115 protein-coding genes, 1 tRNA gene and 1 riboswitch (2 of these 117 running past the window's edge) are annotated in these 115,343 nt (G+C 31.1%); of the genes, 85 read left to right on the top strand and 31 right to left on the bottom strand.

The genetic code is table 11. From position 1 onward, the window contains the following. From ACI48Q_RS11775 to ACI48Q_RS11760, 4 genes are all read left to right on the top strand, one after another. Positions 1–534 carry the 3' portion of an SPL family radical SAM protein gene (locus tag ACI48Q_RS11775; RefSeq protein WP_474919271.1) on the top strand. Its footprint begins 360 nt before the window's first position, so the window shows 534 of its 894 coding nt (coding positions 361–894); its start codon lies beyond the left edge, outside the window; the stop codon is at positions 532–534. Positions 535–910: 376 nt separating this feature from the next. Beyond that, positions 911–1,354, top strand: coding sequence for an MBL fold metallo-hydrolase (locus tag ACI48Q_RS11770; RefSeq protein WP_474919270.1), 444 nt, complete (start codon positions 911–913; stop codon positions 1,352–1,354). Further along, positions 1,314–1,628 carry a hypothetical protein gene (locus ACI48Q_RS11765; RefSeq protein ID WP_474919269.1) on the top strand — a complete coding sequence of 105 codons (315 nt, stop codon included), beginning with the start codon at positions 1,314–1,316 and terminating at the stop codon, positions 1,626–1,628. The genes ACI48Q_RS11770 and ACI48Q_RS11765 overlap by 41 nt, the downstream gene beginning before the upstream one ends. A gap of 86 nt (positions 1,629–1,714) precedes the next feature. Further along, entirely contained in the window at positions 1,715–1,924 is a 210-nt protein-coding gene (locus tag ACI48Q_RS11760) for a hypothetical protein (RefSeq protein ID WP_474919268.1), read from the top strand. A gap of 78 nt (positions 1,925–2,002) precedes the next feature. Here the strand turns inward: ACI48Q_RS11760 and ACI48Q_RS11755 are convergent, their stop codons facing one another. Further along, on the bottom strand, positions 2,003–2,155 hold the full coding sequence (locus tag ACI48Q_RS11755; RefSeq protein WP_474919530.1) for a DUF4368 domain-containing protein: 153 nt from the start codon (positions 2,153–2,155) through the stop codon (positions 2,003–2,005). 135 nt (positions 2,156–2,290) lie between these two features. On the opposite strand from ACI48Q_RS11755, the gene ACI48Q_RS11750 reads away from it, so the two are divergent. The 5 genes from ACI48Q_RS11750 (at position 2,291) to ACI48Q_RS11730 (ending at position 7,435) form a co-directional block, all read left to right on the top strand. Then, the gene (locus tag ACI48Q_RS11750; protein ID WP_474919267.1) at positions 2,291–2,431 is read left to right on the top strand and encodes a DNA-binding protein; all 141 of its coding nucleotides are present in this window, start codon (positions 2,291–2,293) and stop codon (positions 2,429–2,431) included. Next, a complete protein-coding gene (locus ACI48Q_RS11745; protein WP_474919266.1) occupies positions 2,428–3,114 on the top strand; it encodes a response regulator transcription factor in 687 nt (228 codons plus the stop codon). Before ACI48Q_RS11750 ends, ACI48Q_RS11745 begins: the two co-directional genes overlap by 4 nt. Then, positions 3,101–4,090 carry a sensor histidine kinase gene (locus ACI48Q_RS11740; protein ID WP_474919265.1) on the top strand — a complete coding sequence of 330 codons (990 nt, stop codon included), beginning with the start codon at positions 3,101–3,103 and terminating at the stop codon, positions 4,088–4,090. Before ACI48Q_RS11745 ends, ACI48Q_RS11740 begins: the two co-directional genes overlap by 14 nt. An 82-nt stretch (positions 4,091–4,172) precedes the next feature. Next, positions 4,173–4,856, top strand: coding sequence for an ABC transporter ATP-binding protein (locus ACI48Q_RS11735; RefSeq protein ID WP_474919264.1), 684 nt, complete (start codon positions 4,173–4,175; stop codon positions 4,854–4,856). Next, a complete protein-coding gene (locus ACI48Q_RS11730) occupies positions 4,853–7,435 on the top strand; it encodes an ABC transporter permease (RefSeq protein ID WP_474919263.1) in 2,583 nt (860 codons plus the stop codon). The genes ACI48Q_RS11735 and ACI48Q_RS11730 overlap by 4 nt, the downstream gene beginning before the upstream one ends. 1,018 nt (positions 7,436–8,453) lie before the next feature. On the opposite strand, the gene ACI48Q_RS11725 is transcribed toward ACI48Q_RS11730, so the two are convergent. Next, positions 8,454–8,663 carry a TnpV protein gene (locus ACI48Q_RS11725; RefSeq protein WP_474919262.1) on the bottom strand — a complete coding sequence of 70 codons (210 nt, stop codon included), beginning with the start codon at positions 8,661–8,663 and terminating at the stop codon, positions 8,454–8,456. Between the two features lie 548 nt (positions 8,664–9,211). On the opposite strand from ACI48Q_RS11725, the gene ACI48Q_RS11720 reads away from it, so the two are divergent. From ACI48Q_RS11720 to ACI48Q_RS11705, 4 genes are all read left to right on the top strand, one after another. Then, entirely contained in the window at positions 9,212–9,997 is a 786-nt protein-coding gene (locus ACI48Q_RS11720; RefSeq protein ID WP_474919261.1) for a pseudouridine synthase, read from the top strand. A 422-nt stretch (positions 9,998–10,419) separates the two neighbouring features. After that, on the top strand, positions 10,420–10,674 hold the full coding sequence (locus tag ACI48Q_RS11715; protein ID WP_474919260.1) for a hypothetical protein: 255 nt from the start codon (positions 10,420–10,422) through the stop codon (positions 10,672–10,674). A 24-nt stretch (positions 10,675–10,698) separates the two neighbouring features. Next, positions 10,699–10,908: a hypothetical protein gene (locus ACI48Q_RS11710; RefSeq protein ID WP_474919259.1), complete on the top strand. Its 210-nt coding sequence runs from the start codon at positions 10,699–10,701 to the stop codon at positions 10,906–10,908. Beyond that, a complete protein-coding gene (locus ACI48Q_RS11705; RefSeq protein ID WP_474919258.1) occupies positions 10,898–12,103 on the top strand; it encodes a GNAT family N-acetyltransferase in 1,206 nt (401 codons plus the stop codon). Before ACI48Q_RS11710 ends, ACI48Q_RS11705 begins: the two co-directional genes overlap by 11 nt. Positions 12,104–12,213: 110 nt before the next feature. Here the strand turns inward: ACI48Q_RS11705 and ACI48Q_RS11700 are convergent, their stop codons facing one another. Together ACI48Q_RS11700 and ACI48Q_RS11695 are read right to left on the bottom strand one after the other, a co-directional pair. Beyond that, positions 12,214–12,948 carry a class I SAM-dependent methyltransferase gene (locus tag ACI48Q_RS11700; RefSeq protein ID WP_474919257.1) on the bottom strand — a complete coding sequence of 245 codons (735 nt, stop codon included), beginning with the start codon at positions 12,946–12,948 and terminating at the stop codon, positions 12,214–12,216. A gap of 105 nt (positions 12,949–13,053) precedes the next feature. Then, positions 13,054–14,034, bottom strand: coding sequence for an aminoglycoside phosphotransferase family protein (locus tag ACI48Q_RS11695; RefSeq protein ID WP_474919256.1), 981 nt, complete (start codon positions 14,032–14,034; stop codon positions 13,054–13,056). 278 nt (positions 14,035–14,312) lie between these two features. Next, a riboswitch (cobalamin riboswitch) is annotated at positions 14,313–14,495 on the top strand. Between the two features lie 186 nt (positions 14,496–14,681). On the opposite strand from ACI48Q_RS11695, the gene ACI48Q_RS11690 reads away from it, so the two are divergent. The 10 genes from ACI48Q_RS11690 to ACI48Q_RS11645 all read left to right on the top strand — a co-directional run bounded on the left by ACI48Q_RS11690 (position 14,682) and on the right by ACI48Q_RS11645 (position 24,590). Beyond that, positions 14,682–16,175 carry a cobyric acid synthase gene (locus ACI48Q_RS11690; protein ID WP_474919255.1) on the top strand — a complete coding sequence of 498 codons (1,494 nt, stop codon included), beginning with the start codon at positions 14,682–14,684 and terminating at the stop codon, positions 16,173–16,175. A gap of 19 nt (positions 16,176–16,194) precedes the next feature. After that, entirely contained in the window at positions 16,195–17,157 is a 963-nt protein-coding gene (gene cbiB / locus ACI48Q_RS11685) for an adenosylcobinamide-phosphate synthase CbiB (protein WP_474919254.1), read from the top strand. A 31-nt stretch (positions 17,158–17,188) separates the two neighbouring features. Further along, on the top strand, positions 17,189–18,307 hold the full coding sequence (locus ACI48Q_RS11680; protein WP_474919253.1) for a pyridoxal phosphate-dependent aminotransferase: 1,119 nt from the start codon (positions 17,189–17,191) through the stop codon (positions 18,305–18,307). Positions 18,308–18,333: 26 nt separating this feature from the next. Beyond that, entirely contained in the window at positions 18,334–18,984 is a 651-nt protein-coding gene (locus ACI48Q_RS11675; RefSeq protein WP_474919252.1) for an NAD(P)-dependent oxidoreductase, read from the top strand. Continuing rightward, the gene (gene hemC, locus ACI48Q_RS11670) at positions 18,962–19,843 is read left to right on the top strand and encodes a hydroxymethylbilane synthase (protein WP_474919251.1); all 882 of its coding nucleotides are present in this window, start codon (positions 18,962–18,964) and stop codon (positions 19,841–19,843) included. The genes ACI48Q_RS11675 and hemC overlap by 23 nt, the downstream gene beginning before the upstream one ends. An 8-nt stretch (positions 19,844–19,851) precedes the next feature. Next, complete coding sequence (gene cobA / locus ACI48Q_RS11665; protein ID WP_474919250.1) at positions 19,852–21,306, top strand: uroporphyrinogen-III C-methyltransferase; 1,455 nt, start codon at positions 19,852–19,854, stop codon at positions 21,304–21,306. A gap of 167 nt (positions 21,307–21,473) precedes the next feature. Further along, positions 21,474–22,439 carry a porphobilinogen synthase gene (gene hemB / locus ACI48Q_RS11660; RefSeq protein WP_474919249.1) on the top strand — a complete coding sequence of 322 codons (966 nt, stop codon included), beginning with the start codon at positions 21,474–21,476 and terminating at the stop codon, positions 22,437–22,439. 47 nt (positions 22,440–22,486) lie between these two features. Next, the gene (locus ACI48Q_RS11655) at positions 22,487–22,975 is read left to right on the top strand and encodes an ECF transporter S component (RefSeq protein ID WP_474919529.1); all 489 of its coding nucleotides are present in this window, start codon (positions 22,487–22,489) and stop codon (positions 22,973–22,975) included. Positions 22,976–23,209: 234 nt separating this feature from the next. Further along, on the top strand, positions 23,210–23,641 hold the full coding sequence (locus ACI48Q_RS11650) for an NfeD family protein (protein ID WP_474919248.1): 432 nt from the start codon (positions 23,210–23,212) through the stop codon (positions 23,639–23,641). Between the two features lie 4 nt (positions 23,642–23,645). Next, on the top strand, positions 23,646–24,590 hold the full coding sequence (locus tag ACI48Q_RS11645) for an SPFH domain-containing protein (RefSeq protein ID WP_474919247.1): 945 nt from the start codon (positions 23,646–23,648) through the stop codon (positions 24,588–24,590). 89 nt (positions 24,591–24,679) lie between these two features. On the opposite strand, the gene ACI48Q_RS11640 is transcribed toward ACI48Q_RS11645, so the two are convergent. Next, positions 24,680–25,642, bottom strand: a complete 963-nt coding sequence (locus ACI48Q_RS11640) for a P1 family peptidase (protein WP_474919246.1) — start codon at positions 25,640–25,642, stop codon at positions 24,680–24,682. A 53-nt stretch (positions 25,643–25,695) separates the two neighbouring features. Further along, a complete protein-coding gene (locus ACI48Q_RS11635; protein WP_474919245.1) occupies positions 25,696–26,292 on the bottom strand; it encodes an ECF transporter S component in 597 nt (198 codons plus the stop codon). A 270-nt stretch (positions 26,293–26,562) separates the two neighbouring features. Between ACI48Q_RS11635 and ACI48Q_RS11630 the strand changes: the two genes are divergently transcribed. After that, positions 26,563–27,045, top strand: coding sequence for a UPF0158 family protein (locus ACI48Q_RS11630; RefSeq protein ID WP_474919244.1), 483 nt, complete (start codon positions 26,563–26,565; stop codon positions 27,043–27,045). A 98-nt stretch (positions 27,046–27,143) separates the two neighbouring features. Here ACI48Q_RS11630 and asnB read toward each other — a convergent pair whose 3' ends face one another. Further along, positions 27,144–29,009, bottom strand: coding sequence for an asparagine synthase (glutamine-hydrolyzing) (asnB, locus tag ACI48Q_RS11625; protein WP_474919243.1), 1,866 nt, complete (start codon positions 29,007–29,009; stop codon positions 27,144–27,146). 310 nt (positions 29,010–29,319) lie between these two features. On the opposite strand from asnB, the gene ACI48Q_RS11620 reads away from it, so the two are divergent. The 13 genes from ACI48Q_RS11620 (at position 29,320) to ACI48Q_RS11560 (ending at position 45,274) form a co-directional block, all read left to right on the top strand. Further along, positions 29,320–29,880 (top strand): hypothetical protein, encoded by a 561-nt coding sequence (locus ACI48Q_RS11620; RefSeq protein ID WP_474919242.1) that lies wholly within the window; start codon positions 29,320–29,322, stop codon positions 29,878–29,880. Positions 29,881–29,988: 108 nt separating this feature from the next. Beyond that, positions 29,989–31,842, top strand: a complete 1,854-nt coding sequence (locus tag ACI48Q_RS11615; RefSeq protein WP_474919241.1) for a collagen-like domain-containing protein — start codon at positions 29,989–29,991, stop codon at positions 31,840–31,842. Between the two features lie 388 nt (positions 31,843–32,230). After that, positions 32,231–32,560 (top strand): HesB-like protein, encoded by a 330-nt coding sequence (locus ACI48Q_RS11610; RefSeq protein WP_474919240.1) that lies wholly within the window; start codon positions 32,231–32,233, stop codon positions 32,558–32,560. Between the two features lie 139 nt (positions 32,561–32,699). Continuing rightward, entirely contained in the window at positions 32,700–33,860 is a 1,161-nt protein-coding gene (gene rpsA / locus ACI48Q_RS11605) for a 30S ribosomal protein S1 (RefSeq protein ID WP_474919239.1), read from the top strand. Between the two features lie 13 nt (positions 33,861–33,873). Further along, a complete protein-coding gene (locus ACI48Q_RS11600) occupies positions 33,874–34,902 on the top strand; it encodes a pyruvate kinase (protein WP_474919238.1) in 1,029 nt (342 codons plus the stop codon). A 299-nt stretch (positions 34,903–35,201) separates the two neighbouring features. Next, positions 35,202–35,372 (top strand): hypothetical protein, encoded by a 171-nt coding sequence (locus tag ACI48Q_RS11595; RefSeq protein WP_474919237.1) that lies wholly within the window; start codon positions 35,202–35,204, stop codon positions 35,370–35,372. A gap of 213 nt (positions 35,373–35,585) precedes the next feature. Beyond that, the gene (locus ACI48Q_RS11590; protein WP_474919236.1) at positions 35,586–36,008 is read left to right on the top strand and encodes a hemerythrin domain-containing protein; all 423 of its coding nucleotides are present in this window, start codon (positions 35,586–35,588) and stop codon (positions 36,006–36,008) included. Positions 36,009–36,518: 510 nt separating this feature from the next. After that, positions 36,519–37,844, top strand: coding sequence for a tRNA (N6-isopentenyl adenosine(37)-C2)-methylthiotransferase MiaB (miaB, locus tag ACI48Q_RS11585; RefSeq protein WP_474919235.1), 1,326 nt, complete (start codon positions 36,519–36,521; stop codon positions 37,842–37,844). A 111-nt stretch (positions 37,845–37,955) separates the two neighbouring features. Then, complete coding sequence (gene mutS, locus ACI48Q_RS11580) at positions 37,956–40,598, top strand: DNA mismatch repair protein MutS (RefSeq protein WP_474919234.1); 2,643 nt, start codon at positions 37,956–37,958, stop codon at positions 40,596–40,598. A 97-nt stretch (positions 40,599–40,695) separates the two neighbouring features. Next, positions 40,696–42,543, top strand: a complete 1,848-nt coding sequence (gene mutL / locus ACI48Q_RS11575) for a DNA mismatch repair endonuclease MutL (protein WP_474919233.1) — start codon at positions 40,696–40,698, stop codon at positions 42,541–42,543. A gap of 75 nt (positions 42,544–42,618) precedes the next feature. Then, entirely contained in the window at positions 42,619–43,560 is a 942-nt protein-coding gene (miaA, locus tag ACI48Q_RS11570) for a tRNA (adenosine(37)-N6)-dimethylallyltransferase MiaA (RefSeq protein ID WP_474919232.1), read from the top strand. 56 nt (positions 43,561–43,616) lie between these two features. Beyond that, on the top strand, positions 43,617–43,865 hold the full coding sequence (gene hfq / locus ACI48Q_RS11565; protein WP_474919231.1) for an RNA chaperone Hfq: 249 nt from the start codon (positions 43,617–43,619) through the stop codon (positions 43,863–43,865). A gap of 125 nt (positions 43,866–43,990) precedes the next feature. Beyond that, a complete protein-coding gene (locus tag ACI48Q_RS11560) occupies positions 43,991–45,274 on the top strand; it encodes a methionine gamma-lyase family protein (protein ID WP_474919230.1) in 1,284 nt (427 codons plus the stop codon). Between the two features lie 62 nt (positions 45,275–45,336). Here ACI48Q_RS11560 and lexA read toward each other — a convergent pair whose 3' ends face one another. Next, the gene (gene lexA / locus ACI48Q_RS11555) at positions 45,337–45,942 is read right to left on the bottom strand and encodes a transcriptional repressor LexA (RefSeq protein ID WP_474919229.1); all 606 of its coding nucleotides are present in this window, start codon (positions 45,940–45,942) and stop codon (positions 45,337–45,339) included. A 114-nt stretch (positions 45,943–46,056) separates the two neighbouring features. Here lexA and ACI48Q_RS11550 point away from each other — a divergent pair, with 114 nt between their 5' ends. After that, positions 46,057–47,343: a DEAD/DEAH box helicase gene (locus ACI48Q_RS11550; RefSeq protein WP_474919228.1), complete on the top strand. Its 1,287-nt coding sequence runs from the start codon at positions 46,057–46,059 to the stop codon at positions 47,341–47,343. A gap of 55 nt (positions 47,344–47,398) precedes the next feature. Further along, on the top strand, positions 47,399–47,989 hold the full coding sequence (locus ACI48Q_RS11545) for a protein kinase (protein WP_474919227.1): 591 nt from the start codon (positions 47,399–47,401) through the stop codon (positions 47,987–47,989). A 35-nt stretch (positions 47,990–48,024) separates the two neighbouring features. On the opposite strand, the gene ACI48Q_RS11540 is transcribed toward ACI48Q_RS11545, so the two are convergent. Then, positions 48,025–49,278: a D-alanyl-D-alanine carboxypeptidase family protein gene (locus ACI48Q_RS11540; protein ID WP_474919528.1), complete on the bottom strand. Its 1,254-nt coding sequence runs from the start codon at positions 49,276–49,278 to the stop codon at positions 48,025–48,027. Between the two features lie 143 nt (positions 49,279–49,421). Here ACI48Q_RS11540 and ACI48Q_RS11535 point away from each other — a divergent pair, with 143 nt between their 5' ends. The 3 genes from ACI48Q_RS11535 to ACI48Q_RS11525 all read left to right on the top strand — a co-directional run bounded on the left by ACI48Q_RS11535 (position 49,422) and on the right by ACI48Q_RS11525 (position 51,103). Then, the gene (locus tag ACI48Q_RS11535) at positions 49,422–50,051 is read left to right on the top strand and encodes an NUDIX hydrolase (protein WP_474919226.1); all 630 of its coding nucleotides are present in this window, start codon (positions 49,422–49,424) and stop codon (positions 50,049–50,051) included. Positions 50,052–50,089: 38 nt separating this feature from the next. Next, a complete protein-coding gene (locus tag ACI48Q_RS11530; RefSeq protein WP_474919225.1) occupies positions 50,090–50,728 on the top strand; it encodes a lactate utilization protein in 639 nt (212 codons plus the stop codon). Positions 50,729–50,890: 162 nt separating this feature from the next. Then, positions 50,891–51,103 (top strand): hypothetical protein, encoded by a 213-nt coding sequence (locus tag ACI48Q_RS11525; RefSeq protein ID WP_474919224.1) that lies wholly within the window; start codon positions 50,891–50,893, stop codon positions 51,101–51,103. A gap of 83 nt (positions 51,104–51,186) precedes the next feature. Here the strand turns inward: ACI48Q_RS11525 and ACI48Q_RS11520 are convergent, their stop codons facing one another. Together ACI48Q_RS11520 and ACI48Q_RS11515 are read right to left on the bottom strand one after the other, a co-directional pair. Then, the gene (locus tag ACI48Q_RS11520) at positions 51,187–51,519 is read right to left on the bottom strand and encodes a hypothetical protein (protein ID WP_474919223.1); all 333 of its coding nucleotides are present in this window, start codon (positions 51,517–51,519) and stop codon (positions 51,187–51,189) included. A 33-nt stretch (positions 51,520–51,552) separates the two neighbouring features. Further along, complete coding sequence (locus tag ACI48Q_RS11515) at positions 51,553–53,031, bottom strand: nicotinate phosphoribosyltransferase (RefSeq protein WP_474919222.1); 1,479 nt, start codon at positions 53,029–53,031, stop codon at positions 51,553–51,555. A gap of 163 nt (positions 53,032–53,194) precedes the next feature. On the opposite strand from ACI48Q_RS11515, the gene ACI48Q_RS11510 reads away from it, so the two are divergent. From ACI48Q_RS11510 to ACI48Q_RS11455, 12 genes are all read left to right on the top strand, one after another. Continuing rightward, the gene (locus ACI48Q_RS11510) at positions 53,195–55,219 is read left to right on the top strand and encodes an ATP-dependent helicase (protein ID WP_474919527.1); all 2,025 of its coding nucleotides are present in this window, start codon (positions 53,195–53,197) and stop codon (positions 55,217–55,219) included. A 258-nt stretch (positions 55,220–55,477) separates the two neighbouring features. Then, complete coding sequence (locus tag ACI48Q_RS11505; protein ID WP_474919221.1) at positions 55,478–55,714, top strand: hypothetical protein; 237 nt, start codon at positions 55,478–55,480, stop codon at positions 55,712–55,714. A gap of 81 nt (positions 55,715–55,795) precedes the next feature. Further along, positions 55,796–56,020: a hypothetical protein gene (locus tag ACI48Q_RS11500; protein WP_474919220.1), complete on the top strand. Its 225-nt coding sequence runs from the start codon at positions 55,796–55,798 to the stop codon at positions 56,018–56,020. Between the two features lie 244 nt (positions 56,021–56,264). After that, positions 56,265–56,468 (top strand): hypothetical protein, encoded by a 204-nt coding sequence (locus ACI48Q_RS11495; protein ID WP_474919219.1) that lies wholly within the window; start codon positions 56,265–56,267, stop codon positions 56,466–56,468. 402 nt (positions 56,469–56,870) lie between these two features. Continuing rightward, positions 56,871–57,746, top strand: coding sequence for an alpha/beta hydrolase (locus tag ACI48Q_RS11490; RefSeq protein ID WP_474919218.1), 876 nt, complete (start codon positions 56,871–56,873; stop codon positions 57,744–57,746). Positions 57,747–57,752: 6 nt separating this feature from the next. Continuing rightward, positions 57,753–57,944 (top strand): hypothetical protein, encoded by a 192-nt coding sequence (locus ACI48Q_RS11485; protein ID WP_474919217.1) that lies wholly within the window; start codon positions 57,753–57,755, stop codon positions 57,942–57,944. Between the two features lie 519 nt (positions 57,945–58,463). Further along, on the top strand, positions 58,464–58,661 hold the full coding sequence (locus ACI48Q_RS11480; protein ID WP_474919216.1) for a hypothetical protein: 198 nt from the start codon (positions 58,464–58,466) through the stop codon (positions 58,659–58,661). A gap of 973 nt (positions 58,662–59,634) precedes the next feature. After that, on the top strand, positions 59,635–60,402 hold the full coding sequence (locus ACI48Q_RS11475) for a hypothetical protein (protein WP_474919215.1): 768 nt from the start codon (positions 59,635–59,637) through the stop codon (positions 60,400–60,402). Between the two features lie 486 nt (positions 60,403–60,888). Beyond that, positions 60,889–61,026 (top strand): hypothetical protein, encoded by a 138-nt coding sequence (locus tag ACI48Q_RS11470; protein WP_474919214.1) that lies wholly within the window; start codon positions 60,889–60,891, stop codon positions 61,024–61,026. A gap of 657 nt (positions 61,027–61,683) precedes the next feature. Continuing rightward, positions 61,684–62,865: a M20 metallopeptidase family protein gene (locus ACI48Q_RS11465; protein WP_474919213.1), complete on the top strand. Its 1,182-nt coding sequence runs from the start codon at positions 61,684–61,686 to the stop codon at positions 62,863–62,865. A gap of 27 nt (positions 62,866–62,892) precedes the next feature. Then, complete coding sequence (locus tag ACI48Q_RS11460) at positions 62,893–63,846, top strand: RluA family pseudouridine synthase (RefSeq protein ID WP_474919212.1); 954 nt, start codon at positions 62,893–62,895, stop codon at positions 63,844–63,846. A gap of 12 nt (positions 63,847–63,858) precedes the next feature. Then, positions 63,859–65,481 (top strand): putative polysaccharide biosynthesis protein, encoded by a 1,623-nt coding sequence (locus ACI48Q_RS11455; protein ID WP_474919211.1) that lies wholly within the window; start codon positions 63,859–63,861, stop codon positions 65,479–65,481. Positions 65,482–65,549: 68 nt separating this feature from the next. Here ACI48Q_RS11455 and spoVB read toward each other — a convergent pair whose 3' ends face one another. Continuing rightward, positions 65,550–67,055, bottom strand: coding sequence for a stage V sporulation protein B (spoVB, locus tag ACI48Q_RS11450; RefSeq protein ID WP_474919210.1), 1,506 nt, complete (start codon positions 67,053–67,055; stop codon positions 65,550–65,552). 124 nt (positions 67,056–67,179) lie between these two features. Here spoVB and ACI48Q_RS11445 point away from each other — a divergent pair, with 124 nt between their 5' ends. The 15 genes from ACI48Q_RS11445 (at position 67,180) to def (ending at position 81,238) form a co-directional block, all read left to right on the top strand. Further along, complete coding sequence (locus ACI48Q_RS11445) at positions 67,180–68,487, top strand: hypothetical protein (RefSeq protein WP_474919209.1); 1,308 nt, start codon at positions 67,180–67,182, stop codon at positions 68,485–68,487. Between the two features lie 27 nt (positions 68,488–68,514). Continuing rightward, positions 68,515–69,219 (top strand): zinc dependent phospholipase C family protein, encoded by a 705-nt coding sequence (locus tag ACI48Q_RS11440; protein ID WP_474919208.1) that lies wholly within the window; start codon positions 68,515–68,517, stop codon positions 69,217–69,219. A 128-nt stretch (positions 69,220–69,347) separates the two neighbouring features. Continuing rightward, complete coding sequence (locus tag ACI48Q_RS11435) at positions 69,348–69,857, top strand: hypothetical protein (RefSeq protein ID WP_474919207.1); 510 nt, start codon at positions 69,348–69,350, stop codon at positions 69,855–69,857. Continuing rightward, complete coding sequence (locus ACI48Q_RS11430) at positions 69,854–71,560, top strand: B12-binding domain-containing radical SAM protein (protein WP_474919206.1); 1,707 nt, start codon at positions 69,854–69,856, stop codon at positions 71,558–71,560. The genes ACI48Q_RS11435 and ACI48Q_RS11430 overlap by 4 nt, the downstream gene beginning before the upstream one ends. Before the next feature lie 305 nt (positions 71,561–71,865). Continuing rightward, positions 71,866–72,192 carry an ATPase gene (locus tag ACI48Q_RS11425; protein WP_474919205.1) on the top strand — a complete coding sequence of 109 codons (327 nt, stop codon included), beginning with the start codon at positions 71,866–71,868 and terminating at the stop codon, positions 72,190–72,192. Continuing rightward, positions 72,179–74,143, top strand: coding sequence for a V-type ATP synthase subunit I (locus tag ACI48Q_RS11420; RefSeq protein WP_474919204.1), 1,965 nt, complete (start codon positions 72,179–72,181; stop codon positions 74,141–74,143). The genes ACI48Q_RS11425 and ACI48Q_RS11420 overlap by 14 nt, the downstream gene beginning before the upstream one ends. A 3-nt stretch (positions 74,144–74,146) precedes the next feature. After that, on the top strand, positions 74,147–74,620 hold the full coding sequence (locus tag ACI48Q_RS11415) for a V-type ATP synthase subunit K (RefSeq protein ID WP_474919203.1): 474 nt from the start codon (positions 74,147–74,149) through the stop codon (positions 74,618–74,620). A gap of 17 nt (positions 74,621–74,637) precedes the next feature. Continuing rightward, positions 74,638–75,243 (top strand): V-type ATP synthase subunit E, encoded by a 606-nt coding sequence (locus tag ACI48Q_RS11410; RefSeq protein ID WP_474919202.1) that lies wholly within the window; start codon positions 74,638–74,640, stop codon positions 75,241–75,243. A gap of 12 nt (positions 75,244–75,255) precedes the next feature. After that, the gene (locus tag ACI48Q_RS11405) at positions 75,256–76,257 is read left to right on the top strand and encodes a V-type ATP synthase subunit C (protein WP_474919201.1); all 1,002 of its coding nucleotides are present in this window, start codon (positions 75,256–75,258) and stop codon (positions 76,255–76,257) included. Further along, positions 76,250–76,558, top strand: a complete 309-nt coding sequence (locus tag ACI48Q_RS11400; RefSeq protein WP_474919526.1) for a V-type ATP synthase subunit F — start codon at positions 76,250–76,252, stop codon at positions 76,556–76,558. Before ACI48Q_RS11405 ends, ACI48Q_RS11400 begins: the two co-directional genes overlap by 8 nt. 17 nt (positions 76,559–76,575) lie before the next feature. Then, a complete protein-coding gene (locus ACI48Q_RS11395) occupies positions 76,576–78,345 on the top strand; it encodes a V-type ATP synthase subunit A (RefSeq protein WP_474919200.1) in 1,770 nt (589 codons plus the stop codon). Continuing rightward, positions 78,346–79,728 (top strand): V-type ATP synthase subunit B, encoded by a 1,383-nt coding sequence (locus tag ACI48Q_RS11390; RefSeq protein WP_474919199.1) that lies wholly within the window; start codon positions 78,346–78,348, stop codon positions 79,726–79,728. Between the two features lie 3 nt (positions 79,729–79,731). After that, a complete protein-coding gene (locus ACI48Q_RS11385; protein ID WP_474919198.1) occupies positions 79,732–80,373 on the top strand; it encodes a V-type ATP synthase subunit D in 642 nt (213 codons plus the stop codon). A gap of 117 nt (positions 80,374–80,490) precedes the next feature. Next, positions 80,491–80,652, top strand: a complete 162-nt coding sequence (locus ACI48Q_RS11380) for a hypothetical protein (RefSeq protein ID WP_474919197.1) — start codon at positions 80,491–80,493, stop codon at positions 80,650–80,652. Positions 80,653–80,767: 115 nt separating this feature from the next. Next, a complete protein-coding gene (gene def, locus ACI48Q_RS11375; RefSeq protein WP_474919196.1) occupies positions 80,768–81,238 on the top strand; it encodes a peptide deformylase in 471 nt (156 codons plus the stop codon). 46 nt (positions 81,239–81,284) lie between these two features. Here def and ACI48Q_RS11370 read toward each other — a convergent pair whose 3' ends face one another. Beyond that, positions 81,285–81,848 (bottom strand): CD3073 family putative ECF transporter S component, encoded by a 564-nt coding sequence (locus ACI48Q_RS11370; RefSeq protein WP_474919195.1) that lies wholly within the window; start codon positions 81,846–81,848, stop codon positions 81,285–81,287. A gap of 312 nt (positions 81,849–82,160) precedes the next feature. Between ACI48Q_RS11370 and ACI48Q_RS11365 the strand changes: the two genes are divergently transcribed. Further along, the gene (locus tag ACI48Q_RS11365; protein ID WP_474919194.1) at positions 82,161–83,336 is read left to right on the top strand and encodes an FprA family A-type flavoprotein; all 1,176 of its coding nucleotides are present in this window, start codon (positions 82,161–82,163) and stop codon (positions 83,334–83,336) included. A gap of 44 nt (positions 83,337–83,380) precedes the next feature. Here ACI48Q_RS11365 and rocF read toward each other — a convergent pair whose 3' ends face one another. After that, entirely contained in the window at positions 83,381–84,277 is an 897-nt protein-coding gene (gene rocF / locus ACI48Q_RS11360) for an arginase (RefSeq protein ID WP_474919193.1), read from the bottom strand. 195 nt (positions 84,278–84,472) lie between these two features. Here rocF and ACI48Q_RS11355 point away from each other — a divergent pair, with 195 nt between their 5' ends. Next, positions 84,473–84,862: a hypothetical protein gene (locus ACI48Q_RS11355; RefSeq protein ID WP_474919192.1), complete on the top strand. Its 390-nt coding sequence runs from the start codon at positions 84,473–84,475 to the stop codon at positions 84,860–84,862. A 182-nt stretch (positions 84,863–85,044) separates the two neighbouring features. Here the strand turns inward: ACI48Q_RS11355 and ACI48Q_RS11350 are convergent, their stop codons facing one another. Then, on the bottom strand, positions 85,045–85,221 hold the full coding sequence (locus ACI48Q_RS11350; protein WP_474919191.1) for an aspartyl-phosphate phosphatase Spo0E family protein: 177 nt from the start codon (positions 85,219–85,221) through the stop codon (positions 85,045–85,047). Between the two features lie 306 nt (positions 85,222–85,527). Here ACI48Q_RS11350 and ACI48Q_RS11345 point away from each other — a divergent pair, with 306 nt between their 5' ends. The 3 genes from ACI48Q_RS11345 (at position 85,528) to ACI48Q_RS11335 (ending at position 88,198) form a co-directional block, all read left to right on the top strand. Then, entirely contained in the window at positions 85,528–85,728 is a 201-nt protein-coding gene (locus ACI48Q_RS11345; RefSeq protein ID WP_474919190.1) for a DUF896 domain-containing protein, read from the top strand. Between the two features lie 51 nt (positions 85,729–85,779). Further along, positions 85,780–86,691, top strand: a complete 912-nt coding sequence (gene hprK, locus ACI48Q_RS11340; RefSeq protein ID WP_474919189.1) for an HPr(Ser) kinase/phosphatase — start codon at positions 85,780–85,782, stop codon at positions 86,689–86,691. 100 nt (positions 86,692–86,791) lie between these two features. Continuing rightward, positions 86,792–88,198: an aminopeptidase gene (locus ACI48Q_RS11335; RefSeq protein WP_474919188.1), complete on the top strand. Its 1,407-nt coding sequence runs from the start codon at positions 86,792–86,794 to the stop codon at positions 88,196–88,198. A 25-nt stretch (positions 88,199–88,223) separates the two neighbouring features. On the opposite strand, the gene ACI48Q_RS11330 is transcribed toward ACI48Q_RS11335, so the two are convergent. Next, positions 88,224–89,042, bottom strand: a complete 819-nt coding sequence (locus tag ACI48Q_RS11330) for a PHP domain-containing protein (RefSeq protein ID WP_474919187.1) — start codon at positions 89,040–89,042, stop codon at positions 88,224–88,226. A 153-nt stretch (positions 89,043–89,195) separates the two neighbouring features. Further along, a complete protein-coding gene (locus ACI48Q_RS11325; protein ID WP_474919185.1) occupies positions 89,196–89,666 on the bottom strand; it encodes a DUF4883 family protein in 471 nt (156 codons plus the stop codon). A 322-nt stretch (positions 89,667–89,988) separates the two neighbouring features. Between ACI48Q_RS11325 and ACI48Q_RS11320 the strand changes: the two genes are divergently transcribed. Further along, positions 89,989–90,198: a DUF3006 domain-containing protein gene (locus ACI48Q_RS11320; RefSeq protein WP_474919184.1), complete on the top strand. Its 210-nt coding sequence runs from the start codon at positions 89,989–89,991 to the stop codon at positions 90,196–90,198. Positions 90,199–90,351: 153 nt separating this feature from the next. On the opposite strand, the gene ACI48Q_RS11315 is transcribed toward ACI48Q_RS11320, so the two are convergent. After that, entirely contained in the window at positions 90,352–90,681 is a 330-nt protein-coding gene (locus ACI48Q_RS11315) for a YmaF family protein (protein ID WP_474919183.1), read from the bottom strand. Positions 90,682–90,861: 180 nt separating this feature from the next. Here ACI48Q_RS11315 and ACI48Q_RS11310 point away from each other — a divergent pair, with 180 nt between their 5' ends. Next, positions 90,862–91,002 (top strand): hypothetical protein, encoded by a 141-nt coding sequence (locus tag ACI48Q_RS11310; protein ID WP_474919182.1) that lies wholly within the window; start codon positions 90,862–90,864, stop codon positions 91,000–91,002. Positions 91,003–91,158: 156 nt separating this feature from the next. On the opposite strand, the gene ACI48Q_RS11305 is transcribed toward ACI48Q_RS11310, so the two are convergent. Both ACI48Q_RS11305 and ACI48Q_RS11300 read right to left on the bottom strand, forming a co-directional pair. Further along, complete coding sequence (locus ACI48Q_RS11305) at positions 91,159–92,622, bottom strand: serine hydrolase domain-containing protein (protein WP_474919181.1); 1,464 nt, start codon at positions 92,620–92,622, stop codon at positions 91,159–91,161. Positions 92,623–92,740: 118 nt separating this feature from the next. Next, positions 92,741–92,822: transfer RNA gene (locus ACI48Q_RS11300), tRNA-Leu, on the bottom strand. A 301-nt stretch (positions 92,823–93,123) separates the two neighbouring features. Between ACI48Q_RS11300 and glsA the strand changes: the two genes are divergently transcribed. The 6 genes from glsA to ACI48Q_RS11270 all read left to right on the top strand — a co-directional run bounded on the left by glsA (position 93,124) and on the right by ACI48Q_RS11270 (position 101,163). After that, complete coding sequence (glsA, locus tag ACI48Q_RS11295) at positions 93,124–94,038, top strand: glutaminase A (RefSeq protein WP_474919180.1); 915 nt, start codon at positions 93,124–93,126, stop codon at positions 94,036–94,038. A 209-nt stretch (positions 94,039–94,247) separates the two neighbouring features. After that, positions 94,248–96,878 (top strand): DNA polymerase I, encoded by a 2,631-nt coding sequence (gene polA, locus ACI48Q_RS11290; RefSeq protein ID WP_474919179.1) that lies wholly within the window; start codon positions 94,248–94,250, stop codon positions 96,876–96,878. Position 96,879: 1 nt separating this feature from the next. Next, positions 96,880–97,494, top strand: a complete 615-nt coding sequence (gene coaE, locus ACI48Q_RS11285) for a dephospho-CoA kinase (protein ID WP_474919525.1) — start codon at positions 96,880–96,882, stop codon at positions 97,492–97,494. After that, complete coding sequence (locus ACI48Q_RS11280) at positions 97,484–98,038, top strand: lytic transglycosylase domain-containing protein (protein WP_474919178.1); 555 nt, start codon at positions 97,484–97,486, stop codon at positions 98,036–98,038. Before coaE ends, ACI48Q_RS11280 begins: the two co-directional genes overlap by 11 nt. Before the next feature lie 190 nt (positions 98,039–98,228). Further along, complete coding sequence (locus ACI48Q_RS11275; protein WP_474919177.1) at positions 98,229–99,845, top strand: ABC-F family ATP-binding cassette domain-containing protein; 1,617 nt, start codon at positions 98,229–98,231, stop codon at positions 99,843–99,845. A 121-nt stretch (positions 99,846–99,966) separates the two neighbouring features. Then, positions 99,967–101,163 carry a DALR anticodon-binding domain-containing protein gene (locus tag ACI48Q_RS11270; RefSeq protein ID WP_474919176.1) on the top strand — a complete coding sequence of 399 codons (1,197 nt, stop codon included), beginning with the start codon at positions 99,967–99,969 and terminating at the stop codon, positions 101,161–101,163. Between the two features lie 32 nt (positions 101,164–101,195). Here the strand turns inward: ACI48Q_RS11270 and ACI48Q_RS11265 are convergent, their stop codons facing one another. The 10 genes from ACI48Q_RS11265 to rsxC all read right to left on the bottom strand — a co-directional run bounded on the left by ACI48Q_RS11265 (position 101,196) and on the right by rsxC (position 111,562). After that, entirely contained in the window at positions 101,196–102,704 is a 1,509-nt protein-coding gene (locus ACI48Q_RS11265) for a Na+/H+ antiporter NhaC family protein (protein ID WP_474919524.1), read from the bottom strand. A 707-nt stretch (positions 102,705–103,411) separates the two neighbouring features. After that, positions 103,412–104,899: a Na+/H+ antiporter NhaC family protein gene (locus tag ACI48Q_RS11260; protein ID WP_474919175.1), complete on the bottom strand. Its 1,488-nt coding sequence runs from the start codon at positions 104,897–104,899 to the stop codon at positions 103,412–103,414. 492 nt (positions 104,900–105,391) lie between these two features. Further along, positions 105,392–106,060 carry a deoxyribose-phosphate aldolase gene (gene deoC / locus ACI48Q_RS11255; RefSeq protein WP_474919174.1) on the bottom strand — a complete coding sequence of 223 codons (669 nt, stop codon included), beginning with the start codon at positions 106,058–106,060 and terminating at the stop codon, positions 105,392–105,394. 111 nt (positions 106,061–106,171) lie between these two features. Then, positions 106,172–106,594 carry a SoxR reducing system RseC family protein gene (locus ACI48Q_RS11250; RefSeq protein ID WP_474919173.1) on the bottom strand — a complete coding sequence of 141 codons (423 nt, stop codon included), beginning with the start codon at positions 106,592–106,594 and terminating at the stop codon, positions 106,172–106,174. Positions 106,595–106,675: 81 nt separating this feature from the next. Beyond that, positions 106,676–107,518 carry an RnfABCDGE type electron transport complex subunit B gene (locus ACI48Q_RS11245; protein ID WP_474919523.1) on the bottom strand — a complete coding sequence of 281 codons (843 nt, stop codon included), beginning with the start codon at positions 107,516–107,518 and terminating at the stop codon, positions 106,676–106,678. Between the two features lie 18 nt (positions 107,519–107,536). Beyond that, positions 107,537–108,115 carry an electron transport complex subunit RsxA gene (gene rsxA / locus ACI48Q_RS11240; protein WP_474919172.1) on the bottom strand — a complete coding sequence of 193 codons (579 nt, stop codon included), beginning with the start codon at positions 108,113–108,115 and terminating at the stop codon, positions 107,537–107,539. Positions 108,116–108,130: 15 nt separating this feature from the next. Beyond that, positions 108,131–108,748: an electron transport complex subunit RsxE gene (gene rsxE, locus ACI48Q_RS11235; protein WP_474919171.1), complete on the bottom strand. Its 618-nt coding sequence runs from the start codon at positions 108,746–108,748 to the stop codon at positions 108,131–108,133. 2 nt (positions 108,749–108,750) lie between these two features. Continuing rightward, on the bottom strand, positions 108,751–109,296 hold the full coding sequence (locus ACI48Q_RS11230; RefSeq protein WP_474919170.1) for an RnfABCDGE type electron transport complex subunit G: 546 nt from the start codon (positions 109,294–109,296) through the stop codon (positions 108,751–108,753). Beyond that, positions 109,296–110,231 carry an RnfABCDGE type electron transport complex subunit D gene (locus tag ACI48Q_RS11225; RefSeq protein WP_474919169.1) on the bottom strand — a complete coding sequence of 312 codons (936 nt, stop codon included), beginning with the start codon at positions 110,229–110,231 and terminating at the stop codon, positions 109,296–109,298. Before ACI48Q_RS11225 ends, ACI48Q_RS11230 begins: the two co-directional genes overlap by 1 nt. 11 nt (positions 110,232–110,242) lie before the next feature. Beyond that, positions 110,243–111,562, bottom strand: a complete 1,320-nt coding sequence (gene rsxC, locus ACI48Q_RS11220) for an electron transport complex subunit RsxC (RefSeq protein WP_474919168.1) — start codon at positions 111,560–111,562, stop codon at positions 110,243–110,245. Positions 111,563–111,848: 286 nt separating this feature from the next. Here rsxC and ACI48Q_RS11215 point away from each other — a divergent pair, with 286 nt between their 5' ends. The 3 genes from ACI48Q_RS11215 to ACI48Q_RS11205 all read left to right on the top strand — a co-directional run bounded on the left by ACI48Q_RS11215 (position 111,849) and on the right by ACI48Q_RS11205 (position 115,027). After that, entirely contained in the window at positions 111,849–112,943 is a 1,095-nt protein-coding gene (locus tag ACI48Q_RS11215; protein ID WP_474919167.1) for a PfkB family carbohydrate kinase, read from the top strand. Beyond that, positions 112,937–113,854 carry a pseudouridine-5'-phosphate glycosidase gene (locus tag ACI48Q_RS11210; protein WP_474919166.1) on the top strand — a complete coding sequence of 306 codons (918 nt, stop codon included), beginning with the start codon at positions 112,937–112,939 and terminating at the stop codon, positions 113,852–113,854. Before ACI48Q_RS11215 ends, ACI48Q_RS11210 begins: the two co-directional genes overlap by 7 nt. Positions 113,855–114,058: 204 nt before the next feature. Further along, entirely contained in the window at positions 114,059–115,027 is a 969-nt protein-coding gene (locus ACI48Q_RS11205) for a serine hydrolase (RefSeq protein WP_474919165.1), read from the top strand. An 83-nt stretch (positions 115,028–115,110) separates the two neighbouring features. On the opposite strand, the gene ACI48Q_RS11200 is transcribed toward ACI48Q_RS11205, so the two are convergent. Further along, positions 115,111–115,343: the end of an ATP-dependent metallopeptidase FtsH/Yme1/Tma family protein gene (locus tag ACI48Q_RS11200; protein ID WP_474919522.1), read on the bottom strand. Its footprint extends 1,516 nt past the window's final position; the window shows 233 of its 1,749 coding nt (coding positions 1,517–1,749); its start codon lies off the right edge, out of view; it ends in the stop codon at positions 115,111–115,113.

Genomic DNA, 115,343 nt, shown 5'->3' with positions numbered 1-115,343 from the left:
CGAGATATAGATATATTAGAAAAGATTAAAGAACATTCACCAGTTCTTATAAAAATTACTATTACCACTATGGATGATGAGCTTTGTAAAAAGATAGAACCTAATGTTGCCACCACATCTGAAAGATTTGAAGCTATAAAGGAACTTTCTAAAAGAGGTATTTTTACTGGAATATTACTTATGCCCATACTGCCTTTTATCAATGACAATGAAGAGAATATTAGTAGCATAGTTAGAAAGGCATCAGAATGTGGAGCTAAATTCATTTATGCTTATGGAATGGGAGTAACTTTAAGACAAAATCAAAGAATGTACTTTTATCAGCAGCTAATGAATAAATTTCCAACAGAAAACTTATTAGAAAAATATAATAAAACCTACGGAAATAACTATGAATGTTCTTCTAAAGAGCATAGAAGACTTTGGCGTATTTTTAAAGCAGAATGTGAAAGCTTGGGGTTATTATACAAAATGGCAGATATAATAGAAAGCTATAAAGGAAATTATAAGCAGGAGCAAATAAGTTTATTTTAGAAGGAAAACTTACATTGTCTTGAATTCTGACTTCTTTAAAATTAATTTTAAAGAAGTTTTTTTGTAGTACTATTCTTTATGGATTTTAATAATTGGCTTTTTAAAAAATGGTTTGTGAGTAATAATATGTAGTTCATTATCAACACTATATTAAAACAAAGCATAATAATTTAGGGAAAAGAAAATATGTATTTTAGTTAAATGGCATAATATTACATGTTATAATAGATTATATTTGCTTGCAAAAGAAATATGTTTAGACTTTAAGAAAAATTGAAGAGCATCAAGTTGGACAGATGAAGGTATCTCAGGGGAATTTACTATATTGGCAATAAAGAATTGATAATTAAACTTTAACTTGATTGGAGGAAGTAAGATGAAGATTACGTATATTCATCACAGTAGCTTTAGTGTGGAGTTTGAAGAAGCTATATTTTTATTTGATTATCATAAGGGGAAACTGCCAGATTTTGATTTAGATAAGAAGCTTTATGTTTTTGTTAGTCATAAGCATGGAGATCACTTTAATTTAGAAATGTTTAAGGTGTTAGAGAAATATCCTAATATTACTTATATTTTATCAAATGATATTAAGTTTAATGAGAAATATTTAATAAGAAAAGGTATACCTGTTGAAGTTAAGGAAAAGAGTATATCCATTGGAAAAAATAAAACAATAGAAGTAGAGGAGTTAACTATAGAAACACTTAAATCTACAGATGAAGGAGTGGCTTTTATAGTTTCTTACAGAGGAAAAACCCATTTATCATGGTGGAGATTTGAATTGGTGGCATTGGGCAGGCGAAGAAGAGCAATATAATTTAGAGATGGAAAAAAGCTTTAAAGGTGAGATAGATAAGATTCAAGGAAGAACTATTGATGTAGGATTTATTCCCCTTGATCCAAGACAAGAAGAGGATTTTTATTTAGGCTTTAACTATTTTATGGAGCAAACTAAGACTAAGATAGCATTTCCTATGCATTTTTGGGAGAATTATAGTGTTTGTAGCAAGATTAAAAATTTAGATATATCAAAAGGGTATAGAGATAGCATTATGGATATATCTGAAGAGAATCAAGAGTTTAGTATATAATCTTACTATAAAATCATAAAATTTTAAAACCATAAAACCGGAAAGAGGGAGGCTTTAGTAAGAATAGAACTTACTAGAAATAAATTATGAAATTAATAAAAGAATTATATACTAAGGATATAGGCGTGGATACAATAGAAAGAAATCCTTTATATAAAATAAGAAAAGCCGCAAGAGCTATAGTAGTTAATGAAGAAAATAACATTGCTATTTTAAGTGTTACAAAGGATAGTTATCATAAGCTTCCAGGTGGAGGAATTGAAGGAAATGAGGATATAGAAGAAGCTTTAGAGTAATGCCCCGGTTCAATAAGGATGTTTTAAGTTTTTGAGATTTGCCGTAGGATTTTTAAGTCCTACGGCTTTTCTCTTGTCTTAAACGCTGCCCACAAAATTGAAATATACATCAACCTGCTGGGTATAATTTTTCTTCTTGTGTGGCTCAGAACGCTCATGCACCACAATCTTTTCAACGAACTTCCTCACGATTTCAGGAGTTAACTCCTGAATATGGGTGTACCTTTCCACGCTCCCGTATTTTTTTGTTTTATACCTCAGCTTGTATGTTTCCGTCAAAAGAAATACAATAGAGCTATGGAGGTGTTATGCGTGGATTATATAACGACAAAAGAAGTAGCGAAAAATTGGGGAATCACAGACAGAATGGTAGTGTACCATTGCTCTGCCGGGCGGATTAAGGGAGCTAAAAAAATGGGAAATACATGGCTTGTTCCGGTTGATGCTGAAAAACCGGCTGACGGACGATACAGGAGCAGTAAAGTAAAGGATGGTGAAAATAAATGAAACGGATATTTTTGGTTGAGGACGATAAGGCAATCGCCAGAAATCTTGTGCTTCTGCTCCGCTCGGAGGGATTTACAGTCACTCACGCCCCTACACGGAGTGAAGCCCTTGCCGCGCTTGCCGGGAATAAATTTGACTTGGCGTTGATTGATATTTCTTTGCCTGACGGAAATGGCTTTACGGTTTGCACGGAAATCAAAGAAACGCAAGATGTTCCCGTTATCTTTCTGACGGCTTCCGGCGATGAGGCGAGTGTTGTTACCGGGCTGAACATGGGCGCGGACGACTATATCACCAAGCCTTTTCGTACGCGTGAATTGATTGCGCGAATTGGAACCGCCTTGCGAAAAAGCGGGCGTTCCGGGTCGGATTTTGAAATTCGCGGGCTTCATGTCGATACGGCAAGCGGCATTGTGAAAAAAAACGGCAACGAGGTTTTTCTTTCAGCATTAGAATACCGCTTGTTGCTGGTGTTTATTAGCAACCCAAAAAGTATTATCACGAGGGGCAGGCTACTTGACGAATTGTGGGACGCGGCGGGCGAGTTTGTCAATGACAATACACTGACCGTGTACATCAAACGCTTGCGGGAGAAGATAGAGAGCGACCAAGCAAGCCCGCAAATAATTCTGACCGTTCGCGGGATGGGGTATAGATTGGGGGGCGAGTATGCTTCGGAATAGAGAGTTTCGACAGTTTGTCATTTTGTTCTCTTTAATAGCTGCCGCCGCTGTGACGTTGGGATTTGCAATCAATAGGTTGGCTGGAATCCTTGCCATTGTTTCTGCAGCCGCCTTTGGAACAGCGTTTTTTGCGTTTACCAAAGCCCGATATAAAAGCATTGCGCAGATTTCAGATCAAATCGATCTTGTGCTTCATAACGCTGATCATCTGTATATTGGTGAATCGGACGAGGGCGAACTTTCCATTCTGCAAAGCGAGATAACAAAAATGACGCTGCGTATTCGGGAGCAAAACGACGCACTGAAAAAAGAAAAAGAACATCTTGCCGATTCGCTGGCTGACATAGCCCACCAACTCCGCACCCCTCTCACATCCGCGAACCTCATTCTGTCATTGTTAGAGAATAACCCTGACGAAAACGAGCGGAAAGCATTGATGCGGGAAACAGAGGAATTGTTTGTACAGATGGATTGGCTGCTTACTTCCCTGTTGAAATTATCCCGCCTGGACGCGGGCATTGTGGTTTTCCAAGGCGAGCAGATAGATGTGAATACTTTGATAAGCGCTGCGCTTCACCCGTTTTTGATTCCAATGGAGCTGCACGATATTGCTTTGCAAATAGATGTGCCGAAAGGGATAATCATTCAGGGCGATTCTGGTTGGCTTTCGGAAGCAATTCAGAACATCCTCAAAAATTGCATGGAAAGCGTAGGCGAGAACGGGAAGATTGAGATTGTCTGCACGGACAACCCACTGTTTACCGAGATTGCCATCCACGACAGCGGCGCGGGCTTTGAAAAAGAAGATTTACCCTGCCTGTTTGACAGGTTTTATCGTGGGAAAAACGAAGGCGCGACAGGATACGGGATCGGATTGGCTCTCTGCAAGATGATTATAACACGGCAGGACGGGACGATTACCGCCAAAAATCACCCGCAGGGTGGCGCGATATTTGCCATTCGTTTCCCAAAGTGACGAATCTCTCACCTGAAAGTCACAGAGATGTAAGTTAAAGGTTCTATTATATAGGTAAACCATGAGAAAGGAGACTCACATAATGGAATTTTTAAAAATTGAAAATTTATGCAAGGTCTACGGCAAGGGCGAAAACCAAGTTACCGCGCTTGACCATGTTTCGCTTACAATCGAAAAGGGGGAGTTTACCGCAATCATCGGCTCCTCCGGCTCCGGCAAATCCACATTGCTTCACATCATCGGCGGCGTGGACGTACCGACAAGCGGAAAAGTGTATTTGGAGGGGCAGGATGTATATGCCCAAAGCAATGAAAAACTCGCCATTTTCCGCAGACGGCAGGTTGGACTGATTTACCAGTTTCACAACCTCATTCCCACTCTGAATGTGGTGGAAAACATCACCTTGCCTATACTGATGGACAAGCGGAAGGTCAACGAGGAACGGCTGAATGACTTGTTGGATCTGCTTGGGTTAAAAGAGCGAAAAACGCATTTACCCAATCAGCTTTCGGGCGGTCAGCAACAGCGCGTTTCCATAGGACGCGCTTTGATGAATGCCCCGGCGGTCATGCTTGCTGACGAACCCACAGGCAGTTTGGACAGCCGAAATGGACATGAAATTATCAAGCTGCTGAAAGCAAGCAATAAAAAATACAGTCAGACCCTTATCATCGTCACCCATGACGAAAATATCGCCCTGCAAGCAGACCGCATTATCGGCATATCAGACGGCAAAGTAGTACGAGACGAGAGGGTGAGACCATGAACATTTTCAACAAAGTTACTTTACAAGGCATGAAAAAAAGCCGTACACGAACAATTGTAACGGTTATCGGAGTTATCCTGTCCGCCGCCATGATTACGGCAGTCGCTACCTTTGGCACTTCCCTGTTAAATTTTCTGGTAAACGGTTCTATTGTGAAATACGGCGGTTGGCACGTTGAGTTTTTGGATGTTGATTCCTCTTTCGTGCAGCAGCGAACCCACGACAATGGAGTTTCAAACACCGCAGCGTTTGAAAATATCGGCTATGCAACGCTTGATGGCGGGAAAAGCCCCGAAAAGCCCTATCTTTTTATCGCCGGATTCAGCGATGAAGCCTTTGATACCTTGCCCATAACTCTGATTTCAGGGAGACTGCCGGAAAACAGCGGGGAGATTCTTGTCCCGGCCCACGTCGCGGCAAAAGGTGGCGTGAAATTCTCGGTGGGCGACACACTTACCCTTGCGGTCGGAAGCCGCATGGAGGTCAACAAAAATCTCGGTCAACACGACCCTTACATTTCCGGGAAAGAAACTCTTATGCCAAAAGCCGAGAGAACTTACACGGTTGTGGGTATCTGTGAAAGACCCGGTTTTGAGGAACATTCCGCACCGGGATACACCTTGATAACGAAAGCAGATACTCAAGACAAAGCGGACAGCTTCAGCATATTTGTCACGCTTAAAAACCCGCGTGGAGTCCATGGTTACGCAAGCAACACAGCCGGAACACATAGCTATGTCTTTAATGATTATGTGCTGCGCTTCATGGGTCTTTCGGACAATAAACTGTTCAACACGCTTCTGTACACGGTTGGCGGCATTTTGGTTGCCATAATAATGGTAGGCTCGATTTTTCTGATTTATAACTCGTTCAACATCTCGCTGAACGAACGCACACGCCAGTTCGGGATTCTCTCGTCGGTGGGCGCCACGGCAAGGCAACTGCGAAATTCGGTGCTGTTTGAGGGACTTTGCATTGGCGCAATCGGCATATCCATTGGCGTTATGGTCGGCATAGGCAGTATCGGGCTTGTAATTCCTATTGTTGCCGGGAATTTCGGGAACATTATCCCAAGCACCGTGCCTTTAACCTTGTCGGTGTCTGTCCCCGCGATTGTCGCGGCGGCGGCGGTCAGTTTGGTTACCATTTTGATTTCAGCCTATATCCCGGCCAGGAAAGCCGCAAACACTCCCGTGATGGAGAATATTCGCCAGACCAACGAGGTCAAAATCGAGTCGAAAGCCGTGAAAACGTCAAAACTCGCGCAGCGTATTTACGGTTTGGAGGGAACTCTTGCGCTAAAGAATTTTAAGAGAAACAAAAAACGCTATCGCAGCATTGTGCTATCCCTTGTTTTAAGCGTCGTGCTGTTTGTATCGGGAAGTGCTTTTGGAACAACTCTGAAACGGCTTGCAGAACGGAATGTAATGGACTTTGACTATGACATCTTTTTTACCACTCAAGACATGGACGACAGCGAAATGTTCCCGTTTTACGACAAACTAAAAACCACAGACGGGGTTTACAAAAGCTCGTACCAAGCGATTTTCGCGTATTCATGCGCGGTTAAGGCAAGCGATTTTTCAGACGACTACCGGGAATCTGCAGGTTATGATCTGACGAACGAAACAATTGATCTGCCAATGGACATCCAGTTTATTGAGGACAGCGAATATCTGCGTTTTATCGAAGGCTTGGGCTTGCCCGCAGAGGAATATACTGGGCAAAATGCGAAAATGATCGCCGTTGCCAAAGCCAAAAAGGTGGATGACACGAAAGACGGGAAGAGCGAGCTGATTAATATGTTCGCAAGTCGTTCCATGAACTTTACAATTGCTCCCGAAATAAATGACAAGCCGAAGATGGAACAGGGGCAAAGCATAAACATTACGTTTGTCGATACGTACCCGGTGGATCCTCTTAAGCCCCTAAAGCAATCTTCCGAGAAGAATCCATGCGTTTTTATGGTGGTGGCCCCCTATTCGCTCAAAGAGAAGTTTGAAACCCCGGATACCCATGCGGGTATAGGCCTGAGCTTTCTGTCAAAGAATCCTTCGCAATCGGTGGCTAAAATGGAAGCGATGATTCAGGACGCAGGAATTACGTCTGCGTATACCCTGCACAATGTGCACACGATGGTTGAACAATACCGCAGTATGACATTTGTTATTGATGTGTTCACCTATGTTTTTGTCATCATGATTTCGCTGATTGCGGTTGCCAATGTGTTCAACACGATTTCCACGAATATCAGGCTGCGCAGGCGGGAGCTTGCCATGCTCCGCTCGGTGGGGATGTCGGACCGCGATTTCAATAAGATGATGAATTTCGAGTGTGTCTTTTATGGCATGAGGACGTTGCTATTCGGGCTTCCAATAGCGGGAATCATCTCGTGGCTGATTTACGAAGGGTTTGTGGCCGTAGAAAGGATGGACAACTTCGATTTTGTATTCCCGTGGGGAAGTATGGCAATCAGCGTGTTCAGCGTGCTCTTTATCGTGTTCATTACAATGCTGTATGCCATTAGCAAGATAAAAAGAGAAAATATTATTGACGCGCTTCGGGATGATATGACTTAATTTAAAACCGATATTAACTTGATAGAGAATCAAAAAACATCTAGTCAAATGATTCGCAATCGTCCCGAAAGGCGCTTTGGACCTTGAAAATACAGAATCCATCCTACACAAGTAATGTAAATTACAAAGGAGTGCTACCCTGCGGTAATAAAAAAAACGCCGTTGTGGCAGATGATGTTTTGCGGCCAAAATGTGGCCATGCGGCGGTTTTGAAATAACAATCAAAACTGCCGTTTTCCTTTTTCAAAATTGGAAATTTGGAGGGTATATTAAAGTCGCCCTTTTTTATGGATACGGCGGTATCAGGGGAGATATCGCCGTGTTTATTTTGTATCGACAATATTCGACAATTAGTATCTTACTTAAAAAAGCCTGTACCCGCCTACGGGATATTTTGGCTATCAAGATGAACACATACATCATCATATAATTGCTAATAATTCCCTTTTTCTCGGTTGCTCTATGCAGCCGGGCTTTTTTGCATTTTTCTCAAAACTTTTTTAGAAAATCCGCTGCTATCTTTGGTAGTTTTCAATTTCTGTTTGTTAAGGGTTTACGAAAGGGAAGATCATCATCCGCCTTTCGTGGCTGTGAAAGGCGGTGAATTCTATCATCAGCAAGTTATAGATGAAAATCGGACAAGCCGTTTAGATGTCAGCATTAACGGATTAGCTGAAATCGAACTACTTTCTACAGGCCCCTCTTGATGCGGAACTGATACATGAAAGTGTCATGAAAAAAGTCATAGAAACGACCAAACGGCTTCTCAAAAGCGAAGATTTAACACAAGTGCAGCGGCAACGATTTATTCTACATTTTTGAAAGGTATATCTATGCGCCAGATTGCCAAACAGGAGGGCGTGATACTGAGTGCAGTGTGGGAGAGTTTGCACTTTGCCTCAAAGAAGCTGAAAAAATTATTTGATAAATGTTAAGATCTATTTTAAGGTTGTCTCTCATAGCAAATAACAAATGCGGGAAGCCAGACACTATTTAGGTGTTTGGCTTCCCATTTCGCTTAAATACAAATTAGTTGAGCTGTGACACATTCGTCCGCAATCATCTGTGCTTGTGTAAAAATGCGGATACGCTCTATTGTATCTTCCTTTGGCATAGGGTGCGTTTTCAGGTAATCTGCACGAATTCGTTCCGCCATCTCGAAAGCAATCTTATCAACAGAAGCACAATGCTCTGCCAGTTTGATTGTGAGAAGCAGTTCCTTGTACATTTCCGGCTTTTGTTCGTGCAGATAATTCAGACGGAGCCGTCCATAGTTGCCAAGTTATAAAACTCGGCTTTTCCGTCAATTTCAATGTTGGGGTATCGTAATCCATTGATTTCTGTGTATTCAAATTCAAAGTTTGCCATAAAGCAAATCCTCCAATAAAGATTATTTACAATTTATCGGTAATCGTTTGGCTATGTGCTAAACAACTATGATTTTCGTGAACATCCTTATTGGAGGATTGCTAATATCTAGGGCTTTTTTTATTAAGTCATGATTTTAAGTACATGATTTGGCAGTTTTAGAAGTCGAGTGAGAAGAAGACTTTGCATCAATTAAAAGTAGAGAAGGTGTAGATAGCTCTAAAAGTGAAAAGGAGCTAATTTTAAATTTATACAAAAACTGGCTTATCAATAAAATTATATTTTAATATTTATGCCAAGATTTATAATCTTTACGTAAAAGCAAAAGTATTGTATATTATTATAGTTGAATTTTACTTAGTAGAAGTGGCCTGAAATTATTTTACAAATGATTAGAAAAGAGGAAACATGAGATTAGATAAATTTTTAGCAGAGTCATCAGTTGGAACACGGAAAAATGTTCGAACTTATATTAAAGAAGGGGCCGTTAAAGTTAATGGGCAAGTTATAACAGAACCTGCAACTGAAATTAAGGAAAGTGATGATGTTATTGAGTATCTTGATAAAGTAGTTGCTTATACAGGAAAAGTGTATTATATGTTTCATAAACCTAGAGGATGCATCACTGCAAAAAAAGACGCAGATAATAAAACAGTATTTGATTTTTTTCATGAGGCTAGCATGAATGGAGTATTTCATGTTGGAAGATTAGACAAGGATACAGAAGGTTTGTTGTTATTTACCAACGATGGTGAGTTTAATCATCATTTAATGTGCCCACAAAAACATGTTGAAAAGAAATATTTTTTTATTGCATTAGGTTCATTAGATGAGCAAAATAGGAAGCAACTAGAGATGGGAATTTTCATCGGAGAAGGTGAGGCACTAACGAAGCCAGCAAAAATAGAGGTAGTAAAATCTGGAATATATAGAGAGTTTGAACAGGAAACAGATATTAGAAAGTTCTATGACATACAGTCAGATAGATACAAGCAGCCTGTTGTATCTGGATATCTTACAATTTCAGAGGGCCGTAAGCACCAAGTAAAGCGTATGTTAAAGGCAGTAGGATGTTATGTTGTATATTTAAAGAGAGTTTCCATTGGAGAGTTAAGGTTAGATGAATCCTTGGGAAAAGGGCAGTATCGAAGGCTTAAAGAAGAGGAAATCCAAAAGTTATTGCTGAAATCATAATTTTTAGACAAATATGGTAAACATCTATAGATTTGTATAAATCAGATCCATAGATGTTCTTTTTTTATGGCTTAACAGAATTATCTGAATTGACATAATTTTCTTACAATGATATAATAAAAATGTTTTTCATGAAAGGAGATGTTATTTAATGAGCATGAATTTAAAGGTGGTTTCGATATAAAATTAAATATGGACAAAAATGTGACTTGGGGTAAAGTGTAACCTCTGTTTGTGTTATGTTTTTGTAGTACTAAATAACCTTTCATAATATACTGCCAATTGAGGGTAAGTAACGCGACAGGAAGGTCGTGTTTTTTTATGCCGTGGATAGTATCCAGTCTTAGAGGGTTGCTTATCTACGGTATTTTTATGCCCATTTTTAATGAGTTAAAAAATAATTTTTATTGGAGGATAGGAAATTGAATGAAGTAGATAAACGGAATAGACTTGAGGAAGAACCCTTTTCATATAAGGTTTTTAAGGATAAGAAGATTTTTATATATTGGAATGGTAAGCAAGTAGCTATTTTAAAAGGAATAGCAAGTGAAAGGTTTTTAGATAGTATACAGGATGTGGATTCAAAGGAAGAGCAATTAATTATGGCAAAAATAACAGGAAATTTTAAACATGGAAATGAAAAGAATAATAAAGTAAATAGGAAATTTATTATATAAAATTATTAATATAGGAGGAATTACATGGAGAAATATACGCAAAAGGAACTGAAAAGATCATTAGACTTAATAGAAGAAGGATATTCTTATTCAGAGGCTTCAAAGAAAACTCAGATTAATAAAAGTATATTGGCAAGAGAGATGAGAAAAAGAAAAAATGAAAAAGCTAGGCATAATATAGAGGAATATAGAAGGAGAGATTTGTTATATAGGAGTGTGCAAAGTGGAAATTAGAAATATAGATACTAGTACCCTTGATCAAGTAAGAAATTTACATGTTTATTGTACTGGCCGTCAATGGACTGATAATAAACCATCAGAAAAAGAGCTATCCTTTTATACACCTAATGAAATATTAGGGATGTTCGATAAGGAGAAGTTAGTGTCTATGATAAGGAACTATACCTTCAAACAATCGGTAAGGGGTACAATTAAGAATATGGGAGGAGTTTCCCATGTAGCTACTTTTCCTGAATACCGATTACGTGGCTATGCAAAAGAGCTAATTAAAGCATCAATTTTAGACATGAAAAAGAAAAATCAATCGGTTAGTTTACTGCATCCTTTCAAAGAGAGTTTTTATAGTTCCTTTGGATATGTGTCTACAAATGATAATTTGTTAGTCAAAATTCCACTAGAGGGCTTTTCTCATTATTTAAAAGATATGTGTAAAGCAGATGATGAATGGAGAGAGAACATGGTAAGAGCAATTGATGTGCATGATGAGTTTGAGGAATTTAAACTTGAACTTGATTTAGGTGAGCATCATGGATTAATTTTTCTAAATGATATGTCTAAAGAATATTGGATAGAGGACCATAAAGGAGTAATCGTTGTATTTATAAAGAAAAACAATAAAATTATGGCTGCAGCAAAATATATTAAAATGGGTTATGGAGAAGATGGGAAATTGTTCGTAGCAGAAATGTATTGGAAAAGTATAGAAAGCAGAGTAAAATTATTTAGGTATTTCGCAAAGCATAATGATCAATTTTCGCATATAGAATTAAGAATTCCCTATGGTGTTAATTTCTTTCAGTGGTTAAGTGATACAACAAGACCCTTTGAAGTAAAAATTAATAATAATCCTTGGATGGTGAGAATTATTAATGCAGGAGAAGCTATGAGTGATATCCAGGTAAATTTAAAAGGCAAAATTATTTTAGATTTACATGATGAGCATTGCAAATGGAATAGTGGTATTTATAGATTGGAATCTATTAACAATAGACTAAAAATGAGTCAATGCGAAAGTTCAAACCTACAAGTTAAAATGGATATAAGAGGGCTTACTGCACTTCTATATGGTGCAGCTTCTGTAGAAGAGCTTGAATTTAAGAAATGGGTTAAATTATTAGATTTAGATGCTCAAAAGATTCTTGATGAATGGTTTCCTAAAAAAATACTATATAATCCATACTATTTCTAATGAATAGGTAGTCCAATATTGGGCTACCCATTGTTAATCTAATTTATGATTTAACACATAAATCCACTAATGTTAAACCAATTTTTATGTCCTATTTGTTACGGAGTTATTTAAATTTTTCTACATATAATCATAAGTTCTGTCGCTGTGAAAAATCCTATATCATATAAAGAAGTTTTTAATTTTTCAAAAGTATTTAAATATGAATTATATTCTTCAAAATCTTTTATATTCTTGAGTTTTTCATCTATTGCATTAAAGTACTCATCCAATATTTTCTCTTCTTTTTCTAGATTTTCAATTTTCAATTGCTCTTCATGAGTATTAAATTCAAACATATCAACCATTTTAAGATTTAAATCTTTAACTGTACATATTAATTCTTCCTTAGAGAAAGTTTTATTATGACATTTACCAAGTAAAGAATCTATTTCTCCTTGTAAATGATGAAGCTTAACATGTGAAAGTTGCTTTTCTGATTGGTTATCAAAGAACATTTCATTAACAATAAACAATCCATTTACCTTTAAAACTCTTTTCATTTCTTTTAATACATTTTCTTTATTAGGTAAATGATGGAGAGTATTTGAAATACAAACCACATCAAAACTGTTATCTTCAAAGGTCATATTTTCTCCATCCATACAAATAAATTGAATTCTATCATCCTTAGATAGTTCTTTAGCTTTATCTATAGCTGTTTTATTAGGATCTATTCCGATGATACCTTTGTACTCAGTAAGGCTTTCTTGAAGTATTTCAATAAAAGAACCAATTCCAGTTCCTACATCTAAAACTTTTAAGTCCTTGGGTTCGTTATGTAAGATTCCTTTTAAAATTTCCATTTCTCATCCTCCATTTAGTTTAATAACACAGATAATGATATTTATATATTAGTTGCAATAATAAAAATACATTCTTTATTTATTATTACATAAGTATATATTAAATTAAAATTCAATCCCATTTTTTAATATTTTAATGGACCGTTCAATTGCTTCTTCAATTTCTTTTATCCAATCACTTGGAGGATTTGGATTATTTATTAAAGATAGCATTCCTGGTATGTCTATGAGTTTAGCAAGTTTTAGCCATTCTTTAGATACCTTATTTTTTGCAAAGGCGTTATAGCCATTAATAAAACTGTCATAGGTGCTTTTTTCTAAATATTTATCTAAACTAGCTCTATTTCTAAAGAATTTTCCAATATCATAATACATTGAAGCAGATAAACTATATTCGAAATCTATAAACCAAACATGTTCATTAGAATCTATTAAGATATTAGAAGGATAAAAATCTCCATGAGAATAAAGAAATACTGTATCTAATTCTTTTAATAAAGCATTATTTTCCGATATAAATTCAAGAAGCCTTTGCTTTATTTTATTACTAATATGGATTCCAGGAAATCCATTGAGAAGATTCTGATATAGCTCAGAGGTAGGCGGTAATGTACTTTTAAGATCTAAGTCTTTAGTTAATTTACCCTTACTTTTATACTGGTGGCTATGAAGAAGAGCTAATTTACTACCTATATAATAGGCTATTCCTTCTGGGAATTCTCCCTTATTTATAATATATTGTTTTAGAGTTATACCATCGATGTATTCCATTATTACGTATGGATTATTATAAATATTTTTACTATTATCGTATAAATATATTTCTGGCACATTTACATATTGTCTTGCATAAGAGTAAGAGGATATTTCTATTTCACTATTGCCCCCATTTTCGGGATAAATCTTTAATAGATATTTTTTAGAAGTATTTTTTATGTAAACTATATAATTGCTAGTACTTAAACCTTCTGGTATTAATTTTAAATTTGTCACTTGGATTCTATTGTCATATTGTGAAAATAATTTTTGTGATGTTTCCTTGTCTATGAGGATATAATCATATAACCTATTATCCTTATTACTCATTTATACCTCCAGAATTGTTATATTTACAAATTAAAATTCTTATAAGAGTTAGAAGTATTCTAACTAATTATAACATAATATTGGATTTTAATACATATTTTACAATACACTATTTCAAATATAGTCTATATTTAGAATAATATGATACAATATACTTTTAATAAAGGAGTGTATATAGATAAGAAGATTAGATATAAAGCTGTAGAGGATAGCTGATTATATTTTAGTGTAATAAATAGCCATTGACTTATAATTCTATAAAAAGTATAATGTAAACGGAATTTAAATATAGTTTAGGTGCTTTAAGTATAAAGTGAAAAGGGAATATGGTTTAAATCCATAGCAGCCCCCGCTACTGTAAATGATGACGAACCTCATATGTGTAACCACTCTTGTTTAGGGGAAGGTGAGGTGTAGGATGAATCATGAGCCAGGAGACCTGCCTGAATAATTTAAGCTTTCGGAGGGAAAGAACTATTTTAAGATTTTAAAAATTATTAATTATTATGAAAAGCTTTTTATTTATAATAATATTAGCTTTTATATAATTCTAGTAATCTGCTTAAATAGTAATATTTTCTATACAAAGACAAGGAAGCTTAGGGTCCTTGTCTTTTTTTTAATATAAATAAAGGGATGGTGTAGATATGGCAAAAATTATGGTTCAAGGTACTGCTTCTTCAGTTGGAAAAAGTATTCTAGTAACAGCACTTTGTAGAATTTTTAAACAGGATGGGTATTCAGTTTGCCCTTACAAATCTCAAAATATGTCTTTGAATTCATATATAACATTAGATGGAAAAGAGATGGGAAGGGCTCAAGTACTTCAAGCCTATGCAGCTGGGCTAGAGCCACAGGCTTTTATGAATCCAATATTATTAAAACCTACCACAGATAAGAATTGTCAGATAATATTTAAGGGAGAGGTTTATGGATATTCTGACGCTAAGAGATATCATAATTTAAAGGTGCAATTTAAGGAACAGTTAAAAGAGGATTTTCAGAAGTTAGAAAGTGAATTTGATATCATTGTAATGGAGGGTGCAGGAAGCCCAGCAGAGATAAACTTAAGAGAGAATGATATTGTAAATATGGGCATGGCAGAGCTTATAGATGCACCTGTAGTATTAGTGGGTGATATTGATAAAGGAGGAGTTTTTGCTTCTCTATTAGGCACTCTAATGCTTTTAAGTGATAGTGAAAGGGAAAGAGTTAAAGGAACTATAATAAATAAATTTAGGGGAGATATTTCACTGCTTAAGCCTGGTATAGATCAAATAGAAGAGATAACAAAGAAACAATGTTTAGGAGTAGTTCCTTATGTAAGATTAGATTTAGAAGATGAGGATGGAGCTGTAGAACTTAACAAAGCTGTTAAGGGAGAAATAGATGTAGCGGTTATAAAACTTCCTCATATATCAAACTTTACAGATTTTGATGCACTAGAAATAGAGGAAGATGTATCAGTAAGATATATTACTTCAGTTAAAGAGTTTGGTAATCCGGATTTATTAATAATACCAGGTACTAAAAACACCTTAGGAGATTTAGAGATATTAAAGGAATGCGATCTTTTCAATGAGATTGTAAAATATTCAACAAGAGGAAAAATTGTAGGTATTTGTGGAGGATATCAGATGTTAGGAGCTCTGTTAGAAGACCCATATGGTGTTGAAACAGATATAAAAAGTACTGAGGGGTTAAATTTATTGCCTATTAGAACCATATTTGAAGAGAAAAAGGTTACCACAAGAGTAGAAGGAAGAATAAATAAAGAACTATTAAATGTGGAAAAAGATATTTCAGTCTATGGATATGAGATACATATGGGAAAATCCTATATGTTAGAAGGTAGTAAGGAGTTAGTTCATATATCAAGTAGCAATGGAAATAAGTCTAACCATATGGATGGAGCTATAAATCAAAGTGGAAGTATAATGGGAACTTATATTCATGGAATTTTTGATGGAGTTGAATTTAGAGAGTATATTTTAAATCAGATAAGAGATAAAAAAGGTATAGAGAAGAAAAATTCAAAGGTTTATGAAAGCATCAGAGAAAAGGAATTAGATAAATTAGCTGATCTAGTTAGGGAATCCCTTAATATGAAAGAGATATATAGTGCAATGGGATTAAAATAACTAACTAGGAGAGAGTAGAATGTTTGTTTTTGATATAAAGATAAATTTAATATGTGTAGTTTTTGCAATGATAATTGATTTCATATTAGGGGATCCTCAATGGCTCCCTCATCCAATAATATATATTGGGAAATTAATAAAGAAAATAGAGGTTTGCTTAAGAAAAAGATTTGAAAATGATTATAGATTAAAAAGAGCTTCTAGCATAATGGTGATTATAGTATGTGTGGTTACATTCATAATTCCCTATTGCTTATTAGCTTTAACTATTAAAAATCAGGTATGGTACATTATTCTAAATACATTAATTATTTGGACTACCTTAGCAGCTAAAAGTCTTCATGCAGCAGGAATAGAAGTGTATGATTCCTTAGAGAAGGATGACTTAATAGATGCAAGGAAAAAGCTTTCATATATAGTTGGAAGAGATACTGAAAATCTTACAAAAGATGAAGTTATAAGAGCTGATATTGAGACTATTGCTGAAAATGCATCAGATGGTATAATTGCGCCAATGTTTTATGCGTTATTAGGTGGTGCACCCTTAGCCATGATGTATAAGGGCATTAACACAATGGATTCAATGGTTGGATATTTGAATGAGAAGTATAAGAATATAGGATATTTTCCTGCAAATGTGGATGATGTATTTAATTTTATACCAGCTAGAATTACAGGGATACTTATGTGCATTGGAGCACCATTGGTGGGAGGAAATATATTTAAGAGTTTTAAAATAATGATTAGAGATAGAAAAAACCATAAAAGTCCTAATTGTGCTTATCCAGAGGGAGCAACAGCTGGAGCTTTAAAAATACAGTTAGGGGGAAGTAATTTTTATTTTGGCGAAGAGATATATAAGCCTACCATTGGAGATAAGATAGATGAGTTAAATTATAAACATATAAAAGAATCCATAAAACTTATGTATATAAGTGAAATTTTAATGGTTATTATGGGTGTAATTATATGGAGTATATAAAAATTAATAGAGAAAGGTGGTGTTCTTTAAATTGAAGCATGGAGGAGATATCTATACTCATGGTTTATTAGAGGGAAAAACGTTGATAGACTTTAGTTCAAATATCAATCCTACTCCAGTATCAAGAGATTTTATAAATAATGTAGACGAAGCATTAAATAATATAAGATTTTATCCAGATATTCAATATAGAAGCTTAAGAGCACATATATGTAAATATTTAAGTATGTGCGAACAATACTTTTCTTCTAGTAAAGATAATAACAAAAAGAATTATATAGAGCATATAGATGAAGAATGTATAATAGTAGGAAACGGGGCTGCTGAGATACTTGACCTAGCAATAAGCTCAATGGATTCTATAACTGTAGTAGTACCTTCTTTTGTAGAATATGAGGATTTTGGAAAGAAACATAATTTAAATATTAATTATTGTGATTTAAACGAACATATGGAATATGATTATGAGGATATGTTAAAAAAAATACAAGCTACAGATGGAATAATAATTGGAAATCCTAATAATCCTAATGGGTGTATAATTCATAGTGAGAAATTTATAGAAATTCTTATGTATTGTGAGAATAATGATAAATTAGTAATTATAGATGAAGCATTTATTGAATTTATATGGGATTATAATAACAGTATGATAAAGTATATTGAAAGTTTTAGCTGTATTTTAATTGTAAGAGCAATTACAAAATTCTATTCCATGCCAGGTATTAGATTTGGATATGGAATTACTAAAAATAAGAAATTTTTAGAGTTTGTAAAGAAAAATCAAAATCCATGGAGTGTAAACTGTTTTGCAGAAGTGGCTGTAAAATATGCTCTCTTTGATGAGGATTTTATTAAAAGGTCTTTAGAATGGATACATGAAGAAAGAAAATATTTATATAATAAGGTTAAGAGAATTAGTTTTATTGAAAAGATTTATGAAAGTCAAGGAAATTATTTCCTTTGTAAGTTGAAAAATATAGATAGTCATAACTTATGTAATAAAATGTTAACAGAAGGAATACTTATAAGAAATTGTGCTAACTATAGAGGACTAGACAATAAATATATTAGAATAGCCATTAAAGACAGGAAAAGCAACGAAGAGCTTTTAAGAGGTCTTAAAGAAATAGAAAATAAGCTTATTTGATTTTGAATAAAGTAAAGGTGATGTTAGTGAATAATGAAGAAGGCTTAGATAAATATGCCTTTATATCTATTAAAGGTGAAAACACTAAGGCTCTAGTCCTTGGAGGAGGAAAAGCCGCTGTTATAAAAATTAATACCCTTTTAAAAAGAGGATTTACGGTAGATTGCATTACTCGGGAAATCACAGAAAATTTAATGAAAATAAGAGATTATAAATTCTCACTTCTAGATTACGAATTTAAAGAAGAGTTAGTTGACAAATATCATTTAATAGTAATTTGCACTAATGATGAGGAATTTAATAAAGAAATAAGAAATATATGTAATAATAAAAATAGAATTTATATCGATAGTACGAAACCAGAGGAATCACAGGGAACCATCTGTGCCTCAGGAGAAACAAAGAGTACATCCTTTGGTATAAGAGTTAAACATAAAAATCCTAAAGCAGCTGTATTTCTATGTGAAAAGACTGAAAAATATTTAGAATCCTTTGATGGCTTTGTAAATTTTATTACTAGAATTAGAAATAGTATTAAGCCACTAAAGGAAAAGGGAGAGATTCTCCAATTTTTGTGTTCGGAGGATTTTATGTTTTTTTATGAAAAAGGTTATGGTGAGGAAATTTTAGATTTATTTTATGGAGGTTTTGGATTTGAAATTAAAGATAGCAACTAGAAAAAGTAAACTTGCACAAGTACAAACAGAATTTGTAATGGAAATACTAAATAAAATCCATGGAATAGAGTGTGAAAAAGTTCTAACAGATACAATTGGCGATCAGAGATTAGATGTAACCTTGGATAAAATCGGAGGTAAAGGATTATTCATTAAAGAGCTAGAAAAATTAATGTATGATGGAACTGCAGAGGCTGGAGTTCACAGTATGAAAGATGTGCCTTATGAGTTACCAGAAGGTTTTTCCATTGCGGCTATGCCGATAAGAGAAGATGTAAGAGATGCCTTTGTATCACTTAATGGACTAAAATTTAAAGAATTACCTGTGGGAGCTAGGATAGGAACAAGCAGTAAGAGAAGAAGTGAACAACTGAAAATTCTTAGACCTGATGTTGAAATTGTACCAGTTAGAGGCAATGTGCAAACTAGAATAAAGAAGATTGAAAGTGAAAATTTAGATGGTATTATTCTAGCAGCAGCAGGACTTAAAAGGTTAGGAATGGAACATATAATTACAGATTATTTTGAACCAGATGAGATGGTACCAGCCATAGGGCAAGGTGCTTTAGGCATAGAAATATATAAAGATTGTAGATATAAAAAGCAGCTTGAGGCATTAGATAATAACCTTGTAAGAATTTGTGTAGAAGCTGAGAGAAGTTTTATGACTGACTTAGAAGGAGATTGTCATTCCACTATAGGAGCTTATGCATATATTGTGGAAGATCAATTAACTATTACAGGAATATATGAAGTTGAAGGAAAATTAGTAAAGAAGACTTTGACAGGACCTGTAGAAAAAAGTCGTGAGTTAGGAAGTCAATTGGCAGAGGAAATATTAAAGAGTAAGAGCAATTAGGAGGACTTATGGGTAAAGTTTATTTAATAGGCGGAGGACCGGGAAGAGAAGATCTTATAACAGTTAGAGCAGTAAAGGCATTAGAAAAGTGTACAGCTATTTTATATGACAGATTATCTGGTGAAGGGGTTCTTAAATATGTAAATAAGGATGCAAAGCTTTTTTATTGCGGAAAAGAGCCAGGATGTCATTATAAAACACAAGAAGAAATTAATGAGATAATGATAAAATTGGCAAAGGAAGGCCATATAGTAGGAAGAATAAAAGGCGGAGATCCATATATTTTTGGTCGTGGAGGAGAAGAGGCCTTAGATTTAATAAAAGAAAATATTTCTTTTGAAGTAATACCTGGAATTACATCTCCTATAGCCGCACTGAATTATGGGGGAATACCTGTTACACATAGAAAAATAGCCCAAAGCTTTCATGTTTTCACGGGTAAGAGTGCCCAAGGTGTAAATTTAGATTTTGAGGTAATATCAAAACTAAAGGGTACTTTAATATTTATGATGAGCTACGAAAACCTTTCACTTATTGCTAGTGGCTTAATTAATGCTGGAAAGAATGAAAATACACCAGTAGCTGTGGTTATGAGAGGCACAACATATGCACAAAAAAAGGCTGTGGGGACCTTAGCTAATATAACTGAAGAGGCTAAAAAAAATAATTTAAGTAATCCGGCTATAATCGTAGTGGGAGATGTAGTGAATTTCCATGATAAGTTAAATTGGTTTGAGCAAAAACCTTTATTTGGAAGAAATATATGTATCACAAGGACAATAGAGCAAAGTGTGGAAATAAGCGAGGAATTAAGAGAGTTAGGGGCAGAGGTTACGGAAATTAACTCCATAGCAATTAAAGCTAACCTAGATGAATTAAAGCCGTTACTACCTAAATTATCTCAATATGACTATGTGGTTTTCACCAGTGTTAATGGAGTGAAAAATTTCTTCAATGCTCTTATTAGATATAAGATTGATGTGAGAAAAATAAAAGGTGAATTTATATCTATAGGTAATGCAACAACTGAAGAATTAGAATTAAAAGGAATAATGCCATTGATAACTGCAGAGGAATTTACTGCAGAGGGACTTTTTGAAGCTATGAAAGACAAGGTGAAATCTGGAGATAAGATATTAATTCCTCGATCTAAACAAGGAAGAACATACTTAGTAGAAGAATTAAATAAATTAGGAGTAAATGTGGATGATCTACATATTTATGATACCGTACTAGGGGAAAATCATAATTTAGGATCCTTTAAAAACTGTGATACTGTGTTGTTCACAAGCCCTTCTACAGTGAGAAATATGATTTCCCTGGTAGGAATAGAAGAGATAATGAAGAAAATAGTAATTTCAATAGGACCTATAACTGCTAAAGAGTTGGATAAAAATGAAATTAAATATATTATGTGTGATGAGCCTAATAATAATGGAATTATAAAAAAAATTATTAAGTAATAAAAATTAAGAAAATAAGAAAGAAGGTGAATGGAAGTTGTTTTAAGAGGTATTAAATGGAATAATTTTGTTATATGAGTGCCTAGAAATATTGCTAAGTTATTTAAAGTACAAATATTTTCTAAAACTTCCATTTCTAAAATACTCTTGAGATAATTCCAATAGCTATGTATAAAAGATTTAGAAGACTAAGAGAAAACGATGCTATTAGATCTATGGTTAGAGAAACTGTGTTGAGTAGTGATGATTTTATCTTTCCTATATTTGTAGTAGAAGGTGAAAATATAAAAGAAGAAATACCTTCATTAAAAGGAAATTACCATTGGTCTATAGATAGATTAGAAGAAGTAATCAGAGATGTTGAACAAGCTGGAATTAGAGGAATTATTTTATTTGGACTTCCTAATGAAAAAGATGAGATTGCAACTTCAGCTTTTATAAGTGAAGGAATTGTACAAAAAGCAATAAGAAAAGTTAGAGAATTATCTGTGGATCTATTTATAGTTACTGATGTATGTATGTGTCAATATACTTCTCATGGACATTGTGGAATTATAAAAGGAGATAAAATTCACAATGACTCAACGTTAAATTATTTAGCTAAAATTGCAGTGTCTCATGCAGAAGCAGGAGCAGATATGATAGCTCCTTCTGATATGATGGATGGAAGAGTTAAAGCTATAAGAGATGCATTAGATGAAAATGGATATGACCATGTATCAATTATGAGTTATAGTGCTAAATATAGTTCTGCTATGTATGGTCCATTTAGAGATGCTGCTAACTCAACTCCACAGTTTGGAGATAGAAAGACCTATCAAATGGATCCATCAAATGGAAAAGAGGCAATGAGAGAAATAGAAGCGGATATAGAAGAAGGAGCAGACATCATAATGGTTAAACCAGCTGTTTTCTATTTAGATATAATAAAAGAAGCTGCTCTAACTTATAATATGCCAATGGCTGCTTATAACGTAAGTGGTGAGTATGCAATGATAAAAATAGCATCTGAAAATGGACTTTTAGATGAGAAAAACGCTGCACTAGAAATGTTAACCTCAATTAAGAGAGCAGGTGCAAAGATTATAATAACTTATTATGCGCTACAAGCATCAAAATGGATTAAAGAATAATAATTAAATAAAGGAGTATAGTTTTGAAGAATATATTCAAATTTGAGATTACTACAAAGAAACTTGTACTAATAGGTTTATTTATAGCCTTATGTTTTGTTGGTGGCAACATAAAGGTCTTTGGGTCTGTAGCTTTTGATTCTATGCCTGCATATTTAGGAACATTACTCTTAGGGCCTATATATGGAGCGATAATCGGAATGTTAGGTCATCTATTTACAGCTCTTACTAGTGGATTTCCAATGACTTTGCCAGTACACATAATTATATCCTTAGATATGGCACTTACCATGTTAATGGCATATTCAGCCTTTCAATTAGGAAATAAGTATAACAAAAATATGGCATATCTATTGTTTATAATAGTGGGAGTGCTATTTAATGGACCTATAGGAGTATTTATGCTTATACCAATATTAGGCAAAGGAGTCATCGGGATGCTTCCTATATTATCAGTAGTAGCATTAATTAATATAGTAATAGCTATAGGAGTTTTTATACTTGTTCCAATAACAGAAAGAAGGAATTTATTGTAAAAAATGGAACAAGCAAAGGAATGAATTCAACTAATGAACTAGAGGTATATAAATTATTACCACCATTTTTAAAGCAAGAGGAACAAGAATTCTTGAAAAATGAAATTAGAGAAATATAGGGAAGTAGGTGTTGAAGGTAAATTTCTTCAGCACCTTTATTTGAAGTAAATTAGTAATTAATAGTATTTGTAAAGATTTCCACAGTGTGTTAAGATTGTACTAGAGGTGATAATTATGGATTTAAATTGGATTTGGTTTGGTCTATTAATATTTGTAATTTTAATAGATATATTTACTAGTAACTTTACATTTTCATGGTTAGGAATTGGGTTCATACCTGCATTTATAGCCGGATTTTTCGTGGACTTCACCACCCAAATATGGATAGCACTAGTAATAGGAATAATATCTATAATTTTTGGTCTTAAGATATCCAAAAAATATATTAATGTTAAGTTACCAGAAGAAAAACTTCTCGTTGGAAAATATGAAGGTGTAGAATTTACCTCTGATACTTCAATTGGAACAAATAAGGAAAGTAGAATTAAGGTTAATGAAGTATATTGGACAGCTAGAAATATTGGAGAGGCAATAGAGGAAGGCGATAGATTTAAAGTTATTAAAATTGATAGCAATAAATTAATTATTAAAAAAGGAGAGGAGTAATATTATGGGACCTATTATAGGAATTTTAGTTATTTTATTAGTAATACTCATACTAATAATTAGTTCAGTAAAAGTAGTTAATACAGGAGCAAATTATGTATTGGAAAGATTCGGGCAATTTTATAAAACCCTTCAGCCGGGGTGGCATTTTACAATTCCTTTTGTGGACTTTGTAAGAAAAAGAGTATCTATGAAGCAACAGATATTAGATATACCACCACAAAATGTTATAACAAAAGATAATGTTAAAATATCTATAGATAATGTTATATTTTATCAAGTTTTAAGTGCTAAAGATGCAGTATATAATATAGAGAATTATGTTCAAGGTATTATGTATTCAACAGTTACTAATATGAGGAATATTGTAGGAGATATGTCATTAGATGAAGTGTTAGCGGGAAGAGATGCTATTAACTTTAAACTATTAGAAATAATAGATAAGGTTACAGATGCCTATGGAATTAAAATACTTTCTGTAGAAATTAAGAATATAATTCCACCAGCAGAAATTCAAGAAGCTATGGAAAAACAAATGAAGGCAGAAAGAAATAAGAGAGCAGCTATACTTACAGCAGAGGGTGACAGAGAAAGTTCTATTGCTAGAGCAGAAGGAGAGAAACAATCTAAGATTCTTCAAGCGGAGGCAGAGAAAGAGGCAAATATAAGAAGAGCTGAGGGGTTAAAAGAATCTCAGTTACTTGAAGCAGAGGGAAAAGCTAAAGCAATTAATATAATAGCTTTAGCTGATGCAGAAGCGATAACAAAAGTAAACAAAGCAATCTTAGAATCAGGCACTAATTCAACTGTAGTAGCTTTAAAACAAGTTGAAGCTCTGAAAGAATTATCTAAGAATCCAGCAAATAAATTAATACTGCCTGTAGACGCATTGTCTTCACTAGGAAGTATTTCAGCCATTGCTGAAACTCTAAAGATGAATAAAGAATAATTATTATGATATAGAATTTAGAACAAAGGTGAAATCTATAGATGAGTTTCACCTTTATTTTATGTTATAAACTAAAAATATGACAAAAATTATTTTAAGTCATTATAAGATTTTATATCATAAAGAGATTTTGCATTAGTTATTGCATTTATAACTGCTTGCTCCATAGCATTTGTTGCAAGAACTCCAACAATATTAACATCACACTGTACTTTATTTGTAGCCATTGTGAAAATAGTATCCCCATCAAACATGGTATGTGCAGGTCTTATAGTTCTAGCAAAGCCGTTATGGGCCATAGAACTTATTTTATTAGCTTCAGCTTTAGTTAAGATTCCGTTAGTTACAATGCATCCAATGGTAGTATTTCCTTTAAAGCCATGAACCTTTTGATCATGCATATTTATTAGAGTAATTTCTGAATTTAAGAAATTATTATTATTATCAATAGCACCAGCAAGTATTTCTCCAGTTTTAGGATTTATCACATCACCAAAAGCATTAACGGCAACTATTGCACCCACTTGTAAACCTCCTATTTCATAGGCACAGCATCCAATACCACCTTTCATAGAATAGGTAGGACCTAGAACTTTACCAATGGTTGCACCCATACCAGCCCCTACATTTCCTTGCAAATCTATACAGGTATTTTCTGAATTGATACAGGCATTAAAACCCATTTCACTATCAGGTCTTATGGAGCTATTACCAATTATTAAATCAAATAGTACTGCACTACACACAATAGGCACTTTAGTAACTCCAACATCAAAGCCTATGCCTTTATTTTCTAGATATTTCATGACCCCAGAAGAAGAATCAAGTCCAAAGGCACTTCCGCCAGAGAGAACTACTGCATGAATTTTCTGTATCATCTCCATAGGATTTAATAAATCAGTCTCTCTAGTTCCAGGTGAACCACCACGTACAGCTACACCACCAGAAGCACCTTCTTCACATAATATAACTGTACAACCAGTAGCTGCATCTTCATTATGACAATGACCAACTTTTATGCCTTGAATATGAATAAAATTTATATTCTTCATAATTTCACCTCTTATCATAAATAAAGCTCCTAGAGTAGCTAGGAGCAACGAATCTATTTTAATATTTTTTTCAAACTTAAAACCACTGCAGAAGTTATTACAGCAGCAAGTATAGCTTCTGCTAAACCATTGGTTCCTGCAACAGTTAAGTAGGATATTCTAACAGCTTCTTTAGAAATTCCAAGTACTTGAGAAAGTTTATCTGCATATAATAAATAAGCAAGACCAAGAACTCCTAGAGTGTTTACAAAAGAACCAACAAGAGATGCAATAGATATTCTTAAAACTTGTTTTTTTGTTTTAATCATCTTATATACATAGTAGCTTAAAATTCCAATTAAAACCCGTGGAACTATAGATATAATAGGGTTCATGAATAAGAAAGCAGTTACAGTTCCAGAGGAAAAAGAACGTATAAAACTAAATATACCAAAGACTAGTCCAACAAAACCTCCAACAACAGGGCCTTCTAAAAGAGCACCGATGATAACTGGAACATGCAGAATTGTGGCACTAATAAATGGCAGAGGCACCATACCTAGTGGTGTCATACCTAGTATAATACAAATAGAGGATAACATACCTACAAGGACAATCTGCCTAGTTGTAAGTTTAGATGATTTTGATGTGGATGTTAATTTGTTTTCCATAAATATTCCTCCCATTATTATTCTCCATAGAGATATAATTCGGGTCTAATTATAAAATATTAGACACGTTCGGTTCTATAAGGATACCGACAAGTTTATTTTACCACGATAAATGAAAAAATCAATATTTATACATTAAAAATTTAGTGTAAACACAGAATTTATCATTATTTATATATTTTATGGAGCATTATGTATAATAATAAGATTATGTTATAATAGTAGTTAAATAATATTATAATATAATCTATAAGAGAGAAGAGGTGTAGTATGAAGATATTAAATGTTGATATGGAATTATTATTGGAGCTGAGTGTACAAGAAACTAGGGGAGATGGGGAGTCCTATTTAAATTTAACCAATGGAGAATTTGCATATATACCTAGAAATGTGATAAAGGCTATGGAAAATGAAGAAAATTTTGAAGAGTTAGAGTCTTGGGAAAGAAAATTGGCAGATGAGGCAGAAGATATAATTATGAATTATGATAGTAATTATCTATATGTGCCACTAGTGAGTGAAAATATAATCATAGATATTATGAAAAAATTTATAAATACAATTAAAGATAGTGAATTAGCTACAAAGTTATATAAGGCCATAGATTGGAATAGTGTTTATACCTCTTTTAATAAAGAAATGATAAAGAATGATAAAATAGATGAATTTTATGATTTTCAAGATAAAGAGCTAAAAAAATATCTAATACAATGGTTAGAATCTCATGAGATTAAAGTTTTAGATAATATGTAGTTCATTATCAACACTACATTAAAACAAAGTCTAAAATAGACGAGTTGTAGAATATTATAAGTATGAGATATTCTACAACTCGTTTTATTTAATATGAATTAAATATCTAAAAATGGAGTATGTTTTTCAATGAAAACCTTATGCCAAATTAAGAATATAAGTATAGTCCAAATTTTTCTACTTAAATCAAAAGGACCTGCTTTATGATCTTCTACTAACTTGATTGCAGCAGATTTATTTATAAATTCATCAGCATTGCTATCTTTTATTATGTTTATAGCCCACTCATAAAGTTCATCTTTAAGCCAAAGACGAATAGGAACAGGGTATCCTAATTTTTTTCTGTCTAAAGCTGAAAGGTCAAGTTCAGACTTAAAAGATTCTCTTAAAAGATATTTTGTTATATGACCATTAATTTTTTCATCTGAAGTTAATTTAGAAGCTACTCTAAATACCTCTTTATCTAAGAACGGTACTCTAAGTTCTAAGGAATGAGCCATAGTCATTCTATCAGCTTTAACTAAGATATCTCCTGTAAGCCATGTATTAAAATCTACGAATTGCATTTGTGTTATTGGGTCATAATTAGATGCTCTATCGTAGATATCATTCATAGCATTCTTTATAGAGTATTTAGAATTATAATTATTAAGAATAGATTCTTTTTCATTATCTAAGAAGATTTTTGCATTTCCTACATATCGTTCTCTCATAGGAGTACATCCTCTTTCAATGAAGCTTTTTCCTCGAGTTCCTTGAGGAACTATTGATGCTCCAGATTTTAGTGCCTTCTTCATGAAATTAGGAATATGATCAAACATCTTTAATGAGTTTGGTTCATGGTATATGGTATACCCACCAAAGACTTCATCAGCACCTTCACCTGATAGAATAACAGTTACATGTTTTGCTGCTTCTTGAGCTATAAAATATAGTGGAATTGCAGCTGGGTCAGCCACTGGCTCATCCATATGCCATATAATTTTTGGCAATTCATTAGCAAATTCTTCAAAGGTTATAATTTTACTAATATTCTCTACTCCAATTTTATCAGCACTTTCTTTAGCTAAATCAATTTCAGTATAGCCTTGTCTATCAAATCCTATAGTAAAGGTTTTAATATCTGGATTATATTTTTTAGCAAGGGCAGTAACTACAGTAGAGTCAATACCGCCAGATAGAAAAGTAGCAACAGGAACATCTGCTTGCATATGTAGTTTAACTGAATCATCTAGAACCTTGCGAATTTCTTCCATTTTTTCATCCTTTGGACCTGGTGTAGGATTGAATTTAATAGAATAATAACAACTAATTTCATGAGGTTTTCCCAATTTCTTTTTAATTGTATGACCTGGTTTTAAAATATTTACATTTTTCAAAAGCGTTTTAGGTTCAGGAACAAATTGAAATGTAAGGTAATTATGTAGAGATTCATCATCTAATTCACTATAAGTACTATCTTCATTTTCATAGAAGCTTTTTAATTCGGATGCTATGAACAGCCCAGTGCTGTTCTCTATATAATAGAAGGGTTTTATTCCAAAGGCATCTCTAGCACCAAATAATGTTTCATTTTTTTTATCCCAAATAATGAAGGCAAACATACCTCTTAATTTTTCAACAAATTTTTCACCATAATGAATATATGATTTAGCAATTACTTCTACCTCTGAATTGGTGATAAATTCATATCCTTCTTTGATTAATTGATTTCTAAGATATATATAATTATAAATCTCACCGTTAAAGACTATCTCTAACTCGTTATTATAGGAATAAGGTTGAATTCCATTTTCTAAGTCTAAGATACTTAATCTTCGAAAGCCTAAATACACACTATCATCCATATATTCTCCATCTTGGTTAGGACCACGATGAGTAATAGCTTTTCTCATATTTCGGAGAGATTCTTTACTTTCTTCTTTAATGGTTGAATTACTAAAAAATGTTACAAATCCACACATAGTTTTTCCTCCTTAGTGGCATAATTTACAAATTACATATGAAAAATTTTACGATACAACTAGTTAATGGTCAATACCCACTATACATATTTTAACCATATTTTATTTCATATAAAACATAGTATAACACATTTCTTTATGAAAAGTTATATAGTAGTTAATTTTTATTTTCTATTACATAAATTTTAATTTCTATGTCAAATAATCATATAAATTAACTATAAATAATATAAATATTATAAAGGGTATTGTGAAATAAAATAGAATATTAAAAAATAAATTCCATTTTATTACAGTGAGGAGGATATTTATGAAAGGGCATAATGGAAGAAATATATGTTTCTATTATTATGGAAAGGATCATTATTTAATAAATTTATATAAATATATAAAGAAAAATATGGAAAATAATATATACACACTGATGTTTATAGATAAAAATATATATGAGCTATTAATAAATAATTTAGATGATAATGAAAAGTGTATGTTGGAAAATATAAATATTGATGTGCTTATGATTGAAACTACATTGGATGATAAAGAATGTATTTATAAGTATGTAGACAAACATAGACTTAAAATAATAAATAAAGGATTTTCAAATGTAAATCTTCTTTTTGACAGTAGTGAAATAATTAATAAAAGTTCTTATACAATATATAAAAATATAATATTTAATTTTATTGAAGTATGCATGGATAAAAGTATAGATATTTTAACTTGCTATGATTTTGAAGATTATATTAATAGAGGGAAAATTGTAACTGAAGATATTATAAAAATATCCTATGAAAAGCATTCATATAGAATGTTTTCTAATGAAATTTTACCAATAGATAATTTTAAAATAGACAAATCCATAGGATAATTCCATAATGTTATGTTAATTCATATAGTTGTAACAATATAATTTGATGAACATAAGATAATAGTAGGGATTTCCCTACTATATTTTATGTGCAGAAGGTGTTTATAGATGAATAGTAATAACATGGATATATATAATAAGATTAAGTTGTTAGTAAATTTACTATCCCAATCTAATAATCATACACGCCACTGTCCTTGTCCCTGTCCATCACCAGGACCACCAGGACCGCCAGGCCCAAGAGGACCACAAGGAATACAAGGCCAGATGGGACCTAGGGGACCACAGGGACCAGAAGGGCCACAAGGAATTCCAGGAGTTCAAGGGTTAAGAGGATATCAAGGCCCAACAGGCCCAACAGGCCCAACAGGTCCAAGAGGAGAAACAGGAGCAATAGGAGCAACAGGAGCAACAGGAGCAACAGGCCCAACAGGTCCAACAGGCCCAACAGGCCCAAGAGGGTTAACAGGAGCAACAGGAGAGACTGGTCCAACAGGTCCAAGAGGATTTATGGGATTGACAGGAGCAACAGGACCAACAGGAGCAACAGGCCCAACAGGACCAACAGGACCAACAGGACCAAGAGGATTCACAGGAGAAACTGGAGCAACGGGAGCAACAGGCCCAACAGGACCAACAGGTCCAAGGGGATTAACAGGCCCAACAGGACCAACAGGACCAACAGGCCCAACAGGCGCAACAGGCCCAACAGGACCAAGAGGATTCACAGGAGAGACTGGAGCAACAGGCCCAACAGGACCAACAGGGCCAACAGGACAAACAGGCCCAACAGGACCAAGAGGATTCACAGGAGAGACTGGAGCAACGGGACCAACGGGACCAACAGGCCCAACAGGCCCAAGGGGATTAACAGGCCCAACAGGAGCAACAGGCCCAACAGGCCCAACAGGTCCAACAGGCCCAACAGGCCCAACAGGACCAAGGGGATTAACAGGACCAACAGGACCAACAGGAGCAACAGGCCCAACAGGACCAACAGGACAAACAGGACCAACAGGCCCAAGAGGATTCACAGGAGAGACTGGAGCAACGGGACCAACAGGCCCAACAGGCCCAACAGGACCAAGGGGATTAACAGGACCAACAGGACCAACTGGAGCAACAGGCCCAACAGGCCCAACAGGCCCAACAGGCCCAACAGGACCAAGAGGATTCACAGGAGAGACTGGAGCAACAGGCCCAACAGGACCAACAGGACCAAGAGGGTTAACAGGAGCAACAGGCCCAACAGGCCCAACAGGACCAAGAGGATTAACAGGAGCAACAGGCCCAACAGGCCCAACAGGACCAAGAGGATTAACAGGACAAACAGGATCAACGGGAGCAACAGGACCAACAGGACCAAGAGGAAGTAATTGTTGTGAATACTGTTCTTTAAGAACTGAGCAGTTCTTACTGGCATTAATTGACTTCATTATAGAAAATGAACTTCCACCAATGCAAATAAATGTTTTCTTTAAAGGTGATACAAACAATAATAGAAGAATTATAGTTATAGATAGAAATAGTATTGTTACCAATGGAATGCTTTGTACAAGAACTCTTACAAATATTAATATATCTGTACCGATATTTAATATAGTAGGTATAGATTTCCCACATCATAGAATATATATCAACACTCCATTAGCTGAAGAAGAGGGAATATTACTATATATTCCTGATGTTGAACCACCGTCTGGATGCGAAGGTCTAAATTCTATAAAAGAAGTGTTAGAACAATCCATAATACAATCTGGGTGCGGAGAATTAACAGCAAGACAATTCCAACTAGTTGAATTTGTACCATTAGGATTAATGCGAGCTAGGGCTATATCAATAGCTTCTGGAATGGCAACTTTTGAAGGGCAGCAATCTAATAATAGGGGTACTTTCTTCTCAAGTTATTGTAATATTGTAGCTTTAGTTTCATCTTTTATTAATTGTGATTTGATTCAATAAAAATGTGGATACTCATAGGAGTATCCCTTTTAATGTAAAAAGTTAAATAATAAGTGTATAAGGATAAATAAATTTCCCCAAAAGTTATTATAAGCAATAATAAGAAATTTATTTATAAATTTATAAATGAAGGTAAAGATTATAATAAAATTAAATTATTATTAACAAATAAGACTTATTTATAATAAGATGGCAATTACAGTTGATCCTGAAAATTAATACGATAATTAAGTTGAATTTGAGTATATTGACAGCAAAAACATCTATGGTATTATAGAATTGTATTATTAATAAAATATCTTTTAAAACTTTAGATACAAAAGAGATTTTTGCACATAATAATAATAAGTTAGATAATACAAATATAGGTGAAGTGAGGTAAAAAAATATGGCAATTGTTAAAATGAGCGATAACGCTTCAAAGGAATTTCAACAATTTCTAAAAGATAATGAAGTCACTGCAAAGATTGTTAGAATACATTTTGCAGGTATGGGCTGTGGTGGTGCAGCATTTAATCTTGTTCTAGATGAACAAAAGGAAACAGATAATACAGAAGTTATAGATGGATTAACTTTTTTAGTAGATAAAAAGGTTACTGATCAATTTGGAGAACTTTCAATACTATCTGCAGATGAAAATGGCAGAGGTGGATTCTCAATCGAACCCGAAAACAAACCAGAAGGCGGCGGATGCGCTGGATGTAGTAGTTGTGGTTAATAAAGGCTACATAAGTAAATAATTTATAAAATGCAGGCGTTCAGTGGTATAATATTACTGAGAGTCTGCATTTTTAAAATTTCTGAAAGGATGTGAAGTTTAGTAAAATACTTTGCATAAGTATTTGCTAAAGATTTTTATGAGTAATGATATATCAATGAATGATTTATTAAATGAAATTGATGATTCTTTTAAACATATTAATGAAGGAGATCTAGTAACAGGAACAGTACTGTCTGTTAATAATGAAGGTGCTATAGTAAACTTAGGAGTTATGTATGATGGATTAATTCCTAAAGATCAGTTGTGCTATGAAAAAGAGTTTGATGTAGAAGATGTAATTAAAGCTGGAGATGAAGTTAGTGGTATAGTATTAAAATATAATGATGGCGAAGGACATATAATAATTTCAAAGAAGAAAGCTGATGAAATATTAGTATGGGATAAAATTGAAAATATATATAATAAACGAAGTGAAGTATTGATTAAGGTAAAAGAAGAAGTAAAGGGTGGAGTTATTACGGAATTATTTGGGGTAAGAGCTTTTGTTCCAGCATCTCAGCTAAGTGTTAATTATGTAGAGAACTTAAAGGATTTTGTCGGAGAGGAACTTCAAGTACAAATTATTGAGTTTAATAAGAATGACAAAAAAATAGTTCTTTCTAGAAGAGTTATAGAAGAAATAGAGAAAAATAAAATAGAACAACAGCTATGGAATTCTGTAAAAGTAGGAGAACTTATAGAGGGAAGAGTAACTAAATTAGCTAAGTTTGGAGCTTTTGTTGATATAGGAGGAATTGAAGGTTTAATACATTTAAGTGATTTAAGTTGGAAAAGAGTTGTTAAGCCACAGGAAATAGTTAATGAAGGTGATCAGGTTCAAGTGTATATTATTTCTATAGATATAGATAAAAAGAGATTAGGACTTTCTTTAAAAGATACAATTAAAAATCCTTGGAATGATATTAAAGATTATATTGGTGTTGGAGAAACAATTCAAGGAACAGTAACAAGATTTGCTAGGTTCGGTGCTTTTGTTGAAATAAAAGAAGGTATTGAAGGTTTAGTCCATATAAATGAAATAAGTGATGAAAATATAACTAAGCCAGAAGATAAACTTAAAATTGGAGAAATTGTAAAAGTTAAAGTGCTTGAAATTGATGAAACAAATAAAAGAATATCTCTTAGTATAAAGGATGGAATGGAAATAAATAAAGAATATAAAAAATACAATGATGATAGTGAACTTACTCTTGGAGATATGCTAGGTGAAAAACTAAAGGGATTAAAATTTGAGTAGGTAGGTATTTAAAATGAAAATAGTTTGTTCTACAGGTCCTAATATAAAAACTACTGAAGATTTAGATAAACTAATTAAAGTAGGCGGGAATATAATTAGATTTAATTTTTCACATATAAATTATGATCAATGTGAAACCTTTGTAAAATATTTAAATGATAAACACTCGCAGGTATTAAAACTACAGGATTTACAAGGAAATAAAGTGAGAATATCAAAGCTATTTAAAGAAGAAATAAAAGTACGAATAGATGATATAATATGCTTTTGTAGCGAGGAATTCTTTAAAAATAAAAACAGCATTGGGGTAAAAAAAATACCTATAAGTTTCAATGGAAAATTTCAACTATTAGAGAATGTCAACAGGATAATGATGAAAGATGGTACAATGGAGTTTAAAATATTAGAAAAAAAACTGTCCAGTGAGTATATCATGACCAAGGTTGTCAAAGGCGGAATTATTAGAGCGGAAAAGGGAGTTAATCTGCCTGGGATGAATAGGGAAGGAACAAGTATTACTAAAAAGGATATAAATGATATAAGTTGGGGAGTAAAAAATGGTGTAGATATTATTTGTCTTTCATATGTTGTAGATGATATTGATATATTAAATTTAAGACAAATAATTGAAAAATCATTAAAACAGATAAATTCTAATAAGTTTCCTTTAATATACGGAAAAATTGAATGCTTAGAGGGTGTAGAGAATCTAAAAAAAATATTACCACATGTAGATGGAATCATTGTTGGAAGAGGAGATATATTGGGTGAAGTGGATATTAATTATGTTCCTGTTATTCAAGAACAAATTATAAATCAGTGTAGGGATTTTTCAAAACCAGTGATTGTGTCTACTTACTTATTGGAGTCAATGAAGAAAAATATTACTCCATCTATAAGTGAAGTAAATGAGTTATATAATTTAATTAAAATTCCAGTAGATGGATTCATGCTTTGTGGTGAAGTTACTGTTGGTAGATATCCAATAGAGACTGTAAAGTTTCTCAAGGAGTTTATAGATAGACATAAAGAAATAGAATAAAAATTAGAGTTTCGTACAAACTATAAATAAATTACGAAGTAATTTATTTAGTGAATTGCAACCTACGGTTGCAGTGAAGTGCGTCTTTAGCGCAGAGAGGTGTTCACTTCGTTCACAGAGAGGTTTTTGCTTGGGCAAAAGCTTTTTCTCTGACCAAGTCAATTCTCTGCGAACAATGTAAGCAATTATCTGTGAGCAAAGCGAACACTTCTCTGTGCCTCTGGCATAATTCTCTGCGACCATAGGTCGCAATTCACTAAATAAAATGCTTCACATTTTATTTAAAGGAGGAAGGAACTATGGCTAAGGCTGGTATGAGAAGACCGAATGTAGAAGAACCACATGGCACCGAAAGCAACAAAAAACAGAAATTTCCTAAAAACGAAACTCATGTTGTACCAGAAATACAGGGTAAAGCAAAAACAGGTAATGAAAAAGCAAAACCTATTAAGTATGATGGAAAATGGTAGTTAATTTTGGTTTAAAAATGTAAATAATTAAAGAAAGCCTTAAATACTATAGGAATTTAGAATAGTATTTAAGGCTTTTTATATTGAATTTTAAATACAATCAGCGTATATAAACTTATGCACTCTCCGTAACTAAGGTTACGGAATTATAAATAATTGGAACTTATAATAAAATCAAGTAAAGTGTTAAATATAAGAAACGGAGTGTTAATTATGGTAAATATAGATAATTTTAAGAGACAACATAAAGATATTATGGAAGAAATAAATCACATGAATAGTTTAATTATAAGAAAAGATTATGACAATCATTTAGAAGATCTAGTAAGGCATATAAATAGTTTAGCTGGCAAAATAAAAATTCATTTAAGTATGGAAGATAGATTTCTATATCCAGCATTATTTAATGGTGAAGATAGTAAATTAAAAGACATGTCAAATGTATATATTGATGAGATGGGGTATATTGCAGGAGCTTATGTAGATTATAAAAATAAATTTAATACTAAGAGTAAAATTCTTGATAACATTGGTATATTCAAAATACAAACTGATGATATTTTAAACAGAATAAAAAAAAGAATTATCAAGGAAGAATCAGAGTTATATAAGTTAATTACCGAAAAAGGAATATAGAACTTTATAAAAATAAATGGTAAAGTTCTATATGACTATTTGCAGATTTAAATATATTTGGATTGTAGAAATATTTAAGTTTTCTTAACCTTTATTTTGAGATATAAGGACGAATATATAAGTTTCAATAATGAAACTACATTTCATGAAAAAATACTTGAAATTGGACTTCAATATTATTGCTGTGAATGACATTTGCAGAAAGCTTAGATTTACATAGAGCCTCAGTAAATCAAGGTTTCGAAACGGAGGAGCAGTAATAATATTGAAGTCCTAATGAAGTTAATTTATTTAATGTAGAAATATTGTTACAACTTATATATTAATAAAAAATTTTTATTAATAAAGTTTATTAATAGCCCTATATATGCTATAATACTAAATTGATAATGATTTAAAATCAGGTATCCAGAGAAAGTAAATAGTGAGTATATTGTTTATTTATAGCATATTATACACAATATTTAGATCCGAAACTTAAACTTTAGATTACTGGAGGAGAAACTATTAATGAATAAAAATTTAAGATACTATATAGAGACTTGGGGCTGCCAAATGAATGAAGAAGATTCAGAAAAACTTTCAGGAGGACTAAAGCCATTAGGACATACAAGAACAGAGAGTAAAGAAGAGGCAGATATTATTATATTTAATACCTGTTGTGTTAGAGAAAATGCTGAGCAAAAAGTAGATGGAAACCTTGGAGCACTTAAAAAATTAAAAAAAGAGCGTCCAGAAGTTGTTATAGCGGTTACTGGGTGTATGATGCAACAAGAGGGAATGGCTCAAAGGATAATTTCAAAATTCCCATTTATAGATATTATTATAGGAACTCATAATGCATATAAGTTTACTGAGTACTTAGGGAGAGCATTAGGTGGAGAAAGACCTATTGTTGAAATTTGGGATAAAGAAGCTGATATTATTGAAGGTGCACCTGTAGATAGAGCTAGTAGTATTAAAGGCTTTGTTACAATAATGTATGGATGCAATAATTTTTGTACTTACTGCATAGTACCACATGTAAGAGGTAGAGAAAGAAGTAGAAATCCAGAAGAGATAATAAAAGAAATTGAAGGAATGGTTAGCGAAGGCTATAAAGAGGTTACACTATTAGGACAGAATGTTAACTCTTATGGTAAAGGCTTAGAACCTGAAATTAATTTTGCTGAACTTTTAAGAAGAATTGATAAGGTAGATGGATTAGAAAGAGTTAGGTTTATGACTTCACATCCTAAGGACTTAAGTGAAGAGGTTATAGATGCAATAGCTGAAGGTTCTAAGCTTTGTGAATATATACATCTACCAGTTCAGTCTGGTTCAAGTAGAATTCTAAAGAAAATGAATAGACATTATACAAGAGAACAATATTTAGAATCAATTAGAAAAATTAAGGAAAGAATTCCCAATGTTGCTCTTACTACAGATATAATAGTAGGTTTTCCTGGAGAAACAGATGAAGATTTTGAAGATACACTAAATCTTATTAAAGAAGTAGAATATGATTCAGCCTTTACTTTCCTATATTCAAAGAGACAGGGAACCCCAGCAGATTTAATGTTTGATCAAGTAGATGAAGGGGTTAAAAAAGAAAGATTTAATAGATTAGTTGAAACTGTAAACGAAATATGTGCTAAGAAAAATAGTGAGTATGATGGTAAAACTGTTGAAGTTTTAGTAGAAGGTAAGAGTAAGAGCGATGATAGTAAACTTACTGGTAGAACTAGGACTGGAAAACTAGTGAACTTTGAGGGTAGCGGTGAAAATATAGGTAATTTAGTTAATGTAAAAATTACTAAGGCACAATCTTTTTCATTAGTAGGAGAAGAAGTATAAAAAAGCGACTTAGTCGCTTTTTTATGTATCTAAAGGAAAAAGAATAGTATAAGTCTAGTGAAATTCTTTTAGATGGCTTATAATAATTTTTAAGAAAAGGGGAGATGATTTATGGCATTAACGCCAATGATGATACAATACTTTGAAGTAAAAGAAAAATCTAAAGATGCTATTCTCTTTTTTAGATTAGGTGATTTTTATGAAATGTTTTTTGAGGATGCAGAAGTGGCTTCTAGAGAGTTAGAGTTGACTTTAACAGGTAGAGATTGTGGACTGGAAAATAGAGCTCCCATGTGTGGAGTACCTTTTCATGCAGCAGAAAACTATATTTCGACCTTGGTAAGTAAAGGATTTAAAGTAGCAATATGCGAACAGGTTGAAGATCCAGCGGTTGCAAAGGGTATAGTTAAAAGGGATATAATAAAAATAGTAACTCCAGGAACCTATACGAATTCATCTTATTTGGAGGAAAGCAAAAATAACTTCATTGTATCTTTGTTTTTAGATGGTGAGAATGTTTGTCTATCCTCTTGTGATTTATCTACAGGTGAATTTTATTGTACTGAGACATCTTTAAATGGAAGTGGTATTATTGATGAAATCTGTAAATTTGAACCTTCAGAAGTGGTTGTGCCAGAAGGTTTTTCCCATAATTTATTAGATGAATTAAAGGAAAGAATGAATTTCTCCACATCTTATTTTAATAAGGAATATTTTAATAAAGACATTTCAAACCTAGAGGCTCAATTTTCAAATTTACATGATATTAAGTTAACTCCTACAGAAATTTGTGGTTGTAATGGTATAATTAATTATATAAGAGATACTCAGAAGTATTCACTATGTCATATAAATAAAATAGAAGTATATGATGTATGTAATTTTATGATGATGGATATAAACTCACGTAGGAATTTAGAAATAATGGAAAATTTGAGAGATAAGAGCAAAAGGGGAACTCTATTATCAGTTATAGATAAAACTAATACAGCAATGGGTGGAAGGCGGATTAGAAAATGGCTTGAAGAACCACTACTTAATGCTGAAAGTATTCTAGATAGACAGGGTGCTATAGAAGAATTATCTAGTTCCATAGATTTATTGGAGAGTTTAAAGGACGCCTTAAGAGATATATATGATATAGAAAGATTGGTGGGGAAAATAAGTTCTAAAGCTATTAATGCAAAGGAACTTATGGCATTAAAAACCTCTATATCCAAAATACCTAATGTGAGAATGTTATTAGAAAAGAGCAAAAGTAAGTTACTTTTAAATATTTTCAAGAAAATAGACACCCTTCAAGATATATATGAACTATTGGAAAAGGCTATAATAGATAGTCCTGGTCTTTCAATAAAGGAAGGAAATATAATTAAATCGGGATATAATAAAGAAGTCGATAATCTAAGAGAAGCTAAAAGCAATGGAAAGCTATGGATATCACAATTAGAGAATAGTGAGAAAGAAGTAACAGGGATTAGGTCTTTAAAAATTGGCTATAATAAAGTCTTTGGATATTTTATTGAAATAACTAAGGCAAACTTATCTTCAGTGCCAGAAGGTAGATATATAAGAAAACAAACCCTATCAAACGCAGAGAGATATATAACACCAGAACTTAAAGAAATGGAAGAAAAAGTGTTAGGTGCAGAGGAGAAGCTAATAACTTTAGAATATGAGATATTTGTTGAAATAAGAAATTCCTTAGAGAAAAATATTGATAGGATGAAAAGTACGGCAAAATTAATTTCTGAAATAGATTGTCTTTGGTCATTAGCAGTAGTTGGAAAAGAGAATAATTACGTGAAGCCGGAGATAAATATAAAAGGTGAAATATCAATTATAGAGGGACGACATCCAGTTGTAGAACAATTAACAAAGAATAATAGTTTTGTTGCCAATGATACAACCCTTGACAATATAGATAATAGATTGATGTTAATCACTGGTCCTAATATGGCTGGAAAATCTACATATATGAGGCAGGTAGCATTAATAAGTATTTTGACTCAAATAGGTAGCTTTGTCCCTGCAAAGAAAGCAAATATATCTATATGTGATAAAATATTTACAAGAATAGGTGCTTCCGATGATTTAGCAGGAGGAAAAAGTACCTTCATGGTAGAAATGTGGGAGGTATCAAATATATTAAAAAATGCTACAGGAAATAGTTTAGTACTTCTAGATGAAGTAGGTAGAGGAACTAGCACCTATGATGGACTTAGCATTGCATGGTCTGTTATTGAATATATATGTAATACCTCTAATATAAAATGCAAAACCCTTTTTGCAACCCATTATCATGAACTTACAAAATTGGAAGGTGAAATAGATGGAGTTAAAAACTACTCTATAGCAGCTAAAAAAGTAGACAATAGTATAATCTTCTTAAGAAAGATAATTAGAGGGGGAGCAGATGAATCCTATGGTATAGAGGTAGCAAAATTAGCAGGGTTACCAGAGCAGGTCATTGTCAGAGCTAGGGAAATATTATTAAAATTAGAGGATAATAAAGAACCTGAGGAAATTTCTATAAAAAATAGAGAGAATACTCTTAAAGATAAAGAAGATTTAAAAAAAGCTCATGGAAATGAAGTTGCGGTTGACTCAAATCCATCTTTTCAAATTAGCTTTGAAGATATAGCAGTTAAAAATTTGGTAAAAGAAATATCCAATATAGATATTTTAAAGCTGAACCCTATGGAGGGCTTTAATAAGTTGTACGAAATTATAAATAAGGCTAAAGAATTTTAGTCTTAGGTATTTAAAAGAAAGTAATGCAGAAAATAAGGATAATTATAGCTTATTTACTAATTAAATCTTTGAAGATACTTTAGAAAGTTGGTGAGGTATGAAAAGGATAAATTTATTAAGTGAAGAAACTTCAAATAAAATAGCTGCAGGTGAAGTGGTAGAAAGACCTAGTTCAGTAGTAAAAGAATTGGTTGAAAATAGTATAGATGCTGGTAGCAAGAATATAATCATTGAAATTGAAGATGGTGGATCAACCCTTATACGAATTAGTGATGATGGTGAAGGTATTCACCCAGAGGATGTAGAGAAGGCTTTTATGCCTCATGGAACAAGTAAAATAAAGAATATAGAAGATATATATAATATTAATTCCTTTGGATTTAGAGGAGAGGCATTGGCTAGTATAGCATCTGTGTCAAAGGTAAGGATGAAATCTAGAATAGATAGTATAGATTTTGGAAAAGAAATATATATTGAGGGTGGAAATATAAAACATATAACAGAAGTAGGATTTAACAGAGGTACGGAGATAGAAATAAGAGATTTATTTTATAATGTTCCAGCAAGGCAAAAGTTTTTAAAATCTACTCAAAGAGAAAAAGCTATAATAAATGATTTAGTTTTAAAATTAGCTATGGGAAATTACGATGTGTCCTTTAAACTTTATAATGATGGAAAAGAAATCTATAAAACTTTTGGTGGAGAAAACTTAAAGGATACTTTAAGAGTTCTATATGGAAAAGAAGTATATGAAAATATATTACCCATAGAAAATCATAATGATATAGTATCTGTATATGGATTTATTGGTAAAGAGTCCATAAGCAGAGGAAGTAGAAATAGGCAAACTATATTTGTTAATAAGCGTATTATAAAAAATAGTTTAATTACAACTGCTGTGGAAAATGCTTTTAGATCCTTTGCAACAGTAAACAAATTTCCATTTTTCACTGTGTTTTTAGAAATATTTCCAGAGTATATAGATCCTAATGTTCATCCAACAAAGAGTGAAGTGAAAATTTTGGAAGAACGCACACTATTTAAAACTGTTTTTGATGGGGTACATAATGCATTAAAAGAAAGTTATAGAAGCTCATTTGCTATAGATGAGGAAAAAGAAGAAAAGGAAAAAAAAATTGATTATGGTGAATTAATTCAAGTTGAGTTCCCAACGGAATTAAAAGGTAATAATTTCCTTGGAAATAATTATGGTGGGTATATTTCTAATAGTGATATTATATTAGAAGGAAAAGTGAAGGAAGCTGAAGAAATATCACTTAAAGAATATATTAAAGAAAAAGAAGGTGTTACTGAGGAAGTTAATTACACAGATTATGGAATTAAGGAGCCAACAAAAACACCAAAATTTCCTTCTTTAAAAATTATTGGACAGTTTTACAACAGCTATATATTAGGAGAAAATGGGGATCAACTCTATGTAATTGATCAACATGCTGCCCATGAAAAAATAAATTTTGAAAAATATATTAAAGAAATTAAAAATTCTCAAGTAGTAAGTCAAATATTATTAGAACCTATGATGATAGAGTTAAATTTCGAGGACTATGAAATATATAAAGAAAATGCAGAAGTTTTTGAGAAAACTGGTTTTTTAATAGAAGGATTTGGAGATAATGCTATTATTATCAGAGAGACACCTCTAATATTAGGTAAACCTAATATTAAGGAGCTTTTTTATGATATATTAGAAAATATAAAGAGACTTGGAAATGGAAGCACAGTTGAGGTGAAATATAATAAAATAGCCAGTATTGCGTGTAAAGCCTCTGTTAAAGCCAACAATAAATTAAGCAACATAGAAATGGATTATTTAATTGAGGAATTAAGATATATAGAGGAACCCTTCACATGTCCGCATGGTAGGCCAACTATAGTAAAGTATTCCATAAAGGACATTGAAAAAGTATTTAGAAGAATAATTTAAAGCCTTTAAGAAATATAGATAGGAAAGATACTAGATATTTTTTTAAATGGCTGAGATAATGTTAGAGGAAAGTATATGAAAAATTTATTTATATTAGCAGGACCTACAGCTGTAGGGAAAACAGAAATATCTATTAATATAGCTCAAGAATTAAAGGGAGAAATTATTTCAGCTGATTCTATGCAAATATATAAAAAAATGGATATTGGATCAGCAAAAATTGGAATTGATGAAATGAGAGGAATAGAGCACCATCTCATTGATTTTCTAGATCCAAGTGAAGAATTTAGCGTAGCAGCCTTTAGTGAAAGAGCTAAGAGTGAAATAGAGAAGATAGATGAAAGAGGAAATCTACCAATGGTAGTAGGAGGTACTGGACTATATATTAATTCTCTTATATATAATTATAGTTTTGCTGGTACTGATAGAGACGAAGGATATAGAGATTACCTAGCTCAGCTTGCTGAAGAGAAGGGGAAAGACTATATTTACGGACTACTTAGAGAAGTAGATCCATTAAGTTGTGAAAGAATACCTTCTAATAATTTAAAAAGAGTAATTAGGGCATTAGAAGTATACAAAGTCAGTGGAAAACCATTTTCAAGTTTTTCAAAGGATGAAGATGTTTATAATATACCTTATAATGTATTTTATTATGTGTTAAATATGAATAGGGAAGAGTTATATTCTAGAATTAATAAAAGAGTAGATATAATGCTCGAAAAAGGTTTACTAGAAGAGGTTATAAGTTTGCAAAAAGAAGGATATACTTGTGATATGCAGTCTATGAAGGGGATTGGCTATAAGGAAATCTTATCTTATTTAGATGGAGAAATCTCTTTAGAAAAGGCCGTAGATTTGATTAAACAATTTAGTAGGAATTATGCTAAAAGACAACTTACTTGGTTTAGAAAAGATCCTAGAGTAGTTTGGGTAGATAAAGATAACTTTAGAGATGATAAAGAGGTAACTAGATTTATAATAGATCATTATAAAGAAAGAAAGGACTCAAAGTAATTTCTTAAATGGTATAATCTACATAATCAATATTTTATAACTTTGGAGGTATGGGAATGAGTAAAACTGCAAATAATTTACAAGACATATTTTTAAATGGTGCTAGAAAAAACAAAATAGGTGTGACAATACATTTGACTAATGGCTTTCAAATAAAAGGGATGGTAACTGGATTTGATAATTTTACGGTGATTTTGAATAGTGATGGGAAACAAATGCTAATATATAAACACGCTATATCTACTATCACTCCAGCAAAAATGATATTATTTAGTAATTTAGTAGATGGAGCTAAAGAAGAATAATTATTTAATAGACTAGGGCATTAGGTTCTAGTCTATTATATTTTTAAACATAGTTATATTGTTTGATTATTCATAGTAGCTATGATAGTATTATTATGTCAATTTATGTTTAAGGAGAGATTTTTGTGATAGATATAACTAAAGAATATTTAATTAATAACTTTAATATACCTGAGAATTTATTTGAACTTTCAGATATAGCAATGAAAGATATTAAAAGTGAGTTTGAAAAACTTGATGATATTAGGGAATATAATCAATTGAAAGTATTGAATGCATTGCAGAAGGAAAGAATTAGTGATATGCACTTTACCAATTCTAGCGGTTATGGCTATGGTGATGTAGGTAGAGATTCACTGGATTTAGTTTTTGCTAGAATATTTAATACAGAGTCGGCACTGGTTAGACCACATTTTGTAAATGGAACTCATGCTATAGGTGCGGCTCTTTTGGGAAATTTAAGACCTGGAGATACCATGGTTAGTGTTTGTGGAACCCCTTATGATACTCTTCATAGCATAATAGGCATCAGTGGAGAAGAAAATATAGGATCATTAAGGGAATATGGAGTTAAATATAAACAAATAGAATTAACAGATGAAGGAAAAGTTAACCTTGAAGAGGTTTTAGAGGTACTTAAAAATGATAGTACCATAAAGTTAGTACATATTCAAAGATCTACAGGCTATGGATGGAGAAAGTCTCTTCTAGTTGAGGAAATAGAGCCTATTATTAGTGCAGTAAAAGCTTTTAATAGTGAAATCATATGTTTTGTGGATAACTGTTATGGAGAATTCATACAAACTATAGAGCCTACTGATGTAGGAGCGGACATAGTAGCAGGTTCATTAATTAAAAATATTGGGGGAGGGATAGCACCTACTGGGGGATATATTGCAGGAAAAGAAAAGTATGTAACTCAAGCTGCCTATAGGCTTACAATTCCAGGCATTGGCGGGGAGTGTGGCTCTACTTTTGGAGTTATGAGAACTCTATATCAGGGACTATTTTTAGCGCCGCATGTAGCCATGGAAGCAGTTAAGACCTCAATATTCTGTGCTAGAGTAATGGAATTGGCAGGCTTTGAAGTACTTCCTAAGTACAATGATAAAAGAAGTGATATAATTCAAGCAGTAAAATTCGGAGATAAGGAAAAGGTTATTAATTTTTGTAAGGGTATACAAGCTGGCTCCCCAATTGATTCTTTTGTTCAATGTGAACCATGGGATATGCCAGGATATAAAGATCAGGTTATCATGGCTGCAGGAGCGTTTATACAAGGATCATCCATCGAATTATCAGCAGATGCACCAATAAGAGAACCTTATATTGCATATCTTCAAGGGGGACTTACCTTTGAACATGGAAAGACGGGAGTACTTATAGCACTTTCTAAAATAATGAAATAATAACTAGTTATTTTTGAATGTACCTACAAAATAAAAAAATATTAAGAAGCTTTATAAGCTTCTTAATATTGTCGATAGATTCCAACTAGTTTACCTAATATGGTACAATCTTTAACTATTATAGGATTCATAGAAGAATTTTCAGGTTGAAGTCTTATATATCCACTTTCCTTGAAAAATCTTTTAATTGTAGCATCATTATCAATTAATGCAACAATTATATCACCATTTGTACAAGAGGAAGTCTTTTCTATGATAGCTAAGTCACCATCATATATTCCTGCCTCAATCATACTTTCACCAGATACCTTAAGTATGTATAGTTCTTTATTACTTTTTACAAAACTAATAGGAAGAGTTAAATAGTCTTCGATATATTCTTGAGCAAGTATTGGAACTCCAGCAGTGACTTTGCCAATAATAGGAATATCTATCATTTCCTTTTTTATTGGAGATTCAAGTAGAAGCTCTATTGCTCTAGGTTTTGTTGGATCTCTTCTTATTAAACCTTTCTTCTCAAGTCGTGAAAGATGACCATGAACAGTTGAGGTTGAACTTAGGTTTACAGCTTCACATATTTCTCTTACAGAAGGTGGATATCCTTTAATAGCAACTTGTTGTTTTATGAATTCGTATATTTCTAGTTGTTTACTTTTTAGTTCAATCATGAAAACACCTCTCATTCCATTAGATTATAGCATAGTAAAAATTAAATATCAAACTTATGTTCTGTATTTTAACTATATTTTACACAAATATTCAGTATAATTGGAGATGATAATATGGCAAATTTTAAAGATTTAAATGTAAATGAAAATTTAATAGTGGCATTGAAAGATATGAATATAGAATCACCTAGAATGGTTCAAGAAAAAGCCATTCCACAGATATTAGAAGGTATAGATTTGATGGTAGAGAGCCATACAGGAAGTGGAAAAACATTGGCATATATTTTACCACTAATAGAAAAGGTTAACTATGAGAAAAGAGAAAATCAATTTATTATATTAGTGCCTACCCATGAGTTAGCTCTACAGGTTAATGAGGTTATAAAGGAATTAGCAGTTAAGTCAGAGCTTCCATTGACGTCTGCAGTTATTATGGGAGATATTAACATAAAAAGACAGGTAGAGAAATTAAAGGAGAAACCTCAATTTGTAATAGGATCTTCAGGCAGAATTCTAGAGCTTATAAAATTGAAAAAAATCTCTGCTCATACAGTGAAAACCATAGTTGTAGATGAGTGTGATAAATTGCTAGAGGAAAACAATATAGAAAGTGTTAAAGCTGTTATAAAAACTACACTAAGAGATAGACAGGTACTTATGTTTTCAGCAACATTAACAGAGGAGTGCATTAGTTCTGCAAAAGCACTGATGAAAGAAGCTGAAATTGTAAGATGTAGCGATGAGGTAAAAGTAAATCCTAATTTAACACATCTATACATAGTTTGTGAAAAGAGAGATAAGGTTTTAGTATTAAGAAAGCTTATGGCATCTTTAAATCCTAAAAAGGCCATTGGTTTTATTAATACAACTCATGAAATAGAAGCATTGACAGAAAAGTTGAAATTTCATGACTTAAAGGTTGATGGTATTCATGGAAGCTTTATAAAAAATGAGAGAAGAAAAACCATGAGCGATTTTAAACTGGGAAAAATAAATTTATTAATTTCTTCTGACCTATCTAGCAGAGGATTAGATATACAAGGAGTATCCTATATATTTAACATTGATTTACCAGAAGACGTAAATGTGTATTTACATAGAAGTGGAAGAGCAGCAAGAGGTGATGGCAAAGGTACAGTAATATCTATTGTAGCCCCTAGTGAACTAAAAACTCTCAATGGATATATGAATAAACTTAATATAAATATAAGTGAAAGAACCCTTTCTCAAGGGAGAGTGGTAGAGGTGAAAAGTGTTGTAAAGACACCTGCTGCTTCAAAAAAATCTATTGTAACAAAAAATACTGGGATATCAAAAAAAAGTGGTGCAGGTAAAAAAAATACTAAGACTTCATCGAGCAATAAAAATAGTAGAAAAAGTAATAATGTTAAAAAGAAATAATAACTTTCTAGTATATCGCATATAATTTACTACAAAACTTTATTTAGGAGGAAGTATGTCTAGACATTTTACCAATGCCATATACTTAAGTGAAGAAATTGAAGAAGTTATAAGAAGTGCTGAGTACTTAGGAAAAGGTAATAATGGTGTAGTATATAGGATTGACAAAAGTACTATAATAAAGATTTTTAATGATAAAAAAGTATGTGAAAAAGAGAGAGAAATACTAATAGCTTCTAAAAAATGTTCGTCTTTTCCTAAAATATTTTCCTATGGGGATTTTTATGTAATAAGAGAATATGTGGATGGAATTCGATTAGATAAATATTTAAGACATAATAACTTAAATAGAGCACTTGTAGAAAATTTAGTTGCACTAATTGATGATTTTAGAAAGCTTCGTTATAAGAAATTAGATATAAGATGTAAGGATTTATATGTTCAGCCAGATTTCTCCCTTAAGGTAATAGACCCTAAGAATAATTATGATAAGGTAGTATATTATCCAAGACATTTGATGAAAGGGATATTTAAGAGAGGGAAAATTGGAGAATTCTTTTTCTACTTAAAGGATATGGATGAAGAATTATATAGGAATTGGAAGAAGAATTTTAAAATGTATATTCAAGGTGGAATAAAAGAATAAACCATTTTTTACAATGGTTTATTCTTTCTTATTTTCTATCTAAATAATTTTTTTCTACGTTTTCTTTTTAACTTTAGAGTAAAGATACATATTAGACTTATTATAAGTATAATCACTATAATACATATAATGTAGTAAATGATGTTTTCTTTTATTAAATCCATGGTTGACATAGTTGGGTATAAAAGAAATTCATTAGAAGAATTCTTTAAGTTCATAGTAACTTTACCTACAGATTTGTTTTTACTTAATGACCATGAGCTTATTGAATTCACATCATATTTAAATTCTGGTGTTAGATTAGTATCATATGCTGTAATATCCTCGTGAAGTGTTAAAGGTAGTTTAAGGCTTTTCTTAGGTCCAATAAAGGGTAGTACTTTATATTCTAAATTCACAGAATGTAACTCTTCATTTTTAGTTTTAATAGGCACTTTGGAAGCACTAAAACTATAATCTGCTAACACTTTTATATCCTCAAAAATTTGAGTATCCACTGGGAAATTATACTCTGAGTTCAAGACTATAACTGCTATATTGCGGTTATTTCTGTTATAGATGGAAGCTAGACATCTACCAGCTTTAGTAGTGTATCCAGTTTTACCAGCTACATTGCCATCTACTCCTATTAATTTATTTCTATTTTCAATAACAGCTACAGGACCATTAGTGGAATTTACCTGGGAAGTTTTTTTAGCCATAGTTTCCTTAATCCATGGATTATTATAGGCTGCCTTTATAAGAAGTGCTAAATCATAGACAGTAGTATAATGATCATCAGTATTGTCATCCAGACCATTAGTTGTAACAAAATTAGTATTATTCATACCTAATTCTTTCGCCTTTGCATTCATCATTTTAATAAAATTATCTTCTGAACCTCCAACTTCCTTTGCAATGGTGTATGCAATGTCATTACCAGAATATAGTAACAATATGTCCATGGCATTTCTTCCTGAAAAGGTATCTCCAGGATTTACTGGATGAACATTTAGTCCATAGGAGTAAGGCTCCTGATTTAAGGCTTCTGCAGGATATGTAAGAAGATCCTCAGCTTTTTTATTTTCTGCTAATAGTAAGGCAGTCATTAATTTTGTAATACTAGCAGGTTGACGTTTTTCCTCAGGGTCTTTGGCATAAATAATTTCATTAGTATCTAAGTCTATAGCAATAGCCGAAGTTCCAACTACATTAGGTGCAGTATTAGCTAGTGCATATGTAGAAAAAAATACATTACATAGTAAAATTGTCAATAGTAAAATAGGTAAACATTTTTTCTTCACAGTCATCGCTCCACTTTCTCTATTTTTGTAGGTAATTTTGTTCTTTAAGTATAACATCTACTAAATAATTCAACAAGTATAACCATGGAAAGAAAGTATTTACCATAAATTTATGGTATGCTATAGACATATAATAAAAAGATAAAGAGGTGAGAAATATTTTAAAAAAAGAATTTATTCGTATTTTTAAGGATAGAGTATCTAAGCCTATAGAAAAATTAAAAAGAACTGCGGTAATGATTTTAATTGAATATATAGATGATGTACCATATATAATATTTGAAGTAAGAGCTGATAAATTAAGACATCAACCAGGGGAGATCTGTTTGCCAGGAGGAAAAATTGAAGATTTTGAATCACCAAAAGAAGGTGCAATTAGAGAGGTAATGGAAGAACTTAATGTATCCAGAGAAGCAATTGATTATGTTGGAGAGAGCGATTATCTAATAACTCCCTATGGAATGAAGATCTATGTGTTTGTAGCTAGATTAGAAGGTGAAGAAATAGTGGAAAACAAAGATGAGGTAGATCATATATTTAAAGTTCCACTAAGTTTTTTTATTCATAATGAACCACTACTTTATAATATGGAAATTGGTCCTACAAATCATGATGGTTTTCCTTTTCATTTGCTTAAAATGGGAAAAGAATATAAATTTTCAAAAGGACATATAAAAGAGTATTTTTATGTTTACAATAGCTATGTTATTTGGGGAATAACAGCTCAGGTTATTAAATCTTTTATTACTATCATAAAAGAAACACATGATATCATATAATATTTTAAATCTAAAATTTAAAGGGGTTAGGGGATAATATGGGTAATATAAATAGATGGCATGATATTCCTCTTGCAGAAAAGGTAGTTAAGAATCTCAACAACAATGGATTTCACAGTATATATGTTGAGACGAAAGAGGAAGCAAGAAATTTTATAATGTATCATATAAATGTAGGTACTACTGTTGGAATTGGAGGGTCAGAAACTATTGCAAGTTTAGATATGACCAAGGATATTATGGAAAAAGGTGGAACTTTAATACTACACGAAGAGAATTCTGCTATTGAAGAAAAGATAAACAGCATGAGAGAACAATTATTAAGTGATGTGTATCTATGTAGTTCTAATGCAGTTACTTTAGATGGTACTTTGATAAATATAGATGGAGCAGGCAATAGGGTAGCTGCAATGACATTTGGGCCTAAAAAGGTCATTATGGTAATTGGTATAAATAAGATAGTAAAAGATGAGAAACAGGGGATAGAAAAATTAAAATTAAGCACATGCCCTAAAAATAATAATAGATTAAAAATCAATAATCCTTGTACTAAAGAGGGATTTTGTGTGGAATGTAATAGTAAAGATAGGATTTGTAGAGTTTATAGCTTCATAAAGAAAAAACCAATGTATAGCGATTTTAGCGTTATAATGGTTGGAGAACATCTAGGCATATAATGAAGTGTTTACATTTTATGAATAAATCAGTAGAACCACCATTAAAAATATTTGGTTAATTTAAAATAGTTAAAAAATATTTAATATTTCGAAAAAGGTCTTTATTTTATTAGTCTTATGCATTATAATGTAATAAAGTTTTCATATAAATGGGGTGGTATAATGTATAAGTGTCCCTTTTTAACTACTTACGAAGAGGAGATAGAGTGCTTTAAGGAATGTGCCTTATATAATTGGAAAGAAAATGAAAGTAAATGCCCCTTTGTAGAGGCAAAATGTAGTAATATAAAAATAAAAAGCATTTATGACTATGAGTGTTTTAGAGATGATAAAACATCACCACTTTCTATCATATATAAAGAAAATTATGTATAGGTACTAAATTAAGATAATAAGCAAACATGCCTTTAAAGTAAAAATCCCACCATTAGTATTAACGGTGGGATTTATATTTATTATTAAGACTGTTTTTTAGAACAACAACCTTTTACAAGATTAATAGGTAATATGTTTTCATTGATTGCCTTTATATAAATTTTATTCTCTTTTAAAATAATAGTGATATGAGAATAATTATTAGAAATATCTTCATCATAACATATGATTAAGTTATCAACTTTATTAGAGACCCAATGGTCTTTAATATTATCTAAGTAAACATCTAAAGAGTTGCCTCTACATCCACCGTTACTTTTAGTTATGTGAATACAGTCATACTCATCATGAAATTGTAAAAGCTTAATAAAATAATTATAAGCATTGTTAGAAATTCTTATCTTCATACTGTGCATAGTATTACTCCTATTTAACAATTACATTGCGGATTACTCTTCAAAGGTAGAAGAATAATCATGAAGTAGAGATTGTTTCAGATTCCATAAATTTTTTGATAAATCTATATAGTACTTGTGAGGGTTTTGTAATCTTTTAACTTCTGTCCAAAGATTTTCCCTTTCTTTTAAACTATATTCTCTTATCTCCATAACAGAAGGGCTAGTATATGTTAAATTTCCTTCTTCAAAAATTTTCACCATTAAATTTTTTATAGTATAGGCCTTTAGTTTCTTTCTCTTCCATGTAAAGTTTGGATCGAACAGATCTAAAGGTTTAGTTTCATCAAAATTCTCATCATGTAAGGCTATTAAATCTGCCATAGCTTTCTTTGTAGATTTATCATAGATTCTATACAGAGATTTAAAACCTGGATTAGTGATTTTTTCAACATTTTCACTAATTTTAATCTTAGGTATCAAGGTATTATTTTTTTCTATAGCTACTAATTTATAGACTCCACCAAATACAGGTTCACTACGAGCAGTTATTAATCTTTCGCCTACACCAAAGCTATCAATTTTAGCTCCATTTTCTAACACTGCTTTAATGATGAACTCATCTAGTGAATTAGATATAGTAATCTTAACATCTTCATATCCAGCAGCATCTAGCATCTTTCTAACTTCCTTTGACAAATAAGCGATATCACCACTGTCAATTCTAATAGCCTTCGGCCTTTTGCATAAAGGCTTTAATACTTCATCAAAAACTCTTATTGCATTAGGTACTCCTGATTTTAGAACATTGTAAGTATCAACTAGTAATACTGTGTTATCAGGATAAATGTTAGCCCAAGCTTTAAAAGCTTCATATTCAGTATCAAAAAGCTGTATCCAAGAGTGAGCCATAGTTCCTGTTACAGGAATTTGGAACATCTCATCAGCAATAGTACAAGCAGTCGAACTGCATCCGCCAATGATAGCTGCTCTTGCTCCATAAACCGCTCCATCATATCCTTGAGCTCTTCTTGAACCAAACTCCATAACTGATCTTCCATCAGCAGCCTCACAAATTCTAGCAGCCTTTGTAGCAATTAAGGTTTGATGGTTTATTGTTAAGAGAATCATAGTTTCGATAAATTGGGCTTGCATAATAGGTCCTCTTACTGTAATTAGAGGTTCTCCTGGAAAAACTGGAGTACCTTCCGGTATTGCCCATACATCACAGGTGAACTTAAAGTTCTCTAGATAATTTAAAAATTCTTTACTAAATATATCTTTATTACGTAGATATTCTATATCTTCATCAGTGAATTCTAAATTAGTAAGGTATTCAATTAATTGTTGAACGCCAGCCATTATACAATAACCGCCACCATCAGGAACTCTTCTGAAAAACATGTCAAAATATGCAATGGTGCTTTCAACATTATTATTTAAGTAACCGTTAGCCATAGTTAGTTCATAAAAGTCAACTAACATGGTAAGGTTTCTTCTATTTTTCACATCAAATTTACTTGTCATACTCATCTTAGCTCTCCTTACATTTAAAAGCGAAAATTCTGAATTTAAATATAAATTCAACTACTTATCTTTATATATATTATCATACTAAAACAATGATTACTATAGTATAATAATAAATAATATGGCAATATTTTAATTAAAGTATAGAGAAGGAATAAATTTGTATATGAGGCATGAGGAATTTACACATTTAAGTAGTGAGCAGCATAATGCTGTAGTCTGGAAGGGGGAAGATGTCTTAGTAAGTGCTGGTCCAGGATCAGGAAAAACTGTTGTTATTGTGAATAGAATTTACTATTTAATTAAATATGGTGGTGTATCACCTAAAAATATTATAGTATTAACCTTTACCAAGAGTGCTGCAAACAACATGAAAGAAAGATTTTTACATATTTCTAAGGAAAAGGTCATACCTTTTTTCGGAACTTTCCATGGTCTATGTTACAAAATTTTACTGTCTTATTATAGGGAAATTAAGCTTATTGAAACGAATGAGAGCTATAAGGTAGTTAAAAATTTTTTAAAAACTTATATGGAAGATGTAAGTGATGATAGAATTAATGAGTATTTAAATTGTATTTCCCTATATAAGAGCTGTAATTTAAACATTGAGAATAGGGAAATTTCTATAGATATAGAATTATTAAAAAACTGCTATAAATTTTATGAACAATATAAAAATGAAAAAAATTTATTGGATTTTGATGATCTTCAAATAAGATGTAAAGAATTACTAATAAAAAATTCAAAGATACTATCCTATTATAGAGGAATTTTTAAACATATCTTAGTAGATGAGTTTCAAGATTGTGATGATATTCAAATAGAGATATTAAAGCTATTAAAATGTAATAATAGTATATTTGCTGTAGGGGATGAAGATCAATGTATTTATAGTTTCAGAGGCGCTAATCCTAAATATATGGTTAATTTCAGCAAGGTTTTTCAACATGGAAGTATAATATATTTATCAACCAACTATAGATGCAATAATAACATTGTAAAATTATCTATGAACTGTATTAAAAATAATGAATTAAGAACAAGTAAAGAGATAGTTGCTAGTAAAAGTGCAGATGGACAGATAACTTTAGCATTAGCCACTAATGAAAATCAGCAAGGAAGCTTTATTTCAGAACATATAGAAAAAATGGTAAAAGCAACTGAATATTCATATGAAGATTTTGCTATATTATATAGAACCAATGTGGAGAGCAGAAGTTTAATTGATAGTTTTATTAAGAAAAATATCCCCTTCAGATTACTAGACAAGGAGTACAATTTTTTCTCTCATTTTATTTGTAAGGACTTGCTTAGCTATCTAAGATTAAGTCTTTATCCATTTAATACGGAGGATTTCCATAGAATTATAAATAAACCCTATAGATATATAAGTAAGAATAATCTCGAGAATCTAAAAGGAGAAGGTATTGGGATTAAAAATTGTTTTATGAGATTAAGAGATTTAAAAAACCTTCCAATATTTCAAATAAAAAATATTGAAAAATTAGAAAGAGATATAAACTCCCTTAATAAAATGTCTCTATGTACTGCAGTAGATTTTGTAATTCATGATTTAGGGTATCGTGAATATTTAATGGAGTATGGAAGGAAATACGGCTTTAATATAGAAGATTTAGAGAATATTATACAAGAATTTAGAGAAAGTGTGTTGGAACATAAATCCATAAGTGATTTTTTAGAGCATGTAAGTAAAGTAGAGGATGAAACGAAGAAAAGTAAGAATATAAAAGATGAAAATAGAGTAACATTGAGCACAATACACGGAGTAAAGGGTATGGAGTTTAAAAATATATTTATCATAAACCTAGTAGACGGAAATATACCCTATGAACATAACAATAAAATGAATATAGAAGAAGAAAGAAGAGTATTTTATGTGGGGGTAACTAGAGCTATTGATAACATAACCTTTTTAAGTCCTAAATTTATCAGAGGAGATAAAAAAAATAAGTCTATATTTTTAAATGAATGCAATATAGAAGAGATTGTTGCAGAAAACAATGGAATTGAAAAGGGAAATAAGGTTATACATAAAACTTATGGGTTAGCAGATGTTATAGAAGTAGGAGGGAATAGTATTACATTATTATTTCCAGGAGACATAGAGAGAAGATTTGACTTATCTATCCTGCTTCAAAATTCTCTTATTACACCAATGGCCAAGTAATGAACTTTTGAATAAAAGGAAAATAATATTCCATTCATTCTCACTACAAAAAAGGTAGAGAAGGGATGGAATATTTTTATGACTAAAATGAATTTAATATGACTATATTGAAGTGTTGTTATATACACTCTTTTTTATTTAGAGTTTTGCAATAGCTTAATAAGATGCGGATTAGAGATTAAACTGTCTCTTCTTAAAGTTTAATATATTTGTGTGTTGTTAGTGTTCAAAATTAATTTATAAAGGAGAAATGAGGTTATGAAAACTAAAATAATAATGGATAAAGGAAAAGAATATATTGTAGACGAGGATATAAATTGCGTAAAAGATAGATGTTTTACTGAAACAGTAATGCCCATAAGTGCTGGGAAGATTAGACAGGCTAAAAATTGCTTTTGGATTTTACGGTCGATGGTATATTTTGCTATGTACATACTAATCATATTTCATCTCTGGAATGGATTGAATAAGATAAATTTAAAGGGTTGTGCCTAGCGTACAGCCTTTTTTATGTCTAGTTTGTATAGTAAATGGAAAATATATAAGTAAAATATACTGAAAGAGGTGTAAGTTTATATGTTAAAAGTAATTATGAACAATGGTGATGAGTATATATTACAGAGAAAAGACATGACAGTGAAAGAGTTTATTGAACAGTGCAATAAAGATGAAGATGAAAAAAGTAAAGGTAATTGCTATGCTGAAATAAGTAGTAATCCGAGAATTGTACTAAACACTGCTAATATAAGTAGTCTAGAAGAATTTGAGGATGTAGAAGAAGAGATCTCGGGTATACATTAGTTTTATTTATAGACTGTTTTAGGGGTATATGTAATATTTAGAAAGTGTTTTGTTATTTCTGTAGAATATGAGATAATACATTATCTAGAGTGTTATCACTAAAAGAAATAGAAGATATTAAACAAATATTAGATAACACAGAAGATATTAAAAGGCTTCCAGAAACAAAAAAAGCATATTGAATGGTAAAAGAGTAGATAGTCATTATCTACTCTTTTATTATGCTTATAGGCAGGTGAGTGTTATGGCAATGTTAAAGAAATGCTCTAGAGTAAGTTGTAATAAGATATTAAAGGATGGAGTTATCTACTGTGATAAAAATCAAAATGGATGGGAGCAAATGCAGAGCAGAAGGAACGATATAAAGAATATAGTAAGAGAAGAAGAAAAGATAAAGAACAAAAGAAATATCAGGAATTTTATAGCTCTAGTGATTGGAAAAGAATAAGGGATGTAGTGATATCTGATTGCTATAGTACTCTATTAAATTAAGAAAACAAAAAAATAAGTAGCTAGTCGGCAAACTAACTACTTGAAATTTGAATTAATAAGAACTAAATATAGTCAAATACTCAGCTACTTAAAACTAAATATCGTTAAATATTCAACCCTTATACTACTATAATTCAAAAAAGTTAAGTATCAAGAGTATAAATTAAAGGATACTATTACTATGATGGATGGTAGCTTTTGTTATATAAAAAACAATACATAAAGATTCTTTCTCTTTTTTCTATAGAGGTATTTAGATAAAATTATATATGGAATATAACGTTCCTAATTGTAGATTTCTCATATTGGTATTGTAAAATGTGTAATTTAGATTATAAAATAGCAAATGGAGGCAATTATGCAAGTGTTAGATCTAGAATATAAAATTGTTGGTCAAGGAAAGACTGTAATTGTGATAGCGACAGGTATAGGTAGCTCATTTTATAGTTGGTATCCTTTTATACAAAGAATAGAAGAAGATTTTACTGTTGTTTTGTACCATAGAGCAGGTTACGGAAAAAGTCAATCATCAAATAATTCCCGAACAACAAAAAATATAGCAGAAGAACTTAATTGTCTGTTAAATGAAATCGGAATAAAGGATAAATTTATATTAATTGGACATTCTTTTGGTGGACTATGTGTACAGCAATATGCGAAGATGTATCCTAATAAATTAAAAGGCATAATTCTCATTGACTCTACTTCTTACAATTTTAAACAACTATATACGCTTGATACACCTGTTCTGAGTTCTCATATCGAAATAGATAAGAGAATAGAATGGAGTATTAATTCCTCAAAGAGATCAAAAGATGAACTAAAACATGAAAATGAGATTTTAGAGTATAGAAATTACTTATCAGACAATGAAATAAATGATGTGGAAGAATTTTTTACAAGTTCCACACTTTATAAAACTATGGCAGATGAATTTAAAAATTGGGAGGTGGATAGTAAAGATATTAGTAGTATTTTAAAATTCCCTAATATTCCGCTTATAGTAATAGCGAGAGATAATAAAATAGCCGAGAGGTATTGGATTAATTGTGGTATTCCAGAAAAAGAAGCGATTCTATATGAAGCTGAATGGCGTAAGCTACAAATGGAACTATCGAAACTTTCAGATAAAGGTGAATTTATAATTGGTGAAAATAGTGGACATGTAGTTTATTTAGACAGACCAGATATAGTATTTAAGTGTCTAAAAATATTAAATCAAATAATTTTTTAAGATTCCATGTTATTTAGAAATGAAAATAATAGTACAGGGACATTATATACTAAATTAAATATTGATAAGTTGGTTGATATAAATATAAGCAATCTAAATACAACTTTATCAGATAAAGAATTTAAATGGATGCTAAAGAAATTTGAAAGAGAAATAATAAGTACGGTTAAGAGAGTAGTAGCGCTGGGTATATACTAAGGGGTAATTAGGGATTAGTTTCTCTAGTAGCACCTATTTTTTCTTGATTTGTATTTATAATAAATTAATGTTAATACACTCTATAAATAATATTGGGGAAGTAAATGTCATGAAAAGAACAAAAAAATTTTAATTTCAATGGGATTATGTGTTGGTTTAATTGGAAGCAGTTGTATAAATGTGCTAGCTATAGATGCTAATAAACTGTATGCAGATGCTTTTAATGCGATTAATAGCTGTAATCAACAACAGACATAGCAATCTATAAGTATGGCTAGGATGCTATAAATGCATTAGGAGGAACTGCAGCTAGCTTTGCTATAGGTGAATTTAGTACTCAAGTAGATAAAGTTCAACAAGGATTATTTTTAAAATTTATGACAGCAATATATACAAACTAAGTTAAGAAAGAACTATCACAAGTATTTCAGAAAGAAATCAACGAAGGTAGAATTACTATTAAAAGATCTAGAAACGTATAAAATGAATTTATTGTATATTTCTAGCTGGAGTTCTGCATTGGAGCAATATCAAAAATATAGATTGGATGAAGCAGTTAAATATGTTGAAGTGGCTATTGAAGCAGGAAACCAAAATATAATAAATTATACAAGAGAAGGTTGTTTAGCTAATCTTATGGCTTCGTCTGATGAATATATAGCTGACTTTGGTAGAGAATTAGATAAGATATTAAGTAAAGTGAATGTTGAAAATTAATAATAAAAGATTAATTCAAAATTGAGTTATACTTTTGGTTACATTAATTTTGTAAATAATAAATGAATTAATGAGGCAAAAAAATTAATAAAAGTAGTCTGAATTAATAGGCTACCTTATTTTTTTATTTGCTTAAGTTGCTATATGTTTACATCATATTATAAAGAAAAATATAATGAAATATAGAAATATTTTATATAGCTAATAAATCAAAAATAGATATTTATTAAAATTGGATGAATTATCATTATACATACAATTTAAAAGGAAATTAATACTATATACGACTATTTAGCTATTTAATAGAAACTATATATAAAAACTATGATTTAATTGTAGTAATGATGTTAATTGGCAATATAATTTTAATTATATAAATTGTAATAAAATTCACGCTTATTACTAAAACCATAACACTTAGTCTAATTATCTAAGTTTTGTACAAACAAAACTTTAGTAATTTCCATATTATAGTTTATAAAAAATGAATAATGGATAATACCAAGACTTGAAGTATAATTTTCTTACCAGAGAAAAATTAAGAAAGGCAGGTATTATCTTTAATCTAAAATTAGAAATTAAATTTTAGATGTTTTTAGTGTTATCATTTTTAAAAATTACATATCATTTCAGTAGTCTTCGACTAAATCATTGGAAACTGCTGCAATATTGTGAATAATATTAACAGATAATTATTCACAAATATAAAAAATATATTTGTACGAAATTCAGGTAATTAATAAAAAATATGATTTAGATAAAGATGGGATAAAGGAGTTAAAAGAAATTTTATTAAAATATAAAGAGAAAAAGATAATTATATTAATAACACATAATATCAATTTATTGAATATTGCAGATATTACACTTAAGATAGATGGAAGTTCCTACTATTTATGAAAATGAAAATGAAAATTTAAATTCAATAAATAAAATGTATTAATTTTGAAAGTTAGTAAGTATTAAGAATAATATGGACAAAGTTGAAAATAATATACATGCTACTAATTCTGATTATCTAGTGATTAAGAATTTGCTTATAGATTTACACGAAGAAGTGCATAACTATAAAAGTTATTATGATAAGAATCTGGATAAGGAAGAGCTTATAGATTTCTTCTGCGTTTTAGATTCCTTATACAATACTTATTATAATAGTAAATTTGAAGATATAAATAAAACACCTTATGAAGTCTTTGAAATGTTGTATGATAAAAGAGACAATATAATGTACAGCAATTTTAAACAGGTATTTAAATATTTTAACAATGGTAAATATTTTGGTCAATTTGGAAATAGCCATACATATACAAAGAAAGTATTTAAATATTTCAATGATGGAAGGTATTTCGGACATCTAGGGTCAGATTATTATAATGAAGAAAAAGACTCTTCAAATCAATTTAAATTTTTTGCTACTCTTTTAAACGAAGATAATGAAATAAGGATATTAGCATTAAATATATTATACGAAAATTGCAAGTTTTTTTATCAAGGAATCAATTCAACTAATACAATCTACAATACTAATAATATTATTGGAAATTATGTTAATTCTGATAGTTCATTAATTAAGCTTAATGGGAAGAAATCTCCTTATTCAAAAACATTAGAACGTAACTTGGTAAGTAGTACTTATTTTGATCCATACGATAATGAATCGGTAACAACGGATTATTTTCAATATATTATTTTGGTTAAAAACTCGCAAGAAGTTACATCAAGTGAAGAGTCTAACTAAGAAATAAGGTAAGCGTCAAAGCTTGGACGTATAGATTTTAAATAAATATTGTTATAAAATAAGACCCAGTAGGGCTAACTACAACTTCTACTGGGTTTGAAATTTATTTAGCAACTGTAATTTTTACTTCCGTAGGAAGTACTTTAGACCAAGGCATTATATTAAGTAGATCTTCCTAGGTCTTTGGTTCATCCTTGGATAGTGAATTAAATTATTACGAAATACAAATAAGGCTTTTTCAAATAGATCTAGTTTTAGCTCTACCTATTTCTATTTTAATTTTCTTAGCTATATCCTGAGGATATCTGTGCGAAGAACTAGTAGAGACTTGATTATTTAAAGTTACAGCAGGTCAGAAGACTATATTTTAATCTTATTTAATTTATTTGTGATAAATTTGTGAGAGGTAAATTATACAATAAGGTTCTATAGAAATGCGCATAAGCATATATAGAAATATTGTTTCATTAAGGAGAAGAATTTAGAATGGATAAAATAGATGAGTTAAAATTAAGAGAACGAATAAAACAAATAGAAGATAATTTAAAGAAAAATATGAAGAACTCTAATGTGTTTAATAATATAAATACACTGGGATTAGATGAGATTATAACAGAAGAATAAAAGAAAATATAGAATTTAATCAGTGGTAAATGGATCGATGAAGCAAAAGAATTAACTTATAAGTTTAAATAATAAACAAAGGTAGTCTAAATAACTAGACTACCTTATTTTTTTCATAATTATAAGCATAAGTAAAAAGGCATCTATATAAATAGAAATACCTTTTACACAACGGAGTTATAATTTATTTATCGGACAAACAAATTATAACATAAAATGATAAATAAAATCTACAGTATTTTTATATAAAAATATTGGTTAAAAATTACTCCTATAAATATAAGAAATTTGAGTGTTTTATGGGGAAAATAAACAAAGTGTGAACAAATATGAAAGTGTATATACTTATTTTATAGATTTTCTAATCCTTATTATATATAATATAGTCTGAAAATAAAAATATAATTTGTAGAAAAAATAAACGGAATGTTTAAAAATTGAATAACTTGGTATAACTGAAAATATAGGATTTATCTAGGATGAAGATCTGTAAAATCGAATTTTCACGGAGTAAAAGTTATGGAGTTTAAGAATATATTTATCTTATGGGTTAGCAGATGTTATAGAAGTAGGAGAAAATAGTATTAAATTACTCTTAAAAACTATTTTTAATTTCAGTTTTTATAGTGTATTGGTTATTTGAATGGGAGGATAATAATGAATTTTTTTAATGAAGCAAGTAAGATAAGTGAAGAGTTAATACAAGTGAGAAGAGATTTTCATAGAAATCCAGAATTGGATTATGATTTACATAGAACGTCTCAAAAGATAAGGGAGTATTTTCAAAATGAGGGAATAGAATATAGTGTTTGTGCAAAAATGGGAGTAGTAGCAATTGTTAGAGGAGATATTCAGGATGATAATAGTAAGACCATAGCAATTAGAGGAGACATGGATGCACTGCCAATAGTAGAGAAGAAAGATACCTTATATTCTTCGAAGCATATTGGTAAAATGCATGCTTGCGGCCATGATGCTCATATGACTATGGTTCTAGGAGCAGCAAAGCTTTTAAATAAGTATAAGAAGAATATCAGAGGAAATATAAAGTTTATCTTTGAGCCTGCAGAAGAAACTACTGGAGGAGCTAAGTTAATGATAGAAGAAGGGGCATTGAAGAACCCTGCTGTAGATGCTATAATAGGATGTCATGTAGATGAAAGCTTTAGAGCTGGCACTATTGGAATAAAGAGAGGTGTGGCTTATGCTGCCTCAAATCCATTTAAAATAGTTGTAAGAGGAAAAGGAACTCATGGAGCAAGTCCTCACAGAGGAGTTGATCCAATAGCAATATCAGCTCAAGTGATAAATGTTATTCAAACTTTAATAAGTAGGGAATTGTGTCCTACATCTCCTGGAGTAGTGACCTTTGGAACTATAAATGGAGGAGTAGGTGGAAATATTATTCCTGATGAAGTAGTGATGACAGGAATAATCAGAACTCTTCATTTAGAGGATAGAGAATTTATTGTAAAAAGATTTAAAGAGATGGTTGAAAGTCAAGTGAAGCTTATGAGGGGTAGCTGTGAAATAATAATTGAGGAAAGTTATCCTTGTGTGCGTAATGATGACCATATGTTTGAATTTTTATACAAAACAGCTGTTGGAGTTTTAGGAGATGAAAATGTAATGCTAATACAAGAACCAACTATGGGAGTTGAAAGTTTTTCTTATTTTTCTTTAGAAAAACCTTCAGTTTTTTATCAACTGGGGTGTGGAAATAGAGAAAAAGGCATAATTCATCCATTGCACAGTTCACTATTTGACATAGATGAAGAGTGTCTTAAAATTGGAGTTGCATTGCATTGTGAGGTTGCTATACAATATTTAAATGACTAAAGAATAATTGATTTTGGAGGACAAATAATGAATATAGAAATTGGAGTTAATGAAGCGGGGCAAAGATGTGATAAGTTCTTAAGAAAGTTCTTAAAGGATGTTCCATTAAGTGCTATTTATAAAGGGTTTAGAAAAGGTGACATAAAGGTAAATGATAAAAAAACTAAGGAAAATTATGTGATTCAAGAAGGAGATATAATATCAATTAAATACATACAAACAAGTGGCGAAAAGAAAAAATTTCAACGAATTGATAATAAACTTAAAATAACTTATGAAGATGAAAATATATTAATGGTTGAAAAATGGCCAGGAGTTTTAGTTCATAGTAATAGTAAAAATGGAGAACCCACATTAACAGATTACGTATTATCTTATTTATATGATAAAGGAGATTATGAACCAGAAAAGGAGATTACATTTACACCAGCTCCTTGTAATAGATTGGATATGAATACCTCTGGGATAGTTATATTTGGTAAGAACTTTAAATACCTTAAGATATTAAATGAGACTATAAGAGAAAGAGATATAGAAAAATACTATATGGCTTTAGTAAAAGGTAAGATAAAAGATGGCATATATAAGGGCTATATACTAAAGAATGAAGAAAATAATGTTTCAAGAATCTATGATAATCCAGTTAAGAATAGCAAAGAGATAGCAATGGATGTTAAATCTTTAGAGAGTTGTGGAACTTTTTCGTTGATAGAAATTAATCTACTTACAGGTAGAAGTCATCAGCTTAGAGCACATTTAGCTCATCTAGGGAATCCAATAGTTGGAGATTCTAAATATGGAGATAAAAAATTAAATAGCTTTTTTGTAAATAGATATGGATTAAATTATCAATATTTATATGCTTATAAAGTTATAATTAAATCGGATTTAGAAGAGTTAAGTTATGTTAATAACAAAACCATTGCTGAGTCTTTACCACCAGTATTAAAGAAAATTAAGAATGATGTATTTAAATTTTAATGGGGGGGTAATATGAAAAATAACTCGCATTTAGGTCAGCAATCTGTTGCGAAGGGTTTTGCAATTTTGACTGTATCTATGATTGCTGTAAAGGTATTATCTATATTATATGTTCCATTTTTAAGGCAGATATTAGGTGACGAAGGTATAGGAATATATAATTCAGCTTATACAATTTTTTCATATGTTTATGTGTTAGCTAATGCTGGAATTCCAGTAGCCATAGCAAAGATAGTTTCAGAGTTAATAGCTTTAGAAAACTATAGAGATGCATTAAAAACTTTTAAAATTGCACGGTTTATACTTATTATATTTGGAGCTGTTGTTTCACTTATAATGTTTTTCCTTTCAACACCTTTAAGTATTTCCATGAATAGTATAGAATCAACCTTAGCTATAAAATGGTTGGCACCAGGAATATTTATAACTACTATTTTATGTGCATATAAAGGATATTTTCAAGGGATAGGGAATATGACACCAACAGCCATATCACAGGTGTTAGAGCAAATATTTAATGTGATTTTCAGTCTAGTATTTGCCTATGTTTTTTTTGGATTTGGCATGCAATATGGAGTGGCTGGAGGGACTATAGGAACATTGGTGGGGGCTTTAGTAGCTGCTACTTGCCTTATCTTTATTTATGAAAAAAATAAGCATGGTGAATTGTTTAAAAGAAGTAATGGAGCAAATGTTAAAAGACTTAGCAACAAAAGCATTGTAAAGTCCATATTTAATTATTCTATTCCAATAACTTTAAGTGTTGCTCTTCAAAATGCTGGCATGATAGTAGATTTAAAAATAGTTAAGGCTAGGCTACTTAATAGTGGTTTAGCACAAGCTATTGTAGATACCAATTGGGGATATTTAGCTCAATATAATACGTTGATATCAGTACCCATGGCATTAATAGGTTCACTAGCTATATCTATTCTACCAGTAATATCTAGAATAAATGCTGTAAAAGATAAAAAGAATTTAAAATATAGTATTAATTCTACCTATAGAGTTACATTGATTATTGCTGTTCCTTGTGCTATAGGACTTTCAATTCTAGCAAATCCAGTATTAACCTTAATAGGATATAGTGATGCTGTAGCACCGCTATTATGTTTTGGTTCCTGGGTATTAATATTATCGGCTATATCTTTAGTTCAGACTTCCATACTCCAGGGTATTGGAAAAGTGAAGTTAGTAACAATTTTTTCTGTTATTGGACTTATAGCAAAAGTGATAGTAAACTACTACTTAATTCCTAAAGTTGGGGTTATTGCAGCTATTTTTGGCAATGCTGTTAACTTCTTAATAATTGTATTGTTGAGCCAGTGGTTGATAAATCAATGTTTAAATATGAATATAAAAATAATTACTCATTGTATAAAACCTATGTTCTCAAGCGCTATCATGGGAATTGGAACATTAATGAGTTATGCATTATTTTCAAAGTTATTTGGAATAGTTTTAAGTGGATATATGTTAAATGCAATTGCTTCATTAATTTCAGTAGTTGTTTCAGTAGTTTTATACGGATTAAGTCTAGTTTATATTGGGGGCATTAGAAGAAGTGATCTAAATGCTCTTCCTAAAAAGATAGTTAGACTTATACCTAGCGGAATATATAATAAATTAAAATAACATAGGTTAAAAGCATCTAAGGCAATAGAATTTGCTTTAGATGCTTTTAAATTTTTTGTTCCTATGTCTTAAGAGTAGCTAATCTTACTTAAAAAATGTTCAATAAAAATTAAAGAAAAAGCCACAATTACAATTATAATGGTCTTCATGCTTAGTAAAGAAGAAGGAATAATTCTATTTAAAGTGATTAGTGCAAAAGTTATCAATACGATTAGTAATGCCATTATTATTATTTGACCAATTGGAAAATTTATATGGATAACCTTAGCTATCTCATATAGATTTATAATTAAACCAATAATAGAAGATAGGATCATAGAGATTCCATAGCCTACAATGTTAATACTTGGTATACCTATTAAAACAAATATTAATATTAGTTGAATTATAGAAGTCAGTATTGAGTTAATTAGAATAGTCTTTTGCTTTCCAAGACTATTAAGGATACTGTAAGTACATCCACTACAATACATAAAGGGAGCAGATAGGGATGCTAATTTTATGTATCCACCAAGATCATCTCTCTTGAAAAATAACTTTCCTAAAGTATCAGGACATATAGTACAAATTAGAATAGTAGATATACCGAGCAAAAAGCATATTTTAATAGCTTCGTTTACCCTGTTTTCTACATTTGCATAGTCTCTTCTACTAAGCTTTTTAGATATATCAGGTATTAGTACTGTTGAGAGGGAAGCGACTATTACCACAGGAAAATATACGATAGTTAAGGCCATGCCACTAAATTTACCAATAAGCTCTAAAGCTCCAATATAACTGAACCCCGCAACTATAAGCCTTCTAGGAATCATAAGAGTTGAAACTCCTTGAATAGCTGTAGTTAAAAAACCATTAATAGCAAGAGGCACAGACATCACTAGTATGTTGAACAAGAGTTGAGGAGATGTTTCCATTTTTTCATTATAAGTAGGTTTAAGTTTTCTACTACTTTTTTTATAAAATATGAATAAAAATATGAAACTTAAAATTTCCCCCACAGTGAAAGAAAAATAGGTAGCTGCTACAGTTGACTCAATAGAGGTTAAATTTAATAAAAAAATTACGCCAAGAAGGAGTATCATTCTAGCAGCTTTCTCAACAATATCAATTATAGCGGGAGTTACAACTTGGGAAACTCCATAAAAATACCCTTTATATATAGAAGAAATTGCAATAAAAATTAAAGCTGGTGAAATTATCATAATAGAGTATAGAGCTCGAGGATCTTTAATTATATATTTTGATAGCAATGGAGAAAGTAAAAAAACACTTATAGAAATAAATACTGACCATATTATGATAAATATTACTGAAGTATTTATTGTTTTATGTAGATTTACATGATTACTTGACCCGTGATATGAAGAAACTTCTTTAGATATGGCTGCGATAAGGCCACCACAAACTAAACAACAAAATAAATCAAAGATAGGCATTATGAGTCCATATAATCCAACGCCTTCTGGTCCAAGTTGTCTAGAGAGTATTATAGAAAACATAAATCTTAAAATTCCCATAGCAAGATTAGAAATAGTTAGTACGATAGTATCTCTATAAAAAGTATCATTTGGCATAATAACATCCTCCTAAGTATTATATTAATAGTTATGATAGTGAAGAGATTATTATTCTAGTAGTAATTTAATTGACACAAACAAAATATACATAGACTAAGAGTATTGAAGAATGAGGAGAGTTATGAAGAAATTAATAGGATGGGTAATTTTAATAGGATTATCTATTATTTGTATATTGTTTATAAAGGGGAAAAAACAATTAGATAAGGACTATCTTTATATAGATAATGGTAGATTAAATTTAGTCTATAAGGGGATTAGTGGAGCAATAGACTTTCAGGGAGATGGGGAGAATTTATATGTAGCTTTTAAAAATAAAATAGAAGTCATTCCCGATAATGCTAAACAGTATTTGCTTATAAAAGAGAGTAATATAAATATAAGTGATATAGAATTATATGAGAATAAGATATACTTTGTATCGCATAATAAAGTTATGAGCATTGATATTAATAGTAAGGAAATAAGAACCTGTATTGATGGATTGCCAAATTTCGGGGATTATAAGGAGGTGTTAATAAAAGCTCATGGGGGATATTTGTTTATCACTATAGGAGCAGTCACTAATTCAGGTGTGGTGGATGCAGATAATAAATGGATAAGTGAAAAAACTCATGGGCATGATATAGTAGCTGATGACATCATAGTAAATGAAAATAAATCAGGGGAATTTTATAATTATAATGAAGTTAATAAGAATGGAGAAATGATTAAAAAGAGTAATTTAACTAATTCATCATTAGTAATCTATAATATTAAAACAGGAGATTATGAAACCTATGCTTGGGGAATAAGAAATATAACAGGTATAGATATTACCAATGAAGGAAATATCTATACAACAGTCGGCGGCATGGAAAATAGAGGAAGTAGACCTATATATAATGATAGTGATTATATATATGAAATAAAACAGAATCAATGGTATGGTTTCCCAGATTACTCAGGTGGAGATCCTATAAATGCTCCTAGATTCAAAAATGAAAATGGTGAAACTCAAAATTTTCTTATGAAGAAGCACCCAGATAGAAATCCACCTGCTCCTATATATCAACATAGTGATGTAGGAACCTTGAAAAGTTTAATAATAGATAAAGAGGGAATATTTACTGGGAAAAAAAACTGCATGTATTTTTATGATTTAAAGAATAATAATATTCTATATGGAAATGTTGGAGAAGGTCCAAGTGTATTTTTAAAATTAACAGGGAAAAATAAAATTACAGCTATGACAATAAAAAATAATAAATTATATGTTTTAGATGGAGAAAAAGGACACATATATAATGTTGAAAAAAGTAACTTAAGTGGTACCAAAAATAACTCGATAAATTTAAATAGTCTATATATAAGTTTTGCAGTAATTGTGATAACATTTATATTATCTATAATAGTGATAAATATATTTAAAGTGGATAAAGCTAAATAACTTATTTTGAATCGCGGGTGAAATCATATGAAGAAGGTAGAAAAAACTTATAGCAACACCATGAAAAAAGTTATAAATGTTGCTAGCCCTATAAAAAGAAAAATAAAAAGGACGGATTGCTTAGTTCATAAATATATAAACGAACAAGCTATAGAAATTCTTTTAAAAAACAACTATATTGATGAGTATAACTTTTACAAAGAAAATCTTTTAATATTAAATAATGGAGTACAGTGGGCAGATTCTGATTTTAAAAGTGCTAATCATTTTTATCATCATGAAAAGGGCATAGGGTTATATGGATTTTCTAATGCTTATGCAGAGGGAATAAAATATTATAACTCAGCAAAAGTTCATGTAGACAATGGAGAATTAGAAAAAGCACTATTTTTATTGGGGGCTACATGTCATCTAGTTCAAGACACAACAGTACCAGCCCATGCTATGAAAAATTTAAGGAGACATAGACCACTGGAAAGTTTTATAATAGACAAAATAGTCAATGGATATAAGGTTGATTGCTCTGATGATTTAGTAATTTATGATGAACTAAAAGAATTCATAGTAGAGAATACAAAATTTGCTGTAAAAACAGAAATGAGCTTTAGTGGACTTAAAGATAGAAAAGAAAGATTTGACAAAATTTCACAAGTAATTTTATTAAGGGCCTGTAAAACTACTGCAGGATTGCTAATAAATTTTTATAGGAGCACAATAAGTAAAAATGTGTAATATATAATAGCACTAATATGTCATATAATTAGTGCTATTGTTTTTTAAAAAAAAGAATTTATGAGAGGAATTAGAGTGGAGGTGAAGAATAAATAATGGAAAATATTTACAAATGGGGGATTGCAGAAATGGAAAAGATTTTTTTAAGCTTTGAGAAAGAAAAATTTAATGGCAATATATTAGATATAACAAGTGGTAAAGAAGGTGTTATATATAGCCTCTATAAGCAACAAGATGATGATGAGGATGTAGACTATATAGATAGCAATTTGAGAAACAATAGTCTATATGAAGATTATTATGATAGTTGTGTAATGTTTTTTTCATTAAATAGTATAATCACTTCTAGAAAGAAAAAAAGATTATTATTAGATATTAGTAGAGCAATGAAGAAAAATGGATATATTTATATTTGGGATATAGATAAAAAACCATTTTCTATAATATCAAAGGATGTTAGGATAGGGTTACCAGATAAATCTTTTAAAGATATTAAAATAAATTCTTATAATCTATTTACAAATAACACAAAAAATAAAATAATAGATATGTTAACCTCTTATTTTACTATTATTGAAGCTAGAAGTTGTAATGAGGTTTACAGTATTATTTGCAAAAGGAAGGAAGTAAGCATATGAAGGTTATTTTAGTTGGAGTTAATTCTAAGTTTGTTCATAGTAATTTAGCAATAAGGTACTTAAAGGCATATACTGAGGATCTAAATTACACATGTAAAAATATGGAGTTTTCTATAAACGATAGGGTAGAGAGAGTAGTAGAGGAGTTATTACAAGAAAAACCTAATTTCATAGGTTTTTCTTGTTATATATGGAATATAGATTTCATTATACAGTTAGCTAATTTAATAAAATTAGTTAATCCGGATATAGAAATAGCATATGGAGGTCCGGAAGTAACTTATAATCCTAAAGAGTTTTTAAGTACTAATGTTGGAGAATATGTAATAGAGGGCGAGGGAGAAGAAAGCTATAGAGAACTTATTATTAATAAGTTGAAAGAAATTAACAATGGAGAAATTATAGAGAGTATAACGGGAATATATATAAAAAGAAAAAATAATATATCATATGGTGGAAAGCGTTCTTTAATGAATATGAATAATATAATATTTCCCTATGATGAGGATGAAAATTTAGATAATAAGATAGTATACTATGAAGGGTCTAGAGGATGTCCTTTCAATTGCAAATATTGTTTATCATCAACTATACATGGAGTTAGATTTTTAGACATAAATAGAGTAAGGAAGGAATTGAAATTTTTTATAGAGAAAGGGGTTTCATTAGTTAAGTTTGTAGATAGAACTTTTAACTGTAATAAAGTTTTTGCTAATGCCATATGGGAATTTTTAATAGCTGAAGGAGGAGAAACTACCTTTCACTTTGAAATATCTGCAGATCTGCTAAGTATTGAATCTATAGAAATATTAAAAAGAGCTCCAAAGGACATGTTCCAATTTGAGATAGGTGTTCAGAGCACCAATGAAGAAGTTCTAAAAAGCATTAATAGGACTATAAAATTTTCTGATATTAGTAAAAAAGTGAGAGAACTCAATGAGTTAAACAACATAAAGCAGCATTTAGATTTAATAGCAGGACTTCCAGGAGAGAACTATGAATCCTTTAAAAAATCCTTTAATGATGTATATAAAATAGAACCTGAAGAGCTTCAATTAGGATTTTTGAAGTTATTAAAAGGATCACAGATGCGAGATGAAAGTGATAAGTGGGGTATAGTATATTCTCCTTATCCACCTTATGAAGTTTTAAAAACTAAAGATATAACTTATGAGGAATTAATAAGACTAAAGAAAGTAGAACATATGGTAGATAAGTATTTAAATAGCGGTAAATTTAACAACATTCTTAAATTCTTTTTATGTAGCAATGTATTTGCAGAACCCTTTGATTTTTATTATGAACTTTCTAGATTCTTTGAGTGGAAGGGATATTTTGCTAGAAATATTTCATCTAATACCTATTATGAGTTGTTCATGGAATTTAATAAAGAGGTAGTAAAGGGAAATGAGTTAGTGCTACGAGACATAATAAAATATGATTATTTATGTTTTAACAATAAGAGAGGAATTCCAGAATTCATGAAAGAAAATATGGATAAATCTATGGAAAAGAATATTAAAAGCAAGTTACAAGAAGAAAAATATATTGATAACACTTCTCAAGTAGCCATATTCAAATTTATGATAGACATGCAGGAATTTATTAACAATAAAAATGTTGTTAATTGTGAAAACTTTATATTGTTTGATAAAAAACATATAAACAAAAAAATGTTTTTAAAAAGTATAATAAATGATTAAATAATATTACATAATAATAATAATAAGTAAAATTAACAATTTATATTTATAAATTGTTAATTTTATTATAGGGGTCATGTGGACCTTGAATAAAGAGAAAAAACTGATATAATAAAATAATATATAATTTACTAAAGAGTTAAAAAAAATATGTATAAAGGTATTTAATAGCTCTTTATAATAAAATTAGATTTTTGGAAAAGTATAAAATATATAGAAAAATGATTTATGTGTTACAATTAACTTCATTTTGTGGTAAAATATAAGTGAAAATATTGGTGTAATTGATAAAAGGTGGTGAGAATTTGGCGATAGAAGCAATTAATAAAATTCAAATGGCAGAAGAAACTGCAAAGAGAATAATTGAAAAAGCAGTGGAGGAAAGTAAAACTATAGTAAAGAATGCAGAATTAAGAGCACAGAAAGAATACCAAGATATAGTAAATGCAGCTACAGTAAAGAGTAAAGATATAAAAGAAAATGCACTATTAGAGGGACAATCAAAAGTGAAACCTATTTTGAGTGTGGGAGAGGCAGAGATAAATAAGATATTGAATATACCTGAAGAAAAGATTGATTTAGCTGTGAATCTAGTGATTGAAAGGATAGTGAATTTCAATGGCAATAGTTAAGATGAATAAATTTACGCTTTTAGCCTTTGATTTTCAAAGAAACATGTTACTTGAAAACTTGCAAACCTTAGAGAATGTAGAGTTTGTTGATTTTAGTAATGAGGATATAAAAACTTATGGTAAATTAAAAAGACATAGTGCAAGTATTGAAATATCTGAAATCGAAGGTGAGGTTTCAAAGGTTAAATTTGTAATTGAACTTCTAGAAAAATTTAATGATAAACCTAATGCATTAAAAGCTTTGAAAGAAGGTAAAAAACTTTTTACCTATGATGTGTTAGAGAATATTTTTAAAAAATCTAATTGGAAAAGCGTGTATAGTGAATTAAAGAAAGATGATAATGAGATCACAAGGAATAATAATAATATTTCTAAGATTAAAGGAAATGTTGATGAACTAAAACCGTGGATTAAGTTAGATGCATCTATAAGCAACATTAATTCCCTAAATATGGTAAAATCATTTTTAGGGTCAATTCCTAATGCTCTTATTGATAGATTTAAGGAAGAAATAAGTGGTAGTGTTAAGGATTATTATTTAGAAATTATAAGTACTAATGGTAAGGATACAAATTTACTGCTTCTAGTGCAAGAAGAAGATGTAGTTTCTGCGGAACAGATTTTAAAGGGAAATAGCTTTACAAGAGCAAACATAACTTGTGATGATGTGCCAGCAAAGGTTATAGATGGTTATGAAGAAGAAATATCTGCTTTGAAAAAGGCAAATGAAGAAATAGTTAAAGGTATAAAAGACCTAATTAATAATTTAGAGGAGTTCAAGTTAATATATGAATATTTTACTAATAAGTTATTAAGACTCAAATCTTCAGAGAACTTCTTAAACAGTGACAACATAATGGTTATTGAAGGATATTACCCTAGTGAAGTACATGATAGTTTTGCTAAAATAGTCAATTCTACTTTGAAGGAAAATTATTATTTAGAATCAGAAGAGGCACAAGGGGATGATATACCTGTTAAATTAAGAAATAATACAGTATTTGAAGCCTTTGAACCAATTACAGCTATGTATAGTGTTCCTAAGTACAGGGAGATAGATCCTACACCTCTGTTTGCACCATTCTATATACTATTTTTTGGAATGATGCTATCAGATGCAGGTTATGGAGTTGTCATGTTTATAGGTACACTTATAGCATTAAAATCCTTTAATTTAGATGAGAGCATGAGGAAAACTGTAAAGATGTTCTTTTTCTTAAGTATATCAACTGTCCTATGGGGAGCACTTTATGGAAGTTATTTTGGAGAAGAGCTAATCCCAGCAATTTGGATGAAACCAGATGCGAATGTTAGTTTACTTATGATTGTTTCTGTAGCCATGGGGCTAGTGCAAATATATGTTGGTCTTGGAATTAAGGCATATATGCTTGTAAGAGATGGAGATCCTATGGGAGCAGTGTGGGATTCAGGGCTCTGGTATATTACTTTGACAGGTTCTATTTTATGGGTATTATCAGCCTTTGGGTTATCCCTGCCAAATATAGTGATAACTATTGCAAAGATAATGACATTATCAGGAATGGTGCTTATTGTTGCGACACATGGTAGGAATGAAAAATCCATAGGAGCTAAACTTGGAACTGGATTTTACTCACTTTATGGAATTACATCCTATGTTGGAGATTTAGTTTCTTATACTAGACTAGCTGCACTTGGTTTAGCGACTGGATTCATTAGTTATGCATTTAATGTAATGACTGATATGGTATCTTCATCACTACTTACTCTTATATTTGGAGCTCTAATATTTATTGTAGGTCACACATTCAATTTATTTATAAACGCATTAGGGTCCTATGTGCATACAAGCAGACTGCAATATTTAGAGTACTTTGGAAAGTTTTATGAAGGTGGAGGAAAGGCATTTGCGCCTTTGAAATACAATTCACAATATTTTAAAATAGTAAAGGTTAAAAATGAGGAGGAATAATTTATGTTAGAGTTTGTATTAAATCAAAGTGGAATAATTTTAGGTGCCATAGGAGTTGTATTAGCAGTTGTATTACCAGGTATTGGTTCAGCTAGAGGTGTTGGAATGGTTGGAGAAGCAGCAACAGGACTGTTAGCAGAGGAACCAGAAAAATTTGGTAAAGTTCTTATTCTTCAATTATTACCAGGTACTCAAGGACTTTATGGTTTTGTTATTGGACTTTTAGTTTCCTTACAATTAGCGGCAGGCATGTCACTAGCTAATGGTGGATACTTATTTATGGCTTGCTTACCAATAGCGTTTACTGGATGGAAATCAGCAATTTCTCAAGCTAGAACAGCTACAGCAGGAATACAAATATTAGCTAAGAGACCTGAACACAATACTAAAGCTATCATATTAGCAGTTATGGTTGAGACTTATGCACTATTAGGTTTTGTTATGTCTCTACTACTAGTAATGAATGCTAACTTTTAATTAAGGAAGTGAATTATATGTCTAACCTAGATAACATGACTTCTAAGATTATAAAGGATGCAAAAGTTAAGGCAGAGGAAATATTAAACGAAGCTAGGAATAAAGAATCAGTTCTTGTAAAGAAGAAAACTGAGACAGCAGAAGAGGCTTCACAAGTAATCTTAGATAGTGCAAATTTAGAAGCAAAAACTATTATAGATAGAATACTATCAAAAACTGAATTAGAAATGAGAAATAAAAAATTAAAATCTAAGCAAGATATTATAACTAAAGTATTTAATTTAGCACAGCAAAGACTTAATAATATGAAGTTAGAAGATTTTAGAGAATTTATAACTAATGCTATTCTATCCCTAGATATAGAGGGAGATGAAGAGATATTAATAAGCAGTAAAGATAGAGCTAAATTACCAGCAAATTTTCTTGAAGAGTTAAACAGTAGTTTAAAGGCTATAGGGAAAAGTGGAACGATGGTCTATGGACAAAGGAAAATAGATATAGAAGGTGGATTTATCTTAAGTAAAAACGGCATAGAAATCAACAATTCTTTTAATTCATTAGTAGAATCTTTAAGAGAAGAACTCGAATATGAGGTTAGTAGAATATTATTTGAAGATAACTAAGGAGGTATGCATATGGACAGAATGGATTTTAACCATGCTGTGGCTCGTTTAAGAGTTATGGAAAAAAGACTCCTTGACAAAGTAAGAATTGAAAGATTAATTGATAGTGAAACTCCACAAGAAGCTCTTAAAATATTACAAGAAACCGCTTATGGAGAAAGCATTAGCAATACAAAATCTGTTCATGAATACGAAAAATTTCTTAAGGAAGAATTAAGAAATTTATACAAGAACATGTATATAATATCTCCTGAAAAGTCAGTAGTTAATATTATGACTTTAAAATATGATTATCACAATATTAAGGTTTTAATAAAAGAAAAGTTTTTAGACAAAGACTTTTCTTTTATGATAATACCATGTGGAACTATACCAATAGATGTTCTAAAGGTAAGTGTGACAACTGGTGATTTAAAAGCTCTTAATAGTATAATGGGTGAAGGTATCTTAAGGGCTGAGGATGAATTTAATAAGTCTAAGGACTCTCAAGTTATAGATATTATACTTGATAAGTACATGTTTGAGGATATGTTTAATAGAGCATCAGAAATGAATATTGATTTTATATCACAATATGTTAAGCAGTCAATTGATATAACAAATATAAAAACTATGTTAAGAGTTAAAAAACAAAAAAAAGATCCTAAATTTTTAGAAACTGTGCTATTGAAAGGCGGAACCATTGAGGAAAATATTCTTTTATACGGATTAAATGATACGCTAGAAGCATTCATAGCTAATATTTCTAAAACTGCTTATTCAGAAGTATTATCTTCAATATTGGAAGAATATTCCAATAAAGAAGATATTTCAGCACTTGATAGACTTTTTGATGATTATATAATGAATCATGCTAAAGAAATAAAAAGAATTAATTTTGGACCAGAGCCTATAATTGCATATATACTCGCTAGAGAAACAGAGATAAAAGTAATCAGAATTATAATAGTAGGAAAAATAAATAATGTACCTGCAGATATTATAAGGGGAAGGGTGCGTGAATTATATGTATAAGGTAGGAGTAGTAGGCGACAAGGACTCCATATTAGCATTTAAGGCACTGGGAATTGATGTTTATCCTGTGGTAGATAGTGAGGAAGCAAGGAAAACAGTTGATAAAATGGCCTTTGAGAACTATGCTGTAATATTTTTGACAGAACAGCTAGCTCAGCATTTGGGAGAAACTATTGAAAGATATAATAGGAAGATGATACCAGCCATAATCTTAATACCTAGTAATCAAGGTACATTAAATATTGGAAAACAAAGAATAAATGATAATGTTGAGAAAGCTGTAGGTGTTAACATCTTATAGAAAGGTAGGTAAGAAACTTGAAGAGTGGTACAATTGTTAAAGTATCGGGTCCATTAGTTGTAGCTATGGACATGGATGAAGCTAATATATATGATGTTGTAAAAGTTGGAGAAAAAGGCCTTATTGGAGAAATCATAGAGATGAGAGGGGATAAGGCATCAATACAGGTTTACGAAGAAACATCAGGTATAGGACCAGGAGACCCAGTGGTTACTACTGGAGAACCACTAAGCATAGAATTAGGACCAGGATTAATAGAAGCAATGTTTGATGGAATACAAAGACCTCTTAATGCATTGAGAGAAGCATCAAATTCATCCTTTTTAAAGAAAGGTATTTCTGTTAAATCATTAAATAGGAATAAAAGATGGGAGTTCAAACCTACAGTGGAAGTAGGAAGTGAAGTAGTAGCAGGGGATGTTATAGGTACAGTTCAAGAGACCGCAGTAGTGCTTCACAAAATAATGATTCCTTATGGTGTTAATGGTAAAATCAAAGAAATTAAATCAGGAGAATTTACTATAGAAGAAGTTGTTGCTATAGTAGAGACTGAGAATGGTGATAAAGAACTTACTATGCTACAAAAGTGGCCAGCAAGAAAAGGAAGACCATTTAAGACTAAATTAAAGCCTATTGAGCCTATGACTACAGGCCAAAGAGTTATTGACACATTTTTCCCTGTGGCAAAAGGGGGAGCTGCTGCAGTACCAGGACCTTTCGGAGCTGGGAAAACTGTAGTTCAACACCAGATTGCTAAATGGGGAGATACTGAAATAGTGGTTTATGTTGGTTGTGGAGAGCGTGGAAACGAAATGACAGATGTTCTTAACGAGTTCCCTGAATTAAAAGATCCGAAAACGGGTGAAAGCTTAATGAAGAGAACAGTGCTTATAGCCAATACATCTAATATGCCAGTTGCAGCTAGAGAAGCTTGTATATATACAGGTATAACTATTGCAGAATATTTCAGAGACATGGGATATTCAGTTTCAATCATGGCTGATTCTACATCAAGATGGGCAGAAGCACTAAGAGAGATGTCAGGAAGACTTGAGGAGATGCCAGGAGATGAAGGATATCCAGCATATTTAGGGTCTAGACTAGCAGACTACTATGAAAGAGCAGGAAAAGTTATATGTTTAGGTAAGGATGGTAGAGAGGGTGCAGTTACAGCAATTGGAGCAGTATCTCCACCAGGGGGAGACTTATCAGAACCAGTTACTCAATCTACTTTAAGAATTGTTAAAGTTTTCTGGGGACTTGATGCTCAACTTGCATATAAAAGACACTTTCCATCAATTAACTGGTTAAACTCTTATTCATTATACCTAGATAGTATGGGACAATGGATGGATGAAGAAGTTGCATCTGACTGGTCCTCTTTGAGAATGGAAGCAATGACATTATTACAAGAGGAATCAAGTTTAGAAGAAATAGTTAGACTTGTAGGTATAGATGCTTTATCTGAAAGAGATAGATTAAAATTAGAAGTATCAAAATCAATAAGAGAAGATTATCTTCAACAAAATGCTTTCCATGATGTTGATACATATGCTTCCTTAGATAAACAATACAGAATGTTAAAGCTAATTTTATTATTTAGGAAAGAAGCTGAAAAAGCTTTAGAAGCTGGAGTATACTTAGATAAAATATTATCCTTAAAAGTTAGAGATAAAATCGCAAGAAGTAAGTATATACCTGAAAAAGATATCAATACTATGGATGATATCGCTGATGAATTAAGAGCTGAAACTGATAAGTTAATCAGTGAAGGAGGGGTTCTCTAAATGCTTAAGGAGTATAGAACAGTAACAGAGGTTGTGGGTCCTTTAATGGTAGTTGAGGGCGTTGCAGGAGTTAAATATGATGAATTGGTTGAAGTTGAACTTCAAACAGGGGAAAAGAGAAGAGGTAAGGTTTTAGAGGTTAATGGATCAAGAGCTATGGTTCAGCTTTTCGAAGGTTCTTCTGGCATAAATTTAAAGGGAACAAAGGCTAAGTTTTTAGGAAGACCTCTTGAACTTGGAGTGTCTGAGGATATGTTAGGAAGAGTTTTTGATGGTATGGGTAAACCAGCAGATGATGGTCCTAACATTATACCAGAAAAAAGATTAGACATAAATGGAGAGGCGATAAATCCGGTTTCTAGAGATTATCCATCAGAGTTTATTCAGACAGGAATATCAGCTATCGATGGGCTTAACACCTTAGTTAGGGGACAAAAATTACCTGTGTTCTCAGGTTCAGGTCTCCCTCATGCTCAATTGGCAGCCCAAATTGCAAGACAAGCGAAAGTTTTGAATTCCGATTCTAAGTTTGCAGTTGTTTTTGCAGCTATAGGTATTACCTTCGAAGAAGCTCAATTCTTCGTAGATGAATTTAAAAAGACTGGTGCTATAGATAAATCAGTTCTATTTATGAACTTAGCATCTGACCCAGCAATAGAAAGAATAGCTACACCAAGAATGGCATTAACTACAGCTGAGTATTTAGCTTATGAAATAGGAATGCACGTTCTTGTTATAATGACAGATATTACAAACTATGCAGAGGCCTTAAGAGAAGTATCTGCTGCTAGAAAAGAGGTTCCTGGAAGACGTGGATATCCAGGATACCTATATACGGACCTTTCAACGTTATATGAAAGAGCAGGTAGATTAAAAGGAAAAGAAGGTTCCATCACTCAAATACCAATATTAACTATGCCAGAGGATGATAAGACTCATCCGATTCCAGACTTAACTGGATATATTACAGAGGGTCAAATAATACTTTCAAGAGAATTATATCAAAAGGGAATTATGCCTCCTATAGATGTGTTACCATCACTATCAAGACTTAAGGATAAAGGTATAGGTAAAGGTAAGACAAGAGAAGATCATGCAGATACCATGAATCAATTATTCTCAGCATATGCACAAGGTAAGCAAGCAAAAGAATTATCAGCTATATTAGGGGAATCAGCTCTTTCAGATACTGATAAGAAATTTGCTAAGTTTGCTGAAGCTTTTGAGAATCAATACGTTTCACAAGGCTTTAATGCTAATAGAACCATAGAAGAAACATTGGCATTAGGATGGAAACTACTTGAAATTCTTCCAAGAACAGAGCTTAAGAGAATAAGAGATGAATACCTTGAGAAGTATATGTCAAAGGGAGATGAAGAGTAGAATATGGCAAGATTAAATGTCAATCCTACTAGAATGGAACTTTCGAAGCTAAAAAAAAGGTTGGTAACAGCAACTAGAGGGCATAAGTTATTAAAAGATAAACAAGATGAGCTTATGAGAAGATTTATTGAACTTGTAAAATATAACAATAAATTGAGAGGAGAAGTAGAAGATAAGCTTCAAGGAGCCTTTAAAGACTTCTTAATGGCGTCAGCTGCAATTTCTCCAGAGTTTCTAGAAGAGGCTATATGCTTTCCAAAGGAAAATATCTCTGTAGAGCTGTCTCAAAAAAATGTTATGAGTGTTAATGTACCTGTAATGAATTTTGTGAGGAAGCTAGAAAGTGATCCTGGAAGTATATATCCTTATGGATTCTATAGCACTTCCTCAGAATTGGATAAATCCATAGAGCAACTCTATTCTATACTTCCTAAATTATTAGAATTAGCTGAGGTAGAGAAATCTTGTCAATTGATGGCTGATGAAATTGAAAAGACGAGAAGAAGGGTTAATGCACTTGAATATATGACAATTCCGCAGTTACAAGAAACTATAAAATATATAAGAATGAAGCTAGATGAAAATGAGAGAGGTGCATTGACAAGACTTATGAAAGTTAAGTCTATGTTAGAGCAAAAAGCTTAGTTTTCTGAAATAAGAGTGTTAAGATACAAATAAAAGTATTTTAACACTCTTATAATTTTGTATAGAATTTTGTATAGTGCATAAACTAATGCTAAAATATGATTAGGAGAGATACTTATGGAGAAGACAAAGGAAGAATTATATGGAATTGCAAAACAGATGCTCATAGATGGCGAAGATTGGAATAAAATAATGGATGAAACTAATTTGAGGCTTAAGGATTTAAAAAGAATTGAAAAAAATGATATAACTCCAAAGATGAATAGTTTGATAAAATGATAGAAAATTCTACTGTGATTAAAATTACAGTAGAATTTTTGTCTTAAAAGGGATGAAAATTTTCTGTGAATATGGTTTAATAGAAATATATTTGATTTTGGAGGGAGATTTTTAAATGGCAGTTAGAAAAATTGTTCAATTTGGAGATGAACATTTAGATAAAGTTTGTGAACCAATAACAGAAGTAAATGATGAAATAAGAAATTTAATTCAAGATTTAAAAGATACCTTAGCTACAGTAGAAGGTGTTGGTTTAGCAGCACCACAGATAGCTGTAAATAAAAGGATTGTATATATAGACTTAAGAATGGGAGACGATCCAATTATACTTATAAATCCTAGGATTGTAGAAGCCTCTAAAGAAACTATAAAGGACTATGAGGGATGCTTAAGTTATGTAGATCATGAAGGGCTTGTTGAAAGGCCAGTAAGAGTAGTAGTAGAGGCTCTAAATGAAGAGGGCAAAGGTGTTAGATATGAGGCTCAGGATTTTATGGCAAGATGTTTTTGTCATGAAATAGATCATTTAGAAGGAATAATGTATATGTCTAAAGCAGAAGAAATGTATGAATTAGTAGAGGAATAGTAAAAAGCCAAGAACTTTATATGAAATTGGAGTTCTTGGCAATTTATTAAGATTCTATATTTGCATTGTTAAAATCTCTTATTAGATTTTTAGGTATTTTTTGAATTATTAATACAACTAGTAAGCAAGTAAGAGTTTTATCAACAATGTTACTAGCTATTCTAGGGAAAAAGGCAGAGGCAAAGATACTGTTTCCAACTTGAGTCATCCAAGCAATTAATAAATCAGCACCACTGCCACTAAGACCACCGAATAGTAAAATGGAAATTGGAGTGCCGATAAGAGGGCAAAGTATTGATAAAATCAATCCACATATAATAGCTTGTTTAAAGTTAAATTTATACTTTTTTGATACAAATCCTATTAAAATACCTACAGCAATATTTACTAATGCAAAAGGAATATTAGTTGGACTTGAAATAACTCCTAAAACTAAATTTGTAGTTCCACCGATAATTGCACCATATAATGGTCCAAATAAAGCAGCACCTAAAACAGTACCTACAGTATCAAGAAATAATAATGGAATTTGAATTATTCCCATAATTAGACCCAATACAATATTTATTACTATACAAAGTGCACTAAATGTAAGTTGTTTTGTTTTCAATAGAATCACTCCTCATCATATAATTTCATCTAAATTATAATTAACCATAGTGACTCTTGTACAATAGTAGTTTCAAATACTGAAAATGGTATTTATAGAAATTTACAATAGAAACTTTACTTAACTTAGTTTTGATATAATCAAATTGACAAGAATAATTTCATCTAAATTTGTAATTATAGAGTAGTTGTGTTTTTAATGTGTTTTTAATTGATAAATCTTCACTTTAATATGGTGTTTTTGGTAATATAGGTATAATATAAATATGTTATATTTTATATTATTAAGTAAATAGATGGAGGGATTAAGCAAATGAAAGTAACTGAATTAAAAAAAGATGTTTACTGGGTTGGAGTATTTAACCCAGAATTAAGAGTGTTTGACATAATTATGGAAACTAAAAGGGGAACCACATATAATTCATACCTTATAAATGATGATAAAGTAGCAATTATAGATAGTGTAAAGGATGGATACTTTGAGGAGTATATAACTAACATTAAATCTATAATAGGAGATAAAAAGGTAGATTATATAGTTGTACAACATACAGAGCTTGACCATAGTGGTTCGTTAAAGGATTTATTAGAAGCATATCCAGAGGCAACAGTAGTAGCATCTAAAGCTGCTATTAAATATTTAGGAGGAATTTTAAATAGAGAATTTAACAGTATGCCAGCAGATGGAGAACTATCTTTAGGAAGTAAAACATTAAAATTTATTTCAGCTCCTAACTTACATTGGCCTGATACCATATTTACTTATGAAATAGAAGATAAGATATTATTTACTTGTGATGTTATGGGATGCCATTATTCTCCTGTTAATTGCATTACTGATCAATGTTCAGGTGATTATGAAGATGAAATGAAATACTATTATGATGTAATTATGAGCCCTTTTAAAAGGTTTGTTAATATGGCTCTAGATAAAATAGAGAATATTGAAAAAAGCATAGTAGCGCCAAGTCATGGACCTATCCATATAGATGACATTGAGAGATATATAAATCTGTATAGACAATGGGCAAAAGACGAACCTATTTTAGAAAAGAACATACAAATATTTTATATTTCCGCCTATGGAAATACAGAAGCCATGGCTAAATACTTAAGAGATAAGATTAATGAAAAAGGAATAAAAGCTGAAGCTTATGAAATTACTGAAAATGATTTAGGTAAACTTGTAGAGTTAGTAGATAAAGCTAGTGGAATATTAGTGGGTTCACCTACAATAAATCAAGATGCTGTGGAGCCAGCTTGGAATTTATTAGCTCATGTTAGTGCTATAGTAAATAGAGGTAAAATAGCAGGAGCCTTTGGATCTTTTGGATGGAGTGGAGAAGGTGTTCCAATGATGACTTCTAGACTTAAGGATTTAAAATTTAAGGTGGTAGATGAAGGATTAAAATTTAACTTTGTTCCAAGTGAAGAAGAGCTTAAAAAAGCAGATAAATTTATAGAAAATTTTCTAGATTTAATGAAATAAAAATAAAAGATAATTAGTGGGAATTTCCATCCCACTAATTATCTTTATAAATATTTACTAATATGTTCTAACAGGTCAAGTGAAACTTGTAAAGTTTCATTTGAGTTATCTAATTTACTATTGAGCTCAACAAAATCCATAGATTTAACAAGTCTTGTATTTAATAGAACTTTTAAAATCTCTTTGCTCTCTTCTAGATTTAAGCCTTTAGGTACAGGTGTTCCAGTACCAGGAGCATAAGAAGGATCTAAGGAATCTATATCATAGCTTAAATGAACTGCATCTACTTTATTTGTACATAATGTAGCCTTGATTTCCTCTAATATATTATGTATACCACGATTTTTTACATCTTCAGTAGTATAGACATTAAGATCTAGATCATGGATTAGTTTTAATTCTCCTGCATCTAAATCTCTAGCACCAATAATAAAAACATTTTCTTTTTTTATTTTAGTACCAGGAAAATATAAATTTGTTAATGATTCATGTCCTATACCCATAAGTGCAGATAGAGGCATACCATGAACATTTCCACTAGGAGATGTAAGGTGAGTATTAATGTCACCATGTGCATCAATCCAAACAATGGCCAAATTATCATAAAATTTGCTAACTCCTGAGGCAGAACCGGTAGCAAGAGCATGGTCACCACCAATTATTAATGGAAATGAACCAGATAATAAACTACAATATACACTATGAGCTAGATTATTGGTTACATCTAGAATTTCATTTATATATTTCATATTCTCATGATGAGCAAATTTTTTATCCTCAGATACTTGTTCAACATGTAAATTTCCCATATCATAAACTTCATGATTATATTTTTTTAAAATATCGATCATACCATTATTTCTTAATTCATCAGGGGTAAGATGCACTCCACTTTTATCACATCCATAAAAAAGTGGTACACCAATCAAATTTATTTTCATTTAATAATCCTCCTTTGGAAATCAATTAGACAAATTATTATATAATGAGAATAAAAATAATACAATAACTTTCAAAAATAATGCAGGATATTTTTAATTTATAATGATATTATTATTAAAATTAAAGGAGATAATAATAATATATCGAATTTATTATATGTATTAAAATAAGTAATATACATTGGAGGAATGAACTTGAACAGAAAAAACATTATAAACTTTATTGTAGAAAATGGATTAGATGATATTGAAGAAATAAAGAAAGACCAGGAGACTTTAATATTAAAATTTAAATATATTTTTGATGACCTAGAGATGGAAGGCGCAGAAGAATATGCAGAGGATGAGTGTGGAGACATAGATAGTCCTGAATATAATGAAGAATATTTTATACCATATTTAAATGATATGGCTATGGATAACGTCAAGGACATAATAGATGAAATCAGTGAAGATAATGATTTGAATTATGAACTTCTATCTTATGAATTAACAGAAGACCAATATGAATATATGGACTTTTTAGTTGTATTTTATACCGGAGATCTTAGTCTATCCATAGATGAGTTAATATTAGAGATGTAATTTAGATAGAAATCAGAGAACAACAACAAAGAAAATCTATATAATAGCTACTATTATTAAAAGGGTTTAGAAATATATTAGATGAATATATAGGACTTCAATTTATTATCATTACTAAATAATATTTAGTTTAGAATTACAACATAATTAACTTAAAAAGATAAAAAGGGATTATCATTTAATTAGGCTCCCTTTTTATTATGTGGAGATAATTTTTGATATTGAACTATATACTCATCTAGTTGTTGAGAACAAAATACTACTAAGTTGTCCGTAGGTTTTTTAAAAGTTAGCAATATGTGTAAAAGCATTTTGAATGATTTAATTTTTTGATTTAAAACCCTGATTTTTAGTAACATAATTTTCAACTCCTATCCAATGATTATACATTAATTTTATCAGAGATAAATTTAAATGTTAAACATAATCGGTAGCCAAATTGGTTTAAAATTTTACAAAATATTGCAGTTTATAAGACGTTTATAAAAAGAACAACATGTAAAAAAATACCATTTATCTCAAACTATGATAATATGGTAAATAAGACTATTTATTGAGGCAATATTTGAGGAAAAATGTAAGTGAATTATAGGGTTTATTTAAGCTATGATTAAATAAATGATGAAATCACAACAAAAAACACCAAATACAGAAAGAGTGATAAAATGAACATAGATATGATGTCAATAGAAGAAGTAATAGAGAAAATTAATTTTTTATATAAAAAGAGTCAAGAAGAAGGACTTACAGATTCAGAAAAAGAAGAACAAAGATTACTTAGAGAAAGATATATAAATAACGTTAAAAAGAATTTTAAGACACAATTACAAGGGATAAAAAAGGTAGATAAAAAGAAAATGAGTTAATAGCTAGTTTATTAACTTATATTTAATTAATATTGGTATTAGGAGATAGATATGAGTGTAAGAGTTATAGATTTAATTAAAAATTATAATCTAGAAATATTGGTAGAAGGGGACCTAAGTTCAGAAATAACTATTAGTGATATAAATAGACCAGGGTTACAATTTGCGGGATTTTATGAGTATTATGATAATGAAAGAATTCAAATTGTAGGAAAAACTGAGTGGAGTTATTTAGATTATTTAGATAAGGATACTAGAGTAAGAAGATTAAGAAAGTATTTCTCATACCATATACCTTGTTTAATAGTAACAAGAGGATTAATTCCACATGATGAATTCTTAGAAGAAGCTAGAAATAATAAGGCTATAGTATTAAGAAGCAATATAAAATCTACAAGGTTTGTCAGTAAAATAATTAATTATTTGGAGTCGGAGCTGGCACCCGAAACTAGGATGCATGGTGTACTGGTAGATGTATATGGTATAGGTATTTTGATAACAGGGGAAAGTGGAATTGGAAAAAGTGAGGCAGCTTTAGAGTTAATAAAAAGAGGTCATAGATTAGTGGCTGATGATGCTGTAGATATTAAAGAAATTGATGGGTATCTAAGAGGAACGTGCCCCTATATAACCTTTGGGATGTTAGAAGTTAGAGGTATGGGAATAATTGATTTGGCTGCTATTTATGGAAGTAGCTCAATTATAAGCACAAAGAAAGTGAATCTGGTAATTTCTTTAGTTAACTGGGATGGGAAAGATGATTATGATCGATTAGGATTAGATAAAGACTATATAGAGATATTAGGTGTTAATATTGAAAAAATAGTATTACCATTAAAACCAGGAAGAAATATTGCTGTAATTATTGAAGCAGCAGCAGCAAATTTTAGATATAAAGCTACTTCTAATTTAACAGCAGTGGAAACTATTGAAAAGCGCATGGAGAAAATTAATAACATATAACACATTTTGGAATAAAAATACTTTTCAAAATATCAATTGTAATTAGAGTGAATTTTTAGTAAAATAACAATATGAATAGTAGGTAGAAGGAGGGAATGGCATGGAAAAATTAAAAAATTTAGAAAAAAAGTATACCTTAGCTTGGGATAAATACTCTAAAGAGGATTTAGAGAATGTATTTCAATTATCAGATAGATATATAGACTTTATGTCAAAATGTAAAACTGAAAGAGAATGTGTAGATGAGTTTATAGTTCTAGCTGAAAAAGAGGGTTATAAGGATGTAAATTCTTATATTGAATCAGGGAAAAAACTACAGCCAGGTGATAAAGTATATGCTAATTGTATGGGGAAAACTTTAGCATTATTCTTAATAGGTAATGAACCTATTGAAAAAGGATTTAAAATATTAGGAGCTCATATAGATTCTCCAAGATTAGACTTAAAACAAAATCCCCTTTATGAGGATTCTGATATAGCATTACTTAAAACACACTACTATGGTGGAGTTAAAAAATATCAATGGGTTACTATACCACTGGCAATACATGGAGTTGTTATTAAGAAGGATGGACAAAGTGTAAACATTGTAATTGGAGAAGACGATAAAGACCCTGTAGTTGGAATATCAGACTTATTAATTCACCTTTCAGCAGATCAAATGGCAAAAACTATGGCTAAGGGTATTGAAGGGGAAAGTTTAAATGTATGTGTTGGAAGTATGCCTATTGAAGATAAAGAAGAGAAAAATAGAGTTAAGTTAAATATCTTAAGAATGCTTAATGAGAGATATGGTATAACAGAGGAAGATTTCGTTTCTGCTGAGCTTGAAGTGGTTCCAGCAGGCAGAGCTAGAAGTTATGGATTAGATAGCTCTATGGTTATGGCATATGGACATGATGATAGAATATGTGCTTATACATCTTTTGAAGCAATGATGAAAATAAAAGAAACAGATAAGACATGCATTACATTATTAGTAGACAAAGAAGAAGTAGGAAGCCAAGGTGCTACTGGTATGCAATCAAGATTCTTTGAGAATGTAGTTGCTGAAATTGTGAACTTATCAGGAGAATACAGTGATTTAAAAGTTAGAAGAGCATTAGCTAATTCTAAGATGTTATCTTCGGATGTAAGTGCTGCTTTTGATCCAAATTATCCATCAGTAAGTGAAAAGCAAAATAATGCGTTCTTTGGTAAAGGAATAGTATTTAATAAATATACAGGTGCTAGAGGAAAAGGTGGCTGCAATGATGCTAATCCAGAGTTTATAGCAGAATTAAGAAGAATTATGGATAAACATAATATATCATGGCAAACATCTGAGCTTGGAAAAGTAGATCAAGGTGGCGGTGGAACTATAGCTTATATATTAGCTGAGTATGGAATGGAAGTTATAGATTCTGGAGTAGCTCTTCATAACATGCATGCACCTTGGGAAATAGCTAGTAAGGCTGACATATATGAAACTTGTAGAGGATATGAAGCTTTCTTAAAAGAAATATAAAGAAATAGGATAATGGAGAAATCCATTATCCTAATTTTTTTATGAAATTATCAAATTGTGTTGGAGTAAGTGAATATTGACCAATAAGTCCATGGGAATTATCATTAGCTATGCCATGAAAATCAGAGCCTCCTGTTATCACAAGGTCATGGGCTTTAGCAATATTAATAAATTTAAATTCATCTTCAGATGAATTTTTAGGGTAAATACCTTCTAATCCATCCACTCCAAGGGATATTATATGATCCAGGGAAGACTTTTTTATTAATACAGGGTGAGCTAAAGATACCACAGCATTATATGATTTAAGAAGTTGAACCCCTTGTTTAGTTGAGATTTTTTTGTTTGCCACATATGCAGGGCTTTCTTCATTGATTATATTTTCAAATATGTAATCATGAGAGAAATCATAACCACTATTAATGATTTCTTTTGCAATATGTGGTCTTGCAACTACATTATTATGTATTAGATTATTATAATCTATTTCAATGTTAAAGTGGATTTTTAATTTTTTGCAAATTTCTTTAGCTCTATATATTCTAAAATCCTTTAACTCTTTAAGGTAATTTTGTAAAGATGGCTCTTTGTAACTTTCATCTTTAAAGTAACCTAATAAATGAATACTTTCATTGTTTTCTAAAGTTGATAACTCAATACCGGGGATTACTTTAATATTACATCTATTTCCCAAAATAATGGTTTCATCCACACCTTCAGTAGTATCGTGATCTGTTAAAGAAAGAACCCGTACATTATTTTTATTACATAGGGTTATAAGTTCTTTAGGAGTATAGGTTCCATCAGAGTATGTGCTATGACAATGTAATTCAGTTTTATACATGCGATACCTCCTATAAAAGTCATTTAAAAATCAAGAAATTCTAATTTTAAGATGATTATTGAGCTGCTATTTATTAGCTTGAACAATCAGTGAAAGATGATAAAATAAGAATTTCATTTTACAGGACTAATAAAAAAGTCCCAAAAAGGACTTTTATTCTTTAGTATAGTATTTACATAGACCATATATATTATAAGCGAGGGGTATATTACTAATGTCTACATAATCCACAGAGAATTCTCCATCCCAGCTATATATGCTAACATATTTTTCATTATACACATTGACTACATATTTACAGGTATTTAGAGTTATAAAAACCTTATATTTAGAGGTCTCAGGTAGATCCTCAGGCCTATTAATAACATCTTCATTTTTTATAGAAGTTATGAAATTTATTATATCCTCATAATTTTCAGTTTGTATAGTAAATTCCTTGAAAAATTCTCTATAAAAGATAGAAATATTTTTTATATCATTGTCTTTAATTGAAGTTTGTAATGATTGAGTATAAAAATTTTCACTAGGTTTAGGCTCATTTAAAAAGGTTTTGACTCTATTGCAACCACTGAAAATTACTGTAAATATAATTATTGATGCTATTAATTTTAAATATTTTTTCAATTTTATCATCCCCTTTATTCATTATAACCTATGAAATTAAGAGGAATTTTAGTACTATTAATTTAGGAATTTTTTTAAATTTAAAGTGTACTGTGGTATAACATGATGAAAAATTATTTAAAATATTTATAACCTATGGATAAATAATAGGAAAAATATAATGAAGTGGGCATTTAGTGATTTTTATATAACGATTTATTAGCCTTTAATGCTATATACATACAGTATAACATAACTTTTAATATTTATATTAAAAAATTTAATATATTACTTAATAATAGTATATAATCTTATTATAAATAGTCTATGAGAGGTGATAGTAATGTTTATAATTGATCGATTTGAGCACATATATGCTATATGCGAAGATGAAAACAAGACTATGCATAATATCTTAAGAGAAGAATTACCTAAAGATGTTAAAGAAGGTGATTGTATAGAGAGGGTTAATGGAAAATATACTGTGAATGAAGAGAAGACTAAGTTATTAAGACAAGAAGTAGAAAAGCTTATAGAGGACATGTGGAAATAAATATTTTAATTTTAACATATAACTCTTTATTAAGTATTTTTCAGATTTTTTCATATGAATCTTTACAAATCTATGATGGAGGTGAACGGTGAAATCTAAATAGGCAGCTTACTCAATCATTGATGTAAAACTGCCATATATTAAAAAGCGCTATTATACAAATATAGGTGCTTCAATTAAGGTTGCAAAAATAAACTGATGTACATGATCATCAATACAGGTAGTAGTTCCAGATACAAAGTGAACATGTCTTCCATCACCAACAGGAATTGCAGGACCAGTTGTAACTTCAATTTGGTGAAAATGATCAAAGAAGTCTGTTTTTGTTTTTATAAGGTGAACGTGACTTTGACCTAGAGGAATTGCTTCGCTACTAATTCCTGCGAAACGGTGGTTATGAGCATCATCTGATTCAAGTTCAGCCAACCTAGTACTACCTAAGAATTCATGGACATGAAGTTGCTGTATTTCAGGACAAGTCATAAAATCATCTCCTTCATTGTTTTCATAGTATATAATATCTAAATAGAGATGAAATGGTGAAGCTTTGTTGTATAAAATGTTTTACACGAAAATTTCAAATGTAAGTGGATAATAATAAAAGTTAATAATGAGGAATAAAAAATGTATAAAAGAACATGATAAAACTAAAGAGGTGAAATTATGACTAACAAACGCAAGGTTACAAACAAACAAATGGCTGCATTAGGTTTGAGAAAGACAGAGAATGGAGACTATGACTATATTGATCCAAATGAAAAGGAAAGGTCGAAATATAAATCTGTAAGAAAGGAGTCTAAGTAAGACTCCTTTTTAATATAAATTACAATTAAGTTTCTAGATTATTACAATATATATAAACCAATATTAAAAAAACCTCGAATTTATCAAGGTTTTCATTATATTTATATTAAAATATGTGTTATTAGGTCAAAATAGATGCAGGTAACATTATGCTCATTATCGGGACACGGCATTATGCTGGCGAGTGTATACAAAGAATGTAATAGAAGCAGTTAATAGCGCCAATGAGATCAAAACTGTAAAAATACTATATGTTTGCCAAACAAGTAACGTTGACCAATCGTATCTGAAGAGCATTGGGAAAACCCAGCACATAATGCATATGGCAACAGTAACCATTAGCCAAACAACGGTTATGAGTATTCTCTTTTTTGTTATTGATTGCCGCTCATTCATTTTCTTTCTGCGTAACCCCAAAATAAAGAAAATGATAGCCAACAGGCAAACAATAATTGTGGTAAACGAAAGAATGATGTCCAAAAGCTGTATGCCACTTATTTTATACGACTGCGTAAGATTGCCGTCCAATATATCTTTAATGCTTTTTACCAGACCGATATTGGTATTAGCGCCGTTGGTTAGCAGGCAGAAGGCTGTTCGTTTATTTGGAAGTATTACCACTTCGGTTGAGAAATTGGGATTGCCCCCCGAGTGCTCAATAATTGTTTTGTCAGCGTTCACAATCCATCCAGCTGCATAATACATTCCATTGACATCCGGAACAGATACGTCTCCATGATGTGATTTCATGATAACCGCTTTAAATACTTCAGGTATATCCTGTACACCACCCATCTGTATGTTCATCCAATGCGCCATATCCTTTGTACAGGACATGATATATCCCGCCGGTTTGTTACCGGCATAATCCGGCGCGTCATATGGGCTTGTTATAAAAAAAGAAGATCGGTAGCCCTGCGCCAGTTGCCCGGTTGCTTGGGCTTCTTCTTTATAAACATAAGTATGATATAAGCCCAAGGGGCGAAATACCTGCTCCGTCATAAAGCTTTCATAGCTTTGACCAGACACAACCTCAATAACCAAACCTAATACATCATAATTGACAGTTCCATACTCGTATTGCTCACCGTGAGGAAATGCCAGTTCAGCATCCACCAATGCTTCCACGGTTTTTCGCAACATATCTGGCGTACTGCCTTGCGGGATGCTTTGAATATGCTTTCGATTTGTCAAGCCGCTGGTATGGTGCAGAAAGTGATTGAGTGTAAGGCTCTGCATATCAACGGGCATCCCTTTATACTCCATCGTAAGCCAAGGCAAATATTTCTGAACAGGGTCGGTCATGGACAGTAGTCCCTGCTCCTCTAACAATAAAATGCCCACACCAGTAAAAGCCTTACTAACCGAAGCCAGCTCGTATAGGGTGTTTTCACTCGCAGGCAACCTTTTCTCACGGTCTGCGTAGCCAGAGGAAAAGTAGAACATTTCATCTCCGGCGATTATAGAAATTGACATACCCGGTACACCAGATATACGACAGGCATCATCCAGCAATGTTTGTATTGCCACAGATTGTGCGTCCGATAGCGCATAAACCGGTGTTGCGAATCCTGTGAATAGTATAAGTGATGCTAGCATGGTAACGATGATCTTTTTCATTGAGACCTCCATTATAAAAAATGTCTGTACGGATAATATAAATTATCTTCAACTTAGTATAACATAAAAAATTAGGACAAAACATATGCCATTTTGCATCTGTTTTGTCCTATCATTCTGGTGCCGATGGCGAGATTCGAACTCGCATGGTTTCCCGCTTGATTTTGAGTCAAGTGTGTCTGCCGTTCCACCACACCGGCTTAGTACATTAAGAGTTTAACATATTTTTATTACTTTTTCAACATATTATAGAAAATTTATTTAATATATTGAAAAAGTAATAAAAATTCTACATTTAACAAGACTATATTATGAAATTAAGTTGATTAGGACCTCATATTAGTACTGGTGACTTATTATATAAAATTATTTCAGAAGTTAAAAAGTTTATTTGATTTACATAAATACACGTATTGAATTTTAATATGTATGTAATATAATAGGGATGGACATATAATTTTAAGGTTTAAAGTTATACTATGAAGAAATGGGGAGTATCAAATGCAAAGAATACTAGAGAATATCGTTGATGAGTGTAAAAAGTGGACCAATAGAGGTGAGGTTGCATCCTACATTCCTGAGTTAGCTAAGGCTAATTCCAATGTACTAGGTATTTGTGTAACGACGCTTGAAGGAAAAGAGTATTTTGCTGGAGATTATGATACAAAATTTACTATACAAAGCATATCTAAGGTAGTAACTTTAATGCTTGCTATTTTAGATAATGGTGTAGAGTATGTATTTTCAAGAATAGGGATGGAACCTACAGAATCTGGCTTTAATTCTATAATTAACTTAGAAACCCATGAGCAGAAAAAACCACTAAATCCTATGATAAATGCAGGTGCTATTGCTACTGTATCTTTAATTGGTGGAGATACTGCAGAAGAGAAGTTTGATAGAATATTAAACTTTACAAGAAAGATAGCTGGTAATGATGATATTCATATAAATACTGAGGTTTATACCAGTGAAAAAAACACTGGGGATAGAAATAGAGCCTTAGCATACTATATGAAGGGCAATGGAATTATTGAAGGGGATGTAGAGGAGATTCTAGAAGTATATTTTAAAGCTTGCTCCATGGAAGTAACTTGTAGAGATATAGCAAGAATAAGTGCAATGTTAGCTAATGAAGGGTTAATACTTAATAATGAAAGAATAATATCAAGAGAAGCATGCAGAATAATAAAAACTATTATGGTAACCTGTGGTATGTATGATGCATCTGGAAAATTTGCAGTACATATTGGAATTCCGGCTAAAAGTGGAGTTGGTGGTGGCATAATGGCAGCAGTACCAAGACGAATGGGAATAGGGGTTATTGGACCAGCTTTAGACAATAAAGGAAATAGTATAGGTGGAATTAAAGTTTTAGAAAAGCTTTCTCACGAATTAGATTTAAGTATTTTTTAAAATGTTATATAATATAATTAAATACGCCTAATAGGCGTATTTAATTATATTAATGTAATACAGAGAGATTTACATAATAGAACTATTGTAAATAATATAGACAATAATTATAGGAGTTAACTAAATAAATATTCTATGTTAAAGTTTATTAAATGGTAACTGAGAATTTATTGAATTATGAGAACTAAATATTTAAAGGAAGTGATAATATGAATAAACCTAAAGTAGTGATCTTAGATGGGAATAGCTTACTTTATAGAGCCTTTTATGCAATACCTGAACTTACAACTAAAGAGGGTATTCATACAAATGGAGTATATGGCTTTTTAAACATGCTTTTCAAAATTAAACAGGAAATAAATCCGGATTACATAATTACTGCTTTTGATAAATCTAAAAAAACCTTTAGACATGATGAGTATGAGGACTATAAAGCAGGAAGAAAGAAAACACCACCAGAATTGGTCATGCAATTTCCAATAATTAGAGATGCATTGAATAAAATGGGAATAAATATATTTGAAATCGATGGATATGAAGCAGATGATTTAATTGGAACAATATCATTAATAGGTGAAGAAAAAGACATGGAGGTATATGTAGTTACTGGAGATAAAGATGCTCTTCAACTAGCTAGTGATAATGTTAAGGTAGTTATAAATAAAAAAGGCATCACTGAAACCGAAATATATGACAAAAATAGGTTTATAGAAGAATTTGGAGTGACACCTACTCAGTATATAGATGTAAAAGGTCTTATGGGAGATAAATCTGATAATATTCCAGGGGTACCTGGAATTGGGGATAAAACTGCCTTTAAACTTATAAAAGAATATGGATCTGTGGAAGGAGTATTAGAAAATATACCTTCTATTAGCGGTAAAAAATTAAAAGAATCCTTAATGGAGTATAGTGAGCAAGCTATACTTAGTAAGAGATTGTCAACCATAGTTAGACATGTGCCCATTGACATAAGTGAAGAGGATTTAATGGCTAAAGGAACGTTTAATTATAGACAAGTGAAAGAATTATTTTTAAAGCTTCAATTTAAATCCTTATTAGACAAGATTGATAGAGAGTATGCAGAAGAGATTGCAGAAAATAAAGAAGAGAGTAAATTAGTAGAATATACTAGTATAAATACTATAGAAGATTTTGAAAAAATAATATCTACTATAAAGGATAATCTATTTATAAAAATATACACAAATGGAGACCATACTTTCTCAGGAATATCTATGGTTAAGATAGGAATTAATATTGATGGTAAGGTGTTCTTAATAGATTTTAATGAGATAACTAAGAATAGCGAAGTGAAATTTATAGAGTCATTAAAGAGGATTTTAGAAAATAAAGAAATTCCGAAGATAACTCATGAGGCTAAACAGGCATATACTTGCTTATATAAACTAGGTATAGACTTAAACACAGTACAATTTGATTGCGAGATTGCAGCCTATCTTTTAGATTCTTCTCAAAGCGAATATACTATAAAAAATATATTGTCTAAGGAAGTTGGAAAAGACTTTTCTGGAGAAGGAGATGAACTTATTGCTAATGAAGTATACTTCTTACCTGCTATATATGAAGTGTTAAATAAGTCTATAAAAGAAGAGCAGATGGAATACTTACTATTTAATGTGGAGCAACCTCTTACTAAAGCTATTTCTCAGATGGAGTGTGAGGGCTTTAATATTAATAAACAAGAATTAGAAGATCTAGCAACTAAATTTAAAGAAGAAATAACTACTATAACTCAAGAGATATATAATTTGGCAGGAGAGGAGTTTAATATTAATTCTCCAAAGCAATTAGGAAAAATTCTCTTTGAGAAATTAGATCTACCAGTAGTTAAGAAAACTAAAACTGGATATTCTACTAATGCTGAAGTTTTAGAGACTCTTAAAGATAAGCATGAAATAATAGAGAAGATATTATATTATAGACAGATATCAAAGTTGAATTCTACTTATGTAGAAGGGCTTAAAAATGTTATTGATAGCGATGGAAGAATTCATTCAAATTTTACTCAGACTGTTACAACTACAGGAAGATTATCTAGTACTGAGCCTAATCTTCAAAATATACCTATAAAATATGAAAATGGTCGTGCTATAAGAAAGGTATTTGTGCCACATAATGAAGATAGTGTAATTTTATCTGCGGATTATTCACAAATAGAATTAAGAGTACTTGCCCATATTTCGGGAGACGAAAATCTTATTAAAGCATTTAATAGTAGCAAGGATATTCATACTTCTACCGCATCAGAGGTGTTTGGGGTTCCTATAGATCAAGTGACAAAGACCATGAGAAGTAATGCTAAAGCTGTAAATTTTGGAATAGTGTATGGAATTGGAGATTTTAGTTTAGCTCAAGATTTAGGAATAACAAGAAAAGAAGCGAAGGAATACATTGATGCATATTTAGATAGATATAAAAAGGTTAAGGATTATATGGAAAATGTTATAGAAGAAGGAGAAAAAAATTCTTATGTAACAACTCTACTAAATAGAAGAAGATTTATTCCAGAGATAAAATCTTCAAATAAAATACTTAAGGCTTTAGGTAAAAGATTGGCAATGAACGCACCTATTCAAGGTACTGCAGCAGACATAATAAAGCTGGCTATGGTAAATGTAAATAATAAAATTAGAGAAAATAAGCTTAAAAGCTCTTTAATACTACAAGTTCATGATGAATTGATACTAAATGTTTATAAACAAGAGTTAGAGGATGTAAAAAAACTTATTAAGGAAGAAATGGAAAATGCTTTAGAGTTGAAGGTTCCTTTAGAAGTGGAAATATCCACAGGAGATACTTGGTATGAGGCAAAATAATATTTTGAAAGTAGGGCTTACTGGGGGGATAGGATCTGGTAAGAGTACTGTAAGCAATATATTTCATGAGAAAAAAATACCCATCATTGATGCAGATAAAATTGCTAAAGAGGTACTACATAAATATCCTAGTATATTAAAAGAAGTAAAGGCAGTTTTTGGTAGTGAATTTTTTAATGAAAATGGAGAATTTATAAGAAAAAAATTTGGCAACTATATATTTTCTCATAAGGATAGGAAAATAGAATATGAGAAAATAATTATGCCCTTTATTAAAAAAGATATATTTCATAGTATAGAAGAATACAATATAATGAATGAAGGTATATGTGTAATAGATGCCCCTACACTTATAGAGAATAATTTACATAAATTTATGGATAAGATTATAGTGGTAACTACAGAGAAGCAGATACAACTTCAGAGAATAATGAATAGAGATAAGTTTACAGAAGAGGAAGCTAGAATTAGGATAAATAGTCAACTTCCCATAGAGTATAAGTGTGAACTTGCAGATTACATCATATATAATAATGGAACTATAGAAGAAGTTTATGAGGAAGTAGATCATGTTATAAATGAATTACTTAAATTTAGGGGGAAAAATGCTGAATAGAAATAAAAAAGTAGTATGGATTTTGATAGTTTTTTTAGTAATATTAGTGGCTAATTTCAAGAGTTTAGCAAAAGCTGTTTATCCCATAAAATATAAAGAGCATATTTTAGAATATAGTGAAAAGTATAGTTTAAATCCTAATCTAGTAGCTGCCATAATAAAAGCAGAAAGTAAATTTGATGTAAATGCTAAATCCTCTAAGGGAGCAATGGGGGTAATGCAAATAATGCCAGATACTGGAGAATGGATAGCAGAGCAACTGGGAATTGAAAACTTCACTATAGATATGTTGTATAACGAAAAAATTAATATAGAAATGGGCTGTTGGTATTTAAATAATTTAAATACTGAATTTAAAGGGAATTTTCAACTAGTGGTAGCTGCGTACAATGGAGGCCCTGGAAATGTAAAAAAATGGTTAAAAAATGAAGAGTATTCTAGAGATGGAGTTAGTCTTCAAAATATACCATTTAAAGAAACAAATAAATATGTGAAAAAGGTTAAGTTAAATTATAAAATATATGATTTTCTTTATAAGTTATAGAGTTTTGAGCTAAGGATTAGAAATTTTATCATAAACTTAATATAAAGTTAACTATAGGTTAGATAAAACAATTATATTTAATCATGGTAAAAAGTATATATTTATGATATAATACAGCTATATATACAATAATAATTTAAAAGTTTTACCGATTGGTAAAACTTTTTTAATGATATTTGGGAGGTTACTTATGATTAGTACTACAGGTGTTAGTTTAAGATACGGTGGACGTAAATTATTTGAGGATGTAAATATTAAATTTACAGAAGGTAATTGTTATGGTTTGATTGGAGCTAATGGTGCAGGTAAATCAACCTTTTTAAAAATTTTATCTGGAGAATTGGAAGCTAATTCAGGGGATGTATCTATTACTTCAGGACAAAGATTAGCAGTGTTAAAGCAAGACCATTTCCAATATGATGAGGAAGAGATTTTAAGAACTGTTATGATGGGGCACCCTAGGTTAATAGAGATTATGGATGAGAAGGAAGCACTTTATGCTAAAGAAGATTTTAGTGATGAAGATGGTATAAAGGCTTCAGAACTAGAGGGAGAATTTGCAGAGCTTAATGGATGGGAAGCTGAAAGTGAAGCAGCCACATTACTACAAGGGCTAGGAATAACTGAAGATTTCCATTATAAAAAAATGAAAGAATTAAATGGATCAGATAAGATAAAAGTATTACTTGCACAGACTCTATTTGGTCATCCAGACATACTACTAATGGATGAGCCGACAAACCATTTAGATATAAAGGCTATAGCTTGGCTTGAAAACTTTTTAATGGATTTTGAAGGAACTGTAATAGTAGTATCTCACGATAGACACTTTTTAAATAAGGTTTGTACCCATATGGCAGATATTGACTTTGGAAAAATTCAAATGTATGTAGGAAATTACGATTTCTGGTATGAATCAAGCCAATTAGCTCTTCAAATGGCAAAAGATCAAAATAAAAAGAAGGAAGAGAAAATTAAGGATCTTCAAACCTTTATTGCTAGATTTAGCTCAAATGCATCAAAAGCTAAACAGGCTACTAGTAGAAAAAAACAATTGGATAAATTAACTCTTGATGATATAAAACCATCCTCTAGAAGGTATCCTTTTGTTGGATTTAAACCACAGAGAGAAGCTGGAAATGATCTATTAACTGTTGAAAATTTAACTAAGACTATTGATGGTGTTAAAATTTTAGATAATGTCAGCTTTATGGTAAATAAAAATGATAAAATAGCATTTTTGGGTGATGGTATAGCTAAAACTACACTATTTAGAATATTAATGGGAGAGTTAGAGGCGGATAGTGGAACTTTTAAATGGGGAATAACTACATCTCAATCATATTTTCCACAAGATAACTCAGAGTATTTTAATGATTGTGATTTAAATCTTGTAGATTGGTTAAGGCAATTCTCAGAGGAGAAGGCAGAAAGCTTTATAAGAGGATTCTTAGGTAGAATGCTATTTTCCGGAGAGGAAGCGTTAAAACAGGCTTCTGTATTATCAGGGGGAGAAAAGGTTAGATGTATGCTTTCTAAGATGATGTTAAGTGAGGCTAATGTACTAATACTTGATGAACCAACTAACCACTTAGACTTAGAATCGATTACAGCCGTGAATAACGGACTTACCAATTTTAGTGGAACTATTTTATTCACATCTCATGACCATCAATTTATCCAAACAGTTGCAAATAGGGTAATAGAACTTACACCTAAGGGCATTATGGATAGAACTATGAGTTATGATGAGTATTTAGAAAGTACTGACATACAAAAGCAATTAGAAGAAATGTATAAGATCTAAAATTATTATATATTATTAATAAGTGCTCGTTTCTATAGTAGAAGCGAGCACTTTACTTATAAGAGATTATAATATAAAATTTAATTTAGAAATTCATAATGGTGTAGATAGGAGCGAAATAATGGAACATAAAAGTCATGTAATAGATATTTTATATGAAAAAATAAATATAGATAAAGATATTCTATTAGAAATTATAGAAACTCCTTTAAATGCAAAGATGGGAGATTATTCTATACCATGTTTCAAAGTGAGGTGTAACTGTTACACGTCACCTATTGAAATTGCTAGGAGTATTAAAGATAAATTGCAAGGTCATGAATATTTTGAAGAAGTTCAACAAGTGGGAGCTTATGTTAATATATATATTAATAAAAATATCATTATTAGAAATATCATAGAAAAGATATTAAAGGAAAAAGAGTATTTTGGAAGTAGTGAAGAAGGTAAGGGAAAAACTATAATAATAAACTATGGAATAGGTAATGGAGTTTATGAAGCTCCTATCAATTTGGACCAAGAGCATTTGGGAAGAAGCCTTGAAAAAATGTTTGTGTTTCAAGGATATGATGTCATTGATATACACAATGAGTGGAAGAATAGTGAAAAAAACATATTAGATATGGTTTTAGAAATAGAAAGAAAAGGATTATTAAGTGAATATAATAATTTTAAAGTAGTAAAGCTTAAAGAGTATAATTTGCCTCCATGCATTATTATTAAAGAAAATGGACATTTTGCTCATGGAATCAAAGATCTAGCACTTATAATGTATATGATAAATAAGTATGAATGTTATAAATTCATAAACTTAATAGAAAGAAATAAATGGATTTATATAAATCAACTTAAGGGTCTATCAAAAGTTTTAGAGTATGATTTGGAAGGTAATAGAGTTTTATTCACTTATTATAACTATAAAAAAGAAAATTCATCATGGGGTGAACATAGGATAGAAGAGATAAAAGCCTATGAGATTATTAGAGAAATTTATAATAAATTAAGTTATATGTTATTTGAATCATATAAAAATTGTCCTGACAGGAATCTATGTAAGCGCAGAATTACTGAGAAAGAATTCGAATATGTAATTAAGTTAGGAAATTTTCCTGATATAATAAAAGCGGTAATCGTAGAGAGTAATCCTGTTAAACTATTGGATTATCTGTTAGATATTTCTGTAGAACTTAAGAATATATATATGATGTTAGAAAACAATGATGACGCTTTTGAAAATTATAATGTTCAATTAATAGAGGCTTCTCTTCAAGTCTTAAAAAATGGAATGATTTTAATGGGAATAAAAAAAGTCTATTGAAATTTCAATAGACTTTTTTGAGTTTTAATTTATTATGCAGAAACTGATTTTTCTTTAGATGTTGTTTCACTTGTTCCAATATTCTTCTTTAATCTAACTTCAGGCTCCCTTGGAAGACCAAAACCAGGTATAAATCTATCCCAACCTGTTAAAGTTAACAGTAAGACAGAAAATACTGTTACATATGCCATAAAGTTATATTTAATTACGTCAAAGGCAACGAAGTCATATAATGGATAAATTGCTGTTAATATACCAACATAAAATCCTATGTATACGTGCCAAGGAATTAATTGAGAACCAAATACTCCAAGAGCAGCATTAAATGTAGCATTTCTAACTCTTAAGTTATAGATATCTTCTTCGCTACCTTCAACATTTTTCTCAACTAGTTCTTTAACTATAGGTCCTACAGTAACTATTTGCGCCATTTCATCAGAAAGGGCAGCATTACCAGCTATACATAAAAGACCATTCATAAACATTAATTGTCTTACATTTTTAGCTAACTTTAAAACTAAGTTTGAAAGTGGTTCGAAGGCATTCATTTTTGACATTATACCACCAAAGGCACCAAACCACATCATCATAACAATAACCCATGAACCTGCATCAGAGAATCCCATATACATTAAATTTAAAAATGATGATATAGATTCTACTGTACCTGCAAACATTCCTAATATACATGAAGAAACAATTCCAACTGCTAAACAAGCTAGAGTAGGTATACCTTTAACTGCAGCTATTATAACAAGTAATAGTGGAATTGCCATATAATAAGGAACTCCTTCTTTAACTTGATTTAAAAGTTCAACAGCTGATGGTCTTGCCTCACCAAGAGATGTCCAAACTTCAGATGGAATAGCATTTATTGCAGTAGATGCATTAGCTAGATCTGTAGGCAATTTCATCATTATACTTGCAACATATATCATTACTCCTGCAATTACAAGGCAACCAACAGACCAAGCTGTTTGTTTCTTTATTCTATCAATTATTTCAACTTTTTGAATTCCTGAACTAACAACTGTGGTATCAGAAATAAGTCCTATATTATCACCAAAACAAGCACCACCAGCAATTGAAGCAGTAGTTAATAGTACATCTCCACCAACGATATGATTAAGCCATAAAAAAATTGGAGCACATGCAGCAAAGGTTCCCCATGAAGTACCTGTTGCTACAGAAAGAACACATGTAACTAAGAACCCTACTAATGCCACTGTTCTTGCAGTTAATCCAAGTGAAAGTGCCATATTAACGATAGAAGCACCAACACCAGTGGCCATAAATGCTTCTGCCATACCATAAGCAAACATAAGTATAAAGAAAACTAAGTTTAAATGCTTAACGTTTTCCATAGCACAGTCGACTAAATCATCAAATTTAAGCCTTTCTGTGATAGATGCTACAATAAGTGCATAAATAGTAGCTATAGGCGCAGCTATTAAAGCATCCATTCCAGACATCATAAGGCCAGCTAATAAGAATACTGGCGAGAATTTAAAAAATCCGATAAAAAAATTCATTGTTTTAATCCCCCTACTTAATATTGAAACAATATTGAAACAATATTTAAAATTCTCTTAAATTATAAAAGAAATTTGTCAAAATTTCAAGACATTTGTCAATATTTTATCAATAAAATTTGTGAACAATTTTTATTATACTTATTTATATCAAAAATATTAGAATAATTTATAATATTTAGAAAATTGCCTCACAAATTTAGAAAATATTGTAAGTAGAAATTAGTCATATTATGAGGGTAAATAATATGATTAGATATTTTTTTCACATAAGTAAGAATAATATATTTATTAGCATTATTTAGATTATTCACATAAGTTTTTAAAACTGGCAGACATCCCTTATTATAAACATTCGATTAAGCAGGTATAGACATATGGCTTTCGTGTAACTAACCAAAATGAAGCGTAATAAGTGCAGGTGGATACAGTTACAAAAAGTTTGACGGTAGGATAGCAAATTATGAAATAGATAATTGGTTTAAAATGATTCTAGTACTCCATTCACCAAAATGATAGTACAAGAAGTAGTTTCTAAGAATCTATTATGTTAGAATAAAAGAAATTTATACAATGTAAAATTCTTTTTAAATACAATACTAGTAAGCGGTGTTAATAATGAACTATTACTTAAAACAAAGCCATAATAAAAAAGAAAGCGTAATTGCTGCTTACGCTTTCTTTTTTTATTATGGTTTTTTTATCGGATCCCGCCCTTATGCGGATAAGTTATTATTTTTATTAGCAGAGCCACCCTTTTTTAATCTTACATCTGGCTCTTTTGGTAATCCAAATTTAGGAATGAATCTATCAAGTCCAGTGAATGTTAAGAATAATATTGAGAATACCGCTACAAATGCCATGAAATTATATTTAATAATATCTAAGGCTACAAATTTATGGAGTGGATAGACTGCAGTCAATATTCCTATATAAAAACCAATGTATACATGCCAAGGAATTAATTGGGAACCAAATACTCCAAGTGCATCTGCAAAGGTTGCATTTCTTAATTTAAGCTTGTACAAGTCCTCTTCACTACCTTCAACATTGGTTTCTAGAATTTCTCTAGTTATAGGACTAACTGTAACTATTTGAGCCATTTCATCTGATAGGGCAGCATTACCAGCTAGACATAGAAGACCATTCATAAACATCAATTGTCTTACGTTTCTTGCTATTTTAACTACTCCTCTAGAGAGTGGTTGGAAGGCATTCATTTTAGACATAACACCACCAAAGGCACCAACCCACATCATCATAACAATTACCCATGAACCTGCATCTGAGAATCCTGTCATCATTAAGTCTAAGAAAGCAGTAAGTGATTCTACAGTTCCTGCAAACATACCAAGAATTAAAGAGGAAACAATACCTACAGCTAAGCAAGCAAGGGTAGGTATACCTGCAACTGCAACTCCTATAACTAATATTAGAGGAATTACCATATAAAGAGGAACTCCTTCTTTAACTTGATTTAAGAGGCTAACAGCAGATGGTCTAGCTTCATTTAATGAGGCCAATGCATCTTTAGGTATAGCATCAATTGCTGAAGCAGCATTTGCAACTTCTGTTGGAAGTCCCATGGATACGCTTACAAAGAAGATTATAATTGCAGCTATTATCAGGCAGAGTAAAGACCATACACCTTGACTTCTAACTCTGTCTATAACCTCTACACCTTGCATACCAGAACTAACAACAGTTGTATCTGATATAAGACCTATATTATCACCAAAGCAAGCACCGCCAGCGATTGAAGCTGTAGTTAATGCTATATCACCGCCAACTATGTGATTTAACCAAAGGAATATAGGTGCACAGGCAGCAAAGGTTCCCCAAGAAGTTCCTGTAGCTACAGAAAGAGCACAAGTTACTAAGAATCCAGCAACTGCAACTGTTCTAGCATTTAGTCCTAAGGAAAGAGCTACGTTAACTATAGAAGCACCAACTCCTGTAGCCATAAAAGCTTCTGCCATTCCATAAGCAAACATAAGTATAAAGAAAACTAAGTTTAAGTGTTTAACATTGTCTACTGCACAATCAAGTACATCGTTAAATTTAAACTTCTCTGTAATAATAGCTACAAAGAATGCATAGATAGTAGCGAGTGGTGCTGCAAGTAGAGCATCCATCCCAGAAATCATTAGACCCGCCAGTACAAATACTGGTGAGAATTTAAAAAGTCCAATTAAAAAATTCATAATATATATGAACCCCCTTCATATAATGTTGAAATGTTTCGAATTATCTAAATTATAATAGATATGTGACGAATTTGCAATAAGAATGTTAAAAAAAAATGAATAATCATGGTTAAAAAAATAGTAAATAATGTATTAAATACTATAAAAAGCGATAAAAAGTGTACAATTTTACTTAAAACAGTATCAAATATTGATTTAAACGGTATTGATAATGATAAACTATGAATTAAGTGTTAACAAATTCATAAAAAAGTAATGAGTAATATTTCCAATACATTATTAAATGCTATTAAATAAATTTTGAAATAGGAATAGATAAAATTAAACATAATTAAATATAAGAGTTTATAGAGAGATGATTGTTATAAAAAAATAATAAGGCAATTTCTAACTTTAAAGTTAGAAATTTAATTTAAGTTTTATTATAAGTTAACATAAAAATAAAGAGAGGAGATAATATGAGATCTCCTCTCTTTATTTTTATATGGTTTAATAATTAGATGATGAATTATTTGTTCCTTCTACGATGGCGATAGAAGCACTAGCACCAATTCTAGAAGCACCAGCTTCAATAAGGTTTAATGCATCTTCTTGAGTTCTAACTCCACCAGAACCCTTAACACCCATGTTAGGTCCAACTACCTTGCGCATTAAAGCAATATCACTAGGTGTAGCACCACCTGTACTAAATCCAGTAGAAGTCTTAACAAAATCAGCACCGGCTTCTTGAGCTAATTCACAAGCTTTAATTTTTTCATCTTCTGTTAATAAACAAGCTTCAATGATAACTTTAACAATAGCTTTTCCGTTAGCAGTATCAACTATTTCTTTAATATCATTTTTTACGAAATCAAAGTCCTTATCTTTAAGAGCACCTATGTTAATTACCATGTCAACCTCATTAGCACCTAATTCAATAGCTCTTGCAGTTTCAAAAGCCTTTGCCTTAGTATCCATGGCACCTAGGGGAAACCCTACTACTGTACATACTAGAACATCACTATCTTTTAGTTCTCTTGCTACTAATTCTGTATAGCATGAATTAACACATACAGATTTAAATTTATATTTCTTAGCCTCCATACATATCTTAATTACATCAGATTTTTGAGCATCAGCCTTTAAAATAGTATGGTCAATCATTGATCCAATATTCATAATTATACCTCCACAGATTTATATATAAATTGTAATAATATACTATTAGTATAACTCTTAAAATAAGTTATTACATATATTTATTATAGTAGTATTAGATTTTATTATATATTAAAAGTTCTTAATCCTACTTTTCATTTTAAATACGTAATTATCATCATGTTTATTTAGCTTTTTACTTATTTTAAATGATAATACCATAGCTATAATAGCAACAATAACAGAGTATAACTCATAGTATTTAAAGTTATTAGCTTTAAATACTACCATTGAAATTGAAAGGGCAATTAAAGTAATAATAGAAGGAAATACATAAGCCAAAAATGTTAATCTTTTAAAGGTATCATTTTCTATTTCTACAATTACTTTTTCACCAATTTTTGCATCAGCAGTGTTTTCAATATCCATTAAAATAGTGTCTTTAGGACATCCTCCTTTGCAAGAAGAGCAAGCTCCACCACATCCACTCTTTTTAATGAAGGCAACTGTAGCCATGTTACTATTTATCTTTTTTACTACACCTTCTTGTTCCATTTTATCACCTCTAAACAAATATAGAAGGCCTAAGCCTTCTATATTATATCATACTAATAAGTTGTTTTAAACATATTACCTTTAAACTTCAGTAGCTGGAGAATCAGTTTTAATAGCTTCTTTAACTACTGGCTTACGGAAGTTATCTATAGATTTTTTTGGACATTTATTTGCACATATTCCGCAATTTACACATTTATCATAATCAAATACAGGAATATTGTTAACTAATTCTAAAGCATCCTTAGGACAGTTTTTAACACAGATAGAACAAGATATACATCCTACAGAACAAGCATCCATAACATCTTTACCTTTGTTCTTATTATTACATGTAATTCTAACCTTAGATTTTTTAGGAACAAAATGTATAAGGGCTTTAGGGCAAGCTTCAATACAAGCACCACAAGCAACACATTTTTCCTCGTTAACCTTTGCAATACCATCTACTATGTCAAGAGCACCAAATTGACAAGCTCTAACACAAGAACCTAGTCCCATACATCCGTACTCACAAGCTTTAGGTCCGCCGCTAACTACTGAAGCTTGGTGACAATCCATAGCTCCTTGGTAAGCAAATTTATCCTTTGCAACTTCACAAGTACCTTTACATCTAATAAAAGCAACTACTGGTTCAGAAACTTCATTTTCTAGTCCAAGGATACTAGAAATTTTTTCTGAACAGGTAGCCCCACCTGGACTACAAAGATTTGGTTTTGCATCTCCATTAACAACAGCTTCAGCATAAGCATCGCATCCAGCAAATCCACAACCACCGCAGTTTGCTCCAGGTAGTGCTTCTCTAACTAGAGGAATTCTTTCATCCACTTCTATTTTAAATTTATCTGTAGCATATCCTAATAGTGTACCAAATACTAAGCCAAGGCCTCCAAGACTTAGTACAGGACCTATTAAGTTTGAAATTTCCATTAAGACCCCTCCTTAAACTAAACCGCTGAATCCGTAGAAAGCGATTGCCATAAGTCCAGCTGTAATTAATGATATAGGCAATCCTCTAAAAGCCTCAGGCATGTTTGTGTTTTCTTCCATTCTTTCTCTTAATCCAGCAAGCAACACAATAGCAAGCATATATCCTAGAGCAGTTCCAAGGGCATTAGCTAAACCTTGTGCTAAGTTATATTCTAAATCCATATTTGTTATAGCAATACCTAAAACTGCACAGTTAGTTGTTATAAGAGGTAGGAAGATTCCTAGAGCTCTGTAAAGACCAGGTTGAATCTTCTTTATTACAATTTCAACAAATTGTACTAGAGACGCTATAACTACTATAAAGGCTAAGGTAGATAAATAACCTAAATCTAATGGCATTAATATAAAAACATTTACAACATAGGTGATAAGTGTAGCTAATATCATAACGAAGGTAACTGCAAGTCCCATACCTTTAGCGGTTTCAGTCTTTTGTGAAACTCCAACGAAGGAACATATACCTAAGAATTTTGATAAAATTACGTTATTAACTAATAGAGCACCTATGAAGATGGTTATTAATTCTTTCATCTGTTCTCACTCCTTCTATTTAGCTTGCTCAGCTTTTTTAGCTTTTGAAATTTTATATTGGTTAAGTCCGGCAAGGATCATACCAAGAGTTATGAAAGCACCAGGTGCTGAAGTCATAACCATTGCTGGTATATAAGACTTAGGTAATACTTGAAGTCCATAGAAAGTACCGTTACCTAATATTTCTCTAAATGTAGCAAGAATTACCAAGGCAACTCCAAAGCCAAGACCCATTCCAATAGCATCAAAAATAGAAGGAAGCACCTTGTTCTTAGAGGCATAAGCTTCAGCTCTACCTAAGATTATACAGTTAACTACTATAAGAGGTATAAATATACCAAGAGAAGCGTTTAGTGCAGGTATATAAGCTTCCAATAAAAATTGAATGATAGTAACAATAGTAGCTATAACTACTATATATGAAGGAATTCTTATTTTATCAGGCACTAATTTTCTAATTAATGATATAACTGCATTTGAGCCAATTAATACTGCTGTAGTAGCAAGAGCCATTCCAACAGCATTTTCTACACTACTAGTAACTGCAAGGGTAGGACACATAGCCAATACTTGAAGGAATACTGGGTTCTCAGTAATAATACCTTTTTTTAATCTATCACCAAATATATTCATAGTTATTTTCCTCCCTTCAATTCATTATTATAGTATTGAATTGCAGTGTTAACACCGTTTGTAACAGCTTTAGAACTTATAGTAACGCCAGTGATGGCAGTTATATCTGATCCTAGAGCTAAATCCTTAGTAGCATCTTTATCTTTATATTGATCAGTAAATGCTGGTTCAGTAGTCTTTGTACCCAATCCTGGGGTTTCTGATTGGTTTAAAATTTTTATTCCTGTAACTTTCTCATCTTTTGAGATACCAACCATCATTGTTATCTCTCCGCCATAGCCTTTAGAACCAACTTCAATTACATAACCAGTAGATTCTCCACCGGTTTTTGCTTCAAAAGCGCTTTTAACTGTTTTGTCTTCAGGAAGTGTTAATCCTTCAAGTTCAGTGAATTCATCTGCAGGTAAAACCATCTTTAATGCTGCAGCCTGATCCTCTTTTTGTCGCTTTTCAATTGGAGCTCTTGTAATGTCGTAAGCAAAACCAAGTAATGCACCAGCAATAGCTGTTATTATTAATAGGATTGCACCTAATTTTAAATTTCTCACTATTTTGCACCCCCGAATACACGTGGACTTGTGAACTTATCAATAACTGGTACGAATAAATTCATTATTAATATAGAATAAGATACACCTTCTGCATAACCGCCATACAGACGAATTACACTAGTTAATATACCACAGGCAACTCCAAATACCACTTGACCTAATCTAGTAGCAGGAGTAGTAGTATAATCAGTGGCCATGAAGAATGCTCCAATCATTAATCCACCAACAAGTATTTCATAAATACCATTTCCAGTCATAAGACCATTTCTACCTAAAACCGTAGTTATTATAAATACAGTACCAATGTATGTAACAGGTATATGCCATGAAATTACCTTTCTATATAAAAGATAAGCTCCACCGATTAATAGTGCTAAGGCAGAAACCTCTCCTATACAACCAGCAGTATTAGCGCCTAAAAATACATCCATTGAACTTGGAAGGGCAGCACCACCGTTACGTAGAATTCCAAGTGGAGTAGCTGCAGAAACTCCCTCTAAAGTCCAAGCAGTCATTTGTACTGGGTAAGCAGCTAACAGGAATGCTCTCGCTGCTAAAGCTGGGTTAACGATATTTTGTCCGATTCCACCAAAGAAGCACTTAACAACTATTATTGCAAAAGCACTTCCAACAGCAACCATCCATAGTGGAATGGTCACAGGTAGGTTAAAAGCAAGCAGTACACCTGTAACCACTGCGCTTAAATCTTTTATATTATCAGGTCTCTTAGTTATTTTGTTAAATATATATTCGCTAAGGATTGAAGCACCTACTGCAGTTAATGTAACCCATAAGGCACGAAGGCCAAAGAAATAAACAGCTGCAATTAAAGCTGGACACAATGCAATTAAAACATCTCTCATAATCGTTGATACAGTGTCTTTTGATTTTATATGAGGAGATGAAGATACGGTATATAATTTATCTGACATACTATTCACCTCTAACTTTTCTTTCTATTATTCATAACTCTTTTTTTGCCTTCTTTACAAGTTTGAGTTAAATGACGTTTAGCAGGACATGAAAAACTACATGCACCACATTCTAAACAGCTAAGACCATTGAATTTTTCAAAGCCTTCATAATCTCCTCTAACTACCATAGAGTTTAACTTATTAGGAAGTAAGAACATTGGACATGCTTCAATACATTTACCACATTTTATACAGCTTGTCTCTATAGTAGGGATAGCTTCACTTTGTGATAGACATAATAAGCCAGAAGTTCCTTTAACTGCAGATAAATCTAGAGTGAATAGTGCAGTTCCCATCATTGGTCCACCACTGATTATTTTAGCAGGTTCTTCGTTAAATCCTTGACAATAATCAATCAATTCTTGAAGATTTGTACCAAATTTAACCAATAAGTTTTTAGGGCTTTTAATAGCGCCTCCTGTAACAGTAACTACTCTATCTGTAAGTGGTTTTCCAAGTAATACTGCATTTCTAATAGCATATATAGTAGCAACGTTTTGAACTATACACTTTGCATCAGAAGGCAATTTACCAGTAGGTACTTCTCTTTTTGTTATAGAGTAAATAAGTTGTTTTTCAGCACCTTGAGGATATTTTGTTTTTAATTCAGCAACTTCAACATTATTGATATTTGAAACTGCTTGCTTCATTTTTTCAATAGCATCTTTTTTATTATCCTCAATTCCTACATATATCTTTACCTTAGGAAACATATGACCTAGTATTTTTAAACCTTCAGCAATTTCTGTTGATTTTTCTAACATTAATCTATGGTCGCAAGTTAAATAAGGTTCACATTCTGCTGCATTAATAATTATTGTATCAATATCAGCATCTTTAGGCGGGTTAAGTTTAACGTGAGTAGGGAAGCATGCACCTCCTAAACCAACGATTCCAGCCTCTTTAATTAATGTAAGTAGTTCCTCTTTTGATAATTTTTCATAATTGTCATGATTTTCATAATTCATCTCTTCATAAGTATTATCGTTTTCAACAACTATACTCATAACTTTAGCACCAGTAGCAGTGGTCATTGGGATAATGTTCTTAACAGTACCTGATACACTTGAGTGTATAGGTGCTCCAAGCCCCTTTGTAGCATCCCCAATTTTTTCACCAACTAATACCCTATCCCCTTTTTTAACAATAGGTTCGCAGGGTGCTCCGATGTGCTGGCTCATAGGAAATACTAAATCGCCTTTTGGAATATAGGCTTCAATTTTATGAGTTTCAGAAAAATTTTTTCTGTGAGGTGGATGAATACCTCTTTTGAAAGTAAAAAGTCCCATAATTATCCTCCGTTTCTTAATTATATTAAACAATAAATATAGTACATGCTATATTATACAACCAAATTTAACACGGTGCAACATAACTAGCCAAAGGTTTGTTAATAAAATGACATATAATTTGAAATAATATATATAAAATGAATATTTTTTATCTTTAATCTTGTAAAATTAAAAATGAAAAATAAATGTTATAAAACTATTGTAATTTAAAATGACATTTGATACAATTATCACAAAATAAGCATTAGCTTATAAAATAAGCAAATACAAATAGGAGTTTATTATGACTAACAGAGAAGAAGAAGTTTTACAATTAATAAAAAAAAATCCTCTCATATCTCAAAATGAATTAGCAGATATTTTAGGCATAACTAGATCTTCTGTAGCAGTACATATTACAAATCTAATAAAGAAAGGATATATAATTGGAAGAGGATATGTATTAAATTCCTCAAACTTTATATCAATAATTGGAGGAAGTAATATAGATATAGTTGGATTTAGTACTAAACCTATGAGATTAAATGATTCAAACCCAGGTACAATAAAAATTTCATTAGGTGGAGTAGGTAGAAACATAGGCGAGAATTTAGCACGTATGGACGTAAATGTTAAACTTATTTCTGTTATTGGAGATGATGTTTATGGTAAGAAGATTGTGGAAGAAGGTAAGAGCATAGGCCTAGATTTAGAGCATAGTATTAAACTTCAAGGACAATCTACATCTACATATATGTCAGTATTAGATGAAAGTGGAGATATGAAATTAGCTATTTCAGACATGGACATTTTTGATAACATGAATGTAGAATTTATTAAACAAAAAAAAGAGATAATAGAAAGTTCTCGTATCTGTATAATTGATACAAATATTCCTAAGGAAGTTATTGAATATGTAGTAAATAATTTTAAAGGGCCAAAATTCTTTTTAGATACTGTCTCAACAGCAAAATGCATAAAGATAAAGGATTTTATAGGAAAATTTCATACTATAAAACCAAATAAATTTGAGGCAGAAATATTATCGGGTATATCTATTAATGATGAAAAAGATGTTCACAGAGTTGGAGAATACTTCATTAAACAGGGTGTAGAAAATGTGTTTATTAGTTTAGGAAAAGATGGAGTATATTATAATTCAGGGGATCAATGGGGTTTTTATAGAGCACCTAAAATTAATGTATTAAATGCTAATGGAGCTGGAGATGCATTTTTATCAGGACTAGTGTTTAGTGCTTTTAATGAATCTTCCTTAGAGGAGACATTAAGGTATTCGACTGCTTGTTCTATAATGGCCATAACATATAAGGAAACCATTAATCCTAATATATCAGAAGAAAATATTAATAAAATTATAAAGGAGTTAGAATTATGTTAGAAAAATATTTAGATATTAAAGAAGAAGTAAAATTAGCATTAAAGGAAGGTAAGGCAGTAGTTGCCCTTGAGTCTACAATTATATCTCATGGAATGCCTTATCCTAAGAATGTAGAAACTGCATTAAAAGTTGAAGAAATTATTAGAGAAAATGGAGCAGTTCCAGCAACTATGGCAATATTAGATGGAAGATTGAAAGTTGGATTAACTAAAGAAGAGATTGAAAGACTTGGTAAAAGCGGTGATGTAATAAAAACTAGTAGAAGAGATATACCTTTTATAGTTGCTAATAAGTTAAATGGAGCAACTACTGTAGCAACTACCATGATTATGGCAAACTTAGCAGGAATAAAGGTTTTTGCGACAGGGGGAATAGGTGGAGTTCATAGAGGAGCTCAAGAAACTTTTGATATATCAGCAGACTTAGAAGAGCTGTCTATGACAAATGTGGCTGTAGTTTGTGCTGGAGCTAAATCTATCCTGGATATAGGATTAACCCTTGAGTATTTAGAAACTAATGGAGTTCCAGTAGCTGGATTTAAAACAGAGGAACTTCCAGCCTTCTATACAAGAAAATCTGGATTTAAAGTTGATTATAAAGTAGATGATGAAGCTACATTAGCTAAAGCATTAAAATGTAAATGGGATTTAGGATTACAAGGTGGGGTTGTAGTTGCAAACCCAATCCCAGAAGAGTATCAAATGAATTTTGATGAAATAACAGAGGCTATAAATAATGCAGTTAAAGAAGCAGAAGAAAAAGGAATAAAAGGAAAAGAAAGCACACCATTCCTTTTAGGAAAAGTAAAAGAGATAACTAAAGGTGAAAGTCTAGAAGCTAATATTCAACTAGTTTACAATAATGCTAAACTTGGAGCAAGATTAGCTGTCGAATTAAGTAAATTATCATAATAATGTTAAAGAATAGGCAATATTTATTGTCTATTCTTTTTTTATTTTTTCTAGTACGTGTTTTTTTAATATGATATAATAATTCAGATTGGGGGAGAAATAATGGAATAAATTAGAAAATAAAGAGAGTTTTTTTTATAGGTTTATAAAATTATATTATTGTGATAATATAATGTATATATTTTTTTAAGGAGGTGGAATGATTTGTTAAATAGAAGGAAAAAAAATCAAAGAAAACTCTTAATGGTATCTGCTACATGCTTTTTGATTGCTTTATTAGGATTTTCTTTAATTGGAAAAGAAAAGGAAGATTTAGATGAAGGTACTTCAACAAAGATTTATACATATGATGAAGTCTTTCCACATGTTAAAAGATTAAAGGAATTCAAAAAGATTATATATTCTTACGCTGGAATAACTGAGAAAGATATCAATGATATGAAAAATGTTATTACAGAATATTTAGGAGATAATATTAATAAGGTATCCATAAGTTATTACGATATAAATTCCCAACTAGGGTTTGATATTAATGAAAAAGTAGAAGTAAGAGCAGCTAGTACTTTAAAAGTACCTGTATCTATGATGTTATATGATGAGATAAATTCTAAATCTGAAAAAGCTATAAAAGAAACTGACACTATGATGTATAAGGAACAAGATTTTGAAGAGAGTTATGGTGGCATTGGATATGAAGACACATCTAAGCCTAAAACCTTTAAACATATTAATGAGAGCATGATAAAATATTCTGATAATGTAGCTGTAAATATGCTATTAAGACATTTCGGAAATGATAAGAGGTATAATTATATAGAGTCTATAGTAGGTCATCCTATAAATAGAAGTGGTAATTATACTACAGCTGAAGATACAATGAAAATATTAAAGAAGCTGCATTATAATCCTGAAAATAATCCAGATTATCCCCAAATAATAGATTTAATGAAAAATACTGAATTTCATGAAAGATTAGATAAATATTTGCCCTATGAGATAGTCGCTCACAAGATTGGTGATTTTTCAGATTCTACAGGAAATTATATTCATGATGTGGGAATAATCTATGGTAAAAGATCTTATATATTAGTTGTTTTAACCAATAATCTTGATGATGCCTATGATGAAATTGCAAATATATCTAAGATTATCTATGATGTTCAGAGCAGATAGGGCAAATTTGTAAATAAAGACAATTAATTTATAATATAATAAAAGAAACAACATCTATTGACGTTGTTTCTTTTATCTTTTATCTATATATCAATAATTATTTTCTCAATATCAGAAGCATAAAGAGTCTCTTTAGCTATTAATTCTTTTGCTAAAGAATGTAGAAGGGTTAAATTATTACTAAGAACACTCTTAGTTTCTTCATAGAGTTCATCTAAGGTAGTTTTACATTCTAGGACTACCCTATCCATAAAACCACTCTCATAGAGATTATTCATTTCTGACAATCTTAAAAGTCCTAGAGAGGTACCCATTC

The sequence above is a fragment of the Clostridium sp. LXY-7 genome (assembly GCF_056172015.1).
Note: the sequence above shows the minus strand (reverse complement) of the source record. Positions and strands in the feature narration are given on the sequence as shown.

Coding starts and splice junctions, on each gene's coding strand:
- ACI48Q_RS11540 (WP_474919528.1), bottom strand. CDS start 49,278: ATGACTGTGAAGAAAAAATGTTTACCTATTTTACTATTGACAATTTTA.
- ACI48Q_RS11315 (WP_474919183.1), bottom strand. CDS start 90,681: ATGACTTGTCCTGAAATACAGCAACTTCATGTCCATGAATTCTTAGGT.
- ACI48Q_RS11335 (WP_474919188.1), top strand. CDS start 86,792: ATGGAAAAATTAAAAAATTTAGAAAAAAAGTATACCTTAGCTTGGGAT.
- ACI48Q_RS11510 (WP_474919527.1), top strand. CDS start 53,195: ATGAGGCATGAGGAATTTACACATTTAAGTAGTGAGCAGCATAATGCT.
- ACI48Q_RS11210 (WP_474919166.1), top strand. CDS start 112,937: ATGTTAGAAAAATATTTAGATATTAAAGAAGAAGTAAAATTAGCATTA.
- hprK (WP_474919189.1), top strand. CDS start 85,780: ATGAGTGTAAGAGTTATAGATTTAATTAAAAATTATAATCTAGAAATA.
- ACI48Q_RS11645 (WP_474919247.1), top strand. CDS start 23,646: ATGGGACCTATTATAGGAATTTTAGTTATTTTATTAGTAATACTCATA.
- ACI48Q_RS11390 (WP_474919199.1), top strand. CDS start 78,346: ATGCTTAAGGAGTATAGAACAGTAACAGAGGTTGTGGGTCCTTTAATG.
- ACI48Q_RS11615 (WP_474919241.1), top strand. CDS start 29,989: ATGAATAGTAATAACATGGATATATATAATAAGATTAAGTTGTTAGTA.
- ACI48Q_RS11280 (WP_474919178.1), top strand. CDS start 97,484: ATGCTGAATAGAAATAAAAAAGTAGTATGGATTTTGATAGTTTTTTTA.
- ACI48Q_RS11260 (WP_474919175.1), bottom strand. CDS start 104,899: ATGAATTTTTTAATTGGACTTTTTAAATTCTCACCAGTATTTGTACTG.
- ACI48Q_RS11215 (WP_474919167.1), top strand. CDS start 111,849: ATGACTAACAGAGAAGAAGAAGTTTTACAATTAATAAAAAAAAATCCT.
- rsxE (WP_474919171.1), bottom strand. CDS start 108,748: ATGAATATATTTGGTGATAGATTAAAAAAAGGTATTATTACTGAGAAC.
- ACI48Q_RS11365 (WP_474919194.1), top strand. CDS start 82,161: ATGAAAGTAACTGAATTAAAAAAAGATGTTTACTGGGTTGGAGTATTT.
- ACI48Q_RS11495 (WP_474919219.1), top strand. CDS start 56,265: ATGGCAATGTTAAAGAAATGCTCTAGAGTAAGTTGTAATAAGATATTA.
- ACI48Q_RS11410 (WP_474919202.1), top strand. CDS start 74,638: ATGTCTAACCTAGATAACATGACTTCTAAGATTATAAAGGATGCAAAA.
- ACI48Q_RS11600 (WP_474919238.1), top strand. CDS start 33,874: ATGAAAATAGTTTGTTCTACAGGTCCTAATATAAAAACTACTGAAGAT.
- ACI48Q_RS11420 (WP_474919204.1), top strand. CDS start 72,179: ATGGCAATAGTTAAGATGAATAAATTTACGCTTTTAGCCTTTGATTTT.
- ACI48Q_RS11435 (WP_474919207.1), top strand. CDS start 69,348: ATGGAAAAGATTTTTTTAAGCTTTGAGAAAGAAAAATTTAATGGCAAT.
- ACI48Q_RS11250 (WP_474919173.1), bottom strand. CDS start 106,594: ATGGAACAAGAAGGTGTAGTAAAAAAGATAAATAGTAACATGGCTACA.
- ACI48Q_RS11690 (WP_474919255.1), top strand. CDS start 14,682: ATGGCAAAAATTATGGTTCAAGGTACTGCTTCTTCAGTTGGAAAAAGT.
- ACI48Q_RS11695 (WP_474919256.1), bottom strand. CDS start 14,034: ATGAGTAATAAGGATAATAGGTTATATGATTATATCCTCATAGACAAG.
- ACI48Q_RS11470 (WP_474919214.1), top strand. CDS start 60,889: ATGGATAAAATAGATGAGTTAAAATTAAGAGAACGAATAAAACAAATA.
- rsxC (WP_474919168.1), bottom strand. CDS start 111,562: ATGGGACTTTTTACTTTCAAAAGAGGTATTCATCCACCTCACAGAAAA.
- ACI48Q_RS11465 (WP_474919213.1), top strand. CDS start 61,684: ATGAATTTTTTTAATGAAGCAAGTAAGATAAGTGAAGAGTTAATACAA.
- ACI48Q_RS11490 (WP_474919218.1), top strand. CDS start 56,871: ATGCAAGTGTTAGATCTAGAATATAAAATTGTTGGTCAAGGAAAGACT.
- ACI48Q_RS11730 (WP_474919263.1), top strand. CDS start 4,853: ATGAACATTTTCAACAAAGTTACTTTACAAGGCATGAAAAAAAGCCGT.
- lexA (WP_474919229.1), bottom strand. CDS start 45,942: ATGATTGAACTAAAAAGTAAACAACTAGAAATATACGAATTCATAAAA.
- ACI48Q_RS11350 (WP_474919191.1), bottom strand. CDS start 85,221: ATGTTACTAAAAATCAGGGTTTTAAATCAAAAAATTAAATCATTCAAA.
- hemB (WP_474919249.1), top strand. CDS start 21,474: ATGTATAAAAGATTTAGAAGACTAAGAGAAAACGATGCTATTAGATCT.
- polA (WP_474919179.1), top strand. CDS start 94,248: ATGAATAAACCTAAAGTAGTGATCTTAGATGGGAATAGCTTACTTTAT.
- ACI48Q_RS11640 (WP_474919246.1), bottom strand. CDS start 25,642: ATGAAGAATATAAATTTTATTCATATTCAAGGCATAAAAGTTGGTCAT.
- ACI48Q_RS11455 (WP_474919211.1), top strand. CDS start 63,859: ATGAAAAATAACTCGCATTTAGGTCAGCAATCTGTTGCGAAGGGTTTT.
- ACI48Q_RS11760 (WP_474919268.1), top strand. CDS start 1,715: ATGAAATTAATAAAAGAATTATATACTAAGGATATAGGCGTGGATACA.
- cbiB (WP_474919254.1), top strand. CDS start 16,195: ATGTTTGTTTTTGATATAAAGATAAATTTAATATGTGTAGTTTTTGCA.
- ACI48Q_RS11270 (WP_474919176.1), top strand. CDS start 99,967: ATGGAACATAAAAGTCATGTAATAGATATTTTATATGAAAAAATAAAT.
- ACI48Q_RS11515 (WP_474919222.1), bottom strand. CDS start 53,031: ATGAGTATGACAAGTAAATTTGATGTGAAAAATAGAAGAAACCTTACC.
- rpsA (WP_474919239.1), top strand. CDS start 32,700: ATGAGTAATGATATATCAATGAATGATTTATTAAATGAAATTGATGAT.
- ACI48Q_RS11590 (WP_474919236.1), top strand. CDS start 35,586: ATGGTAAATATAGATAATTTTAAGAGACAACATAAAGATATTATGGAA.
- ACI48Q_RS11275 (WP_474919177.1), top strand. CDS start 98,229: ATGATTAGTACTACAGGTGTTAGTTTAAGATACGGTGGACGTAAATTA.
- rocF (WP_474919193.1), bottom strand. CDS start 84,277: ATGAAAATAAATTTGATTGGTGTACCACTTTTTTATGGATGTGATAAA.
- ACI48Q_RS11415 (WP_474919203.1), top strand. CDS start 74,147: ATGTTAGAGTTTGTATTAAATCAAAGTGGAATAATTTTAGGTGCCATA.
- ACI48Q_RS11345 (WP_474919190.1), top strand. CDS start 85,528: ATGAACATAGATATGATGTCAATAGAAGAAGTAATAGAGAAAATTAAT.
- ACI48Q_RS11505 (WP_474919221.1), top strand. CDS start 55,478: ATGAAAACTAAAATAATAATGGATAAAGGAAAAGAATATATTGTAGAC.
- ACI48Q_RS11305 (WP_474919181.1), bottom strand. CDS start 92,622: ATGAAAAAGATCATCGTTACCATGCTAGCATCACTTATACTATTCACA.
- ACI48Q_RS11405 (WP_474919201.1), top strand. CDS start 75,256: ATGGACAGAATGGATTTTAACCATGCTGTGGCTCGTTTAAGAGTTATG.
- ACI48Q_RS11720 (WP_474919261.1), top strand. CDS start 9,212: ATGAGATTAGATAAATTTTTAGCAGAGTCATCAGTTGGAACACGGAAA.
- ACI48Q_RS11710 (WP_474919259.1), top strand. CDS start 10,699: ATGGAGAAATATACGCAAAAGGAACTGAAAAGATCATTAGACTTAATA.
- ACI48Q_RS11460 (WP_474919212.1), top strand. CDS start 62,893: ATGAATATAGAAATTGGAGTTAATGAAGCGGGGCAAAGATGTGATAAG.
- ACI48Q_RS11320 (WP_474919184.1), top strand. CDS start 89,989: ATGTTTATAATTGATCGATTTGAGCACATATATGCTATATGCGAAGAT.
- ACI48Q_RS11550 (WP_474919228.1), top strand. CDS start 46,057: ATGGCAAATTTTAAAGATTTAAATGTAAATGAAAATTTAATAGTGGCA.
- ACI48Q_RS11380 (WP_474919197.1), top strand. CDS start 80,491: ATGGAGAAGACAAAGGAAGAATTATATGGAATTGCAAAACAGATGCTC.
- ACI48Q_RS11610 (WP_474919240.1), top strand. CDS start 32,231: ATGGCAATTGTTAAAATGAGCGATAACGCTTCAAAGGAATTTCAACAA.
- miaB (WP_474919235.1), top strand. CDS start 36,519: ATGAATAAAAATTTAAGATACTATATAGAGACTTGGGGCTGCCAAATG.
- ACI48Q_RS11635 (WP_474919245.1), bottom strand. CDS start 26,292: ATGGAAAACAAATTAACATCCACATCAAAATCATCTAAACTTACAACT.
- ACI48Q_RS11500 (WP_474919220.1), top strand. CDS start 55,796: ATGTTAAAAGTAATTATGAACAATGGTGATGAGTATATATTACAGAGA.
- deoC (WP_474919174.1), bottom strand. CDS start 106,060: ATGAATATTGGATCAATGATTGACCATACTATTTTAAAGGCTGATGCT.
- ACI48Q_RS11520 (WP_474919223.1), bottom strand. CDS start 51,519: ATGCACAGTATGAAGATAAGAATTTCTAACAATGCTTATAATTATTTT.
- ACI48Q_RS11310 (WP_474919182.1), top strand. CDS start 90,862: ATGACTAACAAACGCAAGGTTACAAACAAACAAATGGCTGCATTAGGT.
- glsA (WP_474919180.1), top strand. CDS start 93,124: ATGCAAAGAATACTAGAGAATATCGTTGATGAGTGTAAAAAGTGGACC.
- mutS (WP_474919234.1), top strand. CDS start 37,956: ATGGCATTAACGCCAATGATGATACAATACTTTGAAGTAAAAGAAAAA.
- ACI48Q_RS11485 (WP_474919217.1), top strand. CDS start 57,753: ATGTTATTTAGAAATGAAAATAATAGTACAGGGACATTATATACTAAA.
- ACI48Q_RS11445 (WP_474919209.1), top strand. CDS start 67,180: ATGAAGAAATTAATAGGATGGGTAATTTTAATAGGATTATCTATTATT.
- miaA (WP_474919232.1), top strand. CDS start 42,619: ATGAAAAATTTATTTATATTAGCAGGACCTACAGCTGTAGGGAAAACA.
- ACI48Q_RS11330 (WP_474919187.1), bottom strand. CDS start 89,042: ATGTATAAAACTGAATTACATTGTCATAGCACATACTCTGATGGAACC.
- ACI48Q_RS11430 (WP_474919206.1), top strand. CDS start 69,854: ATGAAGGTTATTTTAGTTGGAGTTAATTCTAAGTTTGTTCATAGTAAT.
- ACI48Q_RS11725 (WP_474919262.1), bottom strand. CDS start 8,663: ATGTACAAGGAACTGCTTCTCACAATCAAACTGGCAGAGCATTGTGCT.
- spoVB (WP_474919210.1), bottom strand. CDS start 67,055: ATGCCAAATGATACTTTTTATAGAGATACTATCGTACTAACTATTTCT.
- ACI48Q_RS11595 (WP_474919237.1), top strand. CDS start 35,202: ATGGCTAAGGCTGGTATGAGAAGACCGAATGTAGAAGAACCACATGGC.
- ACI48Q_RS11700 (WP_474919257.1), bottom strand. CDS start 12,948: ATGGAAATTTTAAAAGGAATCTTACATAACGAACCCAAGGACTTAAAA.
- ACI48Q_RS11620 (WP_474919242.1), top strand. CDS start 29,320: ATGAAAGGGCATAATGGAAGAAATATATGTTTCTATTATTATGGAAAG.
- cobA (WP_474919250.1), top strand. CDS start 19,852: ATGGGTAAAGTTTATTTAATAGGCGGAGGACCGGGAAGAGAAGATCTT.
- ACI48Q_RS11530 (WP_474919225.1), top strand. CDS start 50,090: ATGGGTAATATAAATAGATGGCATGATATTCCTCTTGCAGAAAAGGTA.
- ACI48Q_RS11740 (WP_474919265.1), top strand. CDS start 3,101: ATGCTTCGGAATAGAGAGTTTCGACAGTTTGTCATTTTGTTCTCTTTA.
- hfq (WP_474919231.1), top strand. CDS start 43,617: ATGAGTAAAACTGCAAATAATTTACAAGACATATTTTTAAATGGTGCT.
- ACI48Q_RS11400 (WP_474919526.1), top strand. CDS start 76,250: ATGTATAAGGTAGGAGTAGTAGGCGACAAGGACTCCATATTAGCATTT.
- ACI48Q_RS11750 (WP_474919267.1), top strand. CDS start 2,291: ATGGTAGTGTACCATTGCTCTGCCGGGCGGATTAAGGGAGCTAAAAAA.
- ACI48Q_RS11475 (WP_474919215.1), top strand. CDS start 59,635: ATGGACAAAGTTGAAAATAATATACATGCTACTAATTCTGATTATCTA.
- ACI48Q_RS11545 (WP_474919227.1), top strand. CDS start 47,399: ATGTCTAGACATTTTACCAATGCCATATACTTAAGTGAAGAAATTGAA.
- ACI48Q_RS11745 (WP_474919266.1), top strand. CDS start 2,428: ATGAAACGGATATTTTTGGTTGAGGACGATAAGGCAATCGCCAGAAAT.
- ACI48Q_RS11525 (WP_474919224.1), top strand. CDS start 50,891: ATGTATAAGTGTCCCTTTTTAACTACTTACGAAGAGGAGATAGAGTGC.
- ACI48Q_RS11440 (WP_474919208.1), top strand. CDS start 68,515: ATGAAGAAGGTAGAAAAAACTTATAGCAACACCATGAAAAAAGTTATA.
- ACI48Q_RS11650 (WP_474919248.1), top strand. CDS start 23,210: ATGGATTTAAATTGGATTTGGTTTGGTCTATTAATATTTGTAATTTTA.
- ACI48Q_RS11225 (WP_474919169.1), bottom strand. CDS start 110,231: ATGTCAGATAAATTATATACCGTATCTTCATCTCCTCATATAAAATCA.
- ACI48Q_RS11630 (WP_474919244.1), top strand. CDS start 26,563: ATGAAGATATTAAATGTTGATATGGAATTATTATTGGAGCTGAGTGTA.
- def (WP_474919196.1), top strand. CDS start 80,768: ATGGCAGTTAGAAAAATTGTTCAATTTGGAGATGAACATTTAGATAAA.
- asnB (WP_474919243.1), bottom strand. CDS start 29,009: ATGTGTGGATTTGTAACATTTTTTAGTAATTCAACCATTAAAGAAGAA.
- ACI48Q_RS11385 (WP_474919198.1), top strand. CDS start 79,732: ATGGCAAGATTAAATGTCAATCCTACTAGAATGGAACTTTCGAAGCTA.
- ACI48Q_RS11735 (WP_474919264.1), top strand. CDS start 4,173: ATGGAATTTTTAAAAATTGAAAATTTATGCAAGGTCTACGGCAAGGGC.
- mutL (WP_474919233.1), top strand. CDS start 40,696: ATGAAAAGGATAAATTTATTAAGTGAAGAAACTTCAAATAAAATAGCT.
- ACI48Q_RS11770 (WP_474919270.1), top strand. CDS start 911: ATGAAGATTACGTATATTCATCACAGTAGCTTTAGTGTGGAGTTTGAA.
- rsxA (WP_474919172.1), bottom strand. CDS start 108,115: ATGAAAGAATTAATAACCATCTTCATAGGTGCTCTATTAGTTAATAAC.